This window comes from Acidovorax sp. 62 (genome assembly GCF_002754495.1).
GTDB lineage: Bacteria > Pseudomonadota > Gammaproteobacteria > Burkholderiales > Burkholderiaceae_C > Acidovorax.
Map to the genome: position 1 here is coordinate 2444078 of NZ_PEFJ01000001.1, position 115343 is coordinate 2559420.

The following is a 115343-nucleotide window of genomic DNA, read 5'->3' on the forward strand; positions in this document are numbered from 1 at the left end:
CAGCACCAGCTCGGCACCAAACGCCTTCATGGTCTGCGCACGTTCAATCGACAAATCCTCAGGCATCACCAACACCATGCGATAGCCCTTGATGGCCGCCGCCATCGCCAGCGCAATGCCCGTGTTGCCAGAGGTCGCCTCGATCAGGGTGTCGCCAGGGCGAATGTCCCCACGCTCTTCAGCGCGGCGAATCATGGACAGCGCAGGCCGGTCCTTCACCGAACCGGCGGGGTTGTTGCCTTCCAGTTTGCCCAGAATCACATTGCCGCGCGCGGCGTTGTCCTGGGCACCAATGCGCTGCAGCGCGACCAGTGGCGTGTTGCCAACCGCTTGTTCGATAGTTTGGTAATTCATGGTCACTACTGTGCCATAATTTGCGTCTTCACAAATTACCCGCCCGGGTGGTGAAATTGGTAGACGCAGGGGACTCAAAATCCCCCGCCGCAAGGCGTGCCGGTTCGATTCCGGCCCCGGGCACCACAGATAAGGCCGCATGGTTCCACAACCGTGCGGCCTTTTTCATTTCCCCTTTGGAATCAGCATCTTCGCTGTCCATCCCCATCCAAACCAGTCCACCCCATCCGAGAAAATTGGGGGCACATTTGGGGGCACATTTTTAAAATGCGGGGGCACATCGTGTACGCCGTCAGGCCCAAAGCATGCGCCCATACGCCAGAGCCATGGCGCAACCAGCAAAACACCTCGTCGCTGAGCTCCTGGACTACCGCAGACACGCAAAGCTTCCACAAGCTTCCGGCTTTTTTCCTTTATTCAGCGCCCACAACAATCCATCCCCAAACCCGCCCAACACGCCGCCCTCGCCCTGCATCTCAAAATACTGTATATTTAAACAGTATTCAAAACCAGGAGCCCGGCATGGAAGTGATTGACACCCTGTACACCGTCACCCTGCGTGACTACCCCGATGATGTGCCCGCCAAAGCAGTTGCTGCGGCAGAAGCACGCTACACCAAAGCGCTGGAAAACGCGCTGGGCGGGCCCGAGCAGGTGGCCGCTGCCCTGGACACCATGGGAGACCTGGAAGGCGCCAGCGCTGATGAAATCTCCAAGGCCGACATGGAACTGGCTGCGCGCTGGGCCAAAGCCTGCAGTACAGCCCGCCAAGCCGGGTTTCGGGATTTGGGGGAGGCAGAAGGCATGTACTTTGAAGTACAGACTTCATAAAGCCAACACCGCCTCCTCTGCCAGATGGCGTGCACGACACAACTGGTCACAAACTGCATGCCAGATAAGCACTTGTCTTACAGACGGAACTGGGCAGGTTTGGTGGAATCTCATCCACTGGCCATTGAGGCTGGCGCGGGGTGAGCCATTGCGGCCCCCGCACCTTTGAATTGCGCAAGAGCGGTCCGTCTCATCCGGCAGCGATGCCGCCATGCTTGGATTAACCGCACTCCCCTGAAAGGAGCTATGCCATGACACTTCATCACCTCTCTCCGCAAACGGCTGCCGTGCTTGCGTTCCTCGTCACAGTGGCCTTGGCCGTGGCGGCCGCACTGGTTGGCGCCATGCCAGAGTGGGTGGCGCAATCTGCGGATTCGCTGCCTTTGCTGCCCGCGCAGTGGGACACATTGTTACCGCTGGAGGCTTCTGCCTCGCACTGACAAACTGAGACTGGGCGTGGGGCATGCAATTGGTTTGCTATGGCCTGATCGCTCAAGCCCAGCGCGGCATAGGCCTGCGCACCCCTCGCAGCCCCACCCTGCCGCCGTCGATTCAAAGTAACGTTCAGGGCGCCACCACGGCCAGGCGCCTGCGCGCACGGGCTGCAGTGTCCACATCGCCTGCAGCTTGCGCCTGATCGGCCTGCACGGTCAGCCAAGCGATCAGCGGGCGGCGCCACCCTTGGGCTGATGCGGTGTCTACCGCCAGCGCCACCACCGCAGGCCCCGCCTGTCCGGCCTGGAACAGCGCCGCAGCCCCCACCAAGCGAGACAAAGGATCTTCCACAGCAACCAGCATGGCTGCCGCATCGCCACCGCTGGAAGTGCCTGCAAGGCGCTGCGCCACGGCGCGCTGGGGTGGCGGCAGCACGGAGACCTGCGCAGCCGTCAAACGCTGGGCTTGCAAAAAGTCGGCGTAGGCCAACTCCGGCGCGGCGGCATCTGGGCGCAGGGACTCAAAGCCTGCACAGGGCCCTGTCAAGGCCAGGCTGGCCGATTGGGCGGCGCACCGCAGCAACTCAGTGCGGGCCAGCAGGTCGGCACGACCGGTGCTGGCCAGCGCCTGGCGGGCACGCTCCCACTCTTGCGCTTCGACGCGTGCCTGGCCGGTCAGGTAGGCGTTCAGGGCTTTTTGCGTGGCAGCGTGGGCATTCATCTGCCAGTCGGGCACGGGGGGCTGGCTGGAACACGCCGCCAGCACCGCGCAAGCCAATAGCCAAGGCCACCGGGCGCCGCGCAAGGCCCGGTGGCGCCATCCGGTGTTAGGTGCAAAGCTCATGGCAGCTTGATCTCCGTGTCGCGCGCAAACGGCCATTTGCGCTGGATGTCGTTGACGAGGCCTTCCACCCGGCGCAGGTTGCTCTCCACCTCGGCACGCAGCGCGCCCAGGTCGGTGGTGGCTTCACGGGCGTTGGCACCGATGGCCTGGGCCTCGGCCAGCACGGCATCCACCTTCTTGAGGCTGGTGCGCGTGTCTGCCAACAAACCATTGAGTTGCGCCACCGTAGCGCGCAGGTCGGGCACCAGGGCATCTTTGCCGTTCTCGCCAAACACCTGCCGATCGGCCTGCTTGGCCAGCCCGTCCAGCCTCGCCAGCAGGGTGTTGGAGCGCTCCAGCGTCGCGAGAACTTTCTTGGCGTCGGCCTCGTTGCCCATCACCACGCCCAGTGCGCCGCTGGGACCGTTCAGCCGCTGGGTGAGCGCCTGCACGTTGGCCAGGCTGCTGCCCAGGGCGGCGTCCTGCGCCGTCAAGGCATTGAGGTTGCCCAACAGCTCACGGGCAGAGGCCATCAGCTGTGGAATTTCTGCGGTGGCATCGCCGCGCAGCACGGGGCGCGTGGCGCCGTCGGGCAGCAAGGGGTCGGTGAGGATGCCACTGTAGGCTCGGATGTTGGTGGCGCCCACCACCCCGCGCACCAGGGTGAACACGCTGGACTCGCGCAGCCAGTGGGCGTCTTTACGGGGCACGTCCACGATGATGCGGGCGTTGCCGGTTTCGGCCAGCTCAATGCGGCGCACGCGCCCGATGGGAAAGCCCGAGAACGTCATGTCCATGCCCACCACCACGCCCTCAGAATCATCGGCCGTGAGCACCAGGGTTTGCGTGGGCTCGAAAGCCCCCCGGGCATAGAGCAGGTACAGACCAGACCCGGCAATCAACAGCACGGTGAACAACAACAGCGCAGCCGCCTTGAGCTCCAGGTAAGCCACCGGCCGCAGGGTCTCCACAGGGGCAACGCCAGACTCCTGTGGCGGCGCATTGGAAGGGGATGGGGATGATGGAGGATTCATGGCATCAGAAACAGGGGTTGGGCCAGTGCGCGCGCATGGCCATCAGTAGTAGTTGCCCACCAGCGAGCCCACCTCGATGAGCAGCAGCACCGCAAACATGCGCGCCAGGCCGCCCAGCTCGGAGTCGGGCTGGGCACGCTCGCCCGTGTCGTGCAGCCCAGCGGCCATGGGGATGAGCGCCACGGCCAGGCTGAACAGCAAGGTCTTGATCACAAACACCAGTGTGACGGCGGGTGCAAACACCTGCCCGAACATGCGCGTGTAGCTGGGCAGGCCCGCCAGGTTGAAGCCGTACACCCCCAGGTACGCCAGCACCAGCGCCACCACGCAGCTGAGTGCGGCGAGAGTGATGCAGGCAAACACGCCCGCTACGGCACGCGGCAGCAGCTCGACCCGCACCGGGTCAGCCCCCAAACGGCGCAGGTGGTCAAACCGGCCTGACTGGCGCAGCAGGGCCAGCTGCGTGCCGTTGGGGATGGTGCAGCGCATAGCCACGAAGAGCGCGGCCGTGAGCGGAATCAGCTCCAGCACCAGCACGCGAATCACCATCTCCAGCGCGTAGCGCGACAAGCCGTAGCTGAGCGCAGTGACCACCACAATGCGCGTGAGCACCAGGCTGATGAGCGCCGCCAGCACGGTGAAGCCAATGAGCACCGGGGCAGTGTCCAGGTACAGGTGGCGCGCCAGGGCGCGGCGTGTGCCCCGCCCGTAGCTGGATGGCGACAACACCAGCACCAGCACCACCGCCCCTAGGTACAGAATGCGCCACCACGCCAGCGCCCAGCGCCGAACCACGCTCCAGACACGTTCGGGCAAGGAGAGGCCGGGCCAGTGCGAAATCATGGCCGGATCATAGCGAGGTGCTGCCAGCGCAGTGGCAAGCCCCTGGCCCGCAGCACCACAAGCCTTTTAGGCCTCTAGGGCCATTGGATAAAGCGCGATTAGCTATCAAATCAATAGCAAAACAATCCAAAGCCCTGGGCGCGCTGAAACAGGTGCTCACAGCATCGCTGGCAACCGCGTCAGACATGGCGCTTGCCGAGCGCCGCACCCGCCAAGGCGGCCAGCGTGTCAGGCACCTGGGCATCGGCGCGCTGGTGCAGGGCCTCGATGATGTGGCACTGCGCGTCGGTGCCGTCGCAGCGGCTGCGCAGGGCCAGCAAATCGGCCTCCAGGGCCTGCAACTCTGCCAGCCGGGTGCGCACATGCTGCAGGTGCTCGTCCAGCGTGTCGCAGGCGGCATGGCAGTCTTCCTTGCGGCCCCAGTCCAGCGCCAGCAGGGTGCGCACCTCGTCCAGCGACATGTCCATGGCGCGGCACAAGCGGATGAAGCGCAGGCGGTGCACATCGTCCGCGCTGTACAGGCGGTAGCTGTTGTCGCTGCGGGCGCCGGGCGGCAGCAAGCCTTCTTTTTCGTAGTAGCGGATATTCGCGGCCGACACGCCAGACTGCCGGGCGGCCTCTCCAATGCGATGCAATGCCAGCGACTGCGCCATAGAGCCATGCCTTTAAGTGACTTGAAGGTTTTCATCATGCCATCGCGGCACGCTGCCAGGCTGGCCCTGGTATCTCTGCACGCGCGAACAGAACGCTTGTTTGATAAAAAACTGCCTCTAGCGCTTTAAAATCAAGCGCTACCAGCTATTTAATTGATAGCATTCAGAGCACAAACCTGAAAAGCCCCTGGCCCAACCAACGCCAGCGCCCCTTTGCTTCTTGACCCACAGCAAGCCCAGGCACAGGGCTTGCATGGTCCAATCCAGCCTTCCCTTTCTTTTGCCGCCATGTCCCGCTCCACCGCCGCCCCCGTCACGCCGCCCCCTGTTGCGGTGCCCCACTCGCTGACCGAAGACGCCGTTGCCATCTTCACCGGCGTGCTGCTGATTTCGGTGGGCGTGGCGTTTTTCACCAGTGCCGGCTTGCTGACGGGCGGCACCGCCGGGCTGGCGTTTTTGCTGCACTACGCCACGGGCATTGGCTTCGGCAAGATTTTCTTTGTGGTGAACCTGCCCTTTTACTGGCTGGCCCTGCGCAAACTGGGCCGGGCCTTCACCGTCAAGACCTTCATCGCCGTGCTGCTGCTGTCGCTGCTGACCGAGCTGCAATCGCAGTTTCTGCAATTTGCCCAGCTGCAACCGCTGTACGCCGCCATTGCGGGTGGGCTGATCACGGGCACCGGATTTTTGGTGCTGTTTCGCCACCGCTGCAGCTTGGGGGGCGTGGGCATTTTGGCGCTGTACCTGCAAGACCGCTACGGCTGGCGCGCAGGCAAGGTGCAGATGGCCGTGGACTGCTGCGTCGTGCTGCTGGCCCTGTGGACGGTGGAGCCTCTGCGTGTGGTGTGGTCCATTGCCGGGGCCGTGGCGCTGAACCTGGTGCTGGCCATGAACCACCGGCCCGGCCGCTACATGACGACCTGAGAGTCCATCCACCTAAAGAGGCTGCGCGACGGAACCAACCCCACCGCCGCCGTATCATTCACCCCATGCGCCGCGCCCTGTCCCTGTTGCTGATCACCTTCCTGATCCTGCGCGGCCTGGTGGGTACGGCCATGGCAGCAGGCATGCTGCCCCCGGTGGCCGTGGCCCACAGCCAGGTGATGGCCACACAGACGGGAGCACAGATGGGCGAAGCGGCCCACGGCGGCCCACATGCCGAGGCAGCACATCCCAGCGACCACCACGGTGCGATGGACCACGCGGCTGCGCAGGCAGCCCATTGCGGCGACAGTGAAGAGGGTGAGGGGCACGGTCACTCTCACTGCGCATCCACCGCAGCAGCCACACCCGCCCCCACATCGACCTGTGCAGACAGCCACGGCAGCACCTGCACCGTGTGCGAAATCTGCCATGCCACCATGGTGCTGCCTGCGGCCCCGTCGGCCGCACAGGGCCCAGCCCCCACAGCCGCCATTGCGCGCGCCGTGCACACACCTGCCAACGCCCCCGTCGCGCTGGCCCACAAGCCTCCCATCGCCTGACCTCCGACACCCGTAGTGCGTCTGCAGTGGCCTGAAAAGGTCAAGTGCAACGCTCCTTCGAGCTTGTTTTTGGAGACCGCGATGCCATCGCACCTTGATTTTTTGGCCCGCGCCCTGCCGCGGCGCTGCCCGCCCTTTTTCCGCCTGCCAACCACCAGCCGCCTGCTGGCGTGGCTGCTGGCCAGCACCCTGGCAGCACCCGCCTTGGCTCAGCCAGCGCAGGCTTCAAACACCCCAGCGCCGCTGCACCACCCCACCTTGCCGCTGCAGAGCCCCCAAGCCCCCGCCGAGGTGGACTGGGCTGCCGCCAACCGTGCCGTGGCCGAGTTTCCACGCGGCCATGCCGACATCGTGAACTGGGAGGCGCACAACACTGCCGCAACTGTGGCGCCCCCAACCCCCTCGCCCCCAGCAGCCACAACAGATGGCACACCGCACCCCGGCATGCGCCACAAGATGCCCCAGCAGATGCATGACAAGGGACCGCACCCCATGCCCCACGGCCACCACACCAACCAACCCACCACACCTCCAGAGGGCCGCCCATGAACACCACTGCGCCCACCCTCTGGCGACTGACCGCCGCAGCCGCCGCCCTCACGGTGCTGGCAGGCTGCGCCAGCGTGTCGCCCGACGGCCTGCAAGGCCGCGCCATGGAGCAAGCCGCCCGCAGCGCCCCCACCCTGGCCGCACAACTCCCGCCCGCTGACCCGGCCACACGCAGCGAGGCACAGGCCCAATTGCGCACCTGGCTGGCCCAGCCACTGACGCAAGACAACGCCGTGCGCATTGCCTTGCTGCACCAGCCCGCGCTGCGCGTGCGGCTGGCAGAGCTGGGCATTCAAGATGCGCAGCGTGTGCAGGCCCTGCAACTGCCCAACCCGCACCTCACCCTGGGGCGGCTGGTGAATGGGCATGAGCGGGAGATCGAGCGATCGCTCAGCTTCGGCCTGCTGGACCTCATCACCCTGCCCTGGCGCACCCAGCGCCAGGCTGAGGCCCGCGACCACGCCACCCTGCTGGCCGCGCAAGACGTGCTGCAGGTGGCCGCCGATGCCCGCCGCGCCTGGCTGCGCGCCGTGGCCGCGGAGCAAGTGGCCGCCGTGCACAGCCGCATGGTGGAGGCCGCGGAGGCCGGTGCCGAGCTGGCCCAGCGCATGGCGCGCACCGGCAACTGGAGCCGCCTGCAATGGGCGCGCGAGCAAGCCCTGCTCAGCGATGCCCGCTCCAGCCAAGCCCGGGCGCAGCTGGCCGCAGCCACGGCACGCGAGCAACTGCACCGCACCCTGGGCCTGTGGGGTGGCAACGCCAGCTTCACGCTGGCCAGCAGCCTGCCTGCCCTGCCCCCAATGCCGGCCGACGTACTGAACGCCCAGGCCCTGGAAGCCCAGGCCCTTGAGCAGCGGCTGGACCTGCAGGCCGCGCGCCGCCAGCTTGACACCACCAGCACCCGCGCAGGCTGGGCAGGTGCTGCCGCCCTGTTTGGCAGCGTGGGCCTGGGCTACCAGCGCAACACCACCACAGAGCGGGACAGCGGCCACCGCGACACCACCCGAGGCTGGGAGCTAGAACTGCCCCTGCCCTTGTTCGACTGGGGCGGCACGGCCCGCACGGCGGCGCGGCTGGAGGTGGAGCGCAACGCCGCCCAGTTGCAAGACACCGCGCTGCGCGCACGCACCGAGGTGCGCACCGCCTGGCTCACCTACCGCACCAGCCACGACCTGGCCCGCCAGCAGCGCGACGAAGTGCTGCCGCTGCGCGCGCTGATCCAGAGCGAAACCACGCTGCGCTACAACGGCATGCTGGCCAGCGTGTGGGACCTGCTGGCCGAAGCCCGCACCGCCGCCGCCGCCAGCGCCCGCGCCATCGAGGCGCAGCGCGACTTCTGGCTGGCCGACACCGATCTGCGCCTGGCCCTCATCGGCGCACTCGACACCCCAGCCACAGCCCTGGGCACCACCACACCAGCAGAGGCCGCCGACAGCCGTGGCCACTGACCTCTCTCCAAAAAATCCAGGACACCCCATGCAACGACGCCAATTTTTCGCCGGTGCCGCTACCGCCGTCGCGGCCACATCGGTCAGCCGCGTGGCACTGGCCGCCCTGCCCGAGCCCGCCACCCAGGCATCGCCCGACACCGCACCGCCCCTGGTGCCCCCCAACGGGCGCCCCTACCAACCCGTGGTCACCTTGAACGGCTGGACCACGCCCTGGCGCATGAACCAGGGCGTCAAAGAATTCCATCTGGTGGCCGAGCCCGTGGTGCGCGAGGTGGCCCCCGGCTTCTTCGTCAACCTGTGGGGCTACAACGGCCAAAGCCCCGGCCCCACCATCGAGGTGGTCGAAGGCGACCGCGTGCGCATCTTCGTCACCAACCGACTGCCCGAGCACACCACCATCCACTGGCACGGCCAGCGCCTGCCCAATGGCATGGATGGCGTGGGCGGCCTCACCCAGCCCGCCATCCAGCCAGGCAAAACCTTTGTGTACGAGTTTGTGGCGCGCAGGCCTGGCACCTTCATGTACCACCCGCACGCCGACGAGATGGTGCAGATGGCCATGGGCATGATGGGCCTGTGGATCACACACCCCAAGGGTCAACACCCGCACATCGCCAAGGTGCAGCGCGACTACGCCTTCCTGATCAATGCCTTTGACGTGGAGCCGGGCAGCAAGACCCCCAAGGTCAACACCATGCTGGAGCACAACATCTGGTGCTGGAACAGCCGCGCCTTCCCCGCCATCAGCCCACTGGTGGCGCGCCGTGGCGATCGCGTGCGCATCCGCGTGGGCAACCTCACCATGACCAACCACCCCATTCACCTTCACGGCCATGAGTTCGAGGTGACCGGCACCGACGGCGGCCCCGTGCCCCCCACCGCCCGCTGGCCCGAGGTGACCACCGACGTGGCCGTGGGCCAGATGCGGCAGATCGAGTTCACGGCCGACGAGCTGGGCGACTGGGCCCTGCACTGCCACAAGAGCCACCACACCATGGGCGCTATGGGCCACGGCGTGCCCACCATGATCGGCGTGGATCACAAGGGGCTGGTGGGCAAGATCCAGAAGATCGTGCCCGACTACATGGTGATGGGCGAGCGCGGCATGGCGGACATGGGGGCCATGGAAATGCCGCTGCCCGACAACACCTTCCCGATGATGACCGGCACCGGCCCGTTTGGCCCGCTGGAGATGGGCGGCATGTTCACCACCCTCAAGGTGCGCCAGGGCCTGGGCGCCAGCGACTACCGCGACCCCGGCGACTTCCAGCACCCGCCGGGCACCCTGGCCTATGAATGGCAAGGCGCCCCTGCCGCCACGCCACGCCCGGCGCGCGTGGACGCCCCCGGCACCGCCCCCACCGAACCCAGCGCCCGCAAACCCGCCGCCAGCGGCCACCAGCATTGAGCCCCGCCACACCATGAACACTATTAAATTTATAGCTACTAGCGCTTTATTGGCAAGCGCTAGCGCCGTCTTTTCTCATGAATCAGCACCACACCACGCGCCCGTAACTGCGCCAGTGAAAGAGCAAAAGGCCTGGGGCATTGCGGGCGACGCGCAGGCCGTGCGCCGCACCATCACCCTGCGCATGACCGACGACATGCGCTTTACCCCCAGCCACATCGAAGTGCGCGAGGGCGACACCATTCGCCTGCGGGCAGCCAACCAGGGCCAGGTGTTGCACGAGATCGTGATCGGCACCGAGCCCGACCTGCAGGCCCATGCCGAGATGATGGCCAAGCACCCCGGCATGGAGCACGACGAGCCCTACATGGCGCATGTGCCACCCGGCCAACGCGGCGACATCGTGTGGCATTTCAATCGCGCAGGCCGCTTCGAGTTTGCCTGCCTGATCGCTGGCCATTTCAGCGCGGGCATGAAGGGCACGATCACCGTAAAGCCCAAATGCCCCCCCCTGAGCCGCTTCGCGCCTTCCCCCTCTCTCGCTTCGCTGCGCGATGCGGGAGGGGGACACCCCCAGCACGGCGGGGCGGCGCGGCCGGCATAGGCCCTTGTGCGGGGTGCTGGCCTAGGCCGTGCCAGGCCCAAGGGCAGCGGCACACCCCCGGCGCATTGGATTGAACTGCAATTGCAATACAGGAGCACCACCATGACTCACTACACACCCACCCCAACGAAAAACACCCGCCGCCAGTGGCTGGCCCAGGCCATGGCCTGCACGCTGGCTGGGCCCGCGCTCGCGGCCTACGCCGCGGCGCCCACCCCGGTTGAGGTCTGGAAAGACCCCAACTGCGGCTGCTGCCAGGACTGGGTGGACCACATGCAGGCCCACGGGTTTGCCGTCACCATCCACGCCACAGGCAACAATGCCGTGCGCGCCCGCCTGGGGCTGCCGCAAAAGTTGGGCTCGTGCCACACCGCGCTGGTGGGCGGCTACGCGGTGGAAGGCCATGTGCCCGCCAGTGACGTGCGCGCCCTGCTGAAGCAAAAGCCCCAGGCCCTGGGCCTGGCCGTGCCCGGCATGCCCGTGGGCTCCCCCGGCATGGATGGCGCGGTGTACGGCAACCGCCGTGACCCCTATGACGTGCTGCTGGTCGCCCGAGATGGCAGCACCCGCGTGTTCAAAAGCTACCCTGGCAATCAGAAAGAATCCACATGAGTCACCGCCCCTTCCCAGACACGGCAGCCCAGGCAACCCATCGGCTCACGTCCCCTCTGCGCGCCGCCCTGCTGGCCCTGGGCATGCTCGGCGCGACCACGGCCTTTGCGGGCGACGACCACGACCACGGCGAAGCCTACGACAGCCATACGGCATCCACCCAGGTCGCAACCTCCGCCGCACCGGCTGCAGCCCCCGCTCAGGCGGCCACAGCGGCCGAGCTGAGCGAGGGCGAAGTGCTGCGCTGGGATGCACGCAGCGGCAAAGTCACCCTGCGCCACGGCCCCATTGCCAACCTGGGCATGCCCCCCATGACCATGGTGTTCAAGGTGCAAAACGCCGACCAGGGCAGCGCCCTGCAAGCGGGCATGAAGATGCGCTTCAGGGCCGAGCAGTTGCAAGGCGCCTATGTGCTGACGCACATTGCACCGGCACCGTGACGCAGCCAGCAAACCGGCGATAACCCCCAGCCCATAATCGGGCCATGAGCAGCACCCCACCCGCCAGCGACGCTGGCAGCATCACCCGCGTGGCGGGCATTGAGGTTGGCCACCACACCGACAGCCGCCGCCCCACGGGCTGCACCGTCATCCTGGCGCGTGACGGCGCCGTGGCCGGTGTGGATGTGCGCGGGGCCGCCCCCGGCACCCGCGAGACGGACTTGCTCCACCCCTCCAACCTGGTCGAAAAAGTGCACGCCATCGTGCTGGCCGGTGGCAGCGCCTGGGGGCTGGATGCGGCCACGGGCGCCGTGCGCTGGCTGGAGGAGCAAGGCATTGGCTTTGACGTGGCCGTGGGCCGCCTGCCACTGGTGCCTGCTGCGGTGCTGTTTGATTTGCTGGTGGGCGACATGCGCATCCGCCCCGATGCGGCAGCGGGCTATGCCGCCTGCCAGGCCGCGAACCGGGCCGACCCGGCAGAAGGCAACGTGGGCGCGGGCGCAGGCGCGGCCGTGGGCAAAATTTTTGGCATAGGCCACGCTATGAAGGGGGGCGTGGGCACGGCTTCGGTCACGGTGGCGGGCGTCACGGTGGGGGCTTTGGTGGCGTGCAACGCACTGGGCGATGTGCTGAACCCCGACACCGCCCAGGTGCTGGCGGGTGCCCGCACGGACGACGGCAAAGGGCTGCGCGACACCCGCCGCGCGCTGCTGCGCGGCGAGCCCCCCCAGCCGCTGCTGGCAGGCACCAACACCACGCTGGGCGTGGTGGCCACCGACGCACGCATCACCAAAGTGCAGGCCCACCGGCTGGCCATTGCGGCACACGACGGGCTGGCCCGCAGCATCAACCCCGTGCACACCATGAGCGACGGCGACACCGTGTTTGCCCTGGGCACCGGTTGTGTGGAAGCCCACCCCGGCATGATGGTGCTGGCCACCATGGCCGCCGAGGCCACCGCACGCGCCACGGCACGGGCGGTGCTGGCCGCACGTTCTGTCACAACCGCCGAAGGCCTGCACCTGCCGGGCATGGCAGACTGGCGCCCTTCCCGACTTTGAACAGGGTCTAAGAACCTGTTCAAAGTCTTCGCAGGTGTCCTGCAAGGGCGCCCTGCTCTGCTTCTTCCGCTTCAGAATGAACTCCCGCATGTCCAAGGCCCTTCGATCCACGCTGCTGTCATTGCGCGATCTGCTGCTGTCCGCTGGCCCGCTGGCATTTTTGGCGGTGGGCCTGCTGGCGCTGGCGTACTGGTGGCTCAACCCCACGCCGCCCAAGTCCGTCACCCTGGCCACCGGCCCGGCGCAAAGTGCGTACGAAGAGTTTGGCAAGCGCTACCAAAAGGCACTGGCCGCCGAGGGCATCGAGGTGCGATTGCTGCCCAGCGATGGTTCGTCAGCCAACTTGCAGTTGCTGCGCGATGGCCAGGCCGACCTGGCCTTTGTGCAAGGCGGCACGGCCGAGCTGCTGCCCGAGGACCCTGATGAGCTGGTGTCGCTGGGCAGCCTGTTTGTCGAGCCAGTGTGGCTGTTTTATCGCACCGACGCTGCACTGCGCCTGCACCACAGCCCCCGGCTCGATGGGCTGCGGCAGCTGCGTGGCATGCGAGTGAATGTGGGCTCGGACGGCAGCGGCGTGCCCACCTTGATGGACCGGCTGCTGGAAGCCAACCGGCTGGAAAAAGGCGCCGTGACCATGTCGCGGCTGGAGGAGACCCCGGCCACCGTGGCCTTCCTGGCGGGCAAGCTGGACGCCCTGGTGTTTGCGTCGGCCCCCGAGTCGCTGATGGTGCAGATGCTGCTGCAAACGCCCGGAGTGCAATTGCTCGACATTGCCCAGCACGAGGCCTATGCGCGGCGCTTTCCCTTCCTCTCGCCCGTGACACTGCCGCGTGGGGTGGTGGACTTGGCCAGCAATGTGCCCGCGCGGGATGTGCGCATGGTGGCCTCGACCACATCGCTGCTGGCCCGCGAATCGACCCACCCGGCCTTGCTCACGCTGTTTGCCCAGAACGCACAGCGGCTGCACAGCAGCCCGGGTTGGTTCAACCGCGCACGGGAGTTTCCGAACATGCGGCACAGCGAACTGCCCATTGCCAAGGAGGGCGAGCGCGCCATCAACGAGCCGGTGCCGATGATGCAGCGCTACCTGCCGTTCTGGCTGGCCAACCTGATTGAGCGCATGTGGCTGGTGCTGGGTATTTTGCTGGCCGCGCTGCTGCCGCTGTCGCGCATCGTGCCGCCCCTGTACCAGTTCAGGGTGCGCTCGCGCGTGTTCCGCTGGTATGGCCGCCTGCGGGAAATTGAAGACACCGTGGAGTCTCAGCCCGCCGAGCATCCCGAGATGCTCAAAGCCCTGGACGCCCTGGAAGCGCAGGTGGAAAAGGTGACGGTGCCGCTGTCGTACGCAGACGAGCTGTATGCACTGCGCAACCACATCCACCTGGTGCGCAAGAAGCTGCTGCGGGCTTGAAGAGGCCCAGCCTGTCAAAGGCCAGAGCGCTACGAGGTCAACGGCCCTTGGCCGCCTTGGCGGCGGAACGCGACAGGCCTGCCGGGGCCGAGTTGGCACTGCGCGAAGAAGGCTTCACCCGCACCACACGCAGCGTGCCTTCGCCAGCCAGCTTGTCGCGCATGCGCCGTGTCATGGACTGGGTGCTGCCATCGGGCGATGTGAACAGGAACAGCGTGCCATTGGGGCTGGCCCAGGTCAGCTGGGTGCGCACTGGGCGCTGGTTGGTGATCAGCTCCACCCAGGCGCCCACCACAAAATTGGCAAAGGGGTCTGCCGCCGCATCGCTGGCCGCAGAGCCACTGCCAGTATCCAGCACGGCCTGCAAGCTGTCTTCTGACGGCATTTCAGAGCCCAGGCTGTCGGGCGACTCGGCAAACACCTCGCCTTGAGGCAAGGGGATGGAGGTGCCCGAGGGCATGGGCATCTCAAACGCAGACTGGTGCAAGGCCACCAGCCGCTCCAGAAATGTGCTGGTTTTGGCGGCGGGGTAATCCACGGTGCGCAAGCCCTCACGCAGCTTGGCCAGCATGTCGGGGATCGCCTGCGTCAGCCGGTCCAGCTCCAGCCGGGTCAGCTCTGGCTGCGCACTCCACAGCAGCATAGGCACCAGCGCGAGGTAACCCCCTGGGTCATCCTCAGCACCATCGGCCTGGCTCACCTGCGCCAGCGCCACCACATCGGCCCAAGGGCCCGCAGCAAAGTCGAGTACATCGGCAGGCACCTGCCCCATGTCGGGCAGCCGCCGAATGTCGGCCGCAATTTTCTCGGCCAGCATGGCGCGCTGCTCGGCCCGCTGCAGGACCCTCTTTTGTGCCGCTTCTTTCGCTTTGGCGCGCTGCTCCTGGGTGTCCCAGGCGGAGTACAGCGCCTTGAGCACGGTTTCAAAGGGCGTGGCGTCCTTGATCTGGCTGGCAGACAGATGGGTCACCGCTTCATTGATCAGCCGCACAAATTGGGCAAACCCTGGGGCCTCTTCAGAGGCAAATGCCAAGCTGCGCTGGGTCATTTCGTCCAGCAAACGGCGCGCGGGATGGCCAGCATCAGAGAAGAAGCGGGGGTCAAACCGTACCAACTGCTTGAGCGCGGGCTCCAGGTTTTGCACTGCACGCTGCACCGGAGGGAGCAAGCGGGTGTCTTGCGCCAGGGCCACCATCATGCCCCCCACCACATCGGCAGCAACTACAGGCGATTCTGTGGGTGCCACGAAGGGCACGGTGTAGATGGGCTGCCCCATTTGGGTGGGTGCGCGCCAAGCAGACAGGGGCGCCGCCTGGCTACCGCCGCTCAGGCGATTGACCAACCTCTCCAGCTGCGCGATGTCTTCCATGGCGTCGGCCGCCACTGCGGGCACTGCAGCGTAGGCAGTGCCCATAGCGGCATGGCCACTGGGCACCGCCGTGCGCCCATCCACCCAGCCCACCGCAGGCATCTGACCAGACTGCAAGGGCACCGCCTGAGAAGGCACGGCCACATAGGCTCCACGGGGGTCAAAGGGGTCGCCCCCCGCCAGCATCTGGCGCAGAATGCCCACCGTCAAGATGGCCTCTTCCGCCTCGGCAGCCATCTGCGGCTGCATGGCCGGTTCGCCCTGCCAGCCCGTGTGCCCACCCATGCCACGGCCATAGCCTGTGTTGCCACCGTAGCCCGTGGTGCCTCCGTACCCACTAGGTTGCCCATAGCCCGTGGAATAGCCGCTGCCATACCCCGTGCCCCCCCCCATGCCTTGCGCCGGCCCGTAGCCTGTGCGCCCAGCCATGGCGGGCGAACCCAGCACGGCATAGCCCACGGGCTCAATGCCTTGCTCGCGCAGGCTTTTGGCCATGCGCTGGTATTCCACCTCCAACAACTTACCCAGCAGGCCACGCATGTGTTGCATCCACAACTGGCGCACCTCAGAGGGGGCACCCGTTTCAGACACCACACGCTGCAAAGCACGGATGTAATTTTCGGGACGCAGAGGATTGCGCTCAGGCTGCACGCTGCGCAGGCCCTGGGCCGAGCTGACCAGGGTGTTGAGCTCTGCCAACACCGCTTCGGTCGCATGTACCGCCTGCTGCTGGGCCTTGGACAACTCCACCTGGTCTTGCATTTCGCTCTCGTCCATGAGCGAAAGCTCGCCAAAGTCCATCCCGGTTTCGTCGGCCGGACGGGCTTTGGCGTTGGAAGGGCCTTCTGCAAAGATCTCCAGCAAGGCCATGGAGTAGCCCTTGACCATGCCAGCTTCGTGCTGCTTGAGCACACCCAGCGCATCACTGATGTTGTTGCGCTGCTGGACGTTGCGAACTGAAGACTCCTCTTGCGTCAACGCATTGCGCGTGACCTCCACCAGTTTTCCCATGAGCGCTTCGCCCTCGCGCACAGCGCTAACGACGCAGGCGCGAAAAACAGTTCTCGAACGGGACGCTGCCTGGGACATGGTGAAAGGAAGAAAGAGGGGTTTCCAGTTGCAATCCTACTTGACCTGCAGAACTTTGGAGCCTTACTTGAGTGCCTTGTAACGCATCCGCTTGGGCTTGGCGCCCTCTTCGCCCAGGCGTTTTTTCTTGTCCGCTTCGTACTCTTGGTAATTGCCGTCAAAAAACGTCCATTGGCTGTCACCTTCGGCTGCCAAGATGTGGGTGGCAATACGGTCCAGGAACCAGCGATCGTGGCTGATGACCAACATCGTGCCAGCAAACTCCAACAGCGCATCTTCCAAGGCACGCAGGGTTTCCACGTCCAAGTCGTTGGACGGCTCATCGAGCATCAGCACGTTGCCGCCCGCAATCAAGGTCTTAGCCAAGTGCAAACGGCCACGCTCTCCCCCGGAGAGCATGCCGACCTTCTTTTGCTGGTCGCCGCCATTGAAGTTGAAGCGACCGCAATAGGCACGGCTGGCCATCTGGAATTTGCCGACGTTCAGGATGTCAAGTCCGCCCGACACGTCTTCCCATACCGTCTTGTCGTTGGACAGATCATCACGGTGCTGGTCCACAAAGGCCATCTTGACGGTGGAGCCGATGACGACTTCCCCCGAGTCCGGCTTTTCCTTGCCCGCAATCAGCTTGAACAGCGTGGACTTACCGGCGCCGTTGGGCCCGATGATGCCGACGATGGCGCCTGCAGGGATGTTGAAGCTCAGATTGTCGATCAGCACCCGGTCGCCAAACGATTTGGTGACGTTCTTGAACTCGATCACCTGGCTGCCCAAGCGGTCGGCCACGGGGATGAAGATTTCGTTGGTTTCGTTACGCTTTTGGTATTCGTAATCGCTCAGTTCCTCAAAGCGGGCCAGACGGGCCTTGCTCTTGGCCTGGCGGGCCTTGGGGTTCTGGCGCGACCATTCCAGTTCCTTCTTCAGGGCTTTGGCGCGGGCTTCCTCACCCTTTTGTTCGGCTTCCAGACGGGCGCCCTTCTGGGTCAGCCAGTCGGAGTAATTGCCCTTGTACGGGATGCCGGACCCACGGTCCAGTTCCAAAATCCATTCGGCGGCGTTGTCCAGGAAGTAGCGATCGTGGGTGATGGCCACCACGGTGCCGGAGTAGCGCTGCAGGAACTGCTCCAGCCAGTCCACCGATTCGGCGTCCAAGTGGTTGGTTGGCTCATCGAGCAGCAGCATGTCGGGCTTGGACAGCAGCAGGCGGCACAGCGCCACGCGGCGCTTTTCACCGCCGGAGAGCACGCCGATGTTGGCGTCCCACGGGGGCAGGCGCAAGGCGTCGGCAGCAATTTCAAGCTGGTGCTCGGAGTCGGTGCCAGCCGTGGCGATGATGGCTTCCAGCTCGGCCTGTTCGGCGGCCAGAGCGTCAAAGTCGGCGTCTTCGGCACCGTAGGCGGTGTAGACCTCTTCCAGGCGCGCCTTGGCGGCGAACACCTTACCCATGCCGGCTTCCACGCTCTCACGCACGGTCTGGGTGGGGTCCAGCTGGGGTTCCTGAGGCAGGTAACCAATGTTCAGGCCCGCCATGGGGATGGCTTCGCCTTCGATTTCCTTGTCAATGCCTGCCATGATTTTCAGCAGGGTGGACTTGCCCGAGCCATTGGTCCCCAGCACGCCGATCTTGGCGCCTGGGAAAAAGCTCAGGGAGATGTCTTTCAAAATCTGCCGCTTGGGCGGCACGATCTTGCCGACGCGGTTCATGGAGAAAACATACTGAGCCATTACATGCCCCCCCACGAGCAAAGCGAGTGAAGGCCGCCAAAGGCGGGCAGTTGTTTCGATAAAACGTATTGGGCCATTACTTGTTCAACCTGCGAAAGTGGGCAGAAATTCTGCGTTCAAACCGAGATTATCGGGCCATGCGACAATAAGCGGCGTAACGGGCTCCAGTTGCTCGTCACATCAGCAGTTTGCTGGGGACGAAGGAATCACTTTCCTGGCTCCCAATCTTGAACCTCATCTGCCTGAGACTGGCTCAGCAACCCCTCTTTGGTTGCGACGACAGGCCGATACCCAGCGCCCGGACGGGCGCAATCTACGACATGAAATTTGAAGAACTGAATCTGGCTCCTGCCATCCTGAAGGCGGTGCTCGAACAAGGCTACGAGACACCCACCCCCATTCAGGCCCAGGCGATTCCCTCCGTACTCGCAGGCCATGACCTGCTGGCCGGAGCACAGACGGGTACCGGCAAGACCGCAGCATTCACACTGCCAATGCTGCACCGCCTCAGCCAGGGCACAGCCCCCAAAAGCAAATTCGGCGGCAAGGGCATCCGCGCCCTGGTCCTGACCCCCACCCGTGAACTGGCGGCCCAGGTTGAAGAGTCGGTGCGCGACTACGGCAAATACCTGGACATCAACTCCACCGTCGTCTTCGGCGGCGTTGGCATGAACCCGCAAATCGACCGCATCAAGCGTGGTGTGGACGTGCTGGTTGCCACACCAGGCCGTTTGCTGGACTTGCAGCAGCAAGGCTTCCTGGACCTCTCTACCGTCGAAATTCTCGTTCTGGACGAAGCCGACCGCATGCTCGACATGGGTTTCATCCACGACGTCAAGAAAGTCCTGGCGCTGGTTCCTAAAGACAAGCAAAGTCTGCTGTTCTCCGCCACATTCAGCGATGAAATCCGCGAGCTGGCCAACACGCTGCTCAAGAACCCGCAAAGCATCCAGGTCACGCCCAGCAACACCACGGTGCAACGCATCACCCAGGTGATTCACCCTGTGGGCCGTGGCAAGAAGAAGCAAGTGCTGCTGCACATCATTCAGCAGCACAACTGGAGCCAAGTGCTGGTATTCACCCGCACCAAGTTTGGCGCCAACAACGTAGCCGAGTTTCTGACCAAAAACGGGGTTCAAGCCATGGCACTGCATGGCAACAAGAGCCAGAGCGCCCGTACACAGGCCCTGGCGGGCTTCAAGAGTGGCGATATCCGCGCCCTGGTGGCTACCGATATTGCTGCCCGCGGCATCGACATCGACGATCTGCCCCATGTCGTTAACTACGAAATCCCCAACGTCTCCGAAGACTATGTGCACCGCATTGGCCGTACGGGCCGTGCAGGCGCTACGGGCGAAGCCGTGAGCCTGGTCTGCATGGACGAAGAAGGCTTCATGATGGACATCGAGCGCTTCACCAAGCAGCAGATTCCAGTGCAAGTCATCGAGGGCTTTGGCCCAGACGCAGGTGAAAAGGCAGAGCCCATTGCCATGGGCCGCCAAACGATCTGGGGCGGTGCAGGCAAGCCCCCAAGCCGCGAAGTGATGCAGGCAGCTGCCAAGGCCGCCCGCAGTGAAATGATGGAACGCATCCGCACCAACAAAGCCGGCCAGGGTGCAGGCAACGGCAATGGCGGCGGCGAGCGCGGCCCCCGTCCTGCCGGTGGCGGCAATGGCGGCGGTGGCCGTGGCGGTCGCGCCGGTGGCGGTGCCGCAGCGAATGGCGGCGGCAATGGCCCACGTGGCGGTCGTGCCGGTGGTGGTGGCCAGGGCGGCGGCGCACGCGCTGGCGGCCAAGCCCCTCGCGGTCGCTCCGGCGGCGGTGGTTACGAAGGCGGCGGTGGCGGCAATCGCTATGACGACTCGCAACCTCCGCGCGCCAATGCCCACCTGGGCACGCACTCGGGTCACAGCAACCCAGGCAACCGCCACTCAGGCCATTCGGCAGGCGGCCAGCCTGACCCGATGCGCACCAGCGTAGACAGCATGGGCGGCGGCGGTCGCCGTGGCGGTGGTGGTGGCTACCGCAGTGGTGGTGGCAATGGCGGCGGTGGATACGGCGGCGGTGGTGGCCGCAGCAACGGCCCTCGCGGGTCTGGCGGCGGCCCTCGCGGCGGCTCGTTCAACCGATAAGTTATCCACCCGCTGAGGGTCTGAGTGCCCGACCTCCCGCAAAGATGCCAGGGATGTCGGGCACAGTCACATCTGAGTGACAGAACTGCAGATGCCCCACAAACTCATTACACCCTGGGTGCACCCACGCCCGCAGTGCAGGCTGATGTAAACCCGCAGCCACACGCCAACATCTCCTACAGGCATCAACGGGTAACATCCGCAAGTTCCGTGACGCCCTCTTGCGACCTTTACAGCCCCACACCATGACTTTGCGCTCCGCACTCTTCAATGCCCTTGGCCCCCAGTCAATGCCTGAGAGCCCCGAGCCAAGCGGTAGGTGGCGGCTGCATGCACTCACCGCAACCATCATTTCAGCGGCTTTGCTGGCGGCTTGCAGCAGCACACCGTTGCCACCGTGGCCCAGCGCCGGGAGCAAGCCCACGGCAACAGTCCCTGCACCGTTGCCACGCGCCGCATCGGCCAAGCAGGTTCCGCCCCCACTCGGCACTACACCTAAAGCAGCCGAAGCCACAGCGACGCCTGTCCTGCCAACCCCAGCTTTGGTGGGCAGAAACGAAGAACCACTCACGCCACCTTACAGCGCAGCGGTGGCAGCACGTTTTCCTGATCCAGCCATCCAATACAGCACCCCTGGGCTTGGGAAAGATCGCCGCTCATTCACAACCAATGCCGAGCTGGCGCAATGGCTGACAGGGCTTGCAGACATGCGATCTGGGGCCACCCCACCTCCCCAGTTGCTTCAGCTAGGCGTGTCTCAACTTGGCACTCCAATCTTGGGCTTGCTGCTGACCAAAGCCAAAAACCCCAGCCCAGCCGCACTGGAAACTGCAGGCCGCCCCACCGTGATCATGCTAGGGCAACAGCACGGGGACGAGCCGGCAGGAGCGGAAGCTCTCCTCATCATGGCCCGCGAGTTGGCCCCTAATGGGCTGCTCGATGCGCTGCTGGACAAGATCAACGTGATTGTGGTGCCGCGCGCCAATCCCGATGGCGCCGAAGCACGAACGCGCAACACGGCCAACGGTGTCGACATGAACCGCGACCACCTGCTGCTGCAAACCCCCGAGGCCCAAGCGATTGCACGCCTGGTACGCGACTACCGCCCGTTGCTTGTCATTGACTCACATGAATACACCGTGGCAGGTCGGTTCAAGGACAAGTTCAATGCCATCCAGAAATACGATGCTTTGTTGCAGCATGCGACGACAGCCAACTACCCCGAGTTTCTGACCAAGGCCTCCCTGGAGTGGTACCACGCCCCCATGGTGGCAGCCCTGAAAGAGCAAGGCCTGAGCAGCGAGTGGTACTACACCACATCCACCGACCGCGAAGACAAGAGCATTTCCATGGGCGGCACACAGCCCGACACCGGCCGAAATGTGCACGGACTTAAAAATGCGGTCAGCCTGTTGATCGAAACACGGGGCGTCGGTATTGGCAGGCTGCATGCACAAAGGCGGGTACACACCCAGGTCACAGCCATCACCAGCGCATTGCGCAGCACGGCCGACAAGGTAGGCCCACTGGAGCAAGTGCGCTCATTTGTTGCACGAGACACCGCTGCGCAGGCTTGCCGCGACCAAGTCGTAACCGAAGCCGCCGCCACACCCACCCAACGCGACCTTGTTTTGCTGGACCCAACCACCGGAGAAGATCGCAGCCTGCGGGTGGACTGGAATTCCTCACTGAGCCTGCGCAAACTGCAGACCCGGGCACGCCCATGCGGCTACTGGCTGGATGCCAGTGCAACCGCTGCTGTAGAGCGGCTCAAGCTGATGGGCGTTCAAGTGATGAAGGTTGCCGAAGCAGGCTCGCTACTCGCGGAAAAATACCAGGAAACCGCAAGAGAAATCGGGGAACGGCGCGACGTGCGGGGCGCCATTGCAGCCAGCAGTGACACCATCCGCATCAAGGTGGCGCCCGTGCGCGCAGCCATCGACGTCCCCACCGGCAGCTACTACATTCCGCTGAACCAAGCCTTGGCACACATCGCCGTGGCGGCTTTAGAGCCCGATACCCAGAGTAGCTACTTTGCAAACCACTTAATCGGCGAGCTGGAGCACACAGCTCGAGTAATGGCCACCCCCTCCCTGGTTTTTGAAGAAGCCGACTGATTCAGACACTAAAGGCACCTCACCTGCTGCAAGCTGAACGGTCTGAAAAGGACCAAAAGCACATCGGCACAGCAGGCATTGGTCCGCATATTTGCGCCGTCAGCCCCGTAGGACAAGTGTCTGCGGGTTATCATCAGACTCTCGGGTTCAGCATGTGCACATGCACAGCACCTCAAAACCCATTGAGGCTATCCCATCCATCTGCCCGTAGCTCAACCGGATAGAGCAATTGCCTTCTAAGCAATAGGTCGGGGGTTCGAGTCCCTCCGGGCAGGCCAATCCAGTCAGGTCATGCGAAACATCCAAGGACGATGTTGCCCATGGCGATGGCACTCCTCCAGATCAAAGATGAGCCCGCAAGAATGGGTTGAAATCACCCTGGCAACACTCTATCGGTTGGCCGCATTTGCAGTCTTCAATTTGACGGAAGATGCCGCATTGCTTGCACTGGTGTTTTGTTAATCAAGCAGTGCCGCAGGTCAAGACCTGCAACGACAGCACCTCGACACCACCAAGCAAATTGAACCGCCATCGGTGGCTTTTTTGCACAGCAGCAGGCGCCAGCGCCCAGCCCCACCGAAGCAGCATACAAACTGCACCGATAACGCCGAACCAAAAACAAGAAAACCCGCAGTGCTTTCACACTGCGGGTTTTTATTTGGGGTGGCTGATGGGGCTCGAACCCACGACAACAGGAATCACAATCCTGGACTCTACCAACTGAGCTACAGCCACCGTAGACTCAAATTATAACGGAAATTTGAACACTCCAATCAACTTCCAGAACTTTCTATTTCAAATAGCGGACGCTTGTGGACGCGTGGGCTTGATCTGCACCTTGAAGCGCTCCTTGAGCATTTCATAGTAAGCGAAACCTTCGGCAGTGGTCCACCACTGCTGCAATTGCTGGCGTTGTTGCGCCGTTTGCTGGGCGTCTGCAGCCTCACGGGGCAATATGCGCGACACCTTCACCAAGGCAGCGCCTTGGGCACCAAGGTCTGCAACCACCCACGCAGGCAATCCATCCGGGGAGACGCGCAAGGCCGCGTCCAACACTTGGCGAGGCTGGCCTTGGGTCTGGTCACGAGAAACCGTCACAGCAGCCGAAAGACCGGTCGCAGCGGCTGCGTTGGCAGTCCATGCAGCCTTCTTGGCCTCTGCATCCTTGCGGGCCAGCTCCAGCGACTTTTCTTGCACATGCAGGCTGCGGGCACGGTCGCGGACCTCAGTCAAAGGAAGCGTACGGGCAGGCGCATAGGTAGAAACGCGCCCAGCCACCAGTTGACTAGGACCCACTTCGACAGCGCTGGTGTTGCGCTTTCCTTCGATGGAATCACTGGAAAACAAGGCTTCCAAAAACTTGGCATTGGCCAGGGGGCCGGTCACACCAGCCGCGGGAACCCGGGTGACTCCATCTGCCGTTTGAATCTTGAGTTTCAAACTGTCCGCCACAGGCTTGAGGCTGTCTGGCTGCTCATACACACTGTTCGTGAACAACTCTGCCACCTCGGCAAATTTGCGCTGGGCTTGTTGCTGCTTGAGTTCAGCTTCCAGCGAAGGACGCAGTTCCTCAAAAGACGGCTGGCGAGGGGTTTTGATATCCGTCAGCAAAATGATGTGATAGCCGAAATCCGACTCCACCACATCACTGATATCGCCTTTCTTCATGGAGAAAGCGGCTTCCTCGAAAGGCTTGACCATGGCGCCGCGGCCAAAGAAATTCAGATCACCGCCAACTATTGCAGAACCGGTGTCCTGCGAGGACTTCTTGGCCACTTCAGCAAACGAGCCTGGCGCCTTGCGAACTTGCGCAAGTAACTCTTCGGCGCGGGCCTTGGCCTTCTCGCGCTCCGCGGCAGAAGCATCCTTGCTTGCACTGATCAGGATATGGCTGGCACGGCGCTCTTCTTTTGCCGCCAGACGGGTCAGATTTTCTTTGTAGTAAGTGCGCAGATCATCCTCATTGACGCGAATGCTGCCACGCACGCTGTCCAAATCCAGCACCACGTATTCGACTGCAGCCTGCTCTTGCTGCTGAAAGCGTGCACTGTTGGCTTGGTAGAAAGCCTCTACATCAGCGTCGCTGGGATTGACCTGCTTGGCATAGTCCGTGGCATTGAAGCGGGCCACCTGTATCTCACGGCGTTGATACAAGGAGTCAAAAGCCAGGCGCGTGGCCGAATCTGTGGCAAAGGCCGAGCCCATCACGCCGCCCATCACTTGGCTCACAGACAGCTCTCGGCGAACATTCGACTCAAACCCTTCAGGCGTCAGCCCCTGGGCGCCCACCAGCGCGCGATAGGCCTCGGTGTCCAGCGAGCCATCTGGTCGCTTCAACCCAGCAATGGCAGGAATGTCTTGCAGAGCACGGGCAAGGCGGGCATCACCCGTCACAAGATGGGCGCTTTGCGCAGCAGCAGCAAACACACGATCACGCACCAAGCGCTCCAGCGTTGCATACCGGGCCTGGGGCGTATCCAGCTGCTTGGGATCCACATTGGGAGACTGCGCGCGGATGCGATCCGTCTCCGTCCTGTGGGCATTGTCCCAATCGGCTTGGGTGATTTTGTGCCCATCAACACGCACGACCACTGGGCTCTTTTCAGAGAAGTAGTTGCTGTCGATACCCACAAGAACAAACGAAGGAATGACCAGCAAGAACAACAAGAACATCACGATCTTGGAATGCTTGCGGATGGCTTCAAACATGGTCGATCTTTCAGTGACAAAAAGAAAAGGCGAACTTTCGTTCGCCTTTGTTTGATGGTGGTGGGTCCTGACGGTCTCGAACCGCCGACCTACTCCGTGTAAAGGAGCCGCTCTACCAACTGAGCTAAGGACCCAGCCTAAAACAATTTTCAGTTCACAGCATCTTTCAATGCTTTACCTGGACGGAACTTTGGAACTTTAGCAGCTTTGATTTTAATCGCATCGCCGGTACGGGGATTACGACCTGTACGCGCAGCACGCTTGCCAACAGCGAATGTCCCAAAACCCACCAAAGACACGGTGCCGCCCTTCTTCAGGGTCTTCTTGACAGCTTCAATCGTCGACTCCAGTGCGCGTGCAGCAGCTGCCTTGGAGATATCGGCGTTGTTAGCGATGTGCTCGATCAATTCGGTTTTGTTCACAAGAAGCCTCTCGGGAAAAACGTTGATGGAATTTGTCTTGGGTATCTGGTCTTCACACGTCAAAGCGCCTCAACAAGAGGCCTGGATCAATGGACTGGAGAATGACTGGAGTACACAGCAATGGCTGCTGCGTCAGATTAAAACCATCGACTTTCCGGGTGTCAATACAACATGCCGTTTGGCGGCGATGTTTGCCTGAATTCTAGTCGCATTTCTCAGCCTGGCCGGGCTTGCTGCGTGTTTTTGTCTCAATCGCGCTGCATGCGCACCTTCACCGATTGACACGGGCACACAGGCCCGAGTGACCTGCAAGCGCCGCACGAACCCAGCGCTATCGGACCCTCGCACGAATCTCCGGAAGGGCTTTTTGCAGGTAGTAAACCATGGACCACACCGTGAGCACAGCGGAGGCCCAGATCAGCCAAGTGCCCCAGACCCCTGTATCCACCACACCCAGCAAACGGCCGTCGAACAAAAGAAAGGGAATCGCAACCATCTGCACCGTGGTCTTGACCTTGCCGATCATGTGCACGGCCACGCTCTTGCTGGCACCGATCTGCGCCATCCATTCGCGCAGTGCCGAGATCGCGATCTCTCGGCCAATGATGATGAGGGCAACAAACACATCGGCACGCTGCAAGTGCACCAGCACCAGCAGCGATGCGCAAACGAGGAATTTGTCAGCCACCGGATCGAGGAAGGCCCCAAACGACGAAGTCTGGTTGAGCTTGCGGGCCAGAAAACCGTCCAGCCAATCGGTGGCAGCAAACACCACAAACATCACCGTGGCGATGAGGTTGCGAGTGGCCGGATCCACCGGCGCATAGAACACTCCGACGATCAAAGGTATCGCGACAATGCGCGTCCAAGTCATCAGGGTCGGTATAGTCCAAAACATGCGGCGATTGTGTCACGCGCCCAAAGCCCTGGCACCATGCCCTTGCAACTTCACCGCAACGCGCGGTAAATCTCTTCGGCCAGCTCACGCGAAATACCGTCCACCGTGGCCAGGTCCTCCACGCTGGCCGCTGCCACGCCGCGCACCCCGCCAAACCGCTGCAGCAACCGCGCCCGCTTCTTGGGGCCCACGCCAGTGATCTCTTCCAGCTGCCCGCCACCCACACGCACCTTGGCCCGCGCAGCGCGCATGCCGGTGATGGCAAAGCGGTGGGCCTCGTCGCGGATCTGCGCCACCAGCATCAGCGCGGCCGAATCCTTGCCCAGGTAGACCTTTTCGCGCCCGTCGGCAAACACCAGCTCTTCCAGGCCCACCTTGCGGCCCTCGCCCTTCTCGACCCCCACGATACGCGTCAGGTCCAGCCCCAGTGCCGTGAACACCTCGCGCGCCACGCCCACCTGGCCCTTGCCGCCGTCGATGAGCACCAGGTCGGGCAAACGCGCCTGGCCCTTGGGCCGGGCTGCGGCTTGCACCTCGGGCGATTGCGCATAGTCGATGCCGCCCTCCTCGCGCTGTGCCTCCACCACCTTGCTGTAGCGGCGCGTGAGCACCTGGCGCATGGCGGCATAGTCGTCGCCCCCCGTGATGCCTTCGATCTTGTAGCGGCGATATTCGCTGCTTTGCATCTTGTGGTGGTGGAACACCACACACGACGCCTGGGTAGATTCGCCCGCCGTGTGCGAGATGTCGAAACACTCGATGGTGAGCTGGTCCAGGTCTTCGGGCGGCAAATCGAGCGCCTCGGCCAGCGCGCGGGTGCGGGCCTGCTGCGAGCCCTCCTCGGCCAGCAAGCGGGCGAGTTGCAGGTCGGCGTTCTTTTGCGCCATGTCCAGCCAGGCTCGGCGCTGCTCGCGCGGCTGGTGGATGGCGTTCACGCGCAAGCCACTTTGTTCGGTCAGCGCATCCAGCAGCCCCTTGTCCACCGGCACGCTGGTCACCAGCAACGGGGGCACCGGCACGCCGATGTAGTGCTGGGCGATGAAGGCTTCAAGCACCAGCGCCTCCACGGGGCGGGTGGGCTGTGCAGGCGCGGTGTTTTCCCCTTCAACGCCCTCCACAGCATCTATCCCCTCACCCCCCTCTTCCGCATACACCGCTGCAGCGTCTTCCACATGCACCGGGAAATAAGGCCTGTCGCCAAGGTGGCGGCCACCGCGCACCATGGCCAGGTTCACGCAGGCGCGGCCGCCCTGCACACGCACCGCCAGGATGTCCACATCCTTGTCATCCACCGTCTCGATGGACTGCTGGTGCAGCACGCGCGACAGCGCCTGGATCTGGTTGCGCACCTCGGCGGCCTGCTCAAACTCCAGCTTGTCGGAGTGCGCCATCATGCGCGCCTCCAGCGCCTGCAGCAGCTCCTGCGTTTCGCCGCGCAGCAGTGCCTCGGCATGCGACACGTCGGCCGCATAAGCCTCGGGCGATATCAAGTCCACACAAGGCCCGGTGCAGCGCTTGATCTGGTACAGCAGGCAGGGCCGTGTGCGGTTGGCAAACACCGTGTCCTCGCAGGTGCGCAGCCGAAAGACCTTTTGCAGCAGCTGGATGGTTTCCTTGACGGCCCAGGCGCTGGGATAGGGGCCAAAGTAGCGGTGCTTTTTGTCCACCGCGCCCCGGTAGTACGCCATGCGCGGAAACACCTGGCCCGGCGCATCGCCCCGCGTGTGGGCGCCCGGTGTGCCGGTGATCTTGAGATAGGGGTAGCTCTTGTCGTCGCGGAACAGGATGTTGAACTTGGGGTTCAGCGTCTTGATGAGGTTGTTTTCCAGCAGCAGCGCCTCGGCCTCGGAGCGCACCACCGTGGTCTCCATGCGCACGATCTTGCTGACCATGTGGCCGATGCGCGTGCCGCCATGGTTCTTCTGGAAGTAGCTGGACACCCGGCGCTTGAGGTTGAGCGCCTTGCCCACGTACAGCAGCGCATCCTGCGCGTCGAAATAGCGGTACACGCCCGGTAGCGCGGGCAGCGCAGCCACCTGCGCGAGGAGTTCTTCGGAATGCACATCAGACATGGCGCGTATTGTGGCCCCGTGCGCAGCCCGCCCAGGGCAATCGCATCTAAACCCTGATGCCCAGGACATGTGCCAGATAGCCCACATCCCAGCCAGCGCGCTTGCGCTTTGCCTGCACACCCACCTTCACCGACGTGTCACTCTTGAGCAACTGCAGCGCCATGCGCCGCAGCAGCGTCTGGTTGTGCTGTCCCTGGTCTTTATAGGACTGCGCCGCATCCTCGCGCATCGCCACATCCAGACTCCAGTGCAACTGGTTCTCCACCGCCCAGTGCGAACGGATACTGTGCGCCAGCACCCGTGCAGGCGTGTGCACTGGCAAGCTGCTCAGGTAGTAGCTGACTTCTTCGCTAGCCTCGCCTCCCGTTTGTTGGCGCTGGCGCGTGACTTGCACCACGCTGGCCAGCCCCGGCCAGTGCACTGCCGCTCGCTGCAATGCCTCGGGCACGGGGCTGAGCCGGTAGCTGCGCAGCTCCTGGCGCCCATGGCCGCTTGAGCGCTCGGTGTAGGTGTTCTCATCGGGCGGCTCTTGGCTCGCCTGCACTTCAAAGTGCTTTTGAACCACTGCGTGCATGTGCCGCTGGTTGCCTTTGAGGGACAGAACATAAGCCGCACCATGCTCGTGAAGCTGCTGGGCGATGCTCTTTTGGCAGCCGATGGCATCGATGGTGACGATGCAGCCTTTGAGGTGCAGCAGCCTGAGCAACTCGGGGATGGCGGTGATCTCGTTGCTCTTGCCGTCAACCTTGCACTGGCCCAGTAGCAATCCCATGTCTGCAGCCCAGGCGCTGACCATGTGCAGTGGCCTGCGAGCCTCCCCTTTGCTGCTGCCGCGCACGCTTTTGCCGTCAATCGCCACTGTGCCGTATACCCGGCCCGCCACTTGGGCCAGCCACTGTTGGCAGGCCAGCTCCAGTTGCTTGGCGTCAAGCAGGCGAAACACTCGCGCGAAGGTGTCGTGCGAGGCAATGCCTGAGGGCAGCGGAATGAAACGAATGAACCAGTCGTGGTGCAACTCGCCGAACTCGGCTACTTCCACCCAGTTGTCTGCGCCTGCGATGGTTGCGCACAGCGCTATGGCCAGGATGGATTGGAGTTCATGGCGACGCGTGCGCTCTAGGCGCGGGTCTGGGATGACTTGCAGGTGCTGCAGCAGCGTCACGGGAGCGTTGGTTGGGTGATCACACGCTGCAGTTTCGCCGCAAATAGCTGCATCTATTTAGATGCGATTGCCCTGGCAGCCCGCCCCATTCACTATCAAATAAATAGCTGCTAGCGCTTATCTATCAAGCGCCAGCGGCCATTTTCATCAAAACACCCGAATCATTCCGCCTCGATCTTCGAGGTCTTCACCACCTGCGCCCAGTTGGCCAGATCGGCCTTCACCTTGTCACCCAGTTGCGCAGGGGTCTGGTAGTCCGCCGTGGCGCCCTGCTCCTGCGCCTTTTGCAGGAAGGCCGGGTTCTGCACCACGGTGCGGATGTCGGCCGTCAGCTTGTCCACCACGGCCTTGGGCACGGCGGCGGGGGCAAACACCGCAAACCACGAGGTGGCATCGACCTTGGGGTAGCCCGCCTCGGCTGTGGTGGGCACATCGGGCAGGCTGGGCAGGCGCTGCTTGCCCGTCACGGCCAGCACGCGCAGCTTGCCGCTGGCGATGTGGGGCATGAACGGCGGTGCAGTGCCAAAGGTCAGGTCCACCTGGCCGCCCAGAAGATCCTGCAGCGCGGGGCCCGTGCCCTTGTAGGGCACGTGGACCATCTTGACGCCTCCCTGCTGCTCCAGCATGGCACCAGTGACATGCTGCAGCGAGCCGTTGCCCGACGAGGCATAGTTGAGCTTGCCGGGGTGGGCCTTGGCGTAGGCGATCAGCTCGGGCAGCGTTTTCACCGGCAGGTCGGCACGCACCACGATGATCTGCGGGGCCGAGATGACGTTGGCCACGGGTTGGAAGTCACCCTGCTCCCACTGCTTTTGTTTGGTGATGTGGGGCGAGATGACGTGGTAGCCCGAGTACTGCATCAGCAGCGTGTAGCCATCGGCCTCGGCCCGCTTGACGGCGCTGGCCGCGATGTTGCCGTTACCCCCGCCCTTGTTGTCTGCGATGACCGACTGGCCCAGCACCGGCGCAAGCGCCTGTGCCAGCATGCGGGCCGACAGGTCGGTGGTGCCACCGGCGGCGGTGGGCACCACCAGGGTGACGTTCTTGGACGGGTAAGCGCCCTGCGCCGCTGCGTGGCCGATGAAGCCGGTGGCCAGTGCGGCCAGTGCGGCCAGTGCGAGGGTGGTGAACTGCTTGCGGGTGGTTTTCATGAAAGCGATGTCTCCGTTGTCGTTGTTGTCAAAAATCTGAAAAGCGAGGGGCCGTTGGGTGCCCAGAAAAATGCGCGGTCAATCGACCGTGGCGCCCGTGTCCTTGACCACGCGGCTCCACTTGGGCAGGTCGGACTGCACCAGCGCGGCCAGCTGCGCTGCCGTGCCCTTGAAGGGTTCGCAGCCGACGGTGGCCAGCTTGTCCACCACGTCCTTGTGCTCCAGCGCGCGCGCCACCTCGGCCTGCAACTGCGCCACGATGGGCGCGGGCGTGCCAGCCGGGGCAAACAGCGCATACCACGGCGCCTGGCCAAAGCCCTTGATCGTCTCACCAATGGTGGGCGCATCGGGCAGCGCGGCCACACGCTTTTCATTGACCACACCCAGCACCTTGAGCTTGCCTGCCTTGATGAACGCAATGGCCGACGGCAGGCTTTGCACCGACAGCGGCACTTGCCCGCCCACCACGTCGGTGGCGGCTGCCGCCGAACCCTTGTACGGGATGTGCTGCAGCTGGATGCCCGCCGCCTTTTGCAGCATCTCGCCAATCAGGTGGTTCAGCGTGCCGTTGCCCGCCGAGGCAATCGAATACTTGCCGGGGTTGGCCTTGGCCAAAGCCACCATTTCGGCCACGGTGTTGGCCGGGAAGGACGGATGAGCGACCAGCACATAGCCCGCCGTGGCCACGGGCGCCACGGGTGCAAAGTCCTTCACCGGGTCAAAGCCCGGGTTCTTGTACAGCGCAGGGCCAATCACATGGGCGCTGTCGGCCGTCAGCAGCAGCGTGTAGCCATCGTTGCGCGCACGGGCCGTGGCGCCGGTGGCCAGCGTGCCGCCCGCGCCAGGGCGGTTGTCCACGATCACGCTCTGGCCCAGCTGCTCGCTGAGTTTTTGCGCCACCACGCGCGCAATGGCGTCGTTGGCGCCACCCGCAGCCTGGGGCACGACCATGGTGATGGGCTTGGAGGGGTATTTGTCCTGCGCGCCCGCAGCCAAAGCAGCGGAGCACAGCACGGCGGCGGTAAAGATGCGGCGGGACAGCGTCGTTTGAAATGTCATGGCTTTTGTCTCCTGGTGTTATGTATGAATGCAGGCTCGCCCGCATTCAGCGGGCAAGCGCCCTTTCGCGAATGGCTTCGAAATCCGCAGGCACCGGGTGCAGCGCCAAGCGCGGGCCCGCCTTGGCGATCTGGCTGGGAATATCGTGGCCGATCAACGCAGGCAGTTGCTGCGCAGCGGCCACCAGTTGTGCCAAGTCCACCCCCGTGTCATAGCCCATCAGCGCCAGCGCATGCACGATCTCTTCGCTGCACACATTGCCGCTGGCGCCCGGCGCATAGGGGCAGCCGCCCAGGCCGCCCAGCGAGGCATCGAACCGGTCTGCGCCTGCGTCAATGGCCGCCAGCACATTGGCCAGCCCCATGCCGCGCGTGTTGTGAAAATGCAGGGTGAACTCCACCCCCGGCCAGCGCGCGCTGGCTGCCGCCGTGAGCTGGTGCACCTGCGTGGGGTAGGCCATGCCCGTGGTGTCGCACAGCGTGATGCCACGCGCGCCGAGGTCCACAAAGCGCTGCACCCAGCCGAACACATCGGCCTGGGCCACATCGCCTTCCATGGGGCAGCCGAACACGCAGGACAGCGACACATTCACCGCCACGTTGGCGCCCCGCGCCAGGGCCACCACTTGCGCCAACGCCGCAAACGACTGTTCCTGCGTCATGCGCAGGTTGGCCAGGTTATGGGTGGCGCTGACCGACATCACCAGGTTCAGCTCGTCCGTGCGCGACTCGATGGCGCGCTCGGCGCCGCGCAGGTTGGGAACGAGCGCGGTGTAGACCGTGCCCGGACGCCGCGTGATCTCGCGCATCACGACCTCGGCGTCTTTCAGCGCAGGAATGGCCGCGGGCGAGGTGAACGAGGTCACCTCGATCTTGGCCAGACCCGCCGCCGACAGTGCGTTGCACAGCGCGATCTTGTCGGCTGTGGGAACAAAGGCCTTTTCCATCTGCAGGCCGTCGCGCAGGCCGACTTCCTGCATGTGGATGCGGCGGCCTGTGCCCTGCCACACCGTGTTGTATGCACTCATTGAATCACCCCCTTGCTGCGCAGCAGCGCAATCTGTTCGGCCGTCAAACCCGCCTCGGCCAGCACCGCATCGGTGTCGTCGCCCAGATGCGGCGCGCTGCTGCGGATGCTGCCCGGCGTGGCAGAGAGCTTGGGCACGATGCCGGGCACTTCTACGCTGTAGCCATCGCGCGTCTGCTGGGTCAGCAGCATGTCGCGGGCGCGGTAGTGCGGGTCTTCGGCAATGTCTTTGGCGGTGTAGACCTTGCCCGCAGGCACGCGGGCGGCGCCCAATGCATCCAGCACCTGCTGCACCGTGCGCTCGGCGCTCCAGGCGCCAATCGCAGCGTCGATCTCTTGCACCCGTGCCACGCGGCCGGTGTTGTTGGCCAAGTCGGGCGCGGCACCCAGATCGGGCCTGCCAATCGCGTCCATCAACCGCTTGAAGATGCTGTCGCCATTGCCCGCCACCAGCACCCAGCCGTCCGCGCAGGGGTAGGCATTGCTCGGTGCAATGCCCGGCAGCGCGCTGCCTGCGGCCTCGCGCACGGCGCCGAAGGCGCTGTATTCGGGGATCAGGCTTTCCATCACGTTGAACACCGCCTCGTGCAGCGCCACGTCAATCACCTGGCCCTGGCCGCCGTTGACCTTGCGGTGGTACAGCGCCGTGAGCACGCCGATGGTGCCGTGCAGCGCTGCCAGCGTGTCGCCGATGGACACGCCCACACGCACCGGAACACGGCCCGGCTCCGCCGTCAGGTGGCGCAGGCCGCCCATGGCTTCGCCGATCACGCCAAAACCTGGCAAGTCGCGGTAAGGCCCCGTCTGGCCGTAGCCAGAGATGCGCAGCATCACGAGGCCGGGGTTGAGTTGGTGCAGCTCCTCGGGCGACATGCCCCAGCCTTCCAGCGTGCCGGGGCGGAAGTTCTCGACCAGCACATCGGCTTCTGCAATCAGCTGGCGAGCGATGTCCTGCCCCTCCTTTTGCCGCAGGTCCAGCGCCACCGAGCGCTTGTTGCGCGACTGCACCTGCCACCAGACAGAAGTGCCTTCCTTGATGAGGCGCCAGTTGCGCAGGGGGTCGCCGCCCGACGCACCGGGTCGGCTCGGGTCTGCGGGCGCTTCGATCTTGATCACATCGGCGCCAAACTCGCCCAGCGTCTTGCCACAGAAAGGCCCAGCAATGAGCTGGCCCATTTCGATGACGCGCACGCCTTGCAGCGCGGCGGGGCTGGCTGGGATGGGCGAAGCGGGCGGATAGGCGGGTGGCAAAGCCATGCGGGGGTTCTCCTGGGGTCCGTCAGACAATCAATGCACCCTCCATGCAACATGGAGGGGATGGCGCGCATCATGCGCAAAGCCCACGCCATCTGCAAAACGCTGATACGCGAAGCTGCCATCGCCAACGGGCATGGCCGGGGTACGATCTGACGACCATGAAACTAGACCCAGTCTCCCTGCGCCTCTTCGTTGCGGTGATGGAAGAAAGCACCATCGCCGCCGCCGCAGAGCGCGAACACATGGCGGCCTCGGCCGTCAGCCGCCGCCTGGCCGACCTCGAAGAGGCCTTGCGGGTGGAGTTATTCACCCGCAGTAACCGGGGCGCCACGCCCACCGCTGCGGCGTTTGCGTTGCTGCACCTGGCGCGCGGGGTGCTGAATGATCTGGACAGCATCACCACCCAGATGCGCGAGTACGGCAGCGGCGTGCGCGGCCACGTGCGGGTGGTGGCCAACATTTCAGCCATCACGCAGTTCTTGCCTGCGCAACTGCAAAGCTTCATGGCCTTGCACCCGCAGGTGGATGTGCGCCTGCAAGAGCAGATCAGCACCGCCATCGCCACCTCGGTGGCGGAGAACGCGGCCGATATCGGCATCTTGAACGATGGCGACTACGGCGACCGCGTCACCCTGCTGCCCTACCGCACCGATGAACTGGTGCTGGTGATACCCGCAGACCACCCCCTGGCCCGGCGCAAGGCCGTGCGGCTGCGCGAAGCGCTGGCCTATGACTTTGTGGGCGCCCACCCCGGCAGCGCCATCAACAACCAACTCAACCAGGCCGCCGCGCAGGCCGGGTTGCCGCTGAAGCTGCGCATCCAGGTCACCAGCTACGACGCGCTGTGCCTGATGGTGAACGCAGGCCTGGGCGTGGGCGTGATGCCCAGGGGCAGCGCGGCGCTGTACAAAGGCACACTGGGCATCCGCGCCATCACCCTGAACGAGCCCTGGGCGCACCGCCACCTCAAGCTGTGCGTGCGCTCGGAAGAATCGCTCTCCAGCGTGGCCCGCCTGCTGGCAGACCACCTGCGCAACGCGACCGAGGCCACGGTATGAGCCTGCCGCCCACACCGCCGTCTGCGCCGCCAGCCCCGCCGCTGCAGTGGGATGTGTTTTGCCGTGTGATCGACAACTTTGGCGACATTGGCGTGTGCTGGCGCCTGGCCTCGCAACTGGCTGGGCAAGGTCAACGCGTGCGCCTGTGGGTGGATGATGCGTCGGCCCTGGCCTGGATGGCCCCCAGCGGCTGCCCCGGTGTGGAACTGCGCGACTGGAATGCCCCGCCCCCCAGCGCCGATGAAGCCCCCACCGATGTGATGGTGGAAGCATTTGGCTGCGAAATTACTCCTGAATTCATAGCTGCTTGCGCTTATCAGGCAAGCGCTAGATGCCAAAAACCTGTTTGGATCAACCTCGAATACCTGTCTGCCGAGCGCTATGTGGAGCGCAACCACCGCCTGCCCTCCCTCATCTCGCAAGGGCCTGCGCAGGGCTGGACACGGTGGTTTTTCTACCCCGGCTTCACGCCCGCCACGGGGGGGCTGCTGCGCGAGCCCGATCTGGTGCCGCGCTGCCAAGGCTTTGATGCGCTGGCTTGGCGCGCAGCCAACACACACCCCCAACGGCCCACGCAAACTGCGGCCAACGAACCTGCTGCGCGCTGGATGTCGCTGTTCTGCTACGAGCCCCACGCCCTGCCCCAATGGCTGCAGCTGTGCCAGACTGCCGCCACGCCCACGCACCTGCTGGTGGCCCCTGGCCGCCCCACGCACGCGGTGCAGCAGGCGCTTATCCCTCAAGATGGAATCGACCTCCAGCCCCCTACAGACAAGCGCGAGCAGCTATACATTTCATACCGATCGCACTGCCCGCAGCCTGCCTTTGACGAGATGCTTTGGGCCTGTGACTTCAACGCCGTGCGCGGCGAGGACTCCCTGGTGCGGGCCCTGTGGGCGGGCAAGGCGCTGGTGTGGCACATCTACCCCCAGGACGACGACGCCCACCACGCCAAACTGCTGGCGTTTTTGGACTGGCTGCAGGCGCCAGCCTCCATGCGCCAGTTTCACTGCACCTGGAACGGTTTGGACGCCCAGCCACTGCAATGGCCAGGCGACACCACCCTGCGCGAATGGACGGCCTGCGTGCAAGCCGCCAGAGCGCGGCTGCTGATGCAAGACAACCTTGTGGCACAGCTTTTGGGCTTTATCGCGGAAAAACGGTAAAATCCGAGGCTTTGCGCAAATCCAGCGCGGCACACCAGTGCCCCGCAACCGCGCACTTCCGCCGCGGAACATGCGCCGGCAGGCACCGCCCCACAAGGCAGCCCGCCCGCATTGAGCGGCCCCAACCCAAGCAATCAGCTATGAAAATCGCTCAAGAAATCCGCGCCGGCAACGTGATCATGCACGGCAAGGACCCCATGGTCGTCCTGAAGACTGAGTACGCCCGTGGCGGCCGCGGTGCAGCCACCGTGCGCATGAAGCTCAAGAGCCTGATCGGCAACTTCGGCACCGAAAACGTGTTCAAGGCCGACGACAAGATCGACAACGTGATCCTGGACAAGAAGGAGTGCACCTACTCCTACTTCGCCGATCCCATGTACGTTTGCATGGACACCGAGTTCAACCAGTACGAAGTCGAAGCCGAAAACATGGGCGACGCACTGAACTACCTGGAAGACGGCATGGCCCTCGAAGTGGTGTTCTATGACGGCAAGGCCATCTCGGTCGAACTGCCCACCAGCGTGGAACGCGAAATCACCTGGACGGAACCCGCCGTCAAGGGCGATACCTCTGGCAAGGTCATGAAGCCCGCCAAGATCGCCACTGGTTTTGAAGTGCCCGTGCCCCTGTTCGTGTCGCAAGGCGACAAGATCGAAATCGACACCCGCACTGGCGAATACCGCAAGCGCGTCTAAGCCTTTGCACCGGGGGCACCCCGCCACCGCCCTGCTCACCGCAGGGCGTGCGTGGCAAAAATGCACAAAAAAGGAGCCCGCGTGGCTCCTTTTTTTATCCGCTGGTCCTTTTGGCGCGCGCGCAGCCCACCCAAACCAGGGGGACGCTGGCACCATCGCGGGTTGCACAGGGTGGCCCGAGGTGGCCCCTTAGCACCCCAGCCCGCCACATGCCCCATGCAAAGCACCACCCCAGCAACAGCCCCCACGCCACCCGCGTTCGCAGAGCGCACCAGCGAGCACCTCTACGCCATCGTGCACCGCTGGCCGGGCACCTGCCAGCCACAGGAACAACTGCAGCCGCCCGAGCAATCCCTCGCACGCGATGAAGACGCCCGCGAAGTCCTGGCCCTGGGGTACCTGGCAGACCTGCGCCTGCGCTTTGTGTTCACCCAACCAGGCACTGAATCCATGGCCCTGGCCCGCGCCAGCGATCTGGCCCGGCTCGACCTGACGCCCCACAAAGCTCTGGCCCTGGCCACCATGCACCTGCGCAAGTCCGGCGCAACCCCCACCTTTCAGCCGCAAGCCAACGGCACCTACCGCTTGCAGTCGCCCCAGCCCCTGCTACTGGAGAGCCACCTCACCGACCGCAATTTCTGGCGAGGGCTGCTCGCACAGTTCCCATCCGGCGTGGTGGTGGCCATGCCACGCCGAGGCTGGATGGCCCTCGCACCGGCAGACGACACAGCCGCCCAGGCCCAGCTGTTTGACGCTGCAGACGCCGAATTTGCCGCCGCCGGGCCGCAGCAGCTGTCGGGCTGCCTGCTGCACTTTGACCAGACCGGCTGGCGCCTGCATGTGCGGCTACCCGCCTCGCTCAAGCCCACCCAACGCAAACGCAGGCGCAAAAAGACCGAGGAAGCCGACCAAGGCAGCGCAAGCCAGACGACACAGCGCCCCCATGCCGCACCGACCGCTGCAGCCCAAATCAGCGGCGCGTCCGCTGCGGCAGCGCTGGAGCAGCCAGAGACAGCAGAGCGATATGCCAGGCAAGACTTCGCAAACGCTGGAGACATCGAGGACTCGCACCTCGTGACCACAGGCATGCAATGCCTGCTGGAGGCCCTGGTGGTGTTTGTGTTGGGAGTGCTGCTGTGGAAGCTCAGCCCCTTCATGCGTCTGGGGCCAGCGCAACTGCTGGGGACGGCGGCGGCGGCGCTGGGCGCCATCGGAGCGGTGCGGCTGTCTTATGGACTGGGGGCACAAACCACCACCGCGCTGCTCTACGCCGTGGCCTCCTTCACACCCGTCGCCAACATGGCGCTATGGGCCTGGCTGATCTACACAGGACTGCGTGCACTGCGGGATGCGGGTTGGCAGCCCAGCTGGCGCACCTTCATTCCTTGAAGCACCACCCGAAACCCAATCCCCAGCCCACAGCAAAAACGCCCCCAAAGGTTTGCCCATGGCCAAATGGCTTCTTTACTTTCCACTGATCCTGCCCGTCTGCGCCTTGCTGGCCGGAGCCGCCACCTGGGTGCTCATCCGCGACCAAGAGCCCGACAGCACTGACTTGTTGATGGACTTTGGCGCCATTCTGGGCATGGCCTTGCTTTGCTCGTACGGCGTGTTCTCATTGCGATAACACACGCCCCTTCGCGCCCCCGTCAACCGCCGCAACGGGCCGAGAAACGCGCTGAAAACCCACAAGACAAAGGCCATGCGCCCCTCGGCACGGGCAATGCCGTTCAGATGGGCAGAGCCACCAGGTCGTGCCCTTGCACACCCACAATGCGCGCCTTGGTGAACTCGCCCACCTTCAGCGTCTTGCTGATCTTCTCGGGTGGCAGCAGGTGCACCACGCCATCGATCTCGGGGGCATCGCCGTAAGTACGGCCCGTGCCGCCCTTGCGGCCCAGCGCAGGAGCGTGGTCCACCAGCACCTGCATGGTCGAACCCACACGCTGACGCAGCCGGGCGATAGAGACTTCCTCGGCCACCGCCATGAAGCGCGCACGGCGCTCTTCGCGCACTTCCATCGGCAGCATGCCGGGCAGCTCGTTGGCGGCAGCGCCATTCACATCGCTGTAGGCAAAGCAGCCTGCACGGTCAATCTGCGCCTCGCGCACAAAGTCAAGCAGGTGCTGGAATTCTTCTTCCGTCTCACCCGGAAATCCGGCAATGAAGGTACTGCGAATCACGATTTCAGGGCAGGCCTCGCGCCAGCGCTGGATGCGCTCGAGGTTGCGCTCGCCACTGGCGGGGCGCTTCATGCGCTTGAGCACGTCAGGGTGGCTGTGCTGAAAAGGAACATCCAGGTAAGGCAGCACTTTGCCCGTGGCCATGAACGGAATCACCTCGTCCACGCTCGGGTACGGGTACACATAGTGCAAGCGCACCCAGGCGCCGTAGGGCTCGGCAATCTCGCCCAGCGTCTGCACCAGCTCCAGCATGCGGGTCTTGACGGGCTTGCCATCCCAAAAACCGGTGCGGTACTTCACATCCACACCGTAGGCCGAGGTGTCTTGGCTGATGACCAGCAGCTCTTTCACCCCGCCCTCAAACAAGGCCTTGGCCTCGCTCAGCACATCCCCCACCGGGCGCGATACCAGATCGCCACGCATGGAAGGGATGATGCAGAACGTGCAACGGTGGTTGCAGCCTTCGCTGATCTTGAGGTAGGCGTAATGCTTGGGCGTGAGCTTGATGCCCGCCACACCGAAGCCACCGGGCACCAGATCGATGAACGGATCGTGCGGCTTGGGCAGGTTCAAGTGCACCGCGTCCATCACCTCTTGCGTAGCGTGGGGGCCGGTCACCGCCAGCACGCTGGGGTGCATTTCACGCACCATGTTGCCGCCGCCCTCACCTGCGCGCGCGCCCAGGCAGCCGGTGACAATCACCTTGCCGTTTTCAGCCAGGGCTTCGCCGATGGTGTCCAGGCTTTCCTTGACGGCATCGTCGATGAAACCGCAGGTGTTGACGATCACCAGATCGGCGCCCTGGAAGGTTTTGGAGGTTTCATAACCCTCAGCGCTCAGTTGCGTGAGGATGAGTTCGGAATCGGTCAGTGCCTTGGGGCAGCCAAGGCTCACGAATCCGACTTTGGGTGTTTTGGTGGGGGCAATTGCTTCGCTCATATCCCCGTATTGTCCCAGTTCCGGCGTTCGGCGGGTGGAGTTGCCTATTCGCGGCAAGGTTTGGCGCGGGCAGAGCCCCTGTGACGGGGACCGCCGCCACGCGGCTCAGGGACTACCTTTTGATTCCAAACGCACCCAGCATCTGCTCGGTCTGCTTTTGCATCTGCTCCTGCATTTGCGTGAGCATCGATTGGGATTGCTCCACATAGTTGCCCATCATGCCCTTGAGCATCGGCGACTGCAGGTTCATGAACTGCGCCCACATCTCTGGTGTCACGCTTTGCGACTGCTCGGCCAGCTTGGTTTGCACATCGGTGAAGGCCTGGACGTTTTTCTCCAGATAAGCCCCCATGAAGCCCTGCATGGCATGGCCGTAGAACCGGATGATGTTGGCCAGCACCGCCTCACTGAACATGGGCGCTCCGCCCGCTTCTTCTTCCAGAATGATCTGCAGCAAGATGCTGCGCGTGAGGTCTTCACCGGTCTTGGCGTCGCGCACCACCACATTCTGGTGGTCCATGACGAGTTGCCGCACCTCGGTCAACGTGATGTAGGTGGAGGTATCGGTGTCGTACAGGCGCCGATTGGGGTACTTCTTGATCACGCGCTGCGCTGGTTTGGCAGAGGCGCTGGTGGATTCAGGCAAATCGTGGCTCCTTGGGCGAACGCCCATGTGGGTATTGCAGTGCAACACATTCTAGAGAGCCACAGGGCGGAGATTCTCCGAGGATTACCCTGATGGGCGTGCGCGCCGATTAAACACCCGGTTTCACGGCGGAAAATAAAAAAGCCTTCCAAGCAGTTTGCTTTGGAAGGCTTTTTACCAATGGTTAGTTGGTAGGCGCGATTGGACTCGAACCAACGACCCCCACCATGTCAAGGTGGTGCTCTAACCAGCTGAGCTACGCGCCTGTTTGTATTCGAGAATGCGAGTATAGCATCAAAAAAGCAGGTCTCGCAAAACTCTGCTTTCAGCGCCGCCGCGCCGAGCGAACCCCCGGCACCGAAGCCACAATGCCCAGCACCTTGTTGAGGCGGCCAGAGTCTGCCACTTCTACCGTGAAAGTCATCCAGGCGGTGCCCTTGACGGACTGGGTCTGCACCCCGATCACGTTAGTCTTTTCACGGGCAAATACTTCCGAGATATCGCGCAGCAGCCCCTGACGGTCAGCCGCCTCGACTGCCACATCCACCGGGTACACGGCAGCAGCGGCGGCCTTGGGGGTGCCCCATTCCACCTCGATCACCCGTTCGGCGCTGCGCGCGGCCATCTCACGGAAGTTGCTGCAGTCAGCGCGGTGCACGCTCACCCCCTTGCCGCGCGTGACAAAACCCCGGATCAAATCGGGCGGCGCTGGCTTGCAGCACTTGGCCAGCTGGGTCATCAGCGAATCAATGCCCACCACCAGCACCCCGCCCTTGGGGGCAGATTCATTGGTACGGGTTTTCTTGAGCAGCAGGTAATCGTCCGGCTGCAACACGGGCTCGGGCGGGCGCAGCAGGTTCTCGATGTTGCGCAGCGAAAACTCGTCCTTGCCCACCACCTCAAACAAACCGTCCGCAGATTTGAAGCCCAGCTGCGCAGCCAGGTCGTCCAGCTTCATGGCGGTTTTGCCTTCGCGCTGTAGCAGCTTTTCCACCGCCTCACGCCCACGGGCCACCGTTTCGTGCGTGGCCTGGGCGTTGAACCAGGCGCGCACCTTGGCCTTGGCACGGTTGCTGGTGAGGTAGCCCAGCTCGGCATTGAGCCAGTCGCGCGAGGGGCGGCCTTCCTTGACGGTGCTGATTTCCACCGTCTGGCCGTTTTGCAATGGGGTGTTCAGCGGCACCATGGCGCCGTCCACCCGTGCGCCTCGGCAGCGGTGCCCCACACTGGTGTGCACGGCATAGGCAAAGTCCACCGGGGTAGCGCCTTGCGAAAGCTCGATCACCGCCGCATCGGGCGTGAGCACGTAGATGCGGTCTTCAAACAGGCCCCGGTTGGGCACGTTGCCAGCCAGGTCGCGCTCCCAGGCCAGCAACTGGCGAAGCACCGCGATCTTGGCGTCGTACTCGCCTGCGGCAGACACGCCTGCGTAGCCTTTGCTACCCGCTTCTTTGTACGCCCAGTGCGCGGCCACGCCGTGCTCGGCATGGTCGTGCATGGCCTGGGTACGGATCTGGATTTCGACCGGGCGGCCCTGCTCGTCCCGCACGATGGTATGCAGGGACTGATAGCCGTTGGGCTTGGGCTTGGCGATGTAGTCGTCAAACTCTTCCACGATGGGGGTGAACTGCTCGTGCACCCAGCTGAGGGCGGCGTAGCAATCCTTCACGCTGGGCACCACCACGCGCAGCGCCCGCAGGTCCAACACCTGGTCAAAGTTCAGCGACTTGCCTCGCATCTTCTTGACGATGCTGTAGATGTGCTTGGGCCGCCCCTGCACGGTGGCGCTGATGCTGCGCCCGCGCAACTCAGACTCCAGCCGCTGGCGCAGCTGCTGCATGTACACCTCGCGCTCACCGCGCTTTTCATCGAGCAGGCGGGCCACGTCCTTGTAGGTGTCGGGCTCCAGGAAGCGAAAGGACAAATCCTCCAGCTCCCACTTCATCTGCCAGATGCCCAGGCGGTTGGCCAGCGGCGCAAACACCTGCAGCGATTCGCGCGCCAGGCTGGGTGACACCGGCCGCTTGCTGGCCGCATGAAAGCGCAGCGTTTGCAGGCGCGATGCCAGCCGCAGCATCACCACCCGCAAGTCACGCGAGAAGGCAAGCAGCATCTTGCGCACGTTCTCGGTCTGCACGGCAGGGTCATCGACCTGCTCGGCGGCCAGGGCCTGGCGCTGTACCCGCATGAGCTTGGTGGTCTCGACCGCCAGGGCAGCAAAGTTGTCACCAAACGCTTTGGCGATCACCTCTTCGGGCTTGTTGAGGTGCACGCAGGCATACACCAAATAGCACGCGGCCTGCATGGCTTCAGAGCCGCCAATGCCTTTGAGGATGGCCGCCACGGCGTCGGCGTGGACCAGGGTGTTTTCGCCAGAGTCCAGCGTCTCGCAGGCCAGCAAGGGCTCGGCAAAAGCCCGGGCCCGGGCCAGAGCGTCCACTTGCTCGGGCAGTGCATGGGCCGTGGCAGCAATCAGCTGCGGCAGGGGCTCGGAGGGCGCGAGGGTGGGGACGTGGGTCGATGGGTTCGTCTTCATTCTGCCAAGGCACCTTTTTCGAGGGGAGCGGCCAGAAGAAAGTCCTGCACCACGGCCACCTGGTCGGCAGCCACCAAGGTGGGGGCATGCCCCACGCCTTCCAACTCCACGCAGCGTGCCCTGGGGCCACGGGCCTGCATGGCGCTGGCCGTCTCTCGCGACAGCAAGTCCGATTGCGCCCCACGCAGCAGCAACGTTTGCGCCTGGATATGGTCGTACAGCTGCCACAAGGCGGCTTCACCCGCAGCGGCCGCCTCGGGCGTCAACGCCCGAAACGGCACGGCAATGGCCGGGTCGTAGTGCAGCGCCAAGCCCCCTTCGGGCAGGCTGCGCACCATGGGTTGAGAGAGCGCCAGCCACTGCGCTGGAGTGTGCGGCCCAAAGCTGCTGGAGATGGCCCACATCGCATCGGCCGCCTGCTGCAGCGATTCAAACCGCGCTGGGTAGCCCAGGTATTGACCAATGCGCTGCAGCGCCTGCCACTGGATGACCGGCCCCACATCGTTGAGCACCAATCGGCGAACGGGTGCGGGCAAGGGCAAGCCCGATTGCCCCGCCAGGGCCATGCCGATGAGCCCCCCCATGCTGGTGCCCACCCAATCGAGGGTGGCAATGGGGCCTTGCTGGTGCACCTGCGCCAGCAAGGCCAGCATGTCGGCCGCGTACACCGGCAGCTGATAGCCCATGGGGTCTGCCAGCCAGTCGCTTTGGCCACGCCCCACCACATCGGGGCAAATCACGCGCGCGTGGGCGCTGAGGCTGCGGGCCAGGGTGTCAAAGTCGCGCCCTTGGCGCGACAGGCCATGCACGCACACCACCACATGCGGGTGGGCTGGGTTGCCGGTGGCATTCCACTCCCAATACGCCATGCGGTGGGCTGCAGGGTGGACGGCCGGTTGGGCCGCAGGATGCTGCGCAGGCGATGCGTCGGTCACGTCGGTCAGGGCTGCTGGTGCCGAAGCCGCAGCAAGGCCTGGGCACGGTACGTAGTTCAGCGTAGGTTCAATCATGGGTGCGAAATCCGAAGGCAGCGCTTGATAATGGCTGCGTTGCATCGTAATTCATTAGGACTTGCGCAAACCGGTATGCAGCAAAAGCCTTTGCCCTGCGGTGGGGCCACCTGCACCCTGGTTGCGCCAGTCATGTCCCCCAGTCATGTTCATTAGGGAGAAACTCTCATGCTGAAAGGCAAAACGGCCCTCGTCACCGGCTCTACCAGCGGCATCGGCCTGGGCATTGCAAAAGCCCTGGCCCGCCAGGGGGCCAACATCGTGCTCAACGGGTTTGGTGACGTGGACACGCCCCGGGCCGAGGTGCTGGCCGCAGGCCAGGCGGCGGGTGCCCAAGTAGCCTACCACGGGGCGGACATGAGCCGGGCCGCAGACATCGAAGACATGATGCGCTACAGCGCCACCCAGTTTGGCCAGGTGGACATTCTGGTCAACAACGCGGGCATCCAGCATGTCGCCAATGTGGAAGACTTTCCCGTGGAGAAGTGGGATGCCATTTTGGCCATCAACCTGACCAGCGCCTTCCACACATCGCGCCTGGCCTTACCCTGCATGCGCAAGGCCAACTGGGGCCGCATCATCAACGTGGCGTCGGTGCATGGGTTGGTGGGCTCGGCCCAAAAATCCGCCTATGTGGCCGCCAAGCACGGCATCGTGGGGTTGACCAAAGTGACGGCACTGGAGACCGCCACCACAGGCATCACGGCCAACGCCATCTGCCCCGGCTGGGTGCTGACACCGCTGGTGCAAAAGCAGGTGGACGCCAAGGCCGCCGCCCACGGCCTGAGCAACGAAGAGGCCACCAAGCTGCTGCTGGGCGAGAAAGAGCCCTCCATGCAATTCACCACCCCCGAGGAGCTGGGTGACCTGGCGGTGTTCTTCTGCTCCACCGCCGCCAACAACGTGCGTGGCGTGGCCTGGAACATGGACGGCGGCTGGGCGGCTCAGTAAGCAACCACCCAAATGCTATTAATTTAATAGCTGCTAGCGCTTATTCAAAAAGCGCTAGGGATGCTCTGCACGAATCCCTCTGAGATGTGCTTGAGCCAGTGTGCAGGCGAGGACAATACGCTCATGAAGCAAAGCAGCCTGGGCCTGAGCAATACCACCAAGCGCACCCGCAAGCGTGAGTTTCTTGATGCGATGGAGTTGGTGGTGCCCTGGGTCGAGTTGGTCTCGCTCATTGAGCCTTATGCCCCAGAGATCGGACGCCGGGGCCAGCAGCCCTTTGCAGTGCAGACCCTGCTGCGTATCCATTTCATGCAGCAGTGGTTCAAGCTCAGCGATCCAGCCATGGAAGAGGCGCTGCACGATGTGCCAGCCTTTCGTGACTTTGCCGGCCTGTCTCACTGGGACGAACACATCCCCAGTGAATCGAGCATCCTGCGTTTTCGGCATCTGCTAGAGCGCCACAAGCTGGCCGATCAGATACTCGCTACGATCAATGCACTGCTGCAAGCCAAAGGGCTGCAACTCAAGGCAGGCACCGTAGTGGATGCAACGCTGATTGCGGCGCCGACGTCCACCAAGAACGAAGGCAAAGCACGAGACCCCGAGATGCATCAAAGCAAGAAGGGCAACGAGTGGTACTTTGGCATGAAGGCGCACATCGGGGTGGATGCTGACTCTGGGCTGGTGCACAGCGTGCGCGGCACCAGTGGCAATGTGAACGACGTGATTGAGGCCAACAGCCTGCTGCACGGGCAAGAAACGGATGCCTTTGGTGATGCAGGCTATCAAGGTGTAGACAAGCGGCCCGATGCTAACAAGAGTGTCCGCTGGCATGTGGCCCTGCGACCAGGACTGCGTCGGGCTTTGGACAAAGACAAGCCTCTTGAGGCGCTGATCGACCAACTTGAACGCACCAAGGCCAGCATCCGCGCCAAGGTAGAGCACCCTTTCAGGGTGCTCAAGCAGCAGTTTGGGTACGTGAAGGTGCGCTACCGTGGGCTCAAGAAGAACACGGCGCAGATCGTCACGCTGTTTGCGCTGTCAAATCTGTGGATGGCAAGGCACAAACTGCTGATCAGCCAGGGACAGGTGCGTGTGCAGGGGGCGTGATGCCCAAAGATCAAGGGCCAATGGCCCCCGCGCAGCGTCTGAGGGCGCACTGCTCAGGCCGAAGTTACTCAACGTGAGTGCTTTTAACTTCGCTCTGCGCCGTGGAACAACCACACCCGATTCGTGCAGAGTTTCCCTAGAGGCAAATTCAATTAAAAAGGCCCTTGGCGTGATGCCAAGGGCCTTTTTTTGTGGGTGCAGCCAGTGCGACTCAGCCGTGCGCCGCCGCAGACCCTACAGGGCCATCGGCGTGCGGCGTGGCACTCTCCACCGCCACGGTGGTCTTGGCCCCCGGCACCGCCTTGCGGGCAAACAGGGTGTACATGGTGGGCACCACAAAAATCGTGAGCAAGGTGCCCAGCGACATGCCGCCCACGATCACCCAGCCAATCTGTGACCGCGTCTCGGCTCCAGCCCCGGTGGCCAGCGCCAGGGGCACAGCGCCCAGCACCATGGCGCCGGTGGTCATCAGAATGGGGCGCAGGCGCTGGGCCGAGGCTTTGACCAGCGCGTCCACCATGTCCATGCCCTCTTCGCGCAGCTGGTTGGTGAACTCCACAATCAAGATGCCGTGCTTGGTGATCAGGCCCACCAGCGTGATGAGGCCGATCTGCGAGTACACGTTAAGCGAGCCCCCGCTCCACTGCAGCGCCAGCAGCGCACCGATCATGGACAGCGGCACCGACACCATGATGACCAGGGGATCGATGAAGCTCTCGAACTGCGCGGCCAGCACCAGGAAGATGAACACCAGCGCCAGCAAGAACACGATGCCCAGGGCGCCCTGCGAGCTTTTGAACTCGCGCGAGGTGCCGTTGAGGTCGGTGGTGTAGCCGGGCTTGAGCACCTTGGCAGCCGTGGCGTCCATGAAGGTCAGAGCCTCGCCCAGCGAGTAGTCGGGCGACAGGTTGGCCGTGATGGTGACCGAGCGGCGCTGGCCAAAGTGGTTCAGCTCGCGCGGGCTCACACTCTCCTTCACGTTCACCAGACTGGAGAGCGGAATCATTGCGTCGTTGCGGCCACGCACGTAGATGCTGTCAATGTTCTCTGGCGTGGTGCGGCCCCGGGCCTCGGTTTGCACAATCACGTCGTACTGCTCGGCATCGCGTTTGTAGCGCGTCACGGTGCGCCCGCCCAGCATGGTCTCAATGGCCTTGGCCACCACGTCCACACTCACGCCCAGGTCGGCTGCGCGCTCGCGGTTCACGCTGATGCGCAGCTCGGGCTTGTTCAGGCGCAGGTCCACATCGGGCGAGATGATGCCGGGGTTCTTGGCGATCTCGGCCATCATCTGGTTGGTGACGGCGTTCAGGTTCTCGTAGCTGTCCGAGGTCTGTATCACGTACGTGAGGGGCCGCGAGCGAAAGCCCTGGCCCAGCGACGGCGGGGTGATCAGGAACGAATTCACCCCCGGCAAAGCAGCCACCTTGGGCTGCAGGTCACGCGCCATGGCCAGGGTGCTGCGCTCGCGCTGCTCCCAGTCCACCGTGCGGTAGATCACGCTGCCTTGCGCTACCGTGGGGTTGCCGATGTTGGCGAAGATGCGGTCGAACTCGGGGTACTCGCGGCCAATCTTTTCCAGCTCCAGCGCGTAGCGGTTGGTGTAGTCCAGCGTGGCGCCATCGGGCGCAGTGACGTTGACGAGAATCGTGCCCCTGTCTTCCATGGGCGACAGCTCTTGCTTCATCTTGGGGTAGATCGCCACCAAACCTGCCCCACTGACGAGCATCACCGCCACCACCAGCCAGCGGGCCTGGAATAGCGCACCACGCAGCCCTCCACCCGAGCCGTCTTCCCTGCTACCACCCCACCGCGCGGTGACCACCCAGCGCAGCAGGCGGCCATAGGCGCCTGACAGGGCCGTGAGCCACCGCTCCATGGAGCGGTCAAACCAGTTCGGATTGGGGTTGTGCTTGAGCAGCAGCGAGCACATCATGGGCGACAGGGTCAGCGCCACAAAGCCCGACACCACCACCGCCCCGGCCAGGGCCAGCGCAAACTCCACAAACAAACGCCCGGTGCGGCCCGGGGTGAACGCCAGCGGCGCGTACACCGCCACCAGCGTGAGCGTCATGGCGACGATGGCAAAACCGATTTCACGCGCCCCCTTGATGGCGGCGGAGAACGGGTCCAGCCCCTCTTCAATGTGCCGGTAAATGTTCTCCAGCATCACGATGGCATCGTCCACCACCAGCCCGATGGCCAGCACCAGGGCCAGCAAGGTCAAGGTGTTGATGGAGAAGCCCGCCAGGGACATCAGCGCAAACGTGCCCACCAGACTCACCGGGATGGTGATGATGGGAATGATGGAGGCACGCAAGGTGCGCAAGAACACAAAGATCACCAACGCCACCAACACCACCGCCTCGCCAATGGTGTGGTACACGCTCTTGACCGAGCGGTCTATGAACAGCGAGTTGTCGTTGGCCACGTCGATGGTGATGTCGGCGGGCAGGTCGGCCTTCAAGGTGGGCAGCATGGCGCGCACACCGGCAGACAGCTCCAGCGGGTTGGCCGTGGCCTGGCGGATCACGCCCATTGATATGGCTTCGCGGCCATTGAGACGCACGCGGCTGCGGTCGCTGGCGGCGCTTTCCTCCACCCGCGCCACATCGCGCATGCGCACCGGAAAGCCACTCACCGTGCGGATGACGATGTCAGAGAACTGCGCCGGGCGTGCCAGCTCCGTCTGCGAGGTCACGCTGAACTCGCGCTGCTGCGACTCGATGCGGCCCGCGGGCAGCTCCAGGTTGTTGCGGCGAATGGCGTCTTCCACGTCCTGCGTTGTGAGGCGGTAGCCAGCCATGCGCTCGGGGTCCAGCCAGATGCGCATGGCATAGCGGCGCTCGCCGTAAATCGGCACATCGGCCACGCCCGTCACCGTCTGCAGCCGGGGCTTGACGATGCGGTTGAGCAGGTCATTGATTTCGAGCGGGCTGCGCGTGTCGCTGCTGAAGGCCAGCCACATCACGGGCGAGGCATCGGCCTCCACCTTGGCGATGACGGGTTCGTCCACCGCGTCGGGCAGGCGGTTGCGCACGCGGGCGGTGCGGTCACGCACCTCGGCGGCGGCGTTGTCGGCGTCTTTCTCCAGGCGAAAGCGCACGCTGATCTGGCTTTGCTCGGCGCGGCTGATGGAGGTGATCACGTCCACCGCATCAATGCCCGCAATCGAGTCTTCGAGGGGCTTGGTGACCTGGGATTCGATCACCTCGGCCGAGGCCCCCGCGTAGCGCACGCTCACGGTGACCACGGGTTCGTCGATCTTGGGGTACTCACGCACCGTCAAGCGGGTGAAGCTGACGGCCCCCACCAGCAAGACCAGCAAGGACAGGACGGTGGCGAAGACCGGCCGACGGATGGAGATTTCAGCAAGTTGCATGGCGGGCGTCGGGCGATGTCAAAAATGCAGAACTCAGGAGGAACGCGCGCCACGGGCCGCGCGCGTGGGGCCAGGCGGCACTGTAGGCTCTGCCGCCCCTTGGCACGGATTGGCAGCACGCACATCGGGCAACCCAGGCGGCGGGCTGGCAGCAGCAGACGCTGCGCGGGTGCTGGTCGCCACCACCGTGGCGGAAGCCGCAGCGGGGGCTGCAGCCGCAGGGTCTGCAGCGGATGCAGGCGGGGTTGGAGTGGGCGCCGCCGCTGCCTTGGCATCGCCCGCAGACTGACCCAGCTCGACCACACGCACGGCCAGACCATCGCGCTGCAAGCGTTGCTGCCCGGCGGTCACCACCACGTCCCCGGCGGCCAACCCTTCCACCACCTCGACAAAGCCGGGGGTACGAGCACCCAGGCGCACCGGGGTGCGTTTGGCAATCTTGCTGCCCTCTTCCTTGCCGGGCACGATGCGCAACACATAGGGTGCGGTGCCATCAGGCACGATGGCTTCCTCAGGGATCACGCGGGCGTCTGCACGCTCGCCAAACACCGCCGTCACGCGGGCAAACATGCCGGGGCGCAACTGCAAGCGGCGGTTGTCGATGCAACCGCGCACGGCAATGGAGCGCCCATCGGCGTCAATTTGCGGGTTGATGGCCTGCACCACTGCCGAATACTGCACACCCGGCAGCGCATCGAAGGCCACCCGGGCCAGTTGGCCGGGTTTGACCTTGTCCTGCAGCCGCTCGGGCAGGCGGAAGTCCACATACACCGCGTCCAGGTCTTCCACGTTGACGATGTCGGCGCCATCCTTGAGGTAGTCGCCCACGTTCACCCCCCGAATGCCCGCGATGCCATCGAAGGGCGCCAGGATGCGCAGGCGCTGCGCCGTGGCCTCTGACAGGGCCAGCTTGGCCTCAGCCACTTCGAGGTTGGCCGCACTTTCGTCCACCGAACGCTGGCTGATGAAGCCCTGGGCCACCAGCTCCTGGTTGCGTTTGTGGTTGGCGCGGGCAATCGACAACTCAGCCCGGCTTTGCTGCACCTGGGCCCGGGGCAACTGGTCATCCAGCTGCACCAGCAACTGCCCCTTGTGTACCCGCTGTCCATCGCGAAAGTTCAATTGGGTGATGCGCCCACTGATTTCAGGCCGCAGCACCACGCTGCGCCGTGACCGCAGGCTGCCCACGGCCTCGGCGTCGTCGCGCAAGGCCATCTGGCGCACAGCGGTGGCTTCCACCATCACAGGTTTGCCACCGCCTTGAGGCGCCGACTTGGCCTGAGGGGCTGCCGCATCGGGGCGCGAAGCCTTCGAGGGTGACTGGAGCCACCAGGCAGCACCGGAAGCAGCGGCCAAACCGATAACCGCAAAAACGACGTATTTGTTCTTGAGCGCCATGGATCCATCAAACCTGGGGAGTTGCGACATGCAGCGAAGCAATGTATCAGTGCGTACCAAGTTGTGCATTCACTTTGGCGCTTACCCCCGTGGTCTGTTGTGCGAGATTTACACAAGCTTTACACGCAGCCACGGTGCGGTGCGCTTCCCACCTCAGGCAAGGCGCTTTGCGCAGAGCCCGCCCCGCGCGCTCGGGGCGAAGCCCTTGCCTCAACGGCCGTTGGCTTTGTCCACGCCTTTGTTGGCCAGCGCATCTGCCCGTTCATTGCCCGGATCGCCCGAGTGGCCCTTGACCCAGCGCCATTCAATGCGGTGCCCCCCCGTGCTCACCAGCGCGTCCAGGCGCTTCCACAGCTCCACATTCTTGACCGGTTGGTTGGACGACGTGCGCCAGCCTTTGGCCTTCCAGCCATGAATCCACTCGGTGATGCCTTTGCGCACGTATTCGCTGTCCAGAAACAGCGTGACGGCGCAGGGCCGCTTGAGGGCCGTGAGCGCCTCAATCACCGCCATCAGCTCCATGCGGTTGTTGGTGGTGCCCAGCTCGCCGCCAAACAACTCTTTTTCCAGCGTGCCTGAACGCAGCAGCACCCCCCAGCCCCCTGGGCCAGGGTTGCCTTTGCATGCGCCATCTGTGTATATCTCGACCTGGTTCAAACTGGATTCCTGCAAATGTGAAGATGATGAATAGGAGGGTGTGGGAGCGCAGCGCCCAATCGCCCTGCCCAGCAGCAAGCCCATGCGTGGCCTGCGCAGCCCCTGGGTCAGCGCCTGCGCACCGGGCCACCGGGGTCCGTGCGCCGCACCACGGGCACCGTTGCGGCCACGCGGGCCTTGCCAGAGCGCCAGGCAGGGCCCAGCAGGCGCATGCCATGGACACGCTTGACCGCTACCAAAAAATAGGCCGCACCAAAAATGGGCCACCACTTTTCGCCCAGCGGGTCCACCCAGGCAAAGCGCTCCAGCCACTCGGCACTGCGCACCGCTGGACGATAACAGCCAAACTGGGCCGACTCGACCTCAAAGCTCAACAATCGCAGCCAGTCACGCAAGCGCCCAAAGCCGATGAACTCACCAGCATCTGGCAAATACAGCGAGCCGCCCATCCAGCGCTGGCACAAGCGCACCCGCATCTGGCGCAGGGCCCACAGGCTCAGGGGGTTGAGCCCGGCAATCACCACACGCCCCTCGGGCACCAGCACACGCTCGACCTCGCGCAGGGCCATGTGCGGGTCCTCGCTCAGCTCCAGGGTATGGGGCAACACCACCAGGTCCAGGCTGGCACTGGGAAACGGCAACGCCACAGGCTCGGCCCACAAGGCCACTGCGCGCGGCGCATCAGGGGGGATGGGGCCGCCCCAGTCCCCCGGTTCATTCAGCAATGCATCTGCGCCCAAGGCAAGCCATTGGTGCGGCATGCGGTTGGTGCGCAGGCCATCAATGCGGGGCATACCCAACTGCACCGCGTGGTAGCCAAAGATGTCGGCCACGGCCTCGTCCATGCAAGCCTGCTCCCAGGCCAGCAGGTACCTTCCGGGCGCAGAGTCGAACCACTGGTGCAAATCTATAATTTGAGAGCTCATGAACTTGCTGCCGCTACCCGCCTTTACCGACAACTACATCTGGATGCTGCACGACGCGCAGCATGCGGTGGTGGTGGACCCTGGGGACCCCGCGCCCGTGCTGGAGGCGCTGCAGTCCATGGGGCTGTCCTTGCAGGCAATTCTAGTCACCCACCACCATGCCGATCATGTCGGTGGCGTAGGGGTTTTGCGTGAGCACACCGGGGCCCGCGTGTACGGCCCGGCAGGCGAAGACATCCCCCAGCCCCTCACGGGCCTGAGCCAGGGCGACCAGGTCACAGTGCTGGGCCTCACACTGGACGTGCTGGACGTGCCCGGACACACCGCCGGGCACATTGCTTATTACGGCGCTGGCGTTGGAGGCGGGGACGAGCCCCTGCTGTTCTGTGGAGACACCTTGTTCTCGGGTGGCTGCGGTCGGTTGTTTGAGGGGACTCCGGCACAAATGCACACATCGCTCAGCCAGCTCAGTGCACTGCCCGACAACACACGGGTATGCTGCGCGCACGAATACACACTCTCTAACCTGAAATTTGCGCTGGCGGTGGAACCCGCCAACGCAGCACTGCTCAACTACAACGCCTGGTGCCTGGCCCAACGGGCAGCCAACCGCCCCACGCTGCCATCCCACATGGCGCTGGAGCGCAGCATCAACCCATTCCTGCGGGTTCAGCAGCCAGAGGTTGCACGGGCAGCCAAGGCCCACGCGCCGCAGATCAACAGCAACGACGCAATCGCCGTACTGGCCGCTTTGCGCACATGGAAGAACGAGTTTCGATGAAATTTCTGCACATTGCCAGCCTGCTTGGCATGCTGTGGCTGACAGGCTGCGCCACCACCGGTGGAGCGCCGGATACCGCCAGCAACTCGCCCAACGAAACACCCACCAGCCGCCAGGCAGGCCACACGCCACTCATCCCCAAGGGGCCGCTGCAGCCCATCACGGCTGCCAACGCCTCCAGCCGCGAAGTGGCGTCGCTCTCCGCTCCTGCAGATCTGTGGGATCGCATCCGTCGCGGCTTTGCCATGCCCGACCTGCAAAACGATCTGGTGCAAGACCGGGAGCAGTGGTATGCCAGCCGCCCAGACTACATGCAGCGCATGACCGAGCGCTCCAGCAAATACCTCTTTCACATCGTTGAGGAACTGGAGCGGCGCGGCATGCCCACCGAGCTGGCCCTGCTGCCTTACATTGAAAGCGCCTTCAACCCACAGGCTGTCTCCAGCGCCAAGGCAGCGGGCATGTGGCAATTCATGCCCGCCACCGGCAACTACTTCGACCTGAAGCAAAACGCGTTTCGCGATGACCGGCGCGATGTGCTGGCCTCCACCCGTGCAGCGCTGGACTACCTGCAAAAGCTCTACGGCATGTTTGGCGACTGGCACCTGGCCCTGGCCGCCTACAACTGGGGCGAAGGCAGCGTGGGCCGTGCCATTGCACGCAACCAAAAGGCAGGCCTGGGCACCAGCTACACCGACCTGAACATGCCCGCAGAAACACGCCTGTATGTGCCCAAGCTGCAGGCCGTCAAGAACATCGTGGCCAACCCGGACGCCTTCAAGACCGAGCTGCCACTGATTGAGAACCACCCCTATTTCCAGACGGTGGACGTCACCCACGACATCGATGTGTCGCTGGTGGCGAGCCTTGCGGGCATTCGCGAAGCAGATTTCAAGGCGCTGAACCCTTCTTTCCACAAACCCGTGATCCTGGCGGCGGGAACCCCGCAGATCCTCTTGCCCTGGGACAACGCCAAAGTCTTCCAGCGCAACCTGGAAGCCCGCAGCGAAGGCCAGTACGCGAGCTGGACCGTGTGGTCGGCCCCCAGCACCATGAGTGTGGCCGAAGCGGCACGCCGCACTGACATGAGCGAGAACGACCTGCGCAGCCTCAACAACATCCCCCCGCGCATGCTCATCAAGGCGGGCTCGGCGCTCATCGTGCCGCGCAGCGCCACCACGCGCCAGGATGTGTCATCGCACCTGGCAGACAACGGCCAAGTGGCGCTGGCCCCCGAAATCGTGACACGGCGCACCTCGGTGCGGGCCGCCAAAGGCGAAACAGTGGCCAGCATTGCGCAGCGCTACAAGGTCAGTGCCGCCAACGTGGCCGATTGGAACGATGTGAAGCTGAGCGCCGCCTTCAAGGCCGGACAACAGGTGGTGATGTACCTGCCCGTGCGCCAAATCGCTGCCGCCGCACAGCCACGCGTGCAAGCCCGCAGCAGCGCCAGCAAGACCGCATCGGCGCCAACGCGCCGTGGTGGCACGCCCTCTAAAGTACGCCGCCGCTGAGCACGCCCCTGCATTCACTTAACAAAGCGCCTGCAAAGACAGGCGCTTTGTGTTTGAGAGCCCTCAGAGGCGCAGCGACGCCATGCCCATCAGGCCCAAAATGCCCATGATGATGAGGTACAGCGCCACGATGGTGCTGAGCAAACGGGGCATGACCAGGATCAGGATGCCAGCAATCAGGGACACCAAAGGGCCGATACTGAGACTCAACGACATGGCGGGTCTTTCTGCACAAAGTGAAACAGGCCGCTATCTTGCCCGAGCACACCCTGCCCCGCGCCCTCACACGTTGAATTTTTGCCGTGCCTTGCGCACCCAGTCGTTCGAGAAGGTGCGCGCCAGGTCCACCTTGCTGCCCGCCAACTCGGGGTAGGCCAGCGTCAGGGTGCGCAGCGCCACGGCAGGGCCGTCGTCCGGCATCACCCCGTTGGGCGAGAAGGTCTCGCGCATGCGATAGAAAGCGGCCAGGTACAACGCCCTGTCACCGGCCAGATAGGCCGCTGGCAACGCCTTGACGATATCGGCAGGCTCTGCCGTTTGCAGCCACTTGAGGGTGTGCACCATGGCGTGCACAAGGGCCTGCACTTGGTCGGGGCGCTTCTGTACAAAGGGCTGGGCTGCATACAGACAACTGGCAGGCATGTTGCCGCCAAACAAATCCTGCGAGGACTTGAGCGTGCGCGCATCGGCCACCACGCGCAGGGCCAGCTTTTGCTCGGCCTGCGCCACGATGGGGTCTGAATGGCACAGCGCGTGCACCTGCCCCGCACGCAGGGCGGCCAGGGCTGCCGCCCCAGAAGGCATGGCGACAAAGGTCACATCCTCCGGTGCAAGCCCTTCACGCGCCAACACCCAGCGCGCAAAGGTGTGGGTAGACGAGCCCGGGGCCGACACGCCAATGCGCCGCCCAGCCAGGTCACGCAAGGATTCGTACTTGGGCAGCGCACGCTGCGATATGCCCAGGGCCACCTGGGGTGCGCGCCCGTGCAGCACCATGGAGCGCAGGGGCAACCCACGGACCTGCTGGCGGATGGTGTGCTCGTAAGCGCCCGAGACCACATCCACCGCCCCCTCTTGCAACGCCTGCAAAGCCAGCGCACCGGCATTGAAATCGCGCAGCACCACGTCCAGCCCTTCGGCGCGGAAGAACCCGAGCTGGTCGGCCAGCAGCACCGGCAGGTGGTACATCTCGTTCTGCCCGGCCACCGCCAGCGTCACCCGCCCCAAGTCACCCACAGGGGCCGACTGGGCGCCCAGCAAGGGCGCAAAAACGCCAGCGGCGTACGCAACGGATGCCGCCCCCAGGGTACGGCGGTGGATCAGAAAACGCGACATGAAATCAAGACAGCCCAAAAAAGTGCAACGCACACAACGCAGCGCAGAAAAGACCAAAGATGCTGCACTGCAACAATTGTGCCGGAGCCATCGGGCGAAAACATCAGGGATCACCCCTGCGGGCTTCTACGTACCGTGAAAAAGGTGGGGAAACAGTCGAAAAACTGAGGTAACCAGCGGGCAACGAGAGGGACGAACATGCCCGAGCACCCGTCACGGGCCTGCAAGCCGGTCTACGACAGCTCTAAAGCCAAAGCGCCCCCACCGCGCAGACCAGGGTTTGCCTGAACCTGCACCGTAGAGGCGCGTGGATGTGATGGAGAGGGAGCGGTTGAGCGACAGATGAGCGTTCGGCGCCTCAACACACGGGTGTCAGTGGTAGCCCACAAACAAGATGGCGATGTTCACAAAGAACGCCGCCCCCCACACCGCACTGCGGGCCGTGGGCATGTTGGACACGTACATCATGATGTAGAAGATGCGCAACATGATGAACAGCATGGCCAGCAAGTCCAGCCAAGTCTGCCGGGCCCCGAGCTGGTGCGCAATGATGACCGCGCCGATGAAAAACGGCAGCACTTCAAAACTGTTGGCCTGCGCGGCGTTGGCACGGGCCCGCCAATCGGACTGGCGGGCCAGCCAGCCCCGTGGGTCACTGTTGTCGAAGCCGCCCTGGCCTACGGGCTTGCCGAGGGCGCCCCGCTTGGCGATCCAGGCGCACACGATGGGCAGCAACGCGGCCACCAGGACGCACCAGTACGCCACCGTGAAGCGGGCCAGTTGCATAGATGTGTTCATTTTTAAGCCTTTAAGGGCTTAAAGCCCCTGTTTATAAGCGCTAGCCGCTATGAATTCGGGAGTATTCTACCCACGATGGTCAGGCCTCAGGCCCGCACTTCAGCGGCGGTCGACCAGCGCGTGCGCAATGGTGCCCAGGTCCACGTACTCCAGCTCGCTGCCCACCGGCACGCCGCGTGCGAGGCGGGTCACATGCAGGCCACGGCTCTTGAGGGCCTCGCTCAACACATGCGCCGTGGCCTCGCCTTCGGCATTGAAGTTGGTGGCCAAAATCACCTCTTGCACCACGCCATCGCTGGCGCGCTCCATCAGCTTGTGCAGGCCAATTTCCTTGGGGCCAATGCCGTCGAGCGGGCTCAGGCGCCCCATCAGCACAAAGTACAGCCCCTTGAACGCCCCCGTGCGCTCCAGCGCCGATTGATCGGCCGGGGTCTCCACCACGCACAGCCGCGAAGCATCCCGCTCAGGGTCCAGGCAGGTGCTACAGATGTCATCCTCGGTGAACGTATGGCAGCGTGCGCAGTGGTGCACGTTCTGCACCGCACCATGCAGCGCCACCGACAACGCCTCGGCCCCATCGCGGTCATGCTGCATCAAATGAAACGCCATGCGCTGCGCAGACTTGACCCCCACCCCCGGCAAACGGCGCAGCGCCTGAATCAAGACATCAAGGGCGTTGGTGGAAGACATGGGTGGGTGCGCAATCTGGGAGAGTCGGGACAGAAATACGGGAAAGTGCGGTGCAAGGCTTCGACAGACTCAGCCTGAACGATAAGGGGATAGCCCTGGCTTCGACAAGCTCAGCCCGAACGGGCTGGAGAAAGATCAGAAATATCCCATCCAACCCCTGTCCTCTCCTGCCTTCACACCCCACCCTCAAGGGCGTAGCGAGCGGGATGAGCTGCTAGGCGGACGGAGCACAGCAACCGGAACGTACTTGAAGTACGTGAGGATTGCGAGCACCGCCCAACGACGCAGATCGCCCGCTCGGTAGCCAGCATCAGAAAGGGAATTTCATGCCGCCGGGGAGGCCTGGCATCCCTGCTGTGAGTTTGCCCATCTTCTCCGACGAAGTCTCTTCGGCCTTGCGCACCGCCGCATTGAACGCAGCCGCTACCAGGTCTTCCAGCATGTCCTTGTCTTCGGCCAGCAGGCTCGGGTCGATGGTGATGCGTTTGACATCGTGCTTGCAGGTCATCACCACCTTGACCAGGCCCGCGCCCGATTCGCCTTCCACCTCGACAAACGCCAGTTCGTCCTGGGCCTTCTTGAGGTTGTCCTGCATGGCCTGGGCTTGCTTCATCAGGCCGGCGAGTTGTCCTTTGTTGAACATGGATGGTTTCCTTCTTTTGAAAAATGGCGAGGGTCAAAAATTACAGTGGCTTGATGCTGCCAGGCACGATCTTCGCGCCGTGGTCGCGCATCAGCGTCTGCACGTAGGGGTCGTTCATCACGGTTTCTTCGGCCAGGCGCTGGCGTTCGGCGGCCGCGGCGGCGTTGCGGCGGGCGGGGCTGTCGATCACGCGGCCCACCTCCACGCTGATCTGCGTGGCGTGGCCTGCAGCTTCCAGCGCCGAGCGCAGGCGCTCGCGGGCCGTGGGCTGGTTGAGCGATTCGCGCTCCACCCGCAGCAGCCAGTGGGCGCCATCGCGCGCCACCAGTTGGGATTGCAAGGCCAGCTCGCGCACCAGGGCGGTGATGGCCTCGGCCGCCACCAGCTGCTGCACCGTGGCGTGCCACACATCGCCCTCTTCGGTGGGCGTGTAGCGGGTCGATACCGGGGTGGGGGCCGACAGGGGCAAGGGCTGCAAGCGTTCGCTGGGCTCAGACGCCTCACGGACCGGGATTGCTACCAATTCAGGAGCTGCTTGCGCTTGATTGTTAAGCGCTGGAGGCAGATTTTGTTCTGAATTTTGAGCCGCATGCGCTGGCGGAACGACGGGGGCAGGCACCGATCCATCGTCCGCGTCGGGCCAGGGCGGGGGTTCGCTGCCAGCGTCATCCCACGGGGCTACCGCATGGGCTGGGGCAGTCGCCGGGGCGGGCGCCGGGGCGAGCGCCGCCACAGGGGCCTGCACAGACGGCACGGCCCGGGGCGCAGGCTCTGGTGGCTGCGCAGCGGCAGGAGCCATTGGGGTCGTTGTGGTCGTTGGAGCGGAGGGAGCCAACGCAGCGGGAGGTACCGGCTCAGCAGGGGCCACGGGCGGCAGTGGGGCAGCCTGCGGAGCAACCGCTGCAGGCTGCACTGCAGGCGCCAAGGCGGGGCCTGGGGTCGATGGCAGTGCGGGCTCAGGCCGCGTCAGAGTTTTTTTTTCAGCCGGGTCTGCAGGGGCTTTGAAGGCCAGCAGGCGCAGCAGCACCATGGTCAGCGCAGCGTACTCATCGGGCGCCAGGCCCAGCTCGGCTCGGCCGTGCAGGCACAGGCTGTAGAGCAGCTGGGTTTCGTCGGCTGGCATCTGGCCCGCCAGACGGGCGGTTTCCACGGCTTCGGGATCGTTCGCGTCCACCGCCTGCGCCATCTGCGGCACGGCCTGGTACACGGCCATGCGTTGCAGCACGGCGCTCATTTCTTCCAGCGTCGATGCGGCCGACAGGCCGTTCATGCGCAGGGCATCGGCCGTTTCCACCACGGTCTTACCGTCGCCCTGGGCCAGCGCATCGATGAGGCGGAAGACGTAGGAGCGGTCTACCGCGCCCAGCATCTGGCGCACACCGGCTTCTTGCAACTGGCCGCTGCCAAAGGCGATGGCCTGGTCGGTGAGCGAGAGCGCATCGCGCATGGAGCCCCGCGCGGCGCGCGAGAGCAGGCGCAGGGCCTGGGGTTCGGCGGGCACGTTTTCGGCCGCCAGCACCTGGGTGAGGTGCGACAGCACAGTTTCAGGCGCCATGGGGCGCAGGTTGAACTGCAGGCAGCGTGAGAGGACGGTGACCGGCACCTTTTGCGGGTCGGTCGTGGCCAGCACAAACTTGAGGTATTCGGGCGGCTCTTCCAGCGTCTTGAGCATGGCGTTGAACGCCGTGTTCGTGAGCATGTGCACTTCGTCGATCATGAAGACCTTAAAGCGCCCTTGCACCGGCTTGTACACCGCCTGCTCGAGCAGACTTTGCACTTCGTCCACGCCCCGGTTGGAGGCGGCGTCCAGCTCGGTGTAGTCCACAAAGCGGCCGCTGTCGATGTCCATGCAGGCCTGGCACCCTCCACAGGGTGTGGCGGTGATGCCGCCTGTGCCGTCCGGCCCCTGGCAGTTAAGCGACTTGGCCAGGATGCGCGACACCGTGGTCTTGCCCACGCCGCGCGTGCCGGTAAACAGGTAAGCGTGGTGCAGGCGCTGCTGGGTCAGCGCATTCGACAGGGCCTGGACCACATGCTCCTGCCCCACCATTTCGGTGAAATTGCGGGGGCGGTACTTGCGGGCGAGCACGAGATAGGACATGGGCGGGATTCTACGGGCTGGGCGGTGCCTGCTCTTTTTGCCGCACCCACAAATCCCCTGCGCGCCGCAAAGTGCCCTGCATCCGAAGTACAATGCGCGCTGACGGGCCTCCCCGCATGGCAAAGCAGCCAACCGGGTCAGGTGGGGAACCAAGCAGCCCTAACTGTAGAGTCAGTGCCGGGGGTAAGGCTCGTCAACTTCTTTAGATGCCATGCCCGTCATGCGCACCGCACCCGTGCCAGCAGGCACACCCCAGGTGCACCGTTCCCCCACAGTGATTGCAAGCATCGGCCCACGGCCCATGCCAAAACCCTTGGCCGCTGACGCGCGCCAGGCTGGCCTTGCGGCGCACCTGAAGCAGGCGCTCAGCGCCCCACACCCGACCCGCGCATGAATTTTTCCATCTCTTCCAGCGTGGAGACGATGGTTTTCAGCTCGGCTTCCTTCTCGCGCAACTCGGCAATGGCGGTTTCGTGGGTGCGAATCTGCGCCTGCAACTCAGCGATCTGGGCTTTCATGCCGGCGATGTGAGGGGCATTGGACTGGCTCATACAAAATTCCCTTTCATTGACACGTTGCCAGCAGGGCACGGGTGCATGGTATCCCCCGGAGGCTGTTTAGAGGAAACACAACCGTGCACACCATTGCTATCAATTCAATAGCTGCCAGCGCTTACCCATCAAGCGCTACGCCCCAAAAATGCCAAAACACCCTGCCCGGCCTGCACGCCACTTGCCAGGCAGGCGGTGAGCAAATAGCCCCCTGTGGGCGCCTCCCAGTCCAGCATTTCTCCCGCACAAAACACGCCGGGGGCGGCCTGGGCCATGAGGTGCGCGTCCAGCGTCTCGAACGTGACGCCGCCCGCTGTGCTGATGGCCTCGTCGATGGGCCGGGCGGCCACTACGGTGATGGGCAGCGCCTTGATGGCCTGGGCCAGGGCCACGGGGTTGTTCATGCCGTCTTTGCCCAGGTGCTCAAAAAGCACCCCGGCTTTGATGCCATCAAGCCCCAAACGGCTTTTGAGGTGGCTGGACAGTGAGCGCGAGCCGCGCGGGTGGCGTACTTCCTGCAGCACGCGCTCAGGGGCGTGGTCGGGCAGCAGGTCGAGGTGGAAGGTGGCGTGGCCATGGGCCTCGATCTCATCGCGCAGCAGGCTGGAGACGGCGTAGACCAGGCTGCCCTCCACCCCCGTGGCCGTGGCCACGAACTCGCCCCGGCGCTGGAAATGCTGGCCGGTGCTGCTGGTAAAGCCCAGCGCCACCGATTTGAACGGCTGGCCCGCAAAGCGCTCCACAAAATGCGGTGTCCAGCCCACAGGCACGGCGGGCGTGCGGCCCAGCAGCTCCTGTAAAAAGGCGCGCCGCGTCTCGCCCGCCGGGGCGTGCATGCCCGCCACATCAAAGCCGCAGTTGGACGGGCGCAGTGGGGCCACGGCCACACCGCGCTCGGCCAGCAGGGGCACCCAGGCACCGTCCGACCCCAGCCGCGCCCAGCTGCCACCGCCCAGGGCCAGCACCACGGCGCGGGCCGTCACCACCGCCTCGCCCGCAGGCGTGGCAAAACGCAGCGTGTGCGGCCCTTCTTCGGATGCCTTGACGCCATCTGCCCAACCCAGCCAGCGGTGGCGCATGTGCAGTTGCACGCCCTGCCCGCGCAAGCGGTGCAGCCAGGAGCGCAGCAGGGGCGCGGCCTTCATGTCTGACGGGAACACACGGCCCGAGGTGCCTACAAACGTCTCCACCCCCAGGCCCTGCGCCCAGGCGCGCACCTCGGGGCCGCCAAAGGTGCGCAGCAGCGGCTCGATCTGCGGCTGGCGTGCGGCGTAGCGGCTGGCAAAGGGCTCGTGCGGCTCAGAGTGCGTGAGGTTGAGCCCGCCTTTGCCCGCCAGCAAAAATTTGCGCCCCACCGAAGGCATGGCGTCAAACAAATGCACAGCCACCCCGGCCTGGGCCAGCACCTCGGCCGCCATCAGGCCCGCCGGGCCACCGCCGATGATGGCCACGTCGCACGACAAGGCCCCCGCAGGCAGGGCTGGCGCAACGGGTGTGGGGGAAGAAGAGAGGGTGTGGGACACGGGAGAACCTTGCTAAAAAGAGGGGCGTTGCGCGGATTGAGGGCCCTGGGTGCAGGTCAAAACAAGGAGCCTTGTGCAGAATCTGCAGGCCCCGGCGCGGCGCGCGGGCGTTCGGACTTCGGGGCCGCAGCCGAGGCGACGGGGGCGGAAGTATGCCCCACGCCAGAGGCCTGGGCGGCCGATGGGCCTGCTTTGCCACTCTCGCTCGTACCCCCGCTCGCCCCTGTGCCACCCGCAGGCCCATCGCCCACCCGCACCATGCGCCCATCGCCCGTGAGGAAGGCCGCGTGCACCACCTCGCCCGGCATCAGGGCCTGCACAGCCTCGTGGTAGCGCTGCAGTTGCGCCACCAGCGCCTGCTGGCGCTGGGGCTGGGCGGCGCTTTTGTAGTCCAGCACCCACCAGCCTGCCACGGCGTCATCTGCAGGCGACGCACGGCGCTGTACCAGCCGGTCGATGCGCAGGCTCTGGCCCTGGTAGTGCAGCGGGGCCTCGTTGATGGCGGTCTGCACCTGGGCCAGGTCCCAGGCCCAGGCGCCCTCGCCCGCCAGAATGCCCCGTGCCATGCGGGCGGCCAGCTCGGCGGCAGCCGGGGCAATGTCGTGGTCGCTGGCCAGCCGGGCGATGCGCGCCGCAGGCCAGCCGTGGGCGCGCAAGTCGGCCAACGGGGCACCGGCCACACCGGCCTGCTCCAGCAGCTGGTGCATGGCATCGCCTTGGCGCGACAGGGGGGTGGAATCGCCATCGCCAGGCATGGCCACGGGCGTGGCGCCACTGGGGTCAGCGGAGGCCGCTGCACCCGGTTTCGTGCGGGCGCTTTGCAGGGCCTCGGGCAGGGGTTGCAGCGCGGCGATGGTGAAGGTGTCGGGGGTCGCCTCTGCCCCGGCGGCGGGTGCCGGGGCAGTACCCGCATCCACCTCGGTCACTAACGGAGCCAAGGGTGTCAGCCGGTTCCACCAGCTGCCCGGCGCCGAATTGCTGGGCTGCACGGACGACAGCGCCAGGCAGTGCTTGGCGCGTGTCATGGCCACATAGAGCATGTTCAGCTCCTCGCGGCTGCGGGCCTGCTGCTCGGCGGCGAGCGCAGCTTCTGCGCTGGGCGGCGGATTCGATTCGCTGGCCAAAAAGACGAAGGCCGAGGGCACGGTCTGCTCGCCAGGCCAGTCCACCAGCACGCCCATGGTCTCGGCCTTTTGCGGGCGGGTGTCGGTGTCCAGCAGCAGCACGCAGTCGGCCTCCAGCCCCTTGGCGCCGTGCACCGTCAGCAGGCGGATGGCCTGCGCGTCGGCACGGCCCGGGGCACGCACGCCGCCTTTTTTCATGGCCCGCACCAAGGCATAGGGCGTGAGGTAACGGCCCCCATCGTGCTGCAGCGCTGCGGCCAGCAGAGCGCGCAGGTTGGCCTGCACCGACAGGCGCTGGGTGGGGGGGGCGGCGGCGGCAAAACGGGCCAGCACATCGCCATGCTCGTAGATGGCATGCAGCGCGTCGTGCGGCGGCAGGCTGCCTACCCAGGCTTGGTATTGAATCAAAACAGGCCCCAGCGCTTGCATATCAAGCGGTAGAAGCTCACTTTTTAATAGCATATCAAACCAGCTACTGCCCGCATGCTCGCTCTGGCGGCGCAACACGGCCAGGGCCACCAATGCGTCATCGCCCAGGCCAAACAACGGCGACTTGAGCGCGCGGGCCAAAGACAGGTCGTGTGTGGGCGACACCAGCACATCCAGCAGCGCCACCATGTCCTGCACCTCGGGCGCGTCGAACAGGTCGGCCTTTTCGGGCTGCACACAGGGCAGGTGCAGGGCGCGCAGGGCGTCTTGCATGCTGGCCAGGCGGTCGCGCTTGCGGGCCAGCACCAGCACTTCTTTGGGCGGCGTGCCGCTGGCGATCTGCGCGGCCACCCAAGCGGCGGCCTGGGTGCATTCGCGCATGCGCTGGGTCTCTTCGGCCTCGTGGCGGGGTTCGGTCAGGCTATCGCGCCAGGCCAGGGCGTCGCGGCCTGCGCCTTGGCTGTCGTCGTCCGCATCGGTGACGGCGGGCAGGCGCAGCAACTGGCCGGGGTGTTTGGATTCGGTGGTGTGGTCGCGGAATCCACTCGTTTCGTGCTGCGCCTGGGCCTCGCCCATCACGGCGTTGACGGCGCCGATGACGCCCTGCGCGTTGCGACGTGTGTGGTCGCAGCTCAGCAGGTCGCCGCCCAGCCCATCGCGCACAAAGGCCTGCGCGGCGATGAACACCTGCGGCTCGGCACGGCGAAAGCGGTAGATGCTCTGCTTGGGGTCGCCCACGATGAACACGCTGGGCGCGGCCGACCCACCACCCGATCCCGCGTAGCCAGACAGCCACGCGTGCAGCGCCTGCCACTGCAGCGGGTTGGTGTCCTGAAACTCATCGACCAGCAGGTGGCGGATGCGGGCGTCGAGCCGCTCCTGTACCCAGCCGGAGAGGATGGGGTCGGCGAGCATGACCAGGGCGGTGCGCTCCACATCGTTCATGTCCACCCAACCGTGCTGCTGCTTGACGGCCACAAACTGCGCGATGAGGCAACGCGCCAGCCGGGCCATGCGCTGCTGGTGCTGCCAGGCCTCGTGCTGGCGGCGTGCGGTGAGCAGGCGCTGCAGCTCGGGCTCGGCTTCTTGCGCGGCGGGGAACTTCTCCAGGTTCTTGGAGAGGCGGTCTTCCTTGGCCACGAACATCGCACGGCGCAATTGGTCCAAGCGCTGATTCAGGTCGGCGCAGGCCAGCGCGTCGATGATGGCGTCCGCCGCTTTCTGAGGGGTCTTGTTGGCCTCTGCGCCCAGGGCGCTAGCGCGGCTGCGCCAGCGTTGAAGAGCAGCTTCGGTCTGCAAGGCATCAGAGGGCTCTGCCAACGCGGCCAGTTCGGGGTAGGCCTGCTGGAACGGCGGCACCGAGGCATCGACCACACCTGCCTCGTCCGCCAGATCGAACTCCACCCGCTTGGCCAGCGCCGCCGCCAGCGCCTTGTGCGTTTGCGAGCGGCCGTGGCGGGCCACCACGGCCTCGTAGTCGGCGCGCAGGCTGGCGCTGTCGGCCACGGTCTGCAAGAACGGGGGCCACACCTCGCGCACGGCCTCCGCATCGTCTTCGAGCAGCTCAAAGTGCGCGGGCAGGCCTTGTTGTTGCAGCAGCGCCAGCGGCGCCGTGCCCAGCAGCGCGGCAAACCAGCTGTGGAAGGTGCGGATCTGCACCGGGCGGCCTGCAGTGAGCAGCTGGCGGTATAGATTTTGTAGCGCCTCGCGCTTTTCCAGTGCGCCCTGGGGGCTGATTCCCCTTGCAATCAGCTCGGCCGTGAGTTCCTCCAGCGGCTTGTGGCTGAACTGCTCCAGCCACTCCTGCAGACGCTGGCGCATTTCGCCCGCCGCCTTTTTGGTGAAGGTGATGGCCAGGATTTCGTGCGGCGCGCAGCCGTCGAGCAGCGCGCGCAGCATGCGCGAGACCAGCATCCAGGTCTTGCCCGCACCCGCGCAGGCCTCCACCGCCACGCTGCGAGCGGGGTCGCAGGCGATGGCGTAGAAGGCCTCGCGCGAGACGGGGCGGCCGTTGTGTTCGTAGGCGGCCTGGCTGGGTTGTGGAATGCTGACGGTCATGGCGTCTCTTGCGCGGGCAACGCCTGTTCAGCGTCCGCCCAGTAGTCTTTGCGGCACAGGCCGCGCACGGCGCAGAACTCGCACACCGAGCCCTCGCCCAGCGCGGGCAGCGGCGCACCGGCGGCGATGCGGACCATGTCGTGCTGAATGCCTTCGATCAGCACATCGCGCAGGTGCACCACCTCGTCCTGTTCGTGCATCTGTGTCTCGCCGCGCTCGCCCACGTTGACGTAGGCAGCGCGCAGGGTGTCGTGGCTCAGCAAGGCGGCGTAGAAGGCCAGTTGCGTGTCCTCCGCTCCGCTCTTGATGCGTTGGCGGGTCACGCTGTCGCTTTCGGTTTTGTAGTCGATCACCAGCACCGTGGGCTCGCCCGTGGACGAGACGCCATCGATGCGGTCGAGGGTGCCGACCAGCTCCAGGTCGCCCAGCGGCTGGCGCGCCTTGACCTCGGCCTGGCGGAAGCTGGCGCCCTGCTGTTCATGGCCCGCCAGCCACTGCAGGTAGCCATCGCGCAGCTGCGCCCAGCCGGCGGCAAAGGGCAGGAAGTCGCCGTCTTGCAACCGCTGCTCGCGGGTGACGGCCTCAGCAGCAGCGTCCACGCGGGCGCGGCGCTCCTCCGCGTGGTCGGTCGGGTCGGCCAGCAAGGCTTCATGAAAGTGTTGCAGCACGGCGTGTAGCCAGGTGCCAAAGTCGCGCTTGTCCACCTCGGCGTCCAGCTCGTCGGCCTCGCGCAGGCCCAACTGGCGCTGGGCAAAGAAGCGGTAAGGGCAGTGGCGCAGGTCGGAATACGCAGTGGAGGACAGGTGCGCCACCGGCAGCGCCTGGCCCACGGGCTGGGGGCGCAGCGTGGGGGTGGCAGCCACTGCGCGGGCCGCACGGTCGTCCGCGCCGGGCGTGGCGGTGCCGTCCAGTTGCAGGGACAGCACCAGGGCGCTGGCCAGCAGGGGCTCGCCGCCCTCGTCGCCGGTGCGCCACAGCACATCGACCACCGGCGTGCGCAGAGCATGGTCCCAGGCGGCACGCTGGGCGGCTTCGAGCGATGCGCGCGTGGGCAGGCCCCAGGCCTCGCGCTGGGCCTGCGACCAGTCGCCAGCGGGCTCAGGCGCAGCTTGCAAACGCTTTTCATCGCAGCCTGGCAACACGGCGGCGGCAAAGGGGCGGGCCAGCAGCTGGGGCAGCGGCAGCACGACCACGGGGGCATTGGCCGCCTGAGACGCCACATAGCGCCCGGCTTCGAGCACGTCCTTGGCCCAACGGGTGAATTCGGCCAGCGCCATGCGCCGGCCCGCGCTGTCGCCCCAGCCGTCCAGCTCGGCCTGCTGGCCGTCTTGCAGGCGCAGCGCGGCCAGCACGCGCATGCCGGCCGGGTCGGCCTGCAGGGCTTGCCACTGGCCGGCTTGCTCCAGCACAGCGCGCAGGGCGGGCAGCCACTGCGCCAGCGGGCGGGCGGTGCGCAGGGCGTCGCGCCAGGCCTCCACCGTAGCCACGGTACGGGCCAGGTGGGGCTGCGCACTCAGGTCGCGGGCGGCGGCAGCGCTCCAGTGCTGCACCACGCCCTTGCGCAGCCATTGCTCCAGGCGGTTCACCTCGCCCGACATCAGCGCAGGGGTGTGTTTGATCCAGTCCAGCACCTCGTTGGAAGAGGCATTCCACGCCGCCGCCTGCAGCGCGGCCATGACCCGTGAAGCGGCACGGGTGGTGGAAAGAATCCAGCCGCTTTCATCGCGCACCAGCACGCCGCTGCTGTCCAGGTGGGCCAGCACGCGGCGGATCAGTGCCCGGTCAGTAGCAGCCAGCGCCACAGGCACGCGGCCATCGCGCACATGGGCCAACACGCAGGCTGCGGCGCGGTGGGCTTCGTCTTCGGCATCGGTGGCGGCATGCAAGGCCCACTGCGGCGGTGCGGGGGCATCGCCCACCACATCATCGACCAGGGCGGGCAACGCAATGCAGGTGCCTTGCTCGCCCCAGTGGGCCATCAGGGCTGGGGTCAGCGCGTCGGACTGAAAGCCTTCGAGCACCACCACGGCATCCACCGCCGCGCGCACGCCAGGCTCAAACAGCACATCGGTGGCATGGCGCGAGGCCAGCACCCATTCCAGCGCCAGGCGCGCCACCAAGGCCTCGTAGTGCAGGGTACTGCCCTCGTCGGCGGTGGCCAGCAGCTTGCGGGCCTCATCGCCCCAGGCGGCGCGCTGCGCGGGGGGCACAGCGGCCACGGCGGGGGCCAGTTGGGCGGCGGCTTCTTGCAAGGGCGTGGCCAGCATCTCGCGCTGGGCGCCCTGCCCCACGCGCTCGAGCAAGGCGCGGGCAGTGAGGGTGTCGCGCGCCACGTCGCCCGCAAAGTCATCGGCCGAAGGCTCAAACACCTGCAACTGGCGCGCCCAGTTGCGGCTGGTTTCAAAGCGCGGCGCAAAGCCTTGCGGAAACTGCAGCGCCCAGTGGCGCTGGGCCCAGGGCATGAGCTGGGCGTAAGGCACCAGCACCACGGTGCGCGCCAAATGGGCACCGTGGGCCTGGGCATGCACGGCCACCTGGGCCAGCGCACGTTGCCACAGGGCCGCGCCCAGGCCCGTGCCATGATCGCTTTTCGCTATGACAGTCATAGCGTCACAAGCCCCGGCCATAACGGTGTACGTGGTATTGGTTTCTGTCACAATGCCCAGACTTTAAACGTACACCGGTCACAACCCGCTCAAAATCAAGGAATCCGCCATGGCCAGCGAACTCATCAAACATGTCTCCGACGCCAGCTTTGAAGCCGACGTGCTGCAACCCGGCACCCCGGTGCTGGTGGATTACTGGGCCGAGTGGTGCGGCCCCTGCAAAATGATTGCCCCCATCTTGGACGAGGTCGCAGGCACCTACCAAGGCAAGCTGCAAATCGCCAAGATGAATGTCGACGAAAACCGCGAAATCCCTGCCAAGTTCGGCATCCGCGGCATCCCCACCTTGATGCTGTTCAAGGATGGCCAACTGGCCGCCACCAAAGTGGGCGCCATGAGCAAGGCGCAACTGACCGCCTTCATCGATCAGCAACTGGCCTGATCCCCCAAGCCCCGCTGGTTTGCTGCCTGCGGGGCATTTTTTTGGGGTGCGTGCGACACGCAATGGATCCAAAGCCCTGCCGCAGCACCAGCCCCCATTGCGATCACGCAAAGCGCCTGCATTTTTTCCTGTCATAATTCCTTCAGATCACCGGCCTGCACGCACTGGCAGACGGACCAAGATCCCCGGCAAGTCGGACCTGCAAACAGCAGCCCATCTGGCACCAGCCCCCACTCCCCCAAGATTCTTACCAGCTCCGCCAAGGAGTCATTCCATGCACTTAAACGAACTCAAGGCACTGCACGTGTCTGAAGTCCTGAAGCAGGCCGAAGAACTCGAAATCGAAAACACGGGCCGCATGCGCAAGCAGGAGCTGATGTTTGCCATCATCAAAAAGCGCGCCAAGGCGGGCGAACAGGTGTTTGCAGACGGCGTGCTGGAAATCCTGCCCGATGGTTTCGGCTTCTTGCGCAGCCCCGACACGAGCTTCACGGCCAGCACGGACGACATCTACATCAGCCCCAGCCAGGTGCGCCGCTTCAACCTGCACACCGGCGACATGATTGAAGGCGAAGTGCGCACGCCCAAGGATGGCGAGCGCTACTTTGCCCTGACCAAGCTCGATGCAGTCAACGGCGGCCCGCCCGAGCAGAACAAGCACAAGGTGATGTTCGAAAACCTGACGCCCCTGTTCCCCAAGGAACAGATGCGCCTGGAACGCGAGATCAAGGGTGAAGAGAACATCACCGGCCGCATCATCGACATCATCGCCCCCATCGGCCGCGGCCAGCGCGCGCTGATCGTCGCCCCGCCCAAGAGCGGCAAGACAGTGATGATGCAGCACATCGCCCACGCCATCACGGCCAACAACCCCGATGTGCACCTGATGGTGCTGCTGGTGGACGAGCGCCCTGAAGAAGTGACCGAAATGCAGCGCACAGTGAAGGGCGAGATCATCGCCTCCACCTTCGACGAGCCCGCCGCCCGCCACGTGCACGTGGCCGAGATGGTGATCGAGCGCGCCAAGCGCCTAGTCGAGCTCAAGAAGGACGTGGTGATCCTGCTGGACTCCATCACCCGCCTGGCCCGCGCCTACAACAACGTCGTGCCGTCGAGCGGCAAGGTTCTGTCCGGCGGTGTGGACGCCGCCGCACTGCAGCGCCCCAAGCGCTTCTTCGGCGCTGCCCGCAAGGTCGAAGAAGGTGGCTCGCTCACCATCATCGCCACCGCGCTGGTCGACACCGGCAGCCGCATGGACGAAGTGATCTTTGAAGAATTCAAGGGCACCGGCAACTGCGAAATCCACCTGAACCGCCGCCTGTACGAAAAGCGCGTGTTCCCCGCCATCGAGCTCAACAAGAGCGGCACGCGCCGCGAAGAGCTGCTGCTGGCGCCCGAGATCCTGCAAAAGACCCGCATCCTGCGCCAGTTCATGTACAACATGGACGAGATCGAGTCGATGGAGCTCATGATCAAGAACATGAAGGCCACAAAAACGAATGTGGACTTCTTTGACATGATGAGACGAGGGGGGTGACAACCCCCTGAGGCGCTGTCGCGCCTTCCCCCTTCTCTCGAATTGCTACGCAATTCGGGAAGGGGGACACCGCAAGCGCGGCGGGGCGGCCCTTGCGCGGCGGTTCTGGCCCAGGCCACGCCAGTTTCAGCGGTCACAGGCCATCGCAAAAATGCCGTCCGACCGCCTGTGCAATAATAGAGGGCTTTTTCTGCGGAAAGTACGCTGGATGTTCCACGGTGCAAAGGTTGCCCCGGGTCCTGCACGGCTCCCGCACTTGACAAGGATTGATCATGAAAGAAGGCATTCACCCCAATTACCGCGAAGTGTTGTTCGTTGACCTGTCCAACGGCTTCAAGTTCGTGACCCGTTCTTGCGTGAACACCAAGGAAACCGAAACCTTCGAAGGCAAGGACTATCCTCTGTTCAAGCTGGACACTTCCTCTGAATCGCACCCCTTCTACACTGGCACACAAAAGTCGGTGGACAACATGGGCGGCCGCGTGGAGAAGTTCCGCAACCGTTTCGGCAAGACCACCGCAGCGAAGTAATTCGCGGCCGTTTCGCCAAAAAGGCAGCCCGGGCAACCGTGCTGCCTTTTTTCTTTGGCTCTGGCTCTTTGGTTTTGCCTTTATCCTCGGCAACGCCTCTTTTTTTCGTCCCCCTCATCTTCTTGCCTGGCATTTCGCGTGACCCCGCCCACACCCGCCATCGTTAGCCAAAAAGCCGCCAAGGCACTGCCCCGCTGGGCCCTGCTGTTGCTGTGCATGGCGTATGTCATCCCGGGCTTTGTGGTGCGCGATCCGTGGAAGAGTTCTGATGTCAGCGCCTTTGGCTACATGCTGGAGCTGGCGCGGGGCAAAACCTCCTGGTTAAACCCGCTGCTGGGCGGGGTAGCCCCCGAGACCGATGGCCTGCTGCCTTACTGGCTGGGGGCCTTGGCCATCCAGTGGGCACCCGCAGGCATATCGCCCGACATGGCTGCGCGCCTGCCTTTTGTGGGGCTGCTGGTGCTGACCCTGGTGGCCACCTGGTACGGCGTGTATTACCTGGCCCGCAGCCCAGCCGCCCAGCCGGTCGCGTTTGCGTTTGGTGGTGAGGCCCTTCCCACCGACTACGCCCGCGCCATGGCCGATGGCGGGCTGCTGGCCCTGCTGGCCTGCCTGGGGCTGGCGCAACTCTCGCACGAGGCCACCAGTTACCTGGTGCAGTTGTGCTGCACCGCCCTGGTGTTTTTTGGCTTCGCAGGCCTGGCGTTTCACCGCGTGGCACCTGCGCTGGCCCTGGTGGCCGGGCTGGCAGGCCTGGCGCTGGCAGGTGCGCCCACACTGGCCACCTTGCTGGGCCTGGGTGGGGCCTGGCTGCTATGGCATGCCCCGGCCCAAGAAATAGCGCACCGCCGCACCTGGGCCTGCGCCACCCTGGCGCTGCTGGCAGCCATCGCCGGAATGACCTGGCTGCTGGGCCTGTGGGGCTGGCGCATCGTGGGCATTGCGGCAGGGGGCAAGGAATGGCTGAGCCTGGCACGCCTGCTGCTGTGGTTTGGCTGGCCTGCCTGGCCTCTGGCCATCTGGACTTTGTGGCGCTGGCGCAAGCAGATTGCCAGTGCCCAATGGCACCGCCACCTGTGGTTGCCGCTGTGGTTTTCGCTGGTGTCCATCGGGGCCACCATCACCACCAACCCGGCCGACCGCGCCCTGCTGCTGGGCCTGCCGGCCATGGCCACGCTGGCGGCCTTTGCCCTGCCCACACTCAGCCGCGCCGTGGCAGCGCTGATCGATTGGTTCACGTTGCTGTTCTTCAGCCTTTCAGCCTTGGCCATCTGGGTGATCTGGATTGCCATGCAAACTGGTGTACCCGCCAAACCGGCAGCCAACGTGGCCAAGCTGGCGCCTGAGTTTGCGCCCTCCTTCTCATGGCTCGCCTTGCTGGCGGCATTGGCAGCTTCGGTGGCCTGGTGCAGCCTTGTGTGGTGGCGGGCTTCGCGCGACCGCGCCGCTATCTGGAAAAGCCTGGTGCTGCCCGCCAGCGGTGCCGCGCTGGGCTGGCTGCTGCTCATGACGCTGTGGTTGCCATTGCTCAACCACGCGCGCAGCTATGTGCCTCAGGTGCAAAACATGCTGCGGGTGATGCCAGATGCGCAGCAAGGCTGCGTACAGACCTATGGGCTCAGCCGCGCGCAAACGGCGGCCTTCCAGTACCACGGCGGGCTCACACTGCTGCCGGCGGACAGCCAAAACGGCAACAAGGGCTGCCACTGGTTGCTGGTGGATGCAAGCGCGTGGCCCGCGCCGCCGGGCATTGTGCAGACCGCGGAATGGACGCCCGTTGCCAACGTACCCCGCCCTACCGACAAGAACGACCAGGTGCTGGTGTTCCAACGCACCTCGCAGTTGGCGCCCTAGGAGCCAGAACACGCCCGTGCAGCCCCATGTTGGGCAACGCTGGCGGCGTGTTGTGGACGGGTGTGCCAAGGACGCACGCGCTCCATCCGCGATCAAATCTCGCCTCCTGCGGGCCAGCCCGCCTTCCCAACCCTGTCCCGCATGACCTCCGCCCCGCCCCACACTGCAGAACAACCGCCCGAACTGCCCCAGATTGCCCGCCACGCCGCCACCGTGCTGGCAGGGCAGTTGGCGGTGATGGCGTTTGGCGTCACAGACACCCTGGTCGCAGGCCGGGATGGCGAAGCGTCCTTGGCGGCTCTGTCGGTGGGGTCTGCGATTTTCATCAGCATTTATGTGGGCCTGATGGGGGTGCTGCAGGCACTGATGCCGGTGTGGGCGCAGCAACGTGGCGCAGGCGACCTGCCAGCGGTGGGGCGGTCGGTGCGGCAGTCGCTGTACCTGTGTGCAGCCGCATCGGTGCTGGGCATGGGGCTGCTGCTGTCACCCGCCCCTCTGCTGCGATGGACCGAGATCCCGCCCACCCTGCGCGTCGAGGTGGTGCAATACCTGGCGGTGCTGGCCTTCGCACTGCCTGCCGCGCTGCTGTTTCGCATCTACAGCACACTGAACCAGGCGCTGGGCAGGCCGCAATTGGTGACCTGGCTGCAGGTGGGCTCGCTCTTTATCAAAATCCCGCTGTCCATCTGGTTCACACTGGGCGGCGCGGGCCTGCCCGCCCAAGGGGTGGTGGGGTGCGCCTGGGCCACGCTGATCGTGAACTACACCATGCTGGGGCTGGCGCTGTGGCTGCTGCGCACCCAAAGCATCTACGAGCCGCTGCAACTGTGGCGCCCGCTGGAGCGCCCCCATGGCCCCACGCTGGGCAGTTTCTTGCAACTGGGCGTGCCTGCGGGCTTGGCCATCATGGTGGAAGTGACGTCGTTCACGCTGATGGCGTTGTTCATCGCGCGCCAGGGCACCACGGCGGCGGCCGCGCACCAGATCGCCTCGAACATGGGGGCCCTTCTGTACATGGTGCCCCTGTCACTGGCGATTGCCACCAGCACCCGCGTGAGCTACTGGCTGGGCGCGGGCGACCCGCAACACGCCCGCCGCATCGTTCATATGGGTTTTAGGCTTGCAGCGCTCACAGGTATTGCGCTAGCAGCTATTTTATTTATAGCAAACCATGCCATAGCCCGCCTGTACTCGGGCAGCCCTGCCGTGGTGGCGGTGGCGTCGGGCCTGCTGCTGTGGGTAGCGGCCTACCACCTGGCCGATGCCTGCCAAACCCTGTGCGTCTTCGTGCTGCGCAGCTACCACATCACGGTGGCACCACTGGTGGTGTATTGCGTGCTGCTGTGGGGCCTGGGGCTGGGGGGCGGCTACCTGCTGGCCTACGGCACGTGGAGCCCCTGGGCGCAGATGGCCCACTCACCCACTGCATTCTGGGCCTGCAGCGCCCTGGCCCTGGCCATCACCGCCGCCGCGTTTGGCGCCATGCTGCTCAAAGCCGCCGCACGGACGGCGCTGCCCCCGCCATCAGCGTAGGCGATTGGCTGGGAAGGACACTGAGAAGGTCGAGCCTTTGCCCACCTCACTGGCGATGTTGAGCGAAGCACCGTGGCGCTGCAGCACATGCTTGACGATGGCCAGCCCCAGGCCGGTGCCTCCGGTTTCCCGCGAGCGGCTGCGGTCCACACGGTAAAAACGCTCTGTCAGCCGGGGGATGTGTTCGGCGGCAATGCCTGGCCCGGTGTCGCGCACAGAGAACACGGCCGATCCATCGCTGGAGCGCTCCCAGGTCACCGTGATGCTGCCGCCGACTGGCGTGTAGCGGATGGCATTGTTGATGATGTTGGAGAGAGCGCTTTGCAACTCAGCGGGCACCCCTGCAATGTCACCCATGGCGCGCAACTGTTCGGGCGCAGGAAACCCCAGCACATGCGGGCGCGCCTGGTTGGGCGTAAGCAGTGAGGACAACGCCCGAGCTTCCTCTTCGCAGCGGTGAAGCAACGCCTGCACGGGCGTCCATTCCGAAATGCCGGGCGGCGGACTGCCCTCCAGGCGCGAGAGCGTGAGCAAATCCTGCACCACGCTTTGCATGCGCGAGGCCTGCTGCGCCATCATGCCCAGGTAACGGTTGCGCTCTTGTGGCGAGAGCTGCAGGGTCTGCAAAGTCTCCACAAAGCCGATCAACACCGTCAACGGCGTGCGAATCTCGTGCGACACGTTGGCCACGAAATCGCGGCGCATGGCATCGGCCTGCTCCAAGGCCGTCACATCGCGCGACAGCAGCAGTTTGCGCCCGTCGCCATAGGGGTGCAGGTGCACCGAGATGCGCACCGGGCGTGAAGGCTTGCTGTCGCGGCCCTGCAGCACCACGTCGTGCGAAAAATCATGTGCGGCGTAGTAGGCACTGAAGTCGGGGTCGCGCACCAGGTTGCCGATGGACTGCATCACGTCGCGTTGCGCATCGATGCCAAACTGGCTGGCCGCGATCTGGTTGCACCATTCAATGTGGCCCTCGCTGTCGAGCAGCACCACGCCATTGGGCGTGGCTTGCAGCGCGGCCAAAATTTCGTGCAGCCGGCTCAGGCTGTCTTGTTCTCTGGCATCGCTCTGGCGCAGCAGGCGCCGAGCGCGGTCTGCGGCCTCGCCCCACATGCCACGCATGTTAGGGGCCTTGGCCAACTCGCCCGTGCGCAACCACAGCAGCACGCGAGCCCCCCGCGACAGATCCCAGACAAACCAGGCCCAGGCCGCCACTGCAGCCCCCAGCGCAGCCCCCCAGGGCCCTGCCCGCCACCAACCCAGCCCGCCCCCTGCCAGTTGCCAGGTCAGGAAAAACACAAAACGCCAAAACATGCGAGACGCACAGCTTTCTCAAAAATGCGGGCCATTTCGATGGCAGGCCCGCCTGTGGCCCGTTCAGTGCAAACCCAGCGGCAGCTGGGGGCTGGCCCTCAGGCCTGCATCAGCGCCTGGGGCTGGGCCGTGAGGCGGTAGCCTGCGCCGCGCACGGTCTCGACCATGGTGCCCGCCGTGCCCAGCGCCTCGCGCAGGCGCTTGACGTGGACATCCACCGTGCGCTCTTCAATGAACACATGGTCGCCCCACACCTTGTCGAGCAATTGCGAGCGGCTGTGCACCCGCTCCGAGTGCTTCATGAGAAAGTGCAGCAGCTTGAACTCGGTGGGGCCCACCTTGAGGGGCTGCGTCTGGAAGGTGACGCGGTAGGTGGCCGCGTCCAACACCAGATCGCCAATGGTCACGCTGTCGTTCACCTGCTCGGGCGCGCGGCGGCGCAGCACGGCGCGGATGCGGGCCAACAGCTCTTGCGTGGAAAACGGCTTGGTGATGTAGTCGTCTGCACCAGCATCCAGACCGGCCACCTTGTCAGGCTCGTCTCCACGCGCGGTGAGCATCAAGATCGGGATGGCCTTGATGCGGCTGTCGGCGCGCCACTTGCGGGCGAGCTGCAGGCCGCTTTGGCCTGGCAGCATCCAGTCCAGCAGGATCACGTCTGGCAGCACGGCATCCAGCTCGCGCTGGGCCGACTCGCCGTCTTCCGACCAGATGGGCTGGAACCCGTTGTGCCGCAGGTTCACGGCAATCAGCTCGGCAATCGCGGGTTCATCCTCAACGATCAAGACCCGGGGCATTTTCTTCATGGCTACGCCCTTCCCTTACTGCAACACGGTCGATTCAATATCGTCCATCGCGGCATGGCGCACGTCCTTGCCTTTGACCAGATAGATGATGAGTTCGGCCACATTCTTGGAGTGATCGCCAATGCGTTCAATCGCCTTGGCCAAAAAGAGCAAGTCCAGGCTGGCAGAGATGGTGCGGGGGTCTTCCATCATGTAGGTGACCAGCTTGCGCACAAACCCGTCGAACTCCTTGTCGATCAGATCGTCTTCTTTCAAGATGGCGAGCGCGGCTTTGGTGTCCAGGCGGGCAAAGGCATCCAGGGCCTTGCGCAGCAGGCCAGAGGCCAAATCTGCCGCCATGCGCAAATCACTGGAGGGCAGTGAGCGCGCGGCACCGCTTTCAATGATGGACTTGACCATGCGCGCCATCTTGTGTGCTTCGTCGCCCATGCGTTCGAGGTTGGCCGTGGCCTTCGAGAAGGCAATCAGCAAGCGCAGGTCGCGCGCCGTGGGTTGCCGGCGGGCGATGATGGAAGAAAGCTCATGGTCAATCTCCACTTCCATGGCATTCACGCGCTGCTCCATGGCAACCACTTGCTCCACGGCCTCCATGCTGAACTGCGACAAGGCATAGATCGCCTGGCGGATTTGGGATTCCACCAAGCCGCCCAACTCCATCACACGGGAAGAGACGTTGTTAAGTTCGCTGTCAAACTGGGTGGACAGGTGTTTTTCGGGCATGGTGTCTCCTCAGCCGAAACGGCCGGTAATGTAGTCTTCGGTTTCCTTGCGCTGGGGCTTGAAGAACATCTGCTCTGTCTCGCCAAACTCCACCAGATCGCCCAGGTACATGTAGGCGGTGTAGTCGCTGCAGCGCGCGGCCTGCTGCATGTTATGGGTCACGATGACCACGGTGTAGTCATTCTTCAGCTCGGCAATCAGCTCCTCGACCTTGGCAGTGGAGATAGGGTCCAGCGCCGAGCAAGGCTCGTCCAGCAACAGCACTTCGGGCTTGATGGCAATGCCGCGTGCAATGCACAGGCGCTGCTGTTGGCCACCCGATAGGCTGGAACCGCTTTGGTTGAGCTTGTCCTTGACTTCGTTCCACAGTGCCGCCTTGCGCAGCGCCCATTCCACACGGTCGTCCATGTCGGTGGCATTGAGGCTTTCAAACAGCTTCACACCAAACGCAATGTTGTCGTAGATGGACATGGGGAACGGCGTGGGTTTCTGGAACACCATGCCCACCTTGGCGCGCACCAAGGCCACGTCTTGCTTGCTGGTCAGCAGGTTTTCACCGTCCAGCACGATCTGGCCTTCAGCGCGCTGCTCAGGGTACAGCTCGAACATGCGGTTGAAGGTGCGCAGCAGGGTGGATTTTCCACAGCCCGAGGGTCCAATAAAGGCCGTGACCTTGTTCTCGGGGATGTCCAGGTTGATGCCCTTGAGGGCGTGGAATTTGCCGTAGTAAAAGTTCAGATCGCGCACCGTGATCTTGGAGTTGGCGGATGCGGATGCTTGCAGGGTGGAGGGCATGAATGTCTTCCTTGTTTATTTCTGGCGTGTCAAAACACGCGCCAGGATGTTGAGACCGAGAACCGCTACCGTGATCAGGAACACGCCGGCCCACGCCAGCTCCTGCCAGTTCTCATAAGGGCTCATCGCAAATTTGAAAATCGTGACCGGCAGGCTGGCCATGGGTTTGGAAAGATCGGCATTCCAGAACTGGTTGTTGAGCGCGGTGAACAGCAGAGGTGCTGTCTCACCCGCAATGCGCGCCACAGCCAGCAGCACCCCAGTGATCACACCGGCACGGGCCGCGCGCAAGGTGACCATGGTGATGACGCGCCACTTGGGCGTGCCCAGGGCATAAGCCGCCTCACGCAGGCTGGCAGGCACCAACAGCAGCATGTTTTCGGTAGTGCGGATGACCACCGGAATCACGATCAGCGCCAGGGCCAGCACCCCGGCGTAGCCTGAGAAGCTCTTGAACCGGGCCACCACCACTGCATACACAAACAGGCCGATCACGATGCTCGGGGCGGACAGCAAAATGTCGTTCACGAACCGGGTCGTGGCCGCCAGCCAGCTGCGCGACTCGTACTCGGCCAGGTAGATCCCGGCCATGATGCCGATGGGCGTGCCCACAAACGTGGCCATCGTTACCATGACCAGCGAGCCAAAGATGGCGTTGGAGATACCGCCCACCTCGTTGGGTGGAGGGGTCATCTGCGTGAACAGCGCCACACTCAGGCCACCCAGGCCCAGGCGGATGGTTTCCCACAGAATCCAGACCAGCCAGAACACACCGAACAGCATGGCCGCCAAAGACAGCGTGAGCGCAATCTGGTTGACGCGCTTGCGGCCGTTGTAGCGGGTTTGCCGCATTTGCGCCAAATCGGCGGCAGAAATCAGGCGTTGAGAGGTACTCATGAACGCGCCCCTTCACTCTTTTTAAGACGCGACAGCAACAGCTTGGACAAAGACAGCACCACGAAGGTGATGAAGAACAACACCAAGCCCAGGTAAATCAGCGATGCCTGGTGCAGGCCTTCGCCCGCTTCAGCGAACTCGTTGGCCAATGCTGAGGTGATGCTGTTGGCCGCCTCAAACACCGACAGGGAGTCAAGCTGGTTCATATTGCCGATGACGAAGGTCACGGCCATGGTTTCGCCCAACGCACGGCCCAGGCCCAGCATGACGCCGCCAAGCACACCGGTCTTGGTGAACGGCAGTACCACTTTGAAGACAACCTCCCAAGTGGTTGCACCCAAGCCATAGGCAGACTCTTTGAGCAAGGCGGGGGTCACCTCAAACACATCACGCATCACCGACGCAATGAAGGGGATGATCATGATGGCCAGGATGATGCCCGCCGACAAAATGCCGATGCCCACGGGAGGGCCCGACACAAAAGCGCCCAGGTAAGGCACGCCGCTGAACATCGCTTGCAAAGGCTGCTGCACAAAGCGCGCAAGAATGGGGCCAAACACCATCAGCCCCCACATGCCATACACAATCGACGGCACGGCCGCCAGCAGCTCGATCGCAGTCCCCAAAGGACGCTTGAGCCAGGCGGGAGAAAGTTCGGTCAAAAACAGCGCAATGCCAAAACTCACGGGCACCGCGATCAGCAAGGCAATGACCGAGGTGGCCAAAGTGCCGTAAATCATGACCAAGCCACCGTACTCGTTCTGTACGGGGTCCCAGACGCTACGGGTCAGGAAACTGAGGCCATATTTCGCGATCGAAGGCCAGGCTCCGATCACCAAAGAAACAAGGATGCCCACCAACAGCAGCAGGGTCAGCACGGCTGCGCTGCGAGCGAGCCAACCAAAAATGCGGTCAGCCAACATGCCAGAGATCAAGGGCTGCGGACGAGGTGGCGTGGTCCGTTGAGCGCCACGCACCGCCTTGGCAGACGGGGTTTGCGGGACCGGCAAGATAGTGGACACGTTAAGAGCCTTCTATAAATGCAATCTGGGGACTGGCCAGGCCATCAAGCCAGCCAGCCCCACCAGACTACTTACTTGTATGCAATCGCCTTACCAGCCGTGTCTTGGATACCAGCCCAAGACTTCAGAATGACACCCTTCACAGCGTCAGGCATAGGCACATAGTCCAGGTCTTCAGCGGTCTTGTCCCCAGACTTGTAAGCCCATTCAAAGAACTTCAGAGACGTAGCAGCCTGCACAGGCTTGTCTTGCGACTTCTGCATCAGGATGAAGGTGGCGCCAGTGATGGGCCAGGATTCCTTACCAGGCTGATTGGTCAAGATTTGGTAGAAGCTCTTGGCCCAATCGGCACCTGCAGCAGCAGCCTTGAAGGCCGAGTCGTCAGGGGCGACAAACTGACCGTCGGCATTTTGCATCTGCACGTAGGTCATCTTGTTTTGCTTGACGTAGGCGTACTCCACGTAACCGATGGAGTTAGGCAGACGGCCCACAAACGCAGCCACGCCTTCGTTGCCCTTGCCACCTGCACCGGTAGGCCAGTTCACTGCAGTGCCCTCACCCACCTTGCTCTTCCACTCGGCATTCACCTTGCTCAGGTAATTGGTGAAGATGAAGCTGGTGCCCGAACCGTCGGCACGGCGCACAGGGGCGATGGCGGCATCAGGCAGAGCCACACCGGGGTTGAGCGCCTTGATGGCGGCATCGTTCCAGTTGGTGATTTTGCCCAGGTAGATGTCACCCAACACTTGGCCGCTGAGCTTGATCTGGCCGGCCGCAATGCCCTTGATATTGACCACAGGCACCACGCCACCGATCACGGTAGGAAACTGAACCAAGCCCTTTTTGCTCAGATCTTCATCCTTGAGCGGGGCGTCAGAGGCACCAAAGTCCACCGTCTTGGCTTCGATCTGGCGCAGACCAGCTCCGGAGCCAACGGATTGGTAGTTGATCTTCACGCCAGTGGCCTTGTTGTAATCAGCAGCCCACTTGGAGTACAGGGGTGCAGGAAAGCTGGCACCCGCGCCAGTTGCCTCTTGCTGCGCCATGGCGCTGGAAAAAGCACCCGCAGCAACCACACCGGCAACCAGAACTCGAATCGCAGACAGTTTCATGGAAAGACCTCTAGAGTGAATAAGTTGGGATGTCGGTACTCTAGGATCACTCTATGACAGTGTTGTGACACAAAAAATGGATTGTCACAACAGCGGCAGGAGCGATTTTCAGGAAATCGTGGGCGCATCAATGCCCTACCGATCCGCATCAAAACTGCGCATGACTACCCCCCTCAGGCGACAACATCACGCGGACCGACTTGTGGAGTTCCTGCAGCACTCCGTCACAAGACTGACACAAAGCCCCCTTAGTCTCCCGCCACCGGCCTACGCGCTGCTACGACCTCGCAAGAGACATCGATGGCATGGACGCTGCCCTAATTTAGGACCCATCGCAGGTCTGCCCGCCCGAGACAAGCACCAGCCATGACCGCACCAGAGCGCCGCCGACACCCCCACTCGCCCCCCATGCTCGCCCACATCACGCCCCACCCAGCCTCGCCTCCCCGGCGCAGTAGCAATGGCGCCTTCGCGCTGGGGCGACGTGATTGGCTTCGCTGCGCAACAGGTATGGGGGTATGGGTTGCGGCCGGGCAGCCCACCTGGGCACAGGGGGACAGCTCACGCACCGTTTCGATAGCGCAGGTGGTGGACATGTCGCCCACCCAACAGGATGTGAGCCGAGATTTTCTGACCGGATCGCGCGCTGCGTGGCAAGACACGAATGCACGCGGCGGCATCCAGGGCAAACCAGTGCAGCACATGGTTCTGGAAACCGATGGCACCCCAGGACAACTTCAGGCGGCCTGGCAAACTGCCCACCGCCAAAGCCAATGCGCAGCGCTGGCAGGCTGCGTAGGGCACAACGCGGCCCAAGGGCTTGCCAAGCTGCAAACCGGTGCGGACGTCAACAACCCGCTGCCTTTGGTGGCCCCATGGCTGCACCACACGGCAACCCAAGGTGCAGTCGATACCGTCTTTGATGTCTTTGCCGACTTGCGCGCCCAAGTCACCCATGCGTTGAAGTCCTTGGCATCCATGGGGGTCCCTGAGCTGGCCGTCGCCTATGCGGCGGGCCATGACCCGGCCCTTTGGCAAGCCGCAGTGGCACAGGCTGCTCGCGAGCAGAACGTCAAGGTGCAAACCATCAGCGCGGGCGCGCAGCTGACGCAGCCCATCGTTCTTTTTGTGGGAGGCACCCCCGAACTGCACGCGTTTGTGGAAAAACTCAAACTGCCAGCGGGGCGCCAGTGCTACGTGATTGCATTGGCCGACGTGAATTTACAGGTGCTGGCTCAGATGGGTAATCTGCCCCAAAAAGTGTCCATCGTCGCCACACAGACCGTTCCCCTGGTCACTGCGGGCCTGCCCATCGTCCGCGCATACCGAGAAGCCCTGGCACGTTTGTACGACGAGCCCCCTTCGCCCCAGGGGTTGGCCGGCTTTATTGCAGCCAAGTACACCGCCGAGGTCTTGCAACAAATCAACGGCCCCATCACCCGGGCCAATGCGCTGGCGGCCTTCCAGCAACGCAAGCCCGTCACCGTGGGTGGCTGGGCTGTTTCCTATCAAGACAAGAAACGCTCGGCGCCCTTTGTGACCCAAAGCATGCTGTCATCCGACGGCCGCATTGTGGGCTGAGCCCCGGCCGCCATTCGCGCAAGGCAGATGCTATGCTGCCCAAGATCAGAGCCAGAGAGACTGCGCACACTGCGCCACCCCATGCAAAACGGAACATTGCTCGCCGCTGTGGATCTTGGATCCAACAGCTTTCGCCTTGAAATTGGCCGCTTCGAGCACGGCCACATCCACAAAGTCGAATACCTCAAGGAGACCGTTCGCCAAGGCAACGGGCTGGACGACAACCGCAACCTGACACAAGACGCGCTGGAGCGCGGCTGGGCTTGCCTGGCACGGTTTGGTGAACGGCTGGCAGGATTTCCTCGCGAACATGTGCGAGCCGTCGCCACCCAGACTCTGCGCGAAGCCCGTAATCGAGACGATTTTCTGACCCGCGGCAGTGAGGTGCTGGGATACCCGATTGACGTGGTGTCTGGCATTGAAGAAGCCCGACTCATCTACCAAGGGGTGGCCCGGCTGCTGCCGCAATCCGATGAACGCCGGCTGGTGGTGGACATTGGGGGGCGCTCTACCGAACTGATTTTGGGCCAGCAGTTCTCCCCCAAGTCCGTGGCTTCGTTCAGGGTGGGCAGCGTGGCATGGTCGTCCCGCTATTTTGCGGATGGCGCCTTCACCCCTCAGGCCTTTCTGGCCGCTGAAATCGCCGCCAAAGCCGTGCTGGACGAGGCTCTGGCCGTGTTTCGCCGAGACGCGTGGGATGTGGCGTATGGATCATCGGGTACCGCCGGTGCCGTGGGCGATGTGCTGGCAGCCATGGGTGGCCCCAAGGGCATCATCACTCGCTCAGGCTTGGAGGCATTGCGCGACAAGCTGCTGCGCGCCCAAAGCGCAGACCGTGTTCGCATGGAAGGACTCAAGGAAGACCGGCGCGCCGTGATTGGCGGCGGGATCAGCATCCTGCGGGCGGTGTTCGATCTTCTGGATATTGACGAGATGCAGGTGGCCCAGGGCGCCTTGCGACAAGGTGCCCTCTACGACCTGTTGGACCGCGAGCAGCCCGAGACCGACCTGCGCACCGACACCGTGAACGCCCTGATGCAGCGCTTTGCCGTGGACGTACCCCACGCCGAACGTGTTGCCGAAACAGCCTGCAAGCTCTTCTTGCAAGCGGCGCAGCCCGACAGTGAACGGGCCGCACGCAAACTGGAATGGGCCGCCAAGTTGCACGAGGTGGGCTGCCGCATTTCGCACAGCGACTACCACCGGCACGGCGCCTACATCCTCGACAACACAGACGCTGCAGGCTTTGCGCTGCCCGAGTTGCATCGACTGAGCGTGCTCGTCTTGGGGCAACGTGGAAAAGTGCGCAAGCTGGAGGCGGATTTGTCCGACCCCATCTTTGCGCTGCAGCTGCTGTGCCTGCGATTGGCCGTAGCGCTGTGCCACGCACGGCGCGCCCCCGATATCTCCGGCATACGGTTGCACGCACAGCCTGGCGTATTCACGCTCTCAGCCCCACCGCCTTGGTCAAAGGCCTATCCCCAATCGGCCCACTTGCTGCAGGAAGAAGTCACCGCTTGGCAAAAAACGCCTTGGGATTTGCACATCGTGGGTGATTGATACACCTCCTTAAACGGTATAAACTGTTTATACCGTTTAAGGAGAGCTACATGAACACCGCCCAAGAAACAACGCCTGTCGCCACTGCTGCTGAAAAAGAACCGACAAAAGCCACCAAAGCAGTCGCCACTCCCGCAAAAAAAGCACCAGCATCGCCTACCAAGGCTAAAGCCGAAAAAGCCAAGGTAGCTGCGGCCCCCAAAGCCAAAGCAGTCCCGAGCAAGGCGAGCCTCATCAAAGAAGCCAAGGCCAAAAAGCCCAAGCTGGTGCGCGACAGTTTCACCATCCCCAAGGACGAATACCTGGTGATTGAAAACCTGAAGCAACGGGCACTGGGTCTCTCGCACCCTGTCAAAAAGAGCGAGCTGCTGCGCGCTGGACTGAAGCTGCTCGCAGGTCTTTCTGATGCCACGCTGCGCACCGCCTTGCAGGCTGTGCCCTCCATCAAAACCGGGCGCCCAACCAAAGAAGCGCAGACACCACAACCCAAACCAGTGGCTGCCCCTAAGGCAAAGCCAGCCGCCAAGGCTCGCACCAAGTAAGCCCACCGGCTGAGCCCAGCATCACAGGTATTCGGGGGACTGAACGGTCATTAAGACCGTTTGGCTCTGCTCCAGGCGTTGCCGCTGGCGCAGCCACCACACAGCCCCTTTGCGTACAGCACACTCAGGCGACTGCAGCCCGAGCAATTGGGCAATCACCTGCCCCAGTACGGGCTGGTGCCCCACAATCAAGATGGTGCCCCGGGCGTTGGGCCATTGCACCAAGTCGAGCAAATCCTGCACGGTGCCGCCTGGTGACAGTTCAGCACGCATTTTGAATTTGCGGCCCAACGCTGCTGCGGTCTGCTCTGTTCGGCGCGCCGGGCTGGCAATCACACGCAACCCTTCAGGCAATTGGCGGTCCAGCCAGGCGGCCATTCTGGCCGCCTGCTTTTCACCGCGCGGTGTCAAAGAGCGCGCCAAGTCATCCACACCTGCTGCCGCCTCTTCGGCCTCGGCATGTCGCCAGAGAATCAAATCCATTTCATCCCCCGTCACGCAGACCGAAGCCCCGCCGCACCATAGCGCACCATCAAGGCGTTCTGCGCGCCATGTCCTGTCGATGGGCGACTTGCACGCTGGTACGCCCCATTGGCGTCCAAAGTCCATGCATCGCGGTCGTCATGCAAATAGGCCACCAGGCACTCATCCACAATTTGCTGGCGCAGTTTCGGGTCCATCACTGGCCAAGCCAGCTCAATGCGCCGCATCATGTTGCGATTCATCCAGTCGGCACTCGACAGATACAAGTCTTCTTGGCCATTGCTGCGAAAGTAAAACACCCGCGTGTGCTCCAAGAACCGGCCAATCACCGAGCGCACCCGGATGTTGTCGGTGACGCCTGGTACCTGAGCTGCCAACATGCACGCGCCACGCACAATGAGATCAATGCGCGCACCGCACTGCCCGGCCAAGATCAGCGCCCGGATCAAAGCCTCGTCGGTCAATGCGTTCATCTTGAGCACGATGCGTGCATCTTCTCCTCGGCTGGCAGCTTGCCCCACCTGTTCAATCTTTTCCTGCATGCGGCGCTGCAGATGAAACGGGGCCAAGATCAGCTGGCGCAGCTTAGGTGGGCGATTCTGGCTGGCAAGGTGGCTGAAAACGCCATCCATGTCTGCAGTGGTTTCCTCGTTCGCCGTCAGGTAGCTGAGGTCTGTGTACAAGCGTGCTGTGCGCACGTTGTAGTTGCCCGTGGAGAGGTGCCCGTAGCGGCGCAAACGCCCACCTTCCCGGCGGGTCACCAGCAGCATCTTTGCGTGTGTCTTGAGGCCGACCACACCATACACCACCTGTGCTCCCACAGACTCCAGAGCTTCTGCCCAGTTGATGTTGGCTTCTTCATCAAAGCGGGCTTTCAGCTCCACAACCGCCATGACCTCTTTGCCACGGCGCACCGCTTCCGTCAGCAACTCCATCAACTCTGAATCAGCCCCCGTGCGGTAGATCGTTTGCTTGATCACCAGCACTTGAGGGTCGTTGACGGCCTCGCGCAAAAAGGCCAGAACGCCATCGAAGCTCTCAAATGGCTGGTGTATCACCACGTCCCGCTGGCGCACCTGCTCCAGGATAGAGACCCCCTGCTGCAACTGCCGTGGCCAGGACGAGCGCCAAGGCGGAAACAGCAAAGCGGGGTCATTGACGAGATCCACCAATTGCGTCAGCCGCACCAGATTGACGGGCCCCGGAACCCGGTACACCGCCGCAGGCGGTAGCGCAAACTGAGCCCTCAAAAACTCAGACAAAAACGAAGAACAACCGGCAGATACCTCCAAGCGAACCGCTTGGCCATAGTGACGCTGCTGAAGCCCTTGGCGCAAAGCCGTGCGCAGATTACGCACGTCCTCCTCGTCCAGCGCCATGTCCGAATGCCGGGTGACCCGGAACTGCGAGAACTCAGTGACTTCGCGGCCTGGGAACAAGTCGTGCAGATGGGCGCGGATGATGCTCGAAAGACTCACAAACCACGTGCCTTGCGGGGCCACCTTGCTGGGCATGCGCACCAAGCGTGGCAAGGCCCGAGGTACTTTCACAATGGCGACTTCGTTCTCACGACCAAAGGCATCTGGTCCGCGCAAGCGCACAATGAAATTCAAAGACTTGTTGGCCACTTGCGGAAACGGATGGGCCGGATCCAGCCCCACCGGTATGAGCAAAGGCCGCACTTCTTTCACAAAGTAGTCTTGTACCCAGCGCCGCTGCGCGGCATTGCGCTCCCCGTGAGAGACGATGCGAATTCCATGCGACTCAAACGCGGGGACCAAGGACTCGTTGTACAACGCATACTGACGCACCACCAGGTTATGGACGATTGCGGACAAGGACTCCAGCGACGCAGCACTGTAGAGGCCTTTGGCGTCCCCGTTCTTAGCGGCAGTGATGTGTGGCGCGGCCCGTACTTCAAAAAACTCATCCAGATTGGATGACACGATGCACAGGTAACGCAGCCGCTCAAGCAAGGGCACATCCGTGCGTGCGGCCCAATCAAACACCCGCTCGTTGAATGCCAGAATGCTCTGATCACGGTCCAGCATCACAACAGGAGACATGGGGCTTTTGCGTCGGAAAGCTCCAGAATCGTCAGGACTGCCCGACTCTTCAGCACCCTCAACAACAGCATCGGTCAGCGGTTTGTCTAAAGGCAAGGGCAGCATGAGAGGCGCAATCAAAGTCACAATCAGACGCGCAGTATTTGCTATTCAGATGACAGTGATGTGACAGTTTTTTGCATCACCTTATGCGGTGTCACAAAACGATTGACCGGCACAAGATGGCCGAGAAACTGATCTGCAGCCGAGCCCCAGGTGAATGCCAGGGCACGCTGACGCGCCTCATGCCGAGGGATACGCAAAGCCTGCTGACAGGCTGACAACAGGTCTTCGTCCAGCACACCGCCCTGGGCTGCAGCACCGTCATGCGCACCCAGCACCTCCACAGGCCCATCGACAGGAAATGCCGCAACCGGAGTGCCACAAGCCATGGCTTCCAGCATCACCAAGCCAAAAGTTTCAGAGCGGCTGGGAAAAACAAACACATCGGCCGCTGCATAGACCTGCGCCAGCGTGGGCCTGTCCAAAATGCCCAACCAGCGAACGTGGGGAAACCGCGCCTTCAGCCCCGCTTCCAACGGTCCAACCCCGCAGACCACCTTGGTCCCAGGCATCTGCATTTGCAGGAAGGCCTCAATATTTTTCTCGTAGGAAACACGGCCGACATACAAACTGACAGGGTGTGCCAATGCCCCTGTCACATGACAAGGCTTTGTGACGGCTTCAAATTGAAATGCCTGAGTGTCTACCCCATGGGTCCACCTGCGCAAGTTGCGAAAGCCACGTTGGGCCAACATATTCATCACGTCCCGCGTCGGCACCATCACCCCTGAAGAGGGTCGGTGAAAATGGCGAAAAAGGGCATACCCCCAAGCCAGTGGAATACGCAGCGCCGCTTGCAGAATCTCTGGAAAACGCGTGTGAAAGGCGGTGGTGAACGCCAAGCGGTGCCGCAAACAATATTTGCGAGCAGCCCAGCCCAGAGGGCCTTCCGTGGCCAGGTGAATCGCGTCGGGCTGGTAATCGTTCAACAAGCCAGTCAACACTTTGAATGGCCGTACCGCCAAATCAATGCCTGCATAGCCAGGACAGGGGCGGGTGCGAAACAGCCCTGGATGGATGACCATCACCTGGTGTCCACGCGACTCCAGTTGCTGCACCAGCTCCACCAGCGTTGTCACAACGCCATTAACCTGAGGCTGCCATGCATCGGTGACGAGGGCAATTTTCATGCGGCCACCTGCTGTCCCACGGGCTCCGACACGCGGGGCAATGCATTTCCATGCCAATGCACGAGTTCCAAGCGCCCGTCGCGGTGCTCAACCAAAGCCGTGCAACTCTCCACCCAATCACCATCATTGCAATACAAGATACCGTCGATCTCACGCATCTCTGCCCGATGGATATGGCCACACACCACGCCCTGGTGCCCCCGGCGACGGGCTTCAGCCGCCACGGCGTTCTCAAAATCAGTCACGTAGTTCAATGCCTTTTTGACTTTGCCTTTGAGGTAGGCTGAAAGCGACCAATAGGGCAGCCCCATGCGTGCGCGCAAGCGATTGAGGTGCCGGTTGAGTTTGAGGGTCAACTCATACAGGTTGTCCCCCAGGTAGGCCAACCATTTGGCGCATTGGATGACGCCATCGAAGTAGTCCCCATGGACCACCCAAAGCCTTCGCCCATCGGCTGTGGTGTGTACCGCTTCAGTCTGCACGTGGATTCCCCCAAAGGAGTGCCCTTCAAACGCTCTTGCAAACTCGTCGTGGTTGCCCGGAACAAAGACGATGCGACAACCTTTGCGGGCACTTCTCAATAATTTCTGCACCACGTCGTTGTGCAACTGGGGCCAAAACCAGCGGCGGCGGAGTTGCCAACCATCCACAATATCCCCCACCAGATACAACGAGTCGCTGGAGTGGTGACGCAGAAAATCCAGCAATGCAGCAGCCTGAAAGCCTGGAGTTCCCAAATGCAAATCGGAGATAAAAATGGCTCGGTACCTGGGGTGAGACTCTGCCTCCGGGCTGTCTGCATCCGCGGCTTGCGCTTCGGGTGGCAGAAAAGGCCGGTTCATACCACCCCATGCACCGGAAGCATCCAGCGCGGCCCGCATCAAGCCCCCAGAAAGTGCTTGCGATAGCGGGGATGCAAATCTGCCAAACGCATCAACATGGGCAGATCTGCGGTGTTGAAATCGGGATCCCATGCGGGTGCGCCCAATACACGGGCCCCCAGGCGCAGATAGCCTTTGATCAAGGCTGGTGGCTCGGCCAATACCGAGTTGTCGAGCTGTTCTACAGGCAGAGGAAGGCGGGGACGTACGTGGTATTCAATGGGCGCAAGGTGGGTTTGGCGAAGCTGCTCCCAGATACTGGCAGCCACGTCGCCACTGACCACACCGTTGTGCAGCATGGGGATGCTGGCGCAACCGATCATGGTGTCGAGTTGGTTGCGAACCATGAAATCGGCCAACGCGCCCCACAACGCCATGATCACACCGCCAGTGCGATGTGCCGGGTGCACGCAACTGCGCCCCAACTCCACCATCCTTGACCGCAGCCCACGCAAACGTGTGAGATCAAACTCCGTGTCGCTGTAGGTGCCCCCAACCCGCTGGGCCTGGGCGGGTGTCAGGACCCGGTAGGTTCCGATGACTGCCTGGCTCGCCTCATCAAGCACCAAGAGATGCTCGCAATAGTCATCGAACAGATCAATGTCGTGACCCGGCACTGGAGTCGATAGGCGTGCACCCATTTCAAGGCCAAAGACCTCGAACCGCAGTCTTTGTGCCTGCCTGACTTCGTCCAGATGGCGCGCCCAGCGGACCTGAATTCCCGCCTGGACTGGCTTGCCAGCGCCCCAGACTGCCCCAGGCGCAGACGAGCGCTCGGTGGCGCTATGTACAGTCTCTACAACGGGGGATAAACCGCCATGGGTGGGCTCTTGCATGAATAGGCTCCTTCGTTCAACCCAAGAATCTGGAGCCAGGCAAATACCTCAACCCGGTCCATTTTTCGGAAGTTTGAAAGAACCCCATGACACTGGCGTTGCAGTGCCAAGGCGAATTCATGACACAGGGCCATCAGTCCATGGCCGATTGACATCTACATCAAAAGTGGATGGCCGCAGGAACCACCCGTCAACCCATCAACCGGCCCGCGCTGCGTCAGCCAATTTTTGAGCACAGCGATTGGCCTGCTCCTCGTCTCGCGACTCCACCATCACACGCAGCAGGGGCTCGGTCCCGCTGGCGCGGATCAGTACCCGGCCTGTTTCGCCCAGCTCGGCCTCAACTTGCCCAATCGTGTCGGACAGCAGGGCATTGCCCTTCCAGTCTTGCCCAGGTGTGAGACGCACGTTCAACAACACCTGCGGAAACAACACCAGGTCCTTGAGCAAATGCGGCAAGCTGGAGCCGCTGCGCACACAGGCTTGGAGCACTTGCAGGGCGCTCACCAGACCGTCTCCCGTGGTGTGCTTGTCCAATGCCAACAAATGGCCAGAGCCTTCGCCACCCAATGTCCAGCGGTGCTTGGCCAATTCTTCCAGTACGTAGCGGTCACCCACTTTGGCGCGCTCCAGGCGAACGCCACGCTGTTTGAGCGCCACCTCCACCGCCATGTTGGTCATCAATGTGCCCACAACGCCCGGCACATGTTCATCACGCCCCATGCGGTCGGCAGCCATTAAATACAGCAACTCATCGCCGTTATAGAGGCGCCCTGCCGCATCCACCATCTGCAAGCGATCCGCATCGCCATCCAGCGCTACACCGTAGTCAGCGCGATTGGCACGCACAGAGCGCACCAGAGCTTCGGGGTGTGTGGCGCCCACCTCATGGTTGATGTTCAGGCCATCCGGTGCGCAGCCAATGGACAGCACTTCTGCGCCCAGTTCATGGAATACCTTGGGAGCCACTTGGTAGGCTGCGCCATGCGCTGCATCCACCACGATCTTGAGCCCACGCAAGGTCAGGTCTTGAGGGAAAGTGCTTTTACAGAACTCAATGTAGCGCCCTGCCGCATCGTCCAACCGACGTGCTTTACCCAGGCTGGAAGAATCGGCCCAGACGGGTGTCTCGTCCAGCGCGGCCTCAACCGCCTGCTCCCAGGCATCTGGCAATTTCGTGCCTTGGGCGCTGAAAAACTTGATGCCATTGTCTGGATAGGCGTTGTGGCTTGCACTGATCACCACCCCCAAGCTGGCACGCTGAGCCCGCGTCAGGTATGCCACCCCAGGCGTGGGCAGCGGCCCGAGCAGCACCACATCGACCCCAGCGGAGTTGAACCCTGACTCCAAGGCACTCTCCAGCATGTACCCAGAAATGCGCGTGTCTTTACCAATCAACACGGTGGGGCGGTCTTCTGTGCGACGCAAGACGCGTCCCACGGCATGGGCCAAGCGCAACACAAAATCTGGAGTGATGGGGTACTGCCCCACCGTGCCTCGAATGCCATCTGTGCCGAAATACTTGCGGGTCATGTCTCTCAATCTCCAATCGTTAACGAAGGCGTATCCAACGCCTTATGGTGTTGCCCGCCCATCGCGCAGATCGGGCTGCAGACCTTGGCCCGCAGCCCGCCACACGGCCAAGGCCGCCACCGTCTCTCGCACGTCGTGTACGCGAACGATGCGAGCCCCCCGCTCCACCCCCAGCAAGGCGGCAGCCACGCTAGGGACCATGCGGGCATCCACGTCCAAACCTGTCACAGCCCCTAGTGAGGATTTTCGAGACCATCCCACCAGCAAGGGGTAGCCATCGGCCAGCAGCTCGGACTGGTGAGACAACAAGGCAAAGTTCTGCTCTACCGTTTTGCCAAAACCCACGCCCGGATCCAGCACGATACGCTCGCGCTGCACTCCGGACGCTCGCAAATTGGCTGCTGATTCTTGCAAAAATTTTCTCACTTGCGGCACGATCTCTCCTGGCATGGGAGACACCTGCATGGTTTGCGGATCACGGTGCATGTGCATGAGGCATACACCGCAAGAGGGGTGGGCAGCCACTACGGCCAGCGCCCCCGGCTGGCGCAGTGCCCAGATGTCGTTGATGACGTCTGCGCCCAAGTCAAGAACGACCCGCATGACTTGGGGCTTGTAGGTATCCACAGAAACAGGAACCCCCAAAGACACCGCCTCCCGAACCACGGGAAGTACGCGGGCCAGCTCCTCCTCAAGCCCGACAGCGGGGCTGCCTGGGCGGGTAGATTCGCCCCCAATGTCCAGGATATCCGCCCCCTCACGGATCAAGCGCTCGCAATGGCGCAAAGCACTGGCCGTATCAAAGTGCTGGCCGCCGTCTGAGAAGGAGTCAGGCGTGGCATTGACGATGCCCATGACGAGGGGCCTGTCCAGCGCAAGAGAGAACCTTGAAGTTTGCCAATCCATGTGATCCAGGGAGCTTGTGGTTTGCCTGCGAAAAACGCGAGGAGTGCAAAAAAGAAACGGGGCATGCGCCCCGTTCTTTCATTCAAAAGCCTGCAGGTCAGGCCGCTGTGGGTGCAGTATCTGCCGCCACAGCGGGTGTACCACCGCTGGAGCCATCGCCACCAGAAGACGGTGTGCGGGGAGTCCAGTCCTTGGGAGGGCGGGGCTCCTTGCCAGCCATGATGTCGTCCAGTTGCTCGCTATCGATGGTTTCCCAATCCAGCAAAGCCTTCGCCATTGCATGCATTTTGTCGCTGTGCTCTTCGATCAAGCGGCGGGCTAGGTTGTATTGCTCATCGATGATACGGCGGACCTCGCCGTCCACCTTCTCCATCGTTTGCTCGCTCATGCTGGTCGTCTTGGTCACCGAACGCCCCAAGAAGACTTCGCCTTCATTCTCGGCATACACCATGGGGCCCAGAGCCTCCGTCATGCCATAACGGGTCACCATGTCACGCGCAATGTGTGTGGCTCGCTCAAAGTCGTTGCTGGCACCAGTGGTCATCTGGTTCATGAACACCTCTTCCGCAATACGGCCACCAAACAGCATGCTGATCTGGTTGAGCATGTACTCGCGGTCGTAGCTATAGCGGTCTTGCGCAGGCAGGCTCATGGTTACACCCAAGGCGCGGCCACGGGGGATGATGGTGACCTTGTGCACAGGATCGCATTTAGGCAGCAGCTTGCCAATGAGTGCATGGCCTGCTTCGTGGTACGCCGTATTGCGCCGCTCTTCTTCGGGCATGACCATACTCTTGCGCTCGGGGCCCATCAGGATCTTGTCCTTGGCCTTCTCGAAGTCCTGCATCTCCACCGTGCGCGCATTGCGGCGGGCAGCCATCAACGCAGCTTCATTACACAGGTTGGCCAGGTCCGCGCCGCTCATGCCAGGTGTGCCGCGGGCGATGATGCTAGGCGCAACATCCTGTCCCACCGGAATTTTGCGCATATGCACATTGAGGATCTGCTCACGGCCACGGATATCCGGCAATGTCACATACACCTGACGGTCAAAGCGACCGGGGCGCAGCAGGGCGGCGTCCAGAATGTCTGGGCGGTTGGTGGCAGCCACCACGATCACACCAAGGTTGGTTTCAAAACCGTCCATCTCCACCAACATCTGGTTAAGGGTCTGTTCGCGCTCGTCGTTACCACCGCCCAGGCCTGCACCGCGCTGGCGGCCCACCGCGTCAATTTCGTCAATGAAGATGATGCAAGGCGCATTCTTCTTGGCGTTCTCAAACATGTCGCGCACGCGGGCAGCACCCACGCCCACAAACATTTCCACGAAGTCAGAACCAGAGATGCTGAAAAACGGGACCTTGGCCTCGCCAGCAATGGACTTGGCCAACAATGTCTTGCCAGTGCCTGGAGGGCCAACCAGCAGCAGACCACGGGGAATGCGCCCACCCAGCTTCTGGAATTTTTGCGGGTCTTTGAGGAAGTCCACCACTTCCTTGACTTCTTCTTTGGCCTCATCACAGCCAGCCACATCGGCAAAAGTCACCTGATTGGTGTTTTCGTCCAGCATGCGGGCTTTGCTCTTGCCAAAGCTGAAGGCACCGCCCTTGCCACCACCTTGCATCTGGCGCATGAAATAAATCCACACACCAATGAGCAGCAGCATGGGGCCCCAGCTGACCAGCAAGGTCATGAGCAAGGAGCCTTCTTCACGCGGCTTCACATCAAACTTGACCTTGTGCTCGATCAGGTCGCCCACCAAGCCACGGTCCAGCACCGATGCGTTCGTACGGATCTTCCGATCATCGTTGGTGGTGGCGATGATTTCACCGCCACTCAACCCTTCAGGAATCACAGCGCTCTTGATGCGGTTGTTGCGAACCTCATCCAGGAACTCGGAGTACCCGACGGTCGTAGCACCACCGCTGCCGCGGGTGTCAAACTGTTTGAACACCGTGAACAACACCATGGCAATGACCAGCCACACGGCAAATTTCGAAAACCACTGATTGTTCAAGCGGAACTCCAGTTACAAGGGAGAAAAATGGCTAAATGCCCATTGAGGCTATAGCTTTGGGTGATTTTAGGTCTTTCAAGCCACAGAGCCAGTCTTATTCCCCCTAGTGCCCATGGACTCCACGCGGGATGGAGGGGGCGTTACAGGCCAAAATTGATTTTCATCAAGAAAAATCAATCCCGAGGACAGTGTAGGAGCCCCGCACACTTGAAGCGAACGCCTACAGAACCGCCATCCGATTACGGCTTGGCCTTCAACCCCATGCCAACCAAAAAAGTTTCCGACGACTTGTCACGCGAGGCTTTGGGTTTGAGGGGCTTAACGACTTTGAAGGTCTGTTTGAACAAATTCACCAAGTCGCTGTAGCCACTGCCGTGAAACAGCTTGACCACCAAAGCGCCATCAGGCTTCAAATGGGCACAGGCGAACTCCACCGCCAGCTCCACCAGGTGCGCAATACGGGCAGCGTCGGCAGACTCGATGCCGGAGAGGTTGGGCGCCATGTCTGACACCACCACGTCCACCACCCGACCGTCCAGTGCCTGTTCCAGTTGCGCCAAGACCTCAGGCTCGCGAAAATCGCCATTCAAGAAGGTCACGCCCTCAATGGGCTCCATGGGCAAGATGTCCAGCGAGATGATGCTGCCATTGAGCTGCCCTGCAGCCGCCCCCGACGGAGACAGACGACGGCGCACATACTGGCTCCAGGCTCCGGGGGTGGAGCCCAGATCGACCACCGTGTAGCCAGGCTTGATCAACCCCAACTGCTCATCAATTTCCTTGAGCTTGTAGGCGGCGCGGGCGCGGTAACCCTCTTTATGGGCCAACTTGACGTAGGTGTCGTTGACATGGTCGTTAAGCCATGCCTTGTTGACCTTCTTGCTTTGGGTTTTTACTTTCATTGTGTTTTTCTTCCTGCCTCGATAATACGGCCATGCCCCAAATTCAATTGACTCCCGCAGAGCGCCGGGAACACCGCGCCAATGCCCACCATCTGGACCCTGTGGTCCTCGTCGGTGGAGACGGCATGACCCCTGCGGTCAAAAAAGAAATCGACGCGGCGCTCAACGCCCACGGACTGATCAAGGTCCGCGTGTTCGGTGATGACCGGGTCGCTCGCGAACTCATTTACCAAGAAGTGGCGGCAGAGCTCAATGCCGCCCCGATCCAGCACATCGGCAAACTGCTGGTGCTGTGGCGCCCGATGCCTGCCAAAGAGCGTGCGATCGACGAAGACCGCATGCCTGGCCCTCGCGATGTGAAGGTGCTCAAGTTCAGCAAACGCGGCGGCCAGCGCCCTGAAATCAAGCAGCTGCGCGTGCTGGGCAACCAGCGCTTGACGTCCGGCGGCCAGATCAAGCGCGCCAAGCCCAAGCAAAAGTCCATCAAAAAGCGCCAGGCCGACTGATCCCGATGCCAGGACACGGAGACACCGCCGGGCGCGAACGCCACATCATCTGCATGAAATGGGGCAAGAAATACGGCCCCGAGTACGTCAATCGGCTCTACGCCATGGTGCGGCGCCACCTCACTGGAGACTTCCGGTTTGTCTGCTTGACCGACGATAACACCGGTATCCGAAGCGAGGTGCAGTGCCTGCCGATTCCCCCTCTGGATTTGCCGCCCGGCATCCCCGAGCGGGGCTGGACCAAGCTGGTGACGTTCAGCGCGGACCTGCACGGGCTCAAGGGCACGGCACTGTTCCTGGATGTGGACGTGGTGGTCACCGGCAGCCTGGATGACTTCTTCACCCAACCGGGCGAATTCCTGATCATTCACGATTACAAGCGGCCTTGGCGCGTCACGGGCAACTCGTCGGTGTACCGCTTTGAACTGGGCGCCCACCCCGATGTACTGGAGTACTTTCGCGGCCACTTTGCCGAGATTCGGCAACAGTTTCGCAACGAGCAGGCGTATCTTTCGGATTTCCTGCACAAGCAAGGCAAGTTGCAATACTGGCCTGCCAGCTGGTGCCCCAGCTTCAAATACCATGGCATCCCAGCCTGGCCCACCAACTACTGGAAAGCCCCATTTGTGCCGCCCGATGCACGCGTGGTGATTTTTCATGGCGAGTGCAACCCCCCCGACGCACTAGCAGGCAGACGCAATCGGCGCTTTCGCTACATACGCCCCGCCACGTGGGTGGCAGAGCACTGGAAAGAATAGTCCAGTACCCCACCACGGCCATAAAAAAACCCGCATCCAGCGGGTTTTTTTATGGCCGTGGACTGCGCAACACCGCTGTCAATCGGAGCAGCCAAAACAACGCAAACGTACTCAGGCGCCCTGCGCAGGCCCGTCCACACCATCGGCTTCTGACGGCACCAAGGCCTGAGACTTCGGCAGCATGTGCAGCAAAACCACCAAGGCACACACCCACTGAAGCGCAAACATCACCGACCCCACGCTGTGCCACAGGCGCAAGTCCTGCCGCGCCACAATGCGTGGCGCCACACCGTACTGGGACAGCAGCGCCAGCAACATGCCGCCCACTATAAAAATCATAGCTGCTCGCGCCCATGGGTATTGCGCTACAGACCATTTTGGCCTGGACACCAAAAGCAACAGCAAGGTACAGCCGACAGACACCCAGGTCTGTGCGGCAAACAACTGGGCAGCCATGCCCCCTGCCATGGCAGGCGATGGAAGGTGGGCGAACAGCAAAGGCACCACCAACAAGCCAACGGTGGATAGGCTGCCCCACCACAAGGCAGCAGCCAGCAGGGGAATACGCCCGGGCATGGTGGTCAATCCCTGGTCACAAGTAGCTGACAGCCACCACCTCGTAGCGACGGATACCGCCTGGGGCTTGCACTTCAGCGGTGTCGCCCTCTTCCTTGCCAATCAACGCACGGGCGATAGGGCTGGAGATGTTGATCAGCCCCTTCTTCAGATCGGCCTCGTCTTCCCCCACGATTTGGTACTTCACCAAATCGCCAGACTCTTCGTCTTCCAGTTCCACCGTGGCGCCAAACACCACTTTGCCGCCACCGTCGACGGCGCTAGGGTCAATCACCTGGGCCACGGAGAGCTTGCCTTCAATCTCCTGAATGCGTCCTTCGATAAAACCCTGGCGGTCTTTCGCGGCGTCGTAGTCAGCGTTTTCGCTCAGGTCGCCCTGGGCACGGGCTTCCGCAATCGCAGTGATCACGGAGGGGCGCTCCACGGTCTTGAGTCGATGCAGCTCTTCCTTGAGTATTTCAGCGCCGCGCTTGGTAATTGGAATGGTGGCCATTCGTGTCACTCTCCATAAATCAGGACAACTGCAGCGCCACAGGGCTGCAGCCATTGGGTCGGTATGAGGTCGGTCGGTGCTGCTGCGCAGACACCACGTATTCACGACCCTACAAAAGGAAACCGCCGCACGTTGCCGCGCGGCGGTGTCTGGTCAGGGGCCGATTATGCCGCTTTTGCGATGGCTCGGGCCACCCTCAAACAACGCGATCGGAGCGCCTCAAGCTGCCAATTGGGCGTGGAGTTCCTGCACCGAATACACATCGAGCTTGTCGAGGTATTTCATGCCTTCCACAGCCGCCTCGGCACCGAAGATGGTGGTGAAGGTGGTCACGCGGGCCAGCAGCGAGCTGGTGCGGATCGCACGCGAATCGGCGATCGCATTGCGGCGCTCTTCCACGGTGTTGATGACCATGACGATCTCGTTGTTCTTGATCGCATCCACGATGTGCGGGCGACCTTCGGTCACCTTGTTCACCACGCCCACAGGCACGCCAGCTTCGGCAATCGCAGCGGCAGTGCCCTTGGTCGCCACCAACTCAAAGCCCAACGCCACCAGTTGGCGGGCGATGTCCACAGCGCGCGGCTTGTCGGCATTTTTCACTGTGAGGAACACTTTGCCCGAGGTGGGCAGCTTGGTGCCCGCGCCGAGCTGGCTCTTCACGAAGGCTTCGCCGAAGGTCTTGCCCACGCCCATGACTTCGCCGGTGGACTTCATCTCGGGGCCGAGGATGGTGTCCACGCCGGGGAACTTCACGAAGGGGAACACGGCCTCCTTCACGCTGAAGTACGGCGGTGTCACTTCCTTGGTGATGCCTTGCGAGGCCAGGGTCTGGCCCGCCATGCAGCGTGCCGCCACCTTGGCCAGCTGGATGCCGGTGGCCTTGCTCACGAAAGGCACCGTGCGCGAGGCGCGCGGGTTCACTTCGAGCACATAGATCACGTCCTTGCCGTCGACTTCCTGGATCGCGAACTGCACGTTCATCAGGCCCACCACGCTCAGGCCTTCGGCCATGGCAGCGGTCTGGCGCTTGATCTCGTCAATGGTCGGCTGCGACAGGTAGTACGGGGGCAGCGAGCAGGCAGAGTCGCCGCTGTGCACGCCAGCCTGCTCGATGTGCTCCATCACGCCGCCGATGAAGGTGACGCCTGCGGAGTCACGCACGCAGTCCACATCGCACTCGATGGCGTTGGACAGGAAGCGGTCCAGCAGCACGGGCGAGTCGTTGCTCACCTTGACGGCTTCGCGCATGTAGCGCTCCAGGTCACGCTGCTCGTGCACGATTTCCATCGCACGGCCGCCCAGCACGTAGCTGGGGCGCACCACCAGGGGGTAGCCCAGGGCAGCGGCCTTTTCCAGGGCCTCGGGCTCAGTACGGGCCGTGGCATTGGGCGGCTGGCGCAGACCCAGGTCACCCAGCAGCTTCTGGAAGCGCTCGCGGTCTTCGGCCGCATCGATCATGTCGGGCGTGGTGCCGATGATCGGCACGCCTTCGGCCTCGAGGCCCAGGGCGAGCTTCAGGGGCGTCTGGCCGCCGTACTGCACGATCACGCCGACCGGCTTTTCCTTGTCCACGATCTCCAGCACATCTTCGAGCGTCACGGGCTCGAAGTACAGGCGGTCGGAGGTGTCGTAGTCGGTGGAGACGGTCTCGGGGTTGCAGTTGACCATGATGGTCTCGTAGCCGTCTTCGCGCATCGCCAGTGCGGCATGCACGCAGCAGTAGTCGAACTCGATGCCCTGGCCGATGCGGTTGGGACCGCCGCCCAGCACCATGATCTTCTTGTTGTTCGTAGGCTCCGACTCGCACTCGGCGACACCACCGTGGGGTGCGACTTCGTAGGTGGAGTACAGGTACGCGGTGTTGGTGGCGAACTCGGCCGCACAGGTGTCCACACGCTTGTACACGGGGCGCACCTTGAGCGCACGGCGTGCTTCGCGCACTGCCTTCTCGGTGGTCTTGAGCAGCTTGGCCAAACGGCGGTCCGAGAAACCTTTTTGCTTGAGCGTGAGCAGCGTGCCCGCATCCAGCGCCGCCAGGGCACCGTCACCCTTTTCGGCCACCAGCTTGTCGATGTCGAGTTCGATCTTCACGATCTGCTCGATTTGCACCAGGAACCACTTGTCGATCTTGGTGAGGTCAAACACTTCATCGACCGACAGGCCCATGGCGAAGGCGTCACCTACGTACCAGATGCGCTCGGGGCCGGGCTCGCCCAGTTCCTTTTCGAGCACTTCGCGGTCCTGGGTCTTTTCGTTCATGCCGTCCACGCCCACTTCCAGGCCACGCAGGGCTTTCTGGAAGGATTCCTGGAAGGTGCGACCCATGGCCATGACTTCGCCCACGGACTTCATCTGCGTGGTCAGGCGGCTGTCGGCCGTGGGGAACTTCTCGAACGCGAAACGTGGGATCTTGGTGACCACGTAGTCGATCGAGGGCTCGAACGACGCGGGCGTAGCACCGCCCGTGATTTCGTTCTTGAGCTCATCGAGCGTATAGCCCACCGCCAGCTTGGCCGCGACCTTGGCGATCGGGAAGCCCGTGGCCTTGGAGGCCAGCGCCGAGGAGCGCGAGACGCGCGGGTTCATCTCGATCACGACCATGCGGCCGTCCTTGGGGTTGATCGAGAACTGCACGTTCGAGCCACCGGTGTCCACGCCAATTTCGCGCAGCACGGCCAGGGACGCATTGCGCAAGACCTGGTATTCCTTGTCCGTCAGCGTTTGCGCGGGGGCCACAGTGATCGAGTCGCCCGTGTGCACGCCCATGGGGTCCAGGTTCTCGATGGAGCAGATGATGATGCAGTTGTCCGCCTTGTCGCGGACCACTTCCATCTCGTACTCTTTCCAGCCGAGCAGCGACTCTTCGATCAACAGCTCGTTGGTGGGCGAAGCTTCCAGGCCACGCTTGCAGATGGTCTCGAACTCTTCGGGGTTGTAGGCAATGCCGCCCCCCGTGCCGCCCAGTGTGAAGCTGGGGCGGATCACCGTGGGGAAGCCCACGCTCTTTTGCACGGCCCAGGCTTCGTCCATGCTGTGGGCGATGCCCGAGCGCGCGGAGCCCAGACCGATCTTGGTCATGGCGTCCTTGAACTTCAGGCGGTCTTCGGCCTTGTCGATGGCCTCGGGCGTGGCGCCGATGAGCTCGACCTTGTACTTGTCGAGCACGCCGTTGTGCCACAGGTCCAGCGCGCAGTTCAGCGCGGTCTGGCCACCCATGGTGGGCAAGATGGCGTCGGGGCGCTCCTTGGCGATGATCTTCTCGACCGTCTGCCAGGTGATGGGCTCGATGTAGGTCACGTCGGCCGTGGCCGGGTCGGTCATGATCGTCGCGGGGTTGCTGTTGATCAGGATGACCTTGTAGCCCTCTTCGCGCAGGGCCTTGCAGGCCTGTACGCCGGAGTAGTCGAATTCACAGGCCTGGCCGATGATGATCGGGCCGGCGCCAATGATGAGGATGCTTTTTATGTCGGTACGTTTTGGCATGGTGCGTCGATCAGTCGATCGTAGGTTCGGCTGCCTGGGGGCTGGAGGATGGGGCGGCGGCAATCGCGTCGCGCCGCAGGGTCAGCTTGTCGAGAAGGGCCTGCACACGCTCTGGGGGCAGGTTCTTTTGCATCAACTGCAAAAGGCCATCGCCTTGAATCAGCGGGCGCAGCACTTCGGCTTCGGCCTCATAAAACGTCACATCCCAGTCCTGCATTGCCTCGGCAAACGTGGCGTCATCCCAGGTTTTGCCCTTGGCCACCAGGGTCACCAACGGCATGGCCTTGTTTTCAATGAACGCCTTTTTGTAAGGCTTTTGCTGCCAACGCTCGGTAAACCACTCTTTGTGGGGCGAAGGCAAGGTGAGCACACGCTTGTGGATCGCTTTTTCCAGCGAGGCTGCGGGGAAACTGAACAATTTCATGGGGCAAGACCTTCTCGAAACGAGCTTCTTACGCAGCTTTCGCTGCCTGCATGGCGCGGGTGAAGCGGTCAAACAGGTAGGCGATGTCGTGCGGACCGGGAGAAGCCTCAGGGTGGCCCTGGAAGCAGAACGCGGGCTTGTCAGTGCGCTCCAGACCTTGCAGCGTGCCATCGAACAGGCTGATGTGGGTGGGGCGCAACGTGGCGGGCAACGACTCCATGTCCACCGCGAAACCATGGTTCTGGCTGGTGATGCTCACGCGGCCAGTGTCCAGGTCTTTCACGGGGTGGTTGGCACCATGGTGGCTGTTGACCATTTTGAAGGTCTTGGCACCCGAGGCCAGGGCCATGATCTGGTGGCCCAGGCAGATACCGAACGTGGGCACACCACTGTCCATCAAGGTGCGCGCAGCGGCAATGGCGTAGTCGCAAGGGGCTGGGTCACCCGGGCCGTTGGACAGGAACACGCCATCGGGGTTGAGGGCCAGCACGTCGGCTGCGGGCGTCTTGGCGGGCACCACGGTGACCTTGCAACCGCGCTCGGCCAGCATGCGCAAGATGTTTTTCTTGACGCCAAAGTCGTAAGCCACCACATGGAACTGGGGGGCAGTGAGTTCGCCGTAGCCCGAGCCCAGCTTCCACTCGGTCTGGGTCCATTCGTAGCGGGTGGCCGTGGTCACCACCTGGGCCAGGTCCAGGCCCGCCATGTTGGGGGCGGCCTTGGCTTTGGCCACCGCCTCATCAATCAATGCCTGCGTCACCGACTGGCCTGCCGCCAGACCGACGATCGCGCCGTTTTGCGCGCCCTTGCTGCGCAGCAGGCGGGTGAGCTTGCGGGTATCGATGTTGGCAATGGCGACCGTGTTTTCACGGACCAGGTACTGCGAGAGCGTTTCGGACTCGCGGAAGTTGCTGGACAGCAAAGGCAAGTCTTTGATGATGAGACCTGCGGCGTGGATCTTGTCGGCTTCGACGTCCTCGGCATTGACACCGTAGTTGCCGATGTGCGGATACGTGAGCGTCACGATCTGCTGGCAGTAGCTGGGGTCTGTGAGGATTTCCTGGTAGCCGGTGATAGCGGTGTTGAAAACCACTTCGCCGACGGTGGTGCCGGTGGCACCAATCGAATTGCCGATAAAGACCGTGCCGTCTGCGAGCGCCAGGATGGCGGGCGGGAAGGTTCCCTGGATAGACAAAAGCACTGGGTTCTCCGGATGGTTACGGTCGCCCGGCGCCTGCAGGCCACTCGCAAGGCGAGTGCCAGTGGCTGCTCTCAGATGGGTTATTGCTTTGGGTGCGGTCGGGCGACGCTGTTGCGAGAAAAGCCCCTGATTATACCCGCATCGGGCAAAAACCACGATGCAAAATGATGCACCGCAACATGGTTCGCAGAGAAAGGGTTAAGCGCTCGCTTACGCGGAGCGCATGGCGCCGCTGGCATGCAGGCAAATGGCGGCGGCGGCGCCCACGTTCAAAGATTCCTCGCCCCCCGGCTGGGCGATGCGGATGCGCAAGGCGGCCCGGGATTCGAGCGACGCAGCAACGCCCTGCCCTTCGTGCCCCATGACCCAGGCACAAGGCCAGGGCAAGGCTGCCTGGTGCAGGTAGCTGCCACCATGGGAGCTGGTCACCACCAGAGGCACCTGCAAGGCGTCCAGATCCTGCTCGCTCACCCCCTCGACCAAGCTGAGCGCGAAGTGGGCACCCATGCCCGCACGCAACACCTTGGGCGACCACAGGGCCGCGCTGCCCTTGATGCCCAACACCTGGCGAAAGCCAAAGGCCGAAGCGCTGCGCAAGATGGAACCCACATTGCCCGCGTCCTGCACCCGGTCCAGAACCACCGTGGCAGCGGCGGGGTCCAGGGGCTGAGCCGCAGGCATGTCCCACAAGAACCCCATGCCGGCCGGGGACTCCAGCCCGCTGATGTCTTTGAACAAGGCGTCTGGAATCACTACTATTTTGATAGCTGCCAGCGCTTTATCGTATTGCCATTGGGGCCAAAAAGACTCTGAAAATACCGCCATGGAGGGGCGAATGGAGCGGTCCAGCGCTGCGCGGCACAGGTGGTCGCCCTCCAGCCACACGCGGCCTTGTTTGCGGTAGGCCGTGGTGTCTTGCGCCAGGCGGCGTAAGTCCTTGATCAGGGCGTTGTCGCGGGACTGGATGAGGGTGACGGCAGCAGAGGTCATGCGATGGTTTTCTCAGGGGCACCAGCGGCAATCGCCAGCACCTGCGCTACAGGCGCAAACGAGCGGCGGTGGTGGACACAGGCCCCGTGCTCTTTCAAGGCGGCCATGTGCACGGCCGTGCCGTAGCCCTTGTGCCCTGCAAACCCGTACTGGGGGAATTGCCCGTGCACCTCGGCGCACCAGCGGTCGCGGTGCACCTTGGCCAAAATGGACGCAGCGGAAATGGATTGCACCAGCGCATCGCCTTTGACGATGGCTTCTGCAGGGATATCGAGCTGCGGGATGCGGTTGCCGTCCACCAGCACCATCACCGGCTTGAGCCGCAAGCCCATGACGGCACGGCGCATGGCCAGCATCGTGGCCTGCAGGATGTTGAGTTGATCGATCTCTTCCACACTGGCTTGCGCAATGCTGCAGCACAGGGCTTTGGCACGGATTTCATCGAACAGTTTTTCGCGCCGGGCGGCGGTGAGCTTCTTCGAGTCGGCCAAGCCCGCTATGGGGCGCAGGTCGTCCAGGATGACGGCCGCCGCCACCACAGGCCCGGCCAACGGGCCGCGCCCGGCCTCATCCACCCCCGCCACCAGCCCGGGCGGGTGCCACGGCAGGCTGGCTTGCTCAGGAAAGGCGTCAGGAGGCGAGGACTTTTTGGATCGCATCTGCGGCCAGTTGAGAGGTGTTGCGCTGCAGGCTTTCATGCAGGGCATCAAAGCGCTGCTCCAGCGCGTGGATTTTTTCAGGCTGCTGCTCTTTGGCCTGCAGCCATTGCAGGGTGGCCGCACACAACGCCTGGGGGGTGGCGGCATCCTGGATCAGCTCCGGCACCACAAACTCGCCGCACAAAATATTGGGCAACCCCACCCAGGGCTGCAATTGCTTGCGGCGCATCAGCCACCAGCTCAGCGGTTGCATGTGGTAGCCGATGACCATGGGGCGCTTGAACAAAGCGGCCTCCAGCGTGGCGGTACCACTGGCGATCAAGGTGGCATCGCAGGCGGCCAGCACCGTGTGCGACTGGCCCGTGACAACGCGCACCACCCCTTCGAGCCCGGCGGCACGCACCAGTTGCTCAATGCGCCCCTGCAGCAGCGGCACCGCTGGCACTATGAATTTAGTAGCTGGTCGCGCTTGGTGGATAAGCGCTGCAGCCGAAAAGAAGGGCGGCGCAATGTACTGCACCTCAGACGAACGGCTGCCGGGCAGGATCGCCAGGATCTCGTCTTGATCCGCAAACCCCAGCGCGGCGCGTGCCGCGGCCCGATCAGGCACCCGAGGGATGACGCTGGCCAGGGGGTGGCCCACGTAGGTCGCAGCAATGCCGTGCTGGGCCAGCAACGCAGGCTCAAACGGAAAAATGCACAGCACATGGTCGGCACTGCGACGGATTTTCTCAACCCGGTTGGCACGCCATGCCCAAATGGAGGGGCAGACAAAATGCACGGTCTTGATGCCCGCCGCCCGCAAGTCAGCCTCCAGCCCCAAATTGAAATCGGGGGCATCCACACCGATGAAGACGCCAGGGCGCTCGCGCAGCAGCCGCTCGCGCAGTTGCTTGCGGATGCCCAGCAACTCGCGCAGGCGGCGCAGCACTTCCATGCTGTAGCCATGCACGGCCAGCTTCTCACTGGGCCACAGGCATTCAAAACCCCGGCGCGCCATGTGCGGGCCGCCGATGCCCTGGGATTGGAGGTCAGGCCACTGGGCCTGCAAACCATCCAGCAGCAGGCCTGCAAGCAAGTCGCCAGAGGCCTCGCCCGCCACCATTGCGATGCGAGGGGTGGATTCCATCAGCACGCGCTCAACGGGCAATGCCAGCGGCAGAGCTGGCGATGAAGGCGTCCATCAACGCCACATCGTCCTGCGCCTGCGGCATCTGCTGGGGCAACGCCAAGATCGCTTCACGCGCTTGCTCCAGCGTCAGCCCCTGTCGGTACAGCAGCTTGTGCATTTCACGGATGGCCGCAATGCGCTCATCAGAAAAGCTGCGGCGGCGCAAACCCACCAGGTTCACGCCGCGCACAGCCAGCGGGTTGCCATCGACCACCATGAACGGAGGCACATCCTTACCGATATGGCTGGCAAAGCCCACCATGGTGTGCGCACCGATGCGCATGCGCTGCAGCACCCCGGTCAAGCCACCCACCGTGGCCCAGTCACCCACATCCACATGGCCCGCCAAGGTGGTGTTGTTGGCCAGCGTGGTCTGGTTGCCCACCTGGCAATCGTGCGCAATGTGCACGTAAGCCATGATCCAGTTGTCATCCCCCACGCGGGTCACGGCACGGTCTTGCACCGTGCCGGTGTTGAAGGTGCAGAACTCGCGGATGGTGTTGCGGTGGCCAATGACCAGCTCGGTGGGCTCGCCCGCGTACTTTTTGTCCTGGGGCTGCGCCCCGAGCGAGGCAAACTGGAAAATCCGGTTGTCCTCGCCAATCGTGGTGCGCCCCTCGATCACGCAATGGGCACCCACCACCGTGCGCGCACCGATCGAGACCTGCGGGCCAATGACCGCATAAGGCCCAATGGTTGCCGTCGGGTCAATACTGGCGGCTGGATCGACGACCGCAGTTGCGTGGATATTGCTCACGATCGGTCAAATCAGCCCACGGCACGCATGGTGCACATCAACTCAGCCTCGCAGGCCACTTCTTCGCCCACGCGGGCCACGCCCTTGAACTTCCAGATGCCACCGCGCACACGGTCGATCTTGATCTCCAAATGCAATTGGTCACCAGGCTCCACCGGGCGCTTGAAACGGGCGCCATCAATGCCGACAAAGTAGTAGATGTTGTTTTCGTCAGGAACCTGGCCCATGGCATCAAAGGCCAGCAGGCCTGCGGCCTGTGCCAGCGCTTCCAGAATCAGCACCCCAGGCATGACAGGGCGGCCTGGGAAATGCCCCATGAAATAGGGCTCGTTGAAAGTCACATTCTTGATGGCCAGAATGCGCTCATTGCGCTCGAGCTCGAGCACGCGGTCCACCAGTAGAAACGGGTAACGGTGGGGCAGTTGCTTGAGAATTGCGTGGATATCCATCATCGAATTGTTCTTCCGTTCATGCTGCTTTGAGGGCTTGCTCCAGCGCCTTGATGCGCTCACGCAAGCTGTGCAGTTGTTTGAGTGTTGCAGCGTTCTTTTCCCACTTCGCATTGTCGTCGATGGGAAACATGCCAGTGTATTGACCTGGGCGCGACAGCGAGCGGGTGACCACCGTGGCTGCAGAGACGTGCACATTGTCTGCCAGTTCCAAGTGGCCCAGCACAATGGCACCGCCACCCACGGTGCAGTGGGCACCAATGGTGGCACTGCCGGCCACCCCTACACACCCCGCCATGGCCGCGTGGCGACCAATGCGCACGTTGTGCCCAATCTGGATCAGGTTGTCGAGCTTCACACCGTCTTCGACCACGGTGTCTTGCAGTGCTCCACGGTCAATGCAGGTGTTGGCGCCAATCTCCACGTCATCCCCGATCTGCACCGCACCCAGTTGCTCAATCTTGACCCAGGTGCCTTGAGAGGGCGCAAACCCAAAGCCATCGGCCCCGATGACCACGCCGGGGTGCAGCAGACAACGCGCACCCACACGGCAGTTCTCGCCCAGCGTGATCCGAGAGGTGAGCACCGTGCCCTCCCCCACCACGGCACCGCGCTCGATCACACACAACGGACCGATGGTGGCCGTGGGGTGAATTTGAGCCGTGGGATCCACCACCGCACTGGGGTGAATGCCCACCAGGCGCGCAGGCGCATGCTGCTGCTTCCACAGCTGCGTGGCCCTGGCAAAGTAGACATAAGGGTTGTCCACCACGATGCAGGCGCCGCGCGCCAAGGCGGCCTCGCGCATGGCAGGCGCCACAATGACACAGGCCGCCTGAGAGGCGGCCAGTTGCTGTTGGTAGCGCGGGTGGCTCAGAAAACTGATGTCACCCGGGCCGGCAACCTCCAGCGGCGCGATCCGGTGGATGGCGGTGTCCCGCCCCCCACCTTCGAGCGAGCCGCCCAGCGCATCCACCATCTGCCCAAGAAGCAAGCTCACGCGCCGACCACCCGTTGCATCCAATTACTTGGCAGCATTCAAAGCCTTGATCACCTTGTCGGTGATGTCGTGCTTGGGGTTGATGTACACGGCTTCTTGCAGGATCACGTCGTACTTTTCGGCCTCAGCCACTTGCTTGACGACCTTGTTGGCGCGCTCCAGAACCTGGGCCAACTCTTCGTTCTTGCGAGCGCTCAGGTCTTCCTGGAACTCGCGGCGCTTGCGCTGAAAGTCACGGTCTTGATCGACCAACTGGCGCTGGCGGGTGGTGCGCTGGCTCTCCGCCATGGTGGGGGCTTCGCGCTCGAATTTGTCAGTGGCGGTCTTGAGCGAACTGCCGATGTCGACCAGTTCTTTCTCACGACGGGCAAATTCCTGCTCCAGCTTGGCCTGCGCCGTTTTGGCGGTGTTGGCTTCACGGAAGATGCGATCCGTGTTGACGAAACCTGCCTTGAACTCTTGCGCCTGTGCCGAGACGGCAAAGACGGTTGCGCCCATCAACAGGGCCAAAGATGTCTGACGGAAAAGGGATTTCATTAGAAAGACGTTCCAATCTGGAATTGCAGTTTCTGGATTTTATCGCCAGCGAACTTACGCACTGGCTGCGCAAAGGCCAGGCGCAATGGGCCCAAGGGGGAAATCCAGCTCAAACCGACCCCTGCCGAAGCCCGCATGTCGCTGAATGTCACCTTCTGGTCTTCGCCGTACACGTTACCCACGTCCACAAAAGTGAAGACGCGCAAGGTGCGGTCATTGCCCGCACCTGGGAATGGCGCCACCAACTCGGCATTGAGCGTGACCTTCTTCGGGCCACCCAAGGACGCGCCAGTCACGTCACGTGGACCCAACGTGCCTTGATCGAAGCCACGCACGGAGCCGAGACCACCCGAGTAAAAGTTCTTGAACACAGGGAATGGACGGCCATTGAGCCCCTTGCCATACCCAAACTCACCATTGAAGGCGACCGTGAAGCGCTTGTTCAAAGGGATGTATTGCTGGTACTGGTAGTTGCCTCGTACATAACGGGCGTCACCGGCCACCGACCACTCGGAATTGAGTCGCTGGTAGCGACCCGAGTTGGGTGCCAAGGCACTGTCACGGTCATCGCGCGACCAACCGATCGTCAAAGGAATCGAGTTGCTGGTGGCGCCATAGGTGTTGGCGTAGGCCAAGTACGTGGCGGGGATGTTGGTCCCGGCCTTGATCTGGGTCTGCTCCAGTCCACCACCGAAGAACACGGTGTCGATCTCGCTGAATGGCACACCAAAGCGCATGGAGGCACCCGTGGTGACCAATTCGTAGTTGCCACCCTGGTCCTCGTAAGGCTTGTCGGTGCGGTAGTACACGTCCACGGTGCGGGAGATACCGTCTTGCGTGAAATAGGGGTTGGTGGTGCTGAACACCAGCGTACGGCGGTACTTGCTGGTGTTGACATCAATACCCAGGTAGTTGCCCGAACCAAAGAAGTTCTCTTGCTTGATGCCGAACGACAGCGCCACTTTTTCAGCGCTGGAGAAGCCAGCGCCCAGTTGCAGCGACCCTGTGGGCTTCTCAGCCACGTTCACCACCAGGTCCACCTGGTCAGGAGAGCCGGGCACATCTTGCGTCTCCACATTCACTTCGGTGAAGAAGCCCAGGCGGTCCACGCGGTCGCGCGACAGGCGAATGCGCTCACCGTCGTACCATGCGGCCTCGTACTGGCGGAACTCGCGGCGAATCACTTCGTCGCGGGTGCGGTTGTTACCGCTCACATTGATCTTGCGCACGTAGGCACGGCGCGATGGCTCAGCCTGCAACACCAGCGTGACGCGGTTGTTTTCGCGGTCGATTTCAGGCACCGCCTCAACGCGCGAGAAAGCAAAACCAAAACGGCCAAAGTATTCAGAGAAAGCTTTGGTGGTTTCCGTCACCTGGTCTGCGTTGTAGGGCTCACCCGCACGGATGCTCACCAGCGATTTGAACTCGTCTTCACGGTCCAGGTAGTTGCCTTCCAGCTTCACTCCTGCCACCACAAAGCGCTCGCCCTCGGTCACATTCACGGTGATGGTGATGTCCTGCTTGTCTGGCGAAATCGCCACCTGGGTGGAGTCCACCCGAAACTCAAGGTAACCACGCTGCAGGTAGTAAGAGCGCAGGGTTTCCAGGTCGGCGTTGAGCTTGGTGCGCGAATAGCGATCGGACTTGGTGTACCAGCTCAGCCAGCCGCCAGTGTCCTGGTCAAACAAGCCTTTCAGCGTGGATTCGCTGAATGCCTTGCTGCCATTGATGCGCACTTCCTTGATGCGGGCGGGCTCGCCTTCCACTACGGTGAACGTCAGGTTCACACGGTTGCGCTCAATGGGAGTCACCGTCGTCACCACCTCGGCGCCATACAGGCTGCGGTTGATGTACTGGCGCTTGAGTTCCTGCTCCGCACGGTCTGCCAGCGCCTTGTCAAACGGGCGTCCTTCCGTCAGGCCCACGTCGCGCATGGCTTTCTTGAGAACCTCTTTGTCGAATTCGCGCGTCCCCGCAAAGTCGACATCGGCAATCGTGGGGCGCTCTTCCACCACGACTACCAGCACATTGCCATTGGCTTCCAGACGCACATCCTTGAACAAACCCAAAGCGAACAGCGCGCGAATGGCGGCCGCCCCCTTGTCGTCGTTGTAATCGTCGCCCACGCGCAGCGGCATGGAGGCAAAGATCGTCCCAGGCTCCACGCGCTGCAGACCTTCCACACGGATATCCTGGACCTTGAAAGGCTCCAGGGCCCACGCCGCATTGGCGACGAATACCATGGCAGCAACGGCAGATGCAGTGCGCACGCCAAGGCGAGTAATGTGTTTTTTCATGAATGAAACTGAAGCCGATATGGCTAGGCAAATACGGCCAGAAGTTTGGCGAGGTATCGGGAGATATCGTTAAAGAGAGCGATAGACATCATCACGGCAAGGACTGCAACGCCGCCACGCTGAAGGTATTCCGTCCAGGTGTCGGAGACACTTTTGCCTGTGACTCCCTCCCAAAGATAATACATCAGGTGCCCGCCATCGAGCACTGGCAGAGGTAACAGGTTCAACACCCCCAGGCTCACGCTGATGAGAGCCAAGTAGGCCAAGTACTGCATCAACCCCATTTCAGCCGAGCGGCCTGCGTAGTCGGCAATCGTGAGCGGACCGCTCAGGTTCTTGAGCGATGCCTCTCCCACCAGCATGCGCCCCATCATGCGCAAAGTCAGGGCAGACACCTCCCAGGTGCGGTCAGCGCCTTTGAGCAAGCCTTCCAGGGGGCCGTACTGCACCTCCACCATTTCAGGGTTGCCACCGACGTAGGCATTGATGCGGCCCACCGCACCCGTGGACTCCTGGACCACATCAGGCATCACCTCCAGCGCCACCAATTGCCCACCGCGCTCAACCTGCCACGACTGCATGACATCTTGATCGCCGCGCACCGACGTGCGAATCAATTCACGCAACTGCATGCCATCCACCACTGCAGTCTGCCCAATCTTGCGCACAAGATCCCCCTGGCGAAGGCCCGCACGCTCGGCAGCACCGCCAGCCATCACCTCGCCAATGGCTGGGCGCGTCCAGGGTGCAAACACCCCAATCTTCCGAAACAGTTGGGCATCGGCATCACGCACGTTCAGGGTGGACAGGTCCAAAGTCACCTCGCGCAGTGATGCGCCGGGTGCAGGCTCCAGCTCCAGGCGCACACGCTGGCCATCCAGGGCGCCCTGGGTCAAAACCCAGCGCAGCTCTTCAAAAGAACGCATAGGGGCCAGCTCTTCATCGCCCGCCGCAGCGCGGCGCACCAACTCGCCGCCCGCCAAGCCTGCGCTCTGGGCGATAGAGCCCGCGACGGGGCTGGATAAAACGGCCTTGGGCTCTTGCACGCCCCCCCAATTGACCAGCGAATACAGCAAAACCGCCAACAACAAATTGGCCAAGGGACCTGCCGCCACGATAGCGGCACGCGAGCGCAAGGGCTGGGTATTGAAAGCTAGGTGGCGCTCATGGGGTTCTACCGGGGCTTCGCGCTCGTCCAGCATGCGAACGTAGCCCCCCAGGGGAAACAGGCCCAAAACAAACTCAGTGCCTGAGCCTTTGGCACGCCACATCAGCAGGGGTTTGCCAAAACCCACGGAGAACCGCAGCACCTTGACTCCGCAAGCCACGGCGACACGGTAATGCCCGTATTCATGCACAGCAATGAGCAGACCCAGCGCGACGAAAAAAGCAACCACGGTCAGCATACGAAGCTCCAGAAGAAACGGCCGATCAAAGCGCCAAGGAGGCGGCAATGCGCCGGGCTGCATCGCGGGCCTGTGCGTCCAGCCCCAGCAGCGACTCCAGCGAATCCGGCTTGGAGGGCGGCACGGCCTCTAAAGTTGCAAGGTTGACCGCATGAATATGGTCAAAACGCAAACGTTCAGCCAAAAAGGCCTCCACCGCCACTTCATTGGCGGCATTGAGCACCGCCGTGGTGCCCTCTGGCGCATTCAATGCTTGCCAGGACAGATGCAGACCCGGAAACCGGTGGGCATCGGCTTGCTCGAAGGTCAACGCCGTCAACGCAGCGAAATCCAATCGGCCGGCCCCGCTCTCGATGCGCTCAGGCCAGGCCAGGCCGCAGGCAATCGGCACACGCATGTCCGGCGTACCCAGTTGGGCAAGGATGGAGGCATCGTTGAACTGAACCATGGAGTGGATGATTTGCTGAGGGTGGATCACCACCTTGATCTGCTCGGGTGCCAGACCAAACAGCCAACGGGCTTCGATCACCTCCAGCGCCTTGTTCATCATCGTGGCGGAGTCCACCGAAATTTTGCGCCCCATGGAGAAGTTGGGGTGCGCACAGGCTTGCTGCGGTGTGATCTGCGCCAGCGTGTCAGGCGCACGCATACGAAAGGGGCCGCCCGAAGCCGTCAACAAAATATGGTCAACGCGCTCGACCCAGCAGGCTGGGTCTTCTGGCAGGCACTGAAAAATGGCGGAGTGCTCACTGTCGATCGGCAGCAGCGTGGCACCCCCATCGCGCACCGCCTGCATGAACAAGCCGCCGCCCACGACCAGGGCTTCTTTGTTGGCCAGCAGCAATCGCTTGCCTGCACGGGCGGCAGCTAGGCAGGGCGCCAACCCAGCCGCCCCTACGATGGCCGCCATCACTGCATCTACCGACTCATGCGACGCTATTATTTCAAGAGCATCTTGCGCTTGTAGTACGGACGTTGGAAGCCCATTTTGCTTGATTTTTTCCGACAACAACTGGGCATGCGGCCCACTGGCCATCACCGCAAACTGGGGGCGAAAGCGGGCGCACTGCTCCAGCATCAGATCGACCTGGGTCGCCGCACTCAGCGCAAACACTTCATACCGCTCAGAGTGGCGAGACACCACATCCAGCGTGCTTTTGCCAATGGAGCCCGTGGAGCCCAATACCGTGATTCTTTGCTTCATACAGAAATAAGTCGGGTGAGCATCAACGCCAGCGGTAAGGTAGGCAGCAGGGCATCCACCCGGTCCAACACACCACCGTGGCCTGGCAGCAGGCCACTGCTGTCTTTCACACCAGCGCTGCGCTTGATCAGCGATTCCACCAAGTCACCCGCCACACTCATGGCCACCATGAACACCACGGCAATCGCCAAAAACCACCACCCCGCACCATAAAGCCGCGTGTAGAAGCTAGCGACATCTGCTTGCCAATAACGATCCGCTACGACCCAGACAATGGCCAGACACAAGACACCTGCCAGCCCCCCCCACACACCCTCCCAGCTTTTGCCTGGGCTGATGGAGGGCGCAAGCTTGCCCCGGGTAAAACGCAGGCCAAATGCCCGCCCCGCAAAGTAGGCAAAAATATCGGCCGCCCACACCAACGTGAGCACGGACAAAAGAAAATTGATACCCAAACTACGCGCCTGCACCACGGCCAGCCACGCCAGCCACAGCGCCAGCACGCCCAGCACGATGCGCACAGGCGCAGGCACCTGAGGCCAGCCCGGCACCCCGGCGCGCAACAGCCACGCGGCGCAGACCACCCACAGCCCACCGCCCACCATCCAAAGCGTGGACAAGGGCTGCGCCACCCAGCCTGCCCACCATGCGGCAGCACACAAAGCGGAGCACACCACGGCAAGGCCGATGGACACAGTATGGCTGCAACCATTCAAACGCCCCCACTCCCACGCAGCGGCGGCCATGAACACCAGCACTACCAGAGCAAAGGGCGCGATGGAGGGGTAAAACAGGGCTGGCAGCAAAATGGCCAGCAAGACCAGGGCAGTGATAACGCGCTGTAGAAGCATGGTGCCTTTTCAGCCCGGCATCGGATCAGGATGCACGGACACTATTTGTTCAGACGTTTTGCCAAAGCGGCGTTCACGCGCCTGGAAGGCGTTCAATGCCTCGTCCAAGGCCGACTCATCAAAGTCAGGCCACAAGCGATCACTGAAGTACAACTCGGAATAGGCTGCCTGCCAGAGGAGGAAATTGCTGATACGCATCTCCCCTCCGGTGCGAATGATCAAGTCTGGATCTGGCACATGGGACATTCCCATGGCAGCGTGCAAACTCGCTTCGGTGATGGTCTCGCCACGGGCTGCCAGTGAGGCCGCCGCCTGTGCGATGTCCCAACGGCCGCCATAGTTGAAACACACATTGAGGATCAGGCGCGTATTGTCGGCCGTGGCTGCTTCGGCCTGGGCCAAGCCGTCGCGCACCCTGGGCGACAGGCCTTCACGGCTGCCTACAAAATAAAGCCGTACCCCATCTTTTTTGAGCTGCGGCACC

The 115343-nt window shown here is 63.2% G+C and carries 100 protein-coding genes, 5 tRNA genes, 1 other RNA gene and 1 pseudogene (2 of these 107 running past the window's edge); 37 read left to right on the plus strand and 70 right to left on the minus strand.

What is annotated here, in order from left to right; translation table 11 throughout:
* Nucleotides 1-354, minus strand: the start of a protein-coding gene (gene cysM, locus CLU86_RS11010; protein ID WP_099741629.1) for a cysteine synthase CysM. 549 nt of this gene lie to the left of the window's left edge; 354 of the gene's 903 nt are visible here — the first part of the coding sequence; its start codon is at nt 352-354; its stop codon lies beyond the left edge, outside the window.
* Between the two features lie 41 nt (nt 355-395).
* Between cysM and CLU86_RS11015 the strand changes: the two genes are divergently transcribed.
* The 3 genes from CLU86_RS11015 to CLU86_RS11025 all read left to right on the plus strand — a co-directional run bounded on the left by CLU86_RS11015 (nt 396) and on the right by CLU86_RS11025 (nt 1625).
* Nucleotides 396-480: transfer RNA gene (locus CLU86_RS11015), tRNA-Leu, on the plus strand.
* Nucleotides 481-876: 396 nt separating this feature from the next.
* Nucleotides 877-1185 carry a hypothetical protein gene (locus CLU86_RS11020; protein ID WP_099741631.1) on the plus strand — a complete coding sequence of 103 codons (309 nt, stop codon included), beginning with the start codon at nt 877-879 and terminating at the stop codon, nt 1183-1185.
* A 251-nt stretch (nt 1186-1436) separates the two neighbouring features.
* Nucleotides 1437-1625 (plus strand): hypothetical protein, encoded by a 189-nt coding sequence (locus CLU86_RS11025; RefSeq protein WP_099741632.1) that lies wholly within the window; start codon nt 1437-1439, stop codon nt 1623-1625.
* A gap of 124 nt (nt 1626-1749) precedes the next feature.
* Here the strand turns inward: CLU86_RS11025 and CLU86_RS11030 are convergent, their stop codons facing one another.
* From CLU86_RS11030 to CLU86_RS11045, 4 genes are all read right to left on the minus strand, one after another.
* Nucleotides 1750-2463: a hypothetical protein gene (locus CLU86_RS11030; RefSeq protein WP_369803819.1), complete on the minus strand. Its 714-nt coding sequence runs from the start codon at nt 2461-2463 to the stop codon at nt 1750-1752.
* The gene (locus CLU86_RS11035; RefSeq protein ID WP_099741633.1) at nt 2460-3476 is read right to left on the minus strand and encodes an MlaD family protein; all 1017 of its coding nucleotides are present in this window, start codon (nt 3474-3476) and stop codon (nt 2460-2462) included. Before CLU86_RS11035 ends, CLU86_RS11030 begins: the two co-directional genes overlap by 4 nt.
* Before the next feature lie 42 nt (nt 3477-3518).
* Entirely contained in the window at nt 3519-4319 is an 801-nt protein-coding gene (locus CLU86_RS11040; RefSeq protein ID WP_099741634.1) for an ABC transporter permease, read from the minus strand.
* Between the two features lie 179 nt (nt 4320-4498).
* A complete protein-coding gene (locus tag CLU86_RS11045; RefSeq protein WP_099741635.1) occupies nt 4499-4972 on the minus strand; it encodes a Cd(II)/Pb(II)-responsive transcriptional regulator in 474 nt (157 codons plus the stop codon).
* Between the two features lie 288 nt (nt 4973-5260).
* Between CLU86_RS11045 and CLU86_RS11050 the strand changes: the two genes are divergently transcribed.
* The 10 genes and pseudogenes from CLU86_RS11050 to CLU86_RS11095 all read left to right on the plus strand — a co-directional run bounded on the left by CLU86_RS11050 (nt 5261) and on the right by CLU86_RS11095 (nt 13992).
* Nucleotides 5261-5896 (plus strand): YitT family protein, encoded by a 636-nt coding sequence (locus CLU86_RS11050; RefSeq protein WP_099741636.1) that lies wholly within the window; start codon nt 5261-5263, stop codon nt 5894-5896.
* 65 nt (nt 5897-5961) lie between these two features.
* Nucleotides 5962-6456: a hypothetical protein gene (locus CLU86_RS11055; RefSeq protein ID WP_099741637.1), complete on the plus strand. Its 495-nt coding sequence runs from the start codon at nt 5962-5964 to the stop codon at nt 6454-6456.
* An 81-nt stretch (nt 6457-6537) separates the two neighbouring features.
* A complete protein-coding gene (locus CLU86_RS11060; protein ID WP_099741639.1) occupies nt 6538-7005 on the plus strand; it encodes a hypothetical protein in 468 nt (155 codons plus the stop codon).
* Nucleotides 7002-8453, plus strand: coding sequence for a TolC family protein (locus CLU86_RS11065; protein WP_099741640.1), 1452 nt, complete (start codon nt 7002-7004; stop codon nt 8451-8453). Before CLU86_RS11060 ends, CLU86_RS11065 begins: the two co-directional genes overlap by 4 nt.
* Nucleotides 8454-8481: 28 nt before the next feature.
* Entirely contained in the window at nt 8482-9864 is a 1383-nt protein-coding gene (locus tag CLU86_RS11070; RefSeq protein ID WP_099741641.1) for a multicopper oxidase family protein, read from the plus strand.
* A 13-nt stretch (nt 9865-9877) separates the two neighbouring features.
* Nucleotides 9878-10357: pseudogene (locus CLU86_RS11075) on the plus strand (plastocyanin/azurin family copper-binding protein); the annotation flags it as partial.
* A 213-nt stretch (nt 10358-10570) separates the two neighbouring features.
* A complete protein-coding gene (locus CLU86_RS11080) occupies nt 10571-11080 on the plus strand; it encodes a DUF411 domain-containing protein (protein WP_099741643.1) in 510 nt (169 codons plus the stop codon).
* Nucleotides 11077-11520, plus strand: a complete 444-nt coding sequence (locus CLU86_RS11085; RefSeq protein WP_233194956.1) for a copper-binding protein — start codon at nt 11077-11079, stop codon at nt 11518-11520. The genes CLU86_RS11080 and CLU86_RS11085 overlap by 4 nt, the downstream gene beginning before the upstream one ends.
* A gap of 44 nt (nt 11521-11564) precedes the next feature.
* Nucleotides 11565-12581 (plus strand): P1 family peptidase, encoded by a 1017-nt coding sequence (locus CLU86_RS11090; RefSeq protein ID WP_099741644.1) that lies wholly within the window; start codon nt 11565-11567, stop codon nt 12579-12581.
* 88 nt (nt 12582-12669) lie between these two features.
* Nucleotides 12670-13992 (plus strand): TAXI family TRAP transporter solute-binding subunit, encoded by a 1323-nt coding sequence (locus CLU86_RS11095; RefSeq protein ID WP_099741646.1) that lies wholly within the window; start codon nt 12670-12672, stop codon nt 13990-13992.
* 37 nt (nt 13993-14029) lie between these two features.
* Here CLU86_RS11095 and CLU86_RS11100 read toward each other — a convergent pair whose 3' ends face one another.
* A complete protein-coding gene (locus CLU86_RS11100; protein ID WP_099741647.1) occupies nt 14030-16450 on the minus strand; it encodes a DUF1631 family protein in 2421 nt (806 codons plus the stop codon).
* A gap of 63 nt (nt 16451-16513) precedes the next feature.
* Nucleotides 16514-18175: an energy-dependent translational throttle protein EttA gene (ettA, locus tag CLU86_RS11105; RefSeq protein WP_099741648.1), complete on the minus strand. Its 1662-nt coding sequence runs from the start codon at nt 18173-18175 to the stop codon at nt 16514-16516.
* Between the two features lie 320 nt (nt 18176-18495).
* Here ettA and CLU86_RS11110 point away from each other — a divergent pair, with 320 nt between their 5' ends.
* The 3 genes from CLU86_RS11110 to CLU86_RS11120 all read left to right on the plus strand — a co-directional run bounded on the left by CLU86_RS11110 (nt 18496) and on the right by CLU86_RS11120 (nt 22702).
* Entirely contained in the window at nt 18496-20307 is a 1812-nt protein-coding gene (locus CLU86_RS11110; RefSeq protein WP_099656134.1) for a DEAD/DEAH box helicase, read from the plus strand.
* A 245-nt stretch (nt 20308-20552) separates the two neighbouring features.
* The gene (locus CLU86_RS11115; protein ID WP_099741649.1) at nt 20553-22424 is read left to right on the plus strand and encodes a M14 family metallocarboxypeptidase; all 1872 of its coding nucleotides are present in this window, start codon (nt 20553-20555) and stop codon (nt 22422-22424) included.
* A 201-nt stretch (nt 22425-22625) separates the two neighbouring features.
* Nucleotides 22626-22702: transfer RNA gene (locus CLU86_RS11120), tRNA-Arg, on the plus strand.
* A 381-nt stretch (nt 22703-23083) separates the two neighbouring features.
* Here CLU86_RS11120 and CLU86_RS11125 read toward each other — a convergent pair.
* The 4 genes from CLU86_RS11125 to CLU86_RS11140 form a co-directional block, all read right to left on the minus strand.
* Nucleotides 23084-23159 (minus strand) — tRNA-His (locus CLU86_RS11125).
* A gap of 60 nt (nt 23160-23219) precedes the next feature.
* Nucleotides 23220-25133 (minus strand): SurA N-terminal domain-containing protein, encoded by a 1914-nt coding sequence (locus CLU86_RS11130; protein ID WP_099741650.1) that lies wholly within the window; start codon nt 25131-25133, stop codon nt 23220-23222.
* Nucleotides 25134-25191: 58 nt separating this feature from the next.
* A tRNA-Val gene (locus CLU86_RS11135) sits at nt 25192-25267 on the minus strand.
* A gap of 15 nt (nt 25268-25282) precedes the next feature.
* A complete protein-coding gene (locus CLU86_RS11140; RefSeq protein ID WP_099658722.1) occupies nt 25283-25555 on the minus strand; it encodes an HU family DNA-binding protein in 273 nt (90 codons plus the stop codon).
* A 25-nt stretch (nt 25556-25580) separates the two neighbouring features.
* Here CLU86_RS11140 and CLU86_RS22820 point away from each other — a divergent pair, with 25 nt between their 5' ends.
* Nucleotides 25581-25754, plus strand: a complete 174-nt coding sequence (locus tag CLU86_RS22820) for a hypothetical protein (protein ID WP_158236325.1) — start codon at nt 25581-25583, stop codon at nt 25752-25754.
* Nucleotides 25755-25886: 132 nt separating this feature from the next.
* On the opposite strand, the gene pgsA is transcribed toward CLU86_RS22820, so the two are convergent.
* The 7 genes from pgsA to CLU86_RS11175 form a co-directional block, all read right to left on the minus strand.
* The gene (gene pgsA, locus CLU86_RS11145) at nt 25887-26453 is read right to left on the minus strand and encodes a CDP-diacylglycerol--glycerol-3-phosphate 3-phosphatidyltransferase (RefSeq protein ID WP_099741651.1); all 567 of its coding nucleotides are present in this window, start codon (nt 26451-26453) and stop codon (nt 25887-25889) included.
* A gap of 50 nt (nt 26454-26503) precedes the next feature.
* Nucleotides 26504-28525 (minus strand): excinuclease ABC subunit UvrC, encoded by a 2022-nt coding sequence (uvrC, locus tag CLU86_RS11150; protein WP_099741652.1) that lies wholly within the window; start codon nt 28523-28525, stop codon nt 26504-26506.
* Nucleotides 28526-28571: 46 nt separating this feature from the next.
* The gene (locus CLU86_RS11155; protein WP_099741653.1) at nt 28572-29687 is read right to left on the minus strand and encodes an ISAs1 family transposase; all 1116 of its coding nucleotides are present in this window, start codon (nt 29685-29687) and stop codon (nt 28572-28574) included.
* A 161-nt stretch (nt 29688-29848) separates the two neighbouring features.
* Nucleotides 29849-30838, minus strand: a complete 990-nt coding sequence (locus CLU86_RS11160; protein WP_099741654.1) for a tripartite tricarboxylate transporter substrate binding protein — start codon at nt 30836-30838, stop codon at nt 29849-29851.
* Between the two features lie 78 nt (nt 30839-30916).
* Nucleotides 30917-31897: a tripartite tricarboxylate transporter substrate binding protein gene (locus CLU86_RS11165; RefSeq protein ID WP_099741655.1), complete on the minus strand. Its 981-nt coding sequence runs from the start codon at nt 31895-31897 to the stop codon at nt 30917-30919.
* Between the two features lie 46 nt (nt 31898-31943).
* Nucleotides 31944-32924, minus strand: coding sequence for a hydroxymethylglutaryl-CoA lyase (locus CLU86_RS11170; RefSeq protein ID WP_099741656.1), 981 nt, complete (start codon nt 32922-32924; stop codon nt 31944-31946).
* On the minus strand, nt 32921-34180 hold the full coding sequence (locus CLU86_RS11175; protein ID WP_099741657.1) for a CaiB/BaiF CoA-transferase family protein: 1260 nt from the start codon (nt 34178-34180) through the stop codon (nt 32921-32923). The genes CLU86_RS11170 and CLU86_RS11175 overlap by 4 nt, the downstream gene beginning before the upstream one ends.
* Before the next feature lie 158 nt (nt 34181-34338).
* Here CLU86_RS11175 and CLU86_RS11180 point away from each other — a divergent pair, with 158 nt between their 5' ends.
* The 5 genes from CLU86_RS11180 to CLU86_RS11200 all read left to right on the plus strand — a co-directional run bounded on the left by CLU86_RS11180 (nt 34339) and on the right by CLU86_RS11200 (nt 38726).
* Nucleotides 34339-35238 (plus strand): LysR family transcriptional regulator, encoded by a 900-nt coding sequence (locus CLU86_RS11180; protein WP_099741658.1) that lies wholly within the window; start codon nt 34339-34341, stop codon nt 35236-35238.
* Nucleotides 35235-36404 (plus strand): elongation factor P maturation arginine rhamnosyltransferase EarP, encoded by a 1170-nt coding sequence (gene earP / locus CLU86_RS11185; protein WP_099741659.1) that lies wholly within the window; start codon nt 35235-35237, stop codon nt 36402-36404. Before CLU86_RS11180 ends, earP begins: the two co-directional genes overlap by 4 nt.
* A 140-nt stretch (nt 36405-36544) precedes the next feature.
* Nucleotides 36545-37099 carry an elongation factor P gene (gene efp, locus CLU86_RS11190; protein WP_099656149.1) on the plus strand — a complete coding sequence of 185 codons (555 nt, stop codon included), beginning with the start codon at nt 36545-36547 and terminating at the stop codon, nt 37097-37099.
* A 216-nt stretch (nt 37100-37315) separates the two neighbouring features.
* Complete coding sequence (locus CLU86_RS11195) at nt 37316-38488, plus strand: hypothetical protein (RefSeq protein WP_099741660.1); 1173 nt, start codon at nt 37316-37318, stop codon at nt 38486-38488.
* Between the two features lie 58 nt (nt 38489-38546).
* Nucleotides 38547-38726, plus strand: coding sequence for a hypothetical protein (locus CLU86_RS11200; RefSeq protein WP_099741661.1), 180 nt, complete (start codon nt 38547-38549; stop codon nt 38724-38726).
* 103 nt (nt 38727-38829) lie between these two features.
* Here CLU86_RS11200 and rimO read toward each other — a convergent pair whose 3' ends face one another.
* From rimO to CLU86_RS11225, 5 genes are all read right to left on the minus strand, one after another.
* A complete protein-coding gene (gene rimO / locus CLU86_RS11205) occupies nt 38830-40221 on the minus strand; it encodes a 30S ribosomal protein S12 methylthiotransferase RimO (RefSeq protein WP_099656152.1) in 1392 nt (463 codons plus the stop codon).
* A gap of 112 nt (nt 40222-40333) precedes the next feature.
* Nucleotides 40334-40867, minus strand: a complete 534-nt coding sequence (phaR, locus tag CLU86_RS11210) for a polyhydroxyalkanoate synthesis repressor PhaR (RefSeq protein WP_233194959.1) — start codon at nt 40865-40867, stop codon at nt 40334-40336.
* 189 nt (nt 40868-41056) lie between these two features.
* Nucleotides 41057-41133 (minus strand) — tRNA-Val (locus CLU86_RS11215).
* A 59-nt stretch (nt 41134-41192) separates the two neighbouring features.
* Nucleotides 41193-43403 carry a bifunctional (p)ppGpp synthetase/guanosine-3',5'-bis(diphosphate) 3'-pyrophosphohydrolase gene (locus CLU86_RS11220; protein WP_099741662.1) on the minus strand — a complete coding sequence of 737 codons (2211 nt, stop codon included), beginning with the start codon at nt 43401-43403 and terminating at the stop codon, nt 41193-41195.
* Nucleotides 43400-44413 carry an alpha/beta fold hydrolase gene (locus tag CLU86_RS11225; RefSeq protein WP_099743520.1) on the minus strand — a complete coding sequence of 338 codons (1014 nt, stop codon included), beginning with the start codon at nt 44411-44413 and terminating at the stop codon, nt 43400-43402. The genes CLU86_RS11220 and CLU86_RS11225 overlap by 4 nt, the downstream gene beginning before the upstream one ends.
* Nucleotides 44414-44581: 168 nt before the next feature.
* Here CLU86_RS11225 and CLU86_RS11230 point away from each other — a divergent pair, with 168 nt between their 5' ends.
* Both CLU86_RS11230 and CLU86_RS11235 read left to right on the plus strand, forming a co-directional pair.
* Nucleotides 44582-45364 (plus strand): 3-hydroxybutyrate dehydrogenase, encoded by a 783-nt coding sequence (locus CLU86_RS11230; protein WP_099741663.1) that lies wholly within the window; start codon nt 44582-44584, stop codon nt 45362-45364.
* Nucleotides 45365-45487: 123 nt separating this feature from the next.
* The gene (locus CLU86_RS11235) at nt 45488-46474 is read left to right on the plus strand and encodes an IS5 family transposase (protein ID WP_099740912.1); all 987 of its coding nucleotides are present in this window, start codon (nt 45488-45490) and stop codon (nt 46472-46474) included.
* Nucleotides 46475-46685: 211 nt separating this feature from the next.
* On the opposite strand, the gene CLU86_RS11240 is transcribed toward CLU86_RS11235, so the two are convergent.
* From CLU86_RS11240 to CLU86_RS11255, 4 genes are all read right to left on the minus strand, one after another.
* Nucleotides 46686-49856 carry an efflux RND transporter permease subunit gene (locus CLU86_RS11240; protein ID WP_099741664.1) on the minus strand — a complete coding sequence of 1057 codons (3171 nt, stop codon included), beginning with the start codon at nt 49854-49856 and terminating at the stop codon, nt 46686-46688.
* Between the two features lie 33 nt (nt 49857-49889).
* Nucleotides 49890-51254 (minus strand): efflux RND transporter periplasmic adaptor subunit, encoded by a 1365-nt coding sequence (locus CLU86_RS11245; RefSeq protein WP_099741665.1) that lies wholly within the window; start codon nt 51252-51254, stop codon nt 49890-49892.
* Nucleotides 51255-51464: 210 nt separating this feature from the next.
* Nucleotides 51465-51911, minus strand: a complete 447-nt coding sequence (gene rnhA, locus CLU86_RS11250; protein ID WP_099658725.1) for a ribonuclease HI — start codon at nt 51909-51911, stop codon at nt 51465-51467.
* 107 nt (nt 51912-52018) lie between these two features.
* Nucleotides 52019-52837 carry a class I SAM-dependent methyltransferase gene (locus tag CLU86_RS11255; protein WP_099656158.1) on the minus strand — a complete coding sequence of 273 codons (819 nt, stop codon included), beginning with the start codon at nt 52835-52837 and terminating at the stop codon, nt 52019-52021.
* Here CLU86_RS11255 and gloB point away from each other — a divergent pair.
* Together gloB and CLU86_RS11265 are read left to right on the plus strand one after the other, a co-directional pair.
* Nucleotides 52836-53618, plus strand: a complete 783-nt coding sequence (gloB, locus tag CLU86_RS11260) for a hydroxyacylglutathione hydrolase (RefSeq protein ID WP_099741666.1) — start codon at nt 52836-52838, stop codon at nt 53616-53618. The two genes, CLU86_RS11255 and gloB, sit on opposite strands and share 2 nt — an antisense overlap.
* Nucleotides 53615-55132 (plus strand): transglycosylase SLT domain-containing protein, encoded by a 1518-nt coding sequence (locus tag CLU86_RS11265; RefSeq protein WP_099741667.1) that lies wholly within the window; start codon nt 53615-53617, stop codon nt 55130-55132. The genes gloB and CLU86_RS11265 overlap by 4 nt, the downstream gene beginning before the upstream one ends.
* Nucleotides 55133-55195: 63 nt before the next feature.
* Here the strand turns inward: CLU86_RS11265 and CLU86_RS11270 are convergent, their stop codons facing one another.
* The 6 genes from CLU86_RS11270 to dnaX form a co-directional block, all read right to left on the minus strand.
* The gene (locus tag CLU86_RS11270) at nt 55196-55348 is read right to left on the minus strand and encodes a DUF3096 domain-containing protein (RefSeq protein ID WP_099656161.1); all 153 of its coding nucleotides are present in this window, start codon (nt 55346-55348) and stop codon (nt 55196-55198) included.
* A 66-nt stretch (nt 55349-55414) separates the two neighbouring features.
* On the minus strand, nt 55415-56467 hold the full coding sequence (locus tag CLU86_RS11275; protein ID WP_099741669.1) for an ABC transporter substrate-binding protein: 1053 nt from the start codon (nt 56465-56467) through the stop codon (nt 55415-55417).
* 372 nt (nt 56468-56839) lie between these two features.
* Nucleotides 56840-57265, minus strand: a complete 426-nt coding sequence (locus tag CLU86_RS11280) for an MAPEG family protein (RefSeq protein ID WP_099741670.1) — start codon at nt 57263-57265, stop codon at nt 56840-56842.
* Nucleotides 57266-57364: 99 nt separating this feature from the next.
* Nucleotides 57365-57955 (minus strand): recombination mediator RecR, encoded by a 591-nt coding sequence (gene recR / locus CLU86_RS11285; RefSeq protein WP_099656164.1) that lies wholly within the window; start codon nt 57953-57955, stop codon nt 57365-57367.
* Nucleotides 57956-58265: 310 nt separating this feature from the next.
* On the minus strand, nt 58266-58598 hold the full coding sequence (locus CLU86_RS11290) for a YbaB/EbfC family nucleoid-associated protein (RefSeq protein WP_099656165.1): 333 nt from the start codon (nt 58596-58598) through the stop codon (nt 58266-58268).
* Nucleotides 58599-58638: 40 nt separating this feature from the next.
* On the minus strand, nt 58639-60699 hold the full coding sequence (dnaX, locus tag CLU86_RS11295; RefSeq protein ID WP_099741671.1) for a DNA polymerase III subunit gamma/tau: 2061 nt from the start codon (nt 60697-60699) through the stop codon (nt 58639-58641).
* A gap of 101 nt (nt 60700-60800) precedes the next feature.
* Here dnaX and ffs point away from each other — a divergent pair.
* An RNA gene (ffs, locus tag CLU86_RS11300) (signal recognition particle sRNA small type) lies at nt 60801-60897 on the plus strand.
* A 167-nt stretch (nt 60898-61064) separates the two neighbouring features.
* Here the strand turns inward: ffs and CLU86_RS11305 are convergent.
* The 4 genes from CLU86_RS11305 to CLU86_RS11320 form a co-directional block, all read right to left on the minus strand.
* Nucleotides 61065-61250 (minus strand): hypothetical protein, encoded by a 186-nt coding sequence (locus CLU86_RS11305; RefSeq protein ID WP_099741672.1) that lies wholly within the window; start codon nt 61248-61250, stop codon nt 61065-61067.
* 128 nt (nt 61251-61378) lie between these two features.
* On the minus strand, nt 61379-62668 hold the full coding sequence (locus CLU86_RS11310) for a TIGR03862 family flavoprotein (RefSeq protein ID WP_233195262.1): 1290 nt from the start codon (nt 62666-62668) through the stop codon (nt 61379-61381).
* A 161-nt stretch (nt 62669-62829) separates the two neighbouring features.
* Complete coding sequence (locus tag CLU86_RS11315) at nt 62830-66384, minus strand: exodeoxyribonuclease V subunit beta (protein ID WP_099741673.1); 3555 nt, start codon at nt 66382-66384, stop codon at nt 62830-62832.
* Nucleotides 66381-68990, minus strand: coding sequence for a PD-(D/E)XK nuclease family protein (locus CLU86_RS11320; protein WP_099741674.1), 2610 nt, complete (start codon nt 68988-68990; stop codon nt 66381-66383). Before CLU86_RS11320 ends, CLU86_RS11315 begins: the two co-directional genes overlap by 4 nt.
* 109 nt (nt 68991-69099) lie before the next feature.
* Here CLU86_RS11320 and trxA point away from each other — a divergent pair, with 109 nt between their 5' ends.
* The 5 genes from trxA (at nt 69100) to CLU86_RS11345 (ending at nt 74886) form a co-directional block, all read left to right on the plus strand.
* The gene (trxA, locus tag CLU86_RS11325; RefSeq protein WP_099656170.1) at nt 69100-69432 is read left to right on the plus strand and encodes a thioredoxin TrxA; all 333 of its coding nucleotides are present in this window, start codon (nt 69100-69102) and stop codon (nt 69430-69432) included.
* 274 nt (nt 69433-69706) lie between these two features.
* Nucleotides 69707-70969 (plus strand): transcription termination factor Rho, encoded by a 1263-nt coding sequence (rho, locus tag CLU86_RS11330; protein WP_063459546.1) that lies wholly within the window; start codon nt 69707-69709, stop codon nt 70967-70969.
* 272 nt (nt 70970-71241) lie between these two features.
* The gene (locus CLU86_RS11335; RefSeq protein WP_099656171.1) at nt 71242-71499 is read left to right on the plus strand and encodes a type B 50S ribosomal protein L31; all 258 of its coding nucleotides are present in this window, start codon (nt 71242-71244) and stop codon (nt 71497-71499) included.
* 138 nt (nt 71500-71637) lie between these two features.
* On the plus strand, nt 71638-73353 hold the full coding sequence (locus tag CLU86_RS11340; protein ID WP_099741675.1) for a hypothetical protein: 1716 nt from the start codon (nt 71638-71640) through the stop codon (nt 73351-73353).
* 141 nt (nt 73354-73494) lie between these two features.
* Nucleotides 73495-74886: an MATE family efflux transporter gene (locus CLU86_RS11345; protein WP_099741676.1), complete on the plus strand. Its 1392-nt coding sequence runs from the start codon at nt 73495-73497 to the stop codon at nt 74884-74886.
* Here the strand turns inward: CLU86_RS11345 and phoR are convergent.
* From phoR to pstS, 7 genes are all read right to left on the minus strand, one after another.
* On the minus strand, nt 74878-76203 hold the full coding sequence (phoR, locus tag CLU86_RS11350; RefSeq protein WP_099741677.1) for a phosphate regulon sensor histidine kinase PhoR: 1326 nt from the start codon (nt 76201-76203) through the stop codon (nt 74878-74880). The genes CLU86_RS11345 and phoR overlap by 9 nt on opposite strands.
* A 98-nt stretch (nt 76204-76301) precedes the next feature.
* Nucleotides 76302-77009, minus strand: a complete 708-nt coding sequence (phoB, locus tag CLU86_RS11355; protein ID WP_099656175.1) for a phosphate regulon transcriptional regulator PhoB — start codon at nt 77007-77009, stop codon at nt 76302-76304.
* 15 nt (nt 77010-77024) lie between these two features.
* Nucleotides 77025-77729, minus strand: coding sequence for a phosphate signaling complex protein PhoU (phoU, locus tag CLU86_RS11360; RefSeq protein WP_099656176.1), 705 nt, complete (start codon nt 77727-77729; stop codon nt 77025-77027).
* 9 nt (nt 77730-77738) lie between these two features.
* Nucleotides 77739-78524, minus strand: coding sequence for a phosphate ABC transporter ATP-binding protein PstB (gene pstB / locus CLU86_RS11365; RefSeq protein ID WP_099656177.1), 786 nt, complete (start codon nt 78522-78524; stop codon nt 77739-77741).
* A 15-nt stretch (nt 78525-78539) separates the two neighbouring features.
* Entirely contained in the window at nt 78540-79421 is an 882-nt protein-coding gene (gene pstA / locus CLU86_RS11370; protein ID WP_099656178.1) for a phosphate ABC transporter permease PstA, read from the minus strand.
* Entirely contained in the window at nt 79418-80344 is a 927-nt protein-coding gene (gene pstC / locus CLU86_RS11375; RefSeq protein WP_233194960.1) for a phosphate ABC transporter permease subunit PstC, read from the minus strand. The genes pstA and pstC overlap by 4 nt, the downstream gene beginning before the upstream one ends.
* A 170-nt stretch (nt 80345-80514) precedes the next feature.
* Entirely contained in the window at nt 80515-81555 is a 1041-nt protein-coding gene (pstS, locus tag CLU86_RS11380) for a phosphate ABC transporter substrate-binding protein PstS (protein ID WP_099741678.1), read from the minus strand.
* A gap of 510 nt (nt 81556-82065) precedes the next feature.
* Between pstS and CLU86_RS11385 the strand changes: the two genes are divergently transcribed.
* The 3 genes from CLU86_RS11385 (at nt 82066) to CLU86_RS23045 (ending at nt 85238) form a co-directional block, all read left to right on the plus strand.
* Nucleotides 82066-83136, plus strand: coding sequence for an ABC transporter substrate-binding protein (locus tag CLU86_RS11385; RefSeq protein WP_099741679.1), 1071 nt, complete (start codon nt 82066-82068; stop codon nt 83134-83136).
* A gap of 81 nt (nt 83137-83217) precedes the next feature.
* On the plus strand, nt 83218-84696 hold the full coding sequence (locus CLU86_RS11390; protein ID WP_099656181.1) for a Ppx/GppA phosphatase family protein: 1479 nt from the start codon (nt 83218-83220) through the stop codon (nt 84694-84696).
* Nucleotides 84693-85238 (plus strand): hypothetical protein, encoded by a 546-nt coding sequence (locus CLU86_RS23045; protein WP_233194963.1) that lies wholly within the window; start codon nt 84693-84695, stop codon nt 85236-85238. The genes CLU86_RS11390 and CLU86_RS23045 overlap by 4 nt, the downstream gene beginning before the upstream one ends.
* A gap of 21 nt (nt 85239-85259) precedes the next feature.
* Here the strand turns inward: CLU86_RS23045 and sixA are convergent, their stop codons facing one another.
* The 9 genes from sixA to CLU86_RS11440 form a co-directional block, all read right to left on the minus strand.
* Nucleotides 85260-85721 (minus strand): phosphohistidine phosphatase SixA, encoded by a 462-nt coding sequence (gene sixA / locus CLU86_RS11400; protein WP_099741680.1) that lies wholly within the window; start codon nt 85719-85721, stop codon nt 85260-85262.
* Between the two features lie 11 nt (nt 85722-85732).
* Nucleotides 85733-87787: a polyphosphate kinase 1 gene (ppk1, locus tag CLU86_RS11405; RefSeq protein ID WP_233194965.1), complete on the minus strand. Its 2055-nt coding sequence runs from the start codon at nt 87785-87787 to the stop codon at nt 85733-85735.
* Between the two features lie 146 nt (nt 87788-87933).
* A complete protein-coding gene (locus CLU86_RS11410; RefSeq protein ID WP_099741682.1) occupies nt 87934-89019 on the minus strand; it encodes a glycosyltransferase family 1 protein in 1086 nt (361 codons plus the stop codon).
* A complete protein-coding gene (locus CLU86_RS11415) occupies nt 89016-89900 on the minus strand; it encodes a UDP-2,3-diacylglucosamine diphosphatase (protein ID WP_099741683.1) in 885 nt (294 codons plus the stop codon). The genes CLU86_RS11410 and CLU86_RS11415 overlap by 4 nt, the downstream gene beginning before the upstream one ends.
* On the minus strand, nt 89900-90736 hold the full coding sequence (locus CLU86_RS11420; protein WP_099741684.1) for a GNAT family N-acetyltransferase: 837 nt from the start codon (nt 90734-90736) through the stop codon (nt 89900-89902). Before CLU86_RS11420 ends, CLU86_RS11415 begins: the two co-directional genes overlap by 1 nt.
* A 198-nt stretch (nt 90737-90934) precedes the next feature.
* Nucleotides 90935-92269, minus strand: coding sequence for a phosphoglucosamine mutase (gene glmM / locus CLU86_RS11425; RefSeq protein WP_099741685.1), 1335 nt, complete (start codon nt 92267-92269; stop codon nt 90935-90937).
* 42 nt (nt 92270-92311) lie between these two features.
* Nucleotides 92312-93175 carry a dihydropteroate synthase gene (gene folP / locus CLU86_RS11430; protein ID WP_099741686.1) on the minus strand — a complete coding sequence of 288 codons (864 nt, stop codon included), beginning with the start codon at nt 93173-93175 and terminating at the stop codon, nt 92312-92314.
* Between the two features lie 97 nt (nt 93176-93272).
* Nucleotides 93273-95192, minus strand: coding sequence for an ATP-dependent zinc metalloprotease FtsH (gene ftsH, locus CLU86_RS11435; RefSeq protein ID WP_099656188.1), 1920 nt, complete (start codon nt 95190-95192; stop codon nt 93273-93275).
* A 239-nt stretch (nt 95193-95431) separates the two neighbouring features.
* Nucleotides 95432-96094 carry an RlmE family RNA methyltransferase gene (locus CLU86_RS11440; RefSeq protein ID WP_099656189.1) on the minus strand — a complete coding sequence of 221 codons (663 nt, stop codon included), beginning with the start codon at nt 96092-96094 and terminating at the stop codon, nt 95432-95434.
* Nucleotides 96095-96126: 32 nt separating this feature from the next.
* Between CLU86_RS11440 and CLU86_RS11445 the strand changes: the two genes are divergently transcribed.
* Nucleotides 96127-96600: a YhbY family RNA-binding protein gene (locus CLU86_RS11445; protein ID WP_099656190.1), complete on the plus strand. Its 474-nt coding sequence runs from the start codon at nt 96127-96129 to the stop codon at nt 96598-96600.
* Nucleotides 96601-96605: 5 nt separating this feature from the next.
* Nucleotides 96606-97358 (plus strand): glycosyltransferase, encoded by a 753-nt coding sequence (locus tag CLU86_RS11450; RefSeq protein ID WP_099741687.1) that lies wholly within the window; start codon nt 96606-96608, stop codon nt 97356-97358.
* 111 nt (nt 97359-97469) lie between these two features.
* On the opposite strand, the gene CLU86_RS11455 is transcribed toward CLU86_RS11450, so the two are convergent.
* The 17 genes from CLU86_RS11455 to uppS form a co-directional block, all read right to left on the minus strand.
* Nucleotides 97470-97934, minus strand: a complete 465-nt coding sequence (locus CLU86_RS11455; RefSeq protein ID WP_199175116.1) for a DUF4149 domain-containing protein — start codon at nt 97932-97934, stop codon at nt 97470-97472.
* A gap of 16 nt (nt 97935-97950) precedes the next feature.
* Nucleotides 97951-98427 carry a transcription elongation factor GreA gene (gene greA / locus CLU86_RS11460; protein WP_099656192.1) on the minus strand — a complete coding sequence of 159 codons (477 nt, stop codon included), beginning with the start codon at nt 98425-98427 and terminating at the stop codon, nt 97951-97953.
* 219 nt (nt 98428-98646) lie between these two features.
* Nucleotides 98647-101913, minus strand: coding sequence for a carbamoyl-phosphate synthase large subunit (gene carB, locus CLU86_RS11465; protein ID WP_099741689.1), 3267 nt, complete (start codon nt 101911-101913; stop codon nt 98647-98649).
* Between the two features lie 10 nt (nt 101914-101923).
* Nucleotides 101924-102337, minus strand: a complete 414-nt coding sequence (locus CLU86_RS11470; RefSeq protein ID WP_099656194.1) for a hypothetical protein — start codon at nt 102335-102337, stop codon at nt 101924-101926.
* A 28-nt stretch (nt 102338-102365) separates the two neighbouring features.
* Nucleotides 102366-103538, minus strand: coding sequence for a glutamine-hydrolyzing carbamoyl-phosphate synthase small subunit (gene carA, locus CLU86_RS11475; protein WP_099656195.1), 1173 nt, complete (start codon nt 103536-103538; stop codon nt 102366-102368).
* Nucleotides 103539-103748: 210 nt separating this feature from the next.
* The gene (locus tag CLU86_RS11480) at nt 103749-104528 is read right to left on the minus strand and encodes an RNA methyltransferase (protein WP_099741690.1); all 780 of its coding nucleotides are present in this window, start codon (nt 104526-104528) and stop codon (nt 103749-103751) included.
* Nucleotides 104525-105187 carry a ribonuclease HII gene (gene rnhB / locus CLU86_RS11485; protein WP_099741691.1) on the minus strand — a complete coding sequence of 221 codons (663 nt, stop codon included), beginning with the start codon at nt 105185-105187 and terminating at the stop codon, nt 104525-104527. Before rnhB ends, CLU86_RS11480 begins: the two co-directional genes overlap by 4 nt.
* Entirely contained in the window at nt 105159-106316 is a 1158-nt protein-coding gene (gene lpxB / locus CLU86_RS11490; protein WP_099741692.1) for a lipid-A-disaccharide synthase, read from the minus strand. The genes rnhB and lpxB overlap by 29 nt, the downstream gene beginning before the upstream one ends.
* 10 nt (nt 106317-106326) lie before the next feature.
* A complete protein-coding gene (gene lpxA / locus CLU86_RS11495; protein WP_099741693.1) occupies nt 106327-107115 on the minus strand; it encodes an acyl-ACP--UDP-N-acetylglucosamine O-acyltransferase in 789 nt (262 codons plus the stop codon).
* Between the two features lie 11 nt (nt 107116-107126).
* On the minus strand, nt 107127-107567 hold the full coding sequence (gene fabZ, locus CLU86_RS11500; RefSeq protein WP_099741694.1) for a 3-hydroxyacyl-ACP dehydratase FabZ: 441 nt from the start codon (nt 107565-107567) through the stop codon (nt 107127-107129).
* Nucleotides 107568-107583: 16 nt separating this feature from the next.
* Nucleotides 107584-108564 (minus strand): UDP-3-O-(3-hydroxymyristoyl)glucosamine N-acyltransferase, encoded by a 981-nt coding sequence (gene lpxD / locus CLU86_RS11505; RefSeq protein WP_099743523.1) that lies wholly within the window; start codon nt 108562-108564, stop codon nt 107584-107586.
* A 24-nt stretch (nt 108565-108588) separates the two neighbouring features.
* On the minus strand, nt 108589-109101 hold the full coding sequence (locus tag CLU86_RS11510) for an OmpH family outer membrane protein (RefSeq protein ID WP_099656200.1): 513 nt from the start codon (nt 109099-109101) through the stop codon (nt 108589-108591).
* Nucleotides 109101-111398, minus strand: a complete 2298-nt coding sequence (gene bamA, locus CLU86_RS11515) for an outer membrane protein assembly factor BamA (protein WP_099656201.1) — start codon at nt 111396-111398, stop codon at nt 109101-109103. The genes CLU86_RS11510 and bamA overlap by 1 nt, the downstream gene beginning before the upstream one ends.
* Nucleotides 111399-111421: 23 nt before the next feature.
* Entirely contained in the window at nt 111422-112804 is a 1383-nt protein-coding gene (rseP, locus tag CLU86_RS11520; protein ID WP_099741695.1) for an RIP metalloprotease RseP, read from the minus strand.
* A 25-nt stretch (nt 112805-112829) separates the two neighbouring features.
* Nucleotides 112830-114008, minus strand: coding sequence for a 1-deoxy-D-xylulose-5-phosphate reductoisomerase (gene ispC, locus CLU86_RS11525; RefSeq protein ID WP_099741696.1), 1179 nt, complete (start codon nt 114006-114008; stop codon nt 112830-112832).
* Entirely contained in the window at nt 114005-114859 is an 855-nt protein-coding gene (locus tag CLU86_RS11530) for a phosphatidate cytidylyltransferase (protein ID WP_099741697.1), read from the minus strand. Before CLU86_RS11530 ends, ispC begins: the two co-directional genes overlap by 4 nt.
* A 9-nt stretch (nt 114860-114868) precedes the next feature.
* Nucleotides 114869-115343: the 3' portion of a polyprenyl diphosphate synthase gene (uppS, locus tag CLU86_RS11535; protein ID WP_099741698.1), read on the minus strand. Its footprint extends 257 nt past the window's final position; 475 of the gene's 732 nt are visible here — the last part of the coding sequence; its start codon lies beyond the right edge, outside the window — the gene reads right to left on this strand; it ends in the stop codon at nt 114869-114871.

Excerpts from the sequence above, each read along its gene's own strand:
- CLU86_RS11455 (WP_199175116.1), bottom strand. The coding sequence starts at position 97,934 with ATGCCCGGGCGTATTCCCCTGCTGGCTGCTGCCTTGTGGTGGGGCAGC.
- rimO (WP_099656152.1), bottom strand. The coding sequence starts at position 40,221 with ATGAGCGAAGCAATTGCCCCCACCAAAACACCCAAAGTCGGATTCGTG.
- CLU86_RS11055 (WP_099741637.1), top strand. The coding sequence starts at position 5,962 with ATGCGCCGCGCCCTGTCCCTGTTGCTGATCACCTTCCTGATCCTGCGC.
- lpxB (WP_099741692.1), bottom strand. The coding sequence starts at position 106,316 with ATGGAATCCACCCCTCGCATCGCAATGGTGGCGGGCGAGGCCTCTGGC.
- CLU86_RS11035 (WP_099741633.1), bottom strand. The coding sequence starts at position 3,476 with ATGAATCCTCCATCATCCCCATCCCCTTCCAATGCGCCGCCACAGGAG.
- CLU86_RS11175 (WP_099741657.1), bottom strand. The coding sequence starts at position 34,180 with ATGGCTTTGCCACCCGCCTATCCGCCCGCTTCGCCCATCCCAGCCAGC.
- pstA (WP_099656178.1), bottom strand. The coding sequence starts at position 79,421 with ATGAGTACCTCTCAACGCCTGATTTCTGCCGCCGATTTGGCGCAAATG.
- CLU86_RS11270 (WP_099656161.1), bottom strand. The coding sequence starts at position 55,348 with ATGTCGTTGAGTCTCAGTATCGGCCCTTTGGTGTCCCTGATTGCTGGC.
- CLU86_RS11390 (WP_099656181.1), top strand. The coding sequence starts at position 83,218 with ATGCAAAACGGAACATTGCTCGCCGCTGTGGATCTTGGATCCAACAGC.
- CLU86_RS11165 (WP_099741655.1), bottom strand. The coding sequence starts at position 31,897 with ATGACATTTCAAACGACGCTGTCCCGCCGCATCTTTACCGCCGCCGTG.
- CLU86_RS11095 (WP_099741646.1), top strand. The coding sequence starts at position 12,670 with ATGTCCAAGGCCCTTCGATCCACGCTGCTGTCATTGCGCGATCTGCTG.
- gloB (WP_099741666.1), top strand. The coding sequence starts at position 52,836 with ATGAACTTGCTGCCGCTACCCGCCTTTACCGACAACTACATCTGGATG.
- CLU86_RS11510 (WP_099656200.1), bottom strand. The coding sequence starts at position 109,101 with ATGAAATCCCTTTTCCGTCAGACATCTTTGGCCCTGTTGATGGGCGCA.
- CLU86_RS11025 (WP_099741632.1), top strand. The coding sequence starts at position 1,437 with ATGACACTTCATCACCTCTCTCCGCAAACGGCTGCCGTGCTTGCGTTC.
- ettA (WP_099741648.1), bottom strand. The coding sequence starts at position 18,175 with ATGGCTCAGTATGTTTTCTCCATGAACCGCGTCGGCAAGATCGTGCCG.
- pstS (WP_099741678.1), bottom strand. The coding sequence starts at position 81,555 with ATGAAACTGTCTGCGATTCGAGTTCTGGTTGCCGGTGTGGTTGCTGCG.
- CLU86_RS11130 (WP_099741650.1), bottom strand. The coding sequence starts at position 25,133 with ATGTTTGAAGCCATCCGCAAGCATTCCAAGATCGTGATGTTCTTGTTG.
- glmM (WP_099741685.1), bottom strand. The coding sequence starts at position 92,269 with ATGACCCGCAAGTATTTCGGCACAGATGGCATTCGAGGCACGGTGGGG.
- rseP (WP_099741695.1), bottom strand. The coding sequence starts at position 112,804 with ATGCTGACCGTGGTTGCTTTTTTCGTCGCGCTGGGTCTGCTCATTGCT.
- CLU86_RS11235 (WP_099740912.1), top strand. The coding sequence starts at position 45,488 with ATGAAGCAAAGCAGCCTGGGCCTGAGCAATACCACCAAGCGCACCCGC.
- CLU86_RS11085 (WP_233194956.1), top strand. The coding sequence starts at position 11,077 with ATGAGTCACCGCCCCTTCCCAGACACGGCAGCCCAGGCAACCCATCGG.
- CLU86_RS11115 (WP_099741649.1), top strand. The coding sequence starts at position 20,553 with ATGACTTTGCGCTCCGCACTCTTCAATGCCCTTGGCCCCCAGTCAATG.
- CLU86_RS11280 (WP_099741670.1), bottom strand. The coding sequence starts at position 57,265 with ATGAACACATCTATGCAACTGGCCCGCTTCACGGTGGCGTACTGGTGC.
- CLU86_RS11090 (WP_099741644.1), top strand. The coding sequence starts at position 11,565 with ATGAGCAGCACCCCACCCGCCAGCGACGCTGGCAGCATCACCCGCGTG.
- CLU86_RS11100 (WP_099741647.1), bottom strand. The coding sequence starts at position 16,450 with ATGTCCCAGGCAGCGTCCCGTTCGAGAACTGTTTTTCGCGCCTGCGTC.
- CLU86_RS11255 (WP_099656158.1), bottom strand. The coding sequence starts at position 52,837 with ATGAGCTCTCAAATTATAGATTTGCACCAGTGGTTCGACTCTGCGCCC.
- CLU86_RS11170 (WP_099741656.1), bottom strand. The coding sequence starts at position 32,924 with ATGAGTGCATACAACACGGTGTGGCAGGGCACAGGCCGCCGCATCCAC.
- CLU86_RS11050 (WP_099741636.1), top strand. The coding sequence starts at position 5,261 with ATGTCCCGCTCCACCGCCGCCCCCGTCACGCCGCCCCCTGTTGCGGTG.
- CLU86_RS11450 (WP_099741687.1), top strand. The coding sequence starts at position 96,606 with ATGCCAGGACACGGAGACACCGCCGGGCGCGAACGCCACATCATCTGC.
- CLU86_RS22820 (WP_158236325.1), top strand. The coding sequence starts at position 25,581 with ATGGAATTTGTCTTGGGTATCTGGTCTTCACACGTCAAAGCGCCTCAA.
- rho (WP_063459546.1), top strand. The coding sequence starts at position 69,707 with ATGCACTTAAACGAACTCAAGGCACTGCACGTGTCTGAAGTCCTGAAG.
- CLU86_RS11065 (WP_099741640.1), top strand. The coding sequence starts at position 7,002 with ATGAACACCACTGCGCCCACCCTCTGGCGACTGACCGCCGCAGCCGCC.
- uvrC (WP_099741652.1), bottom strand. The coding sequence starts at position 28,525 with ATGTCTGATGTGCATTCCGAAGAACTCCTCGCGCAGGTGGCTGCGCTG.
- CLU86_RS11385 (WP_099741679.1), top strand. The coding sequence starts at position 82,066 with ATGGGGGTATGGGTTGCGGCCGGGCAGCCCACCTGGGCACAGGGGGAC.
- phoR (WP_099741677.1), bottom strand. The coding sequence starts at position 76,203 with ATGTTTTGGCGTTTTGTGTTTTTCCTGACCTGGCAACTGGCAGGGGGC.
- recR (WP_099656164.1), bottom strand. The coding sequence starts at position 57,955 with ATGTCTTCCACCAACGCCCTTGATGTCTTGATTCAGGCGCTGCGCCGT.
- CLU86_RS11305 (WP_099741672.1), bottom strand. The coding sequence starts at position 61,250 with ATGAGCCAGTCCAATGCCCCTCACATCGCCGGCATGAAAGCCCAGATC.
- pgsA (WP_099741651.1), bottom strand. The coding sequence starts at position 26,453 with ATGTTTTGGACTATACCGACCCTGATGACTTGGACGCGCATTGTCGCG.
- rnhB (WP_099741691.1), bottom strand. The coding sequence starts at position 105,187 with ATGCGATCCAAAAAGTCCTCGCCTCCTGACGCCTTTCCTGAGCAAGCC.
- dnaX (WP_099741671.1), bottom strand. The coding sequence starts at position 60,699 with ATGTCCTATCTCGTGCTCGCCCGCAAGTACCGCCCCCGCAATTTCACC.
- CLU86_RS11195 (WP_099741660.1), top strand. The coding sequence starts at position 37,316 with ATGCAAAGCACCACCCCAGCAACAGCCCCCACGCCACCCGCGTTCGCA.
- CLU86_RS11420 (WP_099741684.1), bottom strand. The coding sequence starts at position 90,736 with ATGCAAGAGCCCACCCATGGCGGTTTATCCCCCGTTGTAGAGACTGTA.
- CLU86_RS11245 (WP_099741665.1), bottom strand. The coding sequence starts at position 51,254 with ATGGCGCTCAAGAACAAATACGTCGTTTTTGCGGTTATCGGTTTGGCC.
- CLU86_RS11225 (WP_099743520.1), bottom strand. The coding sequence starts at position 44,413 with ATGATTGAACCTACGCTGAACTACGTACCGTGCCCAGGCCTTGCTGCG.
- CLU86_RS11415 (WP_099741683.1), bottom strand. The coding sequence starts at position 89,900 with ATGCGGGCCGCGCTGGATGCTTCCGGTGCATGGGGTGGTATGAACCGG.
- CLU86_RS11180 (WP_099741658.1), top strand. The coding sequence starts at position 34,339 with ATGAAACTAGACCCAGTCTCCCTGCGCCTCTTCGTTGCGGTGATGGAA.
- CLU86_RS11220 (WP_099741662.1), bottom strand. The coding sequence starts at position 43,403 with ATGAAGACGAACCCATCGACCCACGTCCCCACCCTCGCGCCCTCCGAG.
- phoB (WP_099656175.1), bottom strand. The coding sequence starts at position 77,009 with ATGAAGAAAATGCCCCGGGTCTTGATCGTTGAGGATGAACCCGCGATT.
- CLU86_RS11275 (WP_099741669.1), bottom strand. The coding sequence starts at position 56,467 with ATGTCGCGTTTTCTGATCCACCGCCGTACCCTGGGGGCGGCATCCGTT.
- folP (WP_099741686.1), bottom strand. The coding sequence starts at position 93,175 with ATGGATTGGCAAACTTCAAGGTTCTCTCTTGCGCTGGACAGGCCCCTC.
- CLU86_RS11070 (WP_099741641.1), top strand. The coding sequence starts at position 8,482 with ATGCAACGACGCCAATTTTTCGCCGGTGCCGCTACCGCCGTCGCGGCC.
- pstB (WP_099656177.1), bottom strand. The coding sequence starts at position 78,524 with ATGCCCTCCACCCTGCAAGCATCCGCATCCGCCAACTCCAAGATCACG.
- pstC (WP_233194960.1), bottom strand. The coding sequence starts at position 80,344 with ATGTTGGCTGACCGCATTTTTGGTTGGCTCGCTCGCAGCGCAGCCGTG.
- fabZ (WP_099741694.1), bottom strand. The coding sequence starts at position 107,567 with ATGATGGATATCCACGCAATTCTCAAGCAACTGCCCCACCGTTACCCG.
- CLU86_RS11020 (WP_099741631.1), top strand. The coding sequence starts at position 877 with ATGGAAGTGATTGACACCCTGTACACCGTCACCCTGCGTGACTACCCC.
- CLU86_RS11060 (WP_099741639.1), top strand. The coding sequence starts at position 6,538 with ATGCCATCGCACCTTGATTTTTTGGCCCGCGCCCTGCCGCGGCGCTGC.
- bamA (WP_099656201.1), bottom strand. The coding sequence starts at position 111,398 with ATGAAAAAACACATTACTCGCCTTGGCGTGCGCACTGCATCTGCCGTT.
- CLU86_RS11030 (WP_369803819.1), bottom strand. The coding sequence starts at position 2,463 with ATGAGCTTTGCACCTAACACCGGATGGCGCCACCGGGCCTTGCGCGGC.
- ppk1 (WP_233194965.1), bottom strand. The coding sequence starts at position 87,787 with ATGTCTCCTGTTGTGATGCTGGACCGTGATCAGAGCATTCTGGCATTC.
- trxA (WP_099656170.1), top strand. The coding sequence starts at position 69,100 with ATGGCCAGCGAACTCATCAAACATGTCTCCGACGCCAGCTTTGAAGCC.
- CLU86_RS11265 (WP_099741667.1), top strand. The coding sequence starts at position 53,615 with ATGAAATTTCTGCACATTGCCAGCCTGCTTGGCATGCTGTGGCTGACA.
- CLU86_RS11290 (WP_099656165.1), bottom strand. The coding sequence starts at position 58,598 with ATGTTCAACAAAGGACAACTCGCCGGCCTGATGAAGCAAGCCCAGGCC.
- CLU86_RS11320 (WP_099741674.1), bottom strand. The coding sequence starts at position 68,990 with ATGACTGTCATAGCGAAAAGCGATCATGGCACGGGCCTGGGCGCGGCC.
- sixA (WP_099741680.1), bottom strand. The coding sequence starts at position 85,721 with ATGGATTTGATTCTCTGGCGACATGCCGAGGCCGAAGAGGCGGCAGCA.
- earP (WP_099741659.1), top strand. The coding sequence starts at position 35,235 with ATGAGCCTGCCGCCCACACCGCCGTCTGCGCCGCCAGCCCCGCCGCTG.
- CLU86_RS11080 (WP_099741643.1), top strand. The coding sequence starts at position 10,571 with ATGACTCACTACACACCCACCCCAACGAAAAACACCCGCCGCCAGTGG.
- carB (WP_099741689.1), bottom strand. The coding sequence starts at position 101,913 with ATGCCAAAACGTACCGACATAAAAAGCATCCTCATCATTGGCGCCGGC.
- CLU86_RS11410 (WP_099741682.1), bottom strand. The coding sequence starts at position 89,019 with ATGAAAATTGCCCTCGTCACCGATGCATGGCAGCCTCAGGTTAATGGC.
- CLU86_RS11445 (WP_099656190.1), top strand. The coding sequence starts at position 96,127 with ATGCCCCAAATTCAATTGACTCCCGCAGAGCGCCGGGAACACCGCGCC.
- CLU86_RS11480 (WP_099741690.1), bottom strand. The coding sequence starts at position 104,528 with ATGACCTCTGCTGCCGTCACCCTCATCCAGTCCCGCGACAACGCCCTG.
- CLU86_RS11230 (WP_099741663.1), top strand. The coding sequence starts at position 44,582 with ATGCTGAAAGGCAAAACGGCCCTCGTCACCGGCTCTACCAGCGGCATC.
- CLU86_RS11160 (WP_099741654.1), bottom strand. The coding sequence starts at position 30,838 with ATGAAAACCACCCGCAAGCAGTTCACCACCCTCGCACTGGCCGCACTG.
- greA (WP_099656192.1), bottom strand. The coding sequence starts at position 98,427 with ATGGCCACCATTCCAATTACCAAGCGCGGCGCTGAAATACTCAAGGAA.
- efp (WP_099656149.1), top strand. The coding sequence starts at position 36,545 with ATGAAAATCGCTCAAGAAATCCGCGCCGGCAACGTGATCATGCACGGC.
- CLU86_RS11315 (WP_099741673.1), bottom strand. The coding sequence starts at position 66,384 with ATGACCGTCAGCATTCCACAACCCAGCCAGGCCGCCTACGAACACAAC.
- CLU86_RS11045 (WP_099741635.1), bottom strand. The coding sequence starts at position 4,972 with ATGGCGCAGTCGCTGGCATTGCATCGCATTGGAGAGGCCGCCCGGCAG.
- CLU86_RS11345 (WP_099741676.1), top strand. The coding sequence starts at position 73,495 with ATGACCTCCGCCCCGCCCCACACTGCAGAACAACCGCCCGAACTGCCC.
- CLU86_RS11335 (WP_099656171.1), top strand. The coding sequence starts at position 71,242 with ATGAAAGAAGGCATTCACCCCAATTACCGCGAAGTGTTGTTCGTTGAC.
- CLU86_RS11110 (WP_099656134.1), top strand. The coding sequence starts at position 18,496 with ATGAAATTTGAAGAACTGAATCTGGCTCCTGCCATCCTGAAGGCGGTG.
- CLU86_RS11470 (WP_099656194.1), bottom strand. The coding sequence starts at position 102,337 with ATGAAATTGTTCAGTTTCCCCGCAGCCTCGCTGGAAAAAGCGATCCAC.
- CLU86_RS11530 (WP_099741697.1), bottom strand. The coding sequence starts at position 114,859 with ATGCTTCTACAGCGCGTTATCACTGCCCTGGTCTTGCTGGCCATTTTG.
- CLU86_RS11200 (WP_099741661.1), top strand. The coding sequence starts at position 38,547 with ATGGCCAAATGGCTTCTTTACTTTCCACTGATCCTGCCCGTCTGCGCC.
- CLU86_RS11310 (WP_233195262.1), bottom strand. The coding sequence starts at position 62,668 with ATGGCGGCCGAGGTGCTGGCCCAGGCCGGGGTGGCTGTGCATTTGTTT.
- CLU86_RS11040 (WP_099741634.1), bottom strand. The coding sequence starts at position 4,319 with ATGATTTCGCACTGGCCCGGCCTCTCCTTGCCCGAACGTGTCTGGAGC.
- phoU (WP_099656176.1), bottom strand. The coding sequence starts at position 77,729 with ATGCCCGAAAAACACCTGTCCACCCAGTTTGACAGCGAACTTAACAAC.
- CLU86_RS11440 (WP_099656189.1), bottom strand. The coding sequence starts at position 96,094 with ATGAAAGTAAAAACCCAAAGCAAGAAGGTCAACAAGGCATGGCTTAAC.
- CLU86_RS11240 (WP_099741664.1), bottom strand. The coding sequence starts at position 49,856 with ATGCAACTTGCTGAAATCTCCATCCGTCGGCCGGTCTTCGCCACCGTC.
- ispC (WP_099741696.1), bottom strand. The coding sequence starts at position 114,008 with ATGAAGCAAAGAATCACGGTATTGGGCTCCACGGGCTCCATTGGCAAA.